Raw genomic sequence first — 115,343 nt, forward strand, 5'->3', positions numbered from 1 at the left:
GGGGAAAAAGCAAAATGGCAAAATAGTATTTCTATTGTGAAATTACCAGTATAAATGAAAATTTAGCCCATTCTTTTAAGTTTTTTCAAACATAAAATTACATTTATATTTAAATTTTAAATGTTTTTTTAACAGAACAGAAATTAGGGGTTAGCTCATTTTTACTGGCATAAGAATGTGTCGTTCGGGGTTAACTATATAATGAAAGAAGCTTAATTGAAGCTTTTAAATCATCATTTTTCTTTGATTTTGTATCATGTGAAAATACTACAACATACGATTAAACCAGGTATCTGATTATTTGGCTGGTGAAAGACACATACAATAAAATATAAGCTGCATGTTGTAAATAGTAGAAAAATAAGGGATAATAGATTGATTTTTCAATCTATTTAATTAAATTTTATGTTATAATAACTATATAATTGTAAATATCAAAGAATGGGTAAGTGAAAATGCATTTTATAAAAGCGTAGAAAAGGTTCAGGGAGGTGCCATATTGAAGAAGGTTCAAGGAAGTACTATAGTAAATAAGAAAACTTTATCTGTTGTGGGCTTTTGGATGACTATAATTTTTTTCTGCGACTTACTGCGACTAATTGATGATGATATTCAGCTCCTGCCGACGGCTGTAATTTGGCCAGTTGGAATTATTGGTATCACTTTATCAATCTTTAGTAATTTTGTAAAAGAAAAAAAGCCAGACTAATAGTTTGAATTTGCTCTTGTAATAAAGAAAATGTCAGTAAAAAATACCTGCTCCACCTAAACATTAAACTGAAACTGCAAATGCTCTAAAATCAATGGATTCGGTAAAGCAGATAAGCTTCCCGGTTCCTTATTTTATTTCGTCAGCGCCCCTCAATAGTAATAAGATCAGCCACATTAATTCCTTCCATTCAAACATACTCGTCACATTTTGATAAATAATTTTCCTCAACTATTCTTAACATGGTTTACTTATTTCCGTAATAATCTTAGCCATTTCATCCGCCGATTCTTTCATCCCATTTTCCAGCCAGTATTCAATCACTGTAATACTTCCACTGACGGAATAAATCGTCAGATATTTTGCAGCTATTTCGCTCATTCTATGTTCAGGTTCATTGAAGTCATTCATAATATGCGTTTGTGCAGCATACATAACCTTGTGCGTAAATCTTTTACTACCATGTTCACTGAAAAGGATTCGGAAATGCTCGTGACGGCTGTAGACATATTCGAGCAGATATTTCAACATCGCAAGTGCTTCTTTTTCTTGTGTATAGTCGTATTGAAGCAGTGCTTGATTGAGCTCATCGATAATTTCGTCCTCAACATGGGTCAATAAATCATATTGATCCGCATAATGGCTGTAGAAGGTAGAGCGGTTGATATCGGCATGCTCACAAATTTCTTTAATAGTAATTGAAGAAACAGGTTTTTCTTTTAAAAGCTCCATCAGGCTATTTTTAAGAGCCATTCTTGTATAACGTTTTCTTCGGTCTAGTTTCTGCACCATAATATATGACCATCCTTTTATGAACAAATTATGAAATTATATCTGTTATCCAACAGATATTTGGTTTTTGTTGTGAAACGTACAAAATTTAAACAACTGTTTGTTGTCTAACTGACATTGTGTATTTATAATAATAAATTATATGAATGAAATCAGCAAGGTAATGGGGAATGATAGTGGCAAATTTAATTATTCGTTTTAAAAAGACAATTGTAACAATTTTTACGATACTCATGATTCTTTCTTTAGCAGGGATTTTGTTTGTTGATGTGAATTACAATATGCAGGATTATTTACCGGATAAAGCAGAGTCTACACAGGCTTTAGAAGTGATGGAGGAAGAGTTTGACAGTGGTATTCCAAATGCCAGAGTAATGGTAGGAGATGTCTCGATTCAGGAAGCGATGGAATATAAACATGCTCTGGAAGAAATAAATGGTGTTACAGAGGTTCTCTGGCTGGACGATGTTATGGATATCCGGACACCGGTTGAAGTTTCTGACACGAGTACAGTGGAGACGTACTATAAGAATGAAAATGCGCTTTTTTCTGTGACAATTGCTAATGAAAAAGAAGTAGAGGCGACCAATGCCATTTATGATTTGATTGGTGAGGATAATGCTATTTCCGGTGAGGCAGTTAATACGGCAACGGAGCAGGAAATGACAGGGAAAGAAAGCATGTACGCTGCAGCACTCCTTGTACCGATTATTGTAATTATTCTTATTCTTTCCACAAGCTCATGGGTAGAACCAGTATTTTTCCTGACTGCAATTGGCGTGTCTGTATTAATTAATCTGGGAACGAACATATTCATAGGAGAAATCTCGTTTGTTACACAAGCAGTTGCTCCGATATTACAGCTGGCGGTTTCGTTGGACTATGCTATCTTCCTTCTACATAGTTTTCAGGATTACCGGAATAAAAACTATAAACCGGAAGATGCAATGAAGTCAGCTATTAAAGAGTCGTGGCCAGTTATCAGTACAAGTGCTTTTACAACTATTTTCGGTTTTATGGCATTATTATTTATGCGTTTTGAAATTGGTTCTGATTTAGGATTAAACCTGGTAAAAGGAATTATTTTAAGCTTTATCAGCGTTATTATCTTCCTGCCAGCCTTTACATTGGTCTTTTATCGCTGGATTGACCGGACGCAGCACCGTGTATTTGTTCCGACCCGTTTTGAAGGAGTTGGGAAGAAGCTGTTAAAATTAAGGCTTCCGGTTCTTATCCTGGTTTTATTGCTCCTTGTTCCAAGCTTTCTGGCACAGAGCAGTACAACATTCACCTATGGAATGGGAGAACCTCCAGAGGATACCCGGCTGGGAACGGACGTAAGGCAAATTGAAGATAGCTTCGGAGATTCTACTTCTACTGTTCTGCTTGTTCCTAATAATGATATAGGGAAAGAACAGGAAATGGTTCAAGTCATTGAAAACACAGATTACGTTTCCTCCGTTATCAGCTATGCAACGATGGTTGGAAGTGTTATCCCGCAGGACTTTTTAGAGGAAGAGACAACAGAGCAATTTCTTTCCGAGCATTACAGTCGGATTATTATTAATACGGAAGCAGGAACAGAGGGAGACCTTCCCTTTACGATTGTAGAAGATATCAGGGAAATTGCTTCATCGTATTATGGAGAAGATGCGCTGACATTAGGAGAAAGTGCGTCATTATATGATATGAAGGAGATTGTATCTCAGGATAATCAGCTTGTTAATATCTTAACGATTCTCGGCGTAGGAATTGTAATTTTAATTAATTTCCGGTCGATTTCCTTCCCGGTTATCTTATTATTAGTTATTCAGGCAGCGGTATGGATTAACTTGGCCATCCCTTATTTTACGGGGACACCACTGGTCTTTATCGGCTATTTAATTGTTAGTACTGTCCAACTGGCAGCAACAGTGGATTATGCAATATTATTGACGGAGACATATAAAAATTATAGAAGATATATGCCAAAATGGAAGGCAATGAAAATGACATTGGACGATAAGCTCTTCTCCATTGCCGTTTCTGCATCCATTTTATCTATAGTCGGATTTGTTTTATGGATGACTTCTTCTAACCCTGTTGTCGGATCAATCGGCCTGCTGTTAGGAAGAGGAGCACTGTTAGCATTTATTCTTGTTATCACCTTGCTGCCTGCATTACTTGTCTATGGTGATACATTACTTCAAAAAACATCGTTAGGGATGAAGTTTCAAAAGGAGGATGAATATGAGGAAGACAATTAAATGGGTCTGGCTCGCTCTGGCTTTATTCTTTATTCCTTTTACCAATACAGGCGTTTTGGCAGAGTCTTCAGAGGAGAAGGATGATACAGGAAAAGTTGAGGAGAAAAATGAGGTTGTTTATGCGAATTTAGAAGCGGGCGGCTCGTTGGAAAATATATATGTTGTAAATGCTTTTGAATTAAAGGAACCAGGAGTTATTGAGGATTTCGGTAATTATGAATCTGTTAAAAATTTAACAGATACCAGTAAAATCGAACAAGACGGAGATACTATCCGAATGGAGGCTGCGTCAGATACATTTTATTATCAGGGAAATCTCTCAAAAGAACTGCCATGGAAATTTACAATTAATTATTATTTAGACGGAGAAGAAGTAGATCCGAAAACGATTATTGGTGAATCTGGTCAAGTAGAGATAGAAATAAAGGTAGAAGAGAATGAAGAAGCAGAAACACCCTTCTTTGATAACTATATGCTGCAAATTTCGCAGTCATTGAATACCGATTACTTTTATAATATTGAAGCCGAGGATGCAACCATAGCGAATGCCGGAAAAAATAAACAGATTGCATTTACGGTGATGCCTGGTGAAGAAGAGACACTGATGCTTCAAGCGGATACAGATCAATTTGAATTAGCTGGAATGGAGATTTCAGCTTTACCATCATCTGTTTCTGTAGATAGTCCAGATACAGATGCACTCACAGAGGAGTTTCAAAGCTTAACAGACGCTATTGGTGAAATTAATCAGGGAGTAAGTGAGCTTGGAGACGGAATCAGAGGGCTTGGAGGAGGATTAACAGAATTAGAGAATGGCTCCTCCCAATTCCAAAATGGTTTAAACGAGTTAAGTAATTCCAGCGGCGAATTGACTGGTGCATCATCTGAGATTAACAATGCCTTTCAGAGTATCCAGGAAGAAGTTGATCAGATTACTGGTATTGATGGGATAGACCAATTGGGCAGTATGACAGAAGCTGCTTCAGATATGGCTGCCGGAATGGAAGCATTAGCAGATGAGATAGATGCTTTGACTACAGGCTATGGAGATGCCAGGGAAGCATTGAAAACCGCTATGGATCAAATACCAGAAGCAACATTAACAGAAGAAGATTTCCAGGTTTTATATGATAGTGAGATAGATTCTGAGATTATCGACGAGCTGACAGGAACTTATGAAGCTGCACAAAGCGCATTAGCTGTCTATAATGAATCAATAGAATCATTTGAGGCTGTCGAGCCGGCACTATCTGAATTTCAAACCTCTGCCAGTGAAATTGCCGGTTCTATCCGCAGTTTCGCAGATGAGATAGAACAGTCCGTCGGGCAAATAGATATTGATGAAGGGTTGGATGAATTTATTACAAGCGTGAACACAATGGCAGACAATTATAATCAATTTCATGAAGGCCTGCTGAGCTATACAAATGGAGTGAATGAACTCAGCACTTCCTATGCAGATATTCATGGTGGAATTAGTGGAGCAGCAACAGGAGCAAATGAACTTGCTGCGGGAACGGATGAATTACAGGATGGAACCAGCCAGCTGTATGATGCAACACAAAATATTCCTGATGAAATGCAGGAGGAAATCGATAAAATGATTTCTCAATATGATAAATCAGATTTTGATCCAGTATCTTTCATATCTGAAGAAAATAATGATATGACAAACTCTGTTCAATTTGTTATTCAAACAGATAGTATTCAGCCGGAAGAAGATACTGCTGAAGTAGAAGAGGAAGAAGAAAGTGAAGGATTTTGGGAAAGGTTAATGAATTTATTTTAGTAGGGAACAAAAAATGATCCAGAGCGCAAACTCTATGTTTAAAACATAAAGTTTGCGCTCTTCTTATATGAAATAGTAGTGGTTAATAAATGAAAAAAGTAAAATAAATAGATAGATCTGGAGATTTTTCCGAGGAGGGGTAGTTTTAAATGATGCAGGTAGAAATCATAAATTTTGTACCAAAGTTTATTTCTTTTTATGAAGCAGTCAGGCACGAGAAAGAGGAGGAAGTTATTTGGCAGATCTGGAAGGAGAGGTATGGCTTTGCAGCAGTTCCTCCAGGTGAAGAAGGACAAATTATTGCCAGGGATATGCTAAGAAAAGCCTGGCCAAAGTATGAAGCAGATATAGAGCAAATAAAGCGATTTGATCCAGAGAAAATTCAAATGGAGAAAGCGTTAGAAGAAGTGAAAAGGCTATTGGGGTGCACTATCCTTGTACCATTCAATGTGTACTTATTTATAGGTTTTTTCGAGGGGAACCCATTTGCGGCACCATTAAAAGACGGAAAAGCAGCTCTTGCCTGGCCGGTTGAAGTGGAATTTTCAGAAATACTGCTCAGGCATGAGTTGACACATCTTGTTCATAACAAAATGGATTCTACAATTAGATGAAGATCCTCCATCACATATCGTAACTCCTGCTTTGCATAAAAATAGAGAGCAAATCAGAGATACCTTTCGAGATAAAAAAGGCTATGCTAAGTCAGATACACCGGAAGAACTAGCTTCATTTGCAAGAGAACAGCTGAGACAGGATTTCTTATCGGCAGATGTAGGTATCACTGGTTGTAACTTTGCGATTGCTGAATCTGGTTCTGTAACGTTAGTAACGAATGAAGGAAATGCAGAGATGATTACTTCCCTTCCGGATACACAAATCAGTGTAATGGGAATGGAGCGCCTTGTTCCAACCTGGGAGGATATGGAAGTATTAGTCAGTTTATTGACGAGAGCAGCAGTCGGGCAAAAGCTGACCAGCTATATTACAACAATCACAGGAACCCGCATAGAGGAAGAAATAGATGGGCCGGACGATTATCACCTGGTTATTGTTGATAATGGGCGCTCTAAAATTTTGGGAACAGAATTTCAATCCGCACTGCATTGTATTCGTTGTGCTGCTTGTATTAATGTCTGCCCAGTTTACCGCCATATCGGCGGACATGCTTATAACTCTATCTACCCAGGGCCGATTGGAGCTGTATTGACACCGCTGCTGGATGGCTATGAGGATCATAAAGAATTGCCATATGCTTCCTCCTTATGTGCAGCCTGTATAGAAGCCTGTCCGGTAAAAATCCCATTACACGAGCATTTAATCCGTCATCGCGAAATTATTGTAGAAGAAGAAAAGAAATCACCTGTTTCAGAAAAAATCATGATGAAGGGCTTTGCACAATGGGCATCGAATCCGGCTGCATATAAATTAAGCACAAAAGTAGCGAGAACAGCATTAAAGCCATGGACAAAGGACGAGTATGTTGAAAACGGTCCTGGTCCATTAAAAGGATGGACAGATGTCCGTGACTTCCCTGCACCTGCCAAGCAATCCTTCCGTAGCTGGTGGAATAAACGTCAAAAAGGAGGAGAAGCATAATGGCTATTCAAAATCGTGACTCCTTTTTAAGTAATTTGGCTGCAAACCTTGGCCGTCCGCAAAAAAGAGAAGCTGTGATAAGACCGGAATATAGTGTTCAGCCACAGCGTGAGGTTTTTAAAGATTATTCTACAGAACAGCTTATCGAAGTGTTAAAAGAGCATTGTAAAGTCATTCATACAGATTTTGTACGTACAGATAAAAGTGATTTGCAGGCGGCTTTGGTAAAGGTTTTGGAAGGATACGAGGCAACTTCTATTATTGCATCGAATGATAAGCGTAATCAGGAATACGGGTTGGACAAGACTTATGAAGAACTCTCAAAAGAAATGGATATCCATTTGTGGGATCCGAGACTTGGTAAGGAAAACCAGGTTATTGCGGAAAGAACAGATGTAGGAATTTCTTTTAGCGATATTACCCTTGCAGAATCAGGAACTGTTGCATTAATGACAAATAAGGATAATGGCAGATCCATCAGTCTGATGCCGAAATGTTATATTGCTATTATACCTAAAGAAACCATTGTGCCTAGAATGACGCAGGCAGCAAGTAAGATTCACAAGGACAATGAAAATGGTACTATTCCTCCTTCCAGTATTTGTTTTGTTACAGGACCGAGTAATAGTGCTGATATTGAAATGAATCTGATTGTTGGTGTCCACGGACCGGTTAAAGTAACATATATTGTAGTAAATTAATAAGGTTGGATTTTCATAGACAAAAGCTTCCCCACGACTTGGCTGGAGAAGCTTTTTTCGTTCTAATTACAGCTCTTTATAAGAAATTAAATCAATATGCTTTTCGTTTAATTGTTCCTTGACACGAATATCCGTCAGCATAGCAGCCTCCTGTGTCCGGGGAATCAACAGTGAAGAATGATTTAAAATATAATCATCTAAATAACCAGGATGAAAAATGAGCATGTCCACGCCATCTTCATGCAGGTTATCCAGCATTTTTTGCAAAGAATGATAAGGGTTATAATCTGCCTGCATACTTTCCATCATCAGATATACCTTCGTATCATTTACCATAATAAAGGAATCATTACTAGTAAGATCATTTGGGTTGGATCCTGCCGGTAACCCAGAATAAGTTAATCCATGTACCTCCGCAAAATGCTCTAATGCTTTAAAAAAGTTATCGCTTGCAATAGCATGACCTTCAAAATAATCCGGTTTCTTGCCGAATAATTCGATGAACTTATCATATTGTGCTTCAATTTCAATCAGTGCTTCTTCGAATACCACAAAATCTTCTTTGGCAGTACGATATTCTTTAGAGGATCTAAAATAACCATTTTCCGATACTAAAGACGGAATTTTTTCCGGATCAGCCAAAGGTCTGCCGGCGCAGATATTTGTATGCTGGCCGAAAGCAACAGGCTCCGCCTGGATTAAAGCTACTCCATGCTGTGTGGCAGGCATATTCACCATGACACCGACACTGGAAATTAAGCCATCCTTGACAGATTTTTCAATACCGTAATTTACTGCTTCCGAATACCCTAAATCATCAGCTCTAAACAGTACTTTTTTCTTCATAATTATCACTACCAATCTTTTTATCAATTCTTTTATCTTTAGTATATACGTTACGATAGCCATGACAACAAATCCAATTAAACAGCTGATATTTTATATCTAAATTAATAATAAAAATTAGAATTATCATTACAAAAATTCTAAAAAAACGTTATAATTAGGAAAAAGTGGTCCTGTCTAAAGACCTAATTTGAAACATGGATCGTAGTATAAATTAACTTTTTATTTATTTTGAGAAATTTATTTTTTTGCAGGTTCTATAAAAAATACAGAAATTGGGTTTTTTATGACTTGAAATTTTTCTCGGATAAATTACATAAAATGAATGGATGGACAGTTAAGCATATGAAGAAAAGGGGCTAATTCTTATGAATGAACAAATTTATACGGAATTTTGGGATGGTCAGATGCTGGAGATTTTAACATCAGATAAAAAAACTTATTTTACTCAGCTTATACGGCATGAAACTGAATTGCTGATTCAAAGACCTGCAAATAAACAGAATGTACCCATGCTTATTGAAAATGACATGGATGTTACCGTTTATTTTCATGATGATGAAAAAGGACTGTGCAGTTTTGGCTCAAGAATAAATCGTCACGATAATGGGAAAATAATAATGACGAAACCATCGAGGGATTCAATAAAAGTAGTACAAAGAAGGCAATTTTTCCGAGTGAAGGCAGCTGTAGAAATGACTTTGATATTACCTTCTGCTGAAGGTTCAGATGAAGAAGGCGATAAGCTGAATGTTACTACCCATGATATCAGCGGGGGCGGAGCAGCTTTTCTTTCCGATTCTCAAATATTGGAAGAAGGAGACGCGGTGAAAGGTGTATTATACTTGAAGACAGATACTGAACAGAATAAAGTAGAATTTAAAGGGAAAATTGTTAACGTTATGAAACAGCATAATCAATTTTACAAAACTGCTTTACAGTTTATCAATATGAGAGAAGGAGCAAGGTCAAAGATTGTAAAGTTTTGTATCGTTAAACAAATTGAATTTCGTAATAAAGTCAAGGAATAGTCAGCAGATTAATGAGAAATAAACAAAAAAATTAGAATAGAAATATTAAATTTTTATATGAAAAGAAGGAATTTCTTAATTTTATGTCGAATATATAGCAAAGGATATAAGGAGGTAGATTTATGTCAGAAAAAGTTGGATCAATTAACCAAGACTTGGATGTGTATGTTGCGCAAAAAGAAGATATGAAGTCCATACTCCGGCTGTTAAAGGGTGTCACCACATGGTTAAAGAAAAGCCGTTTAAAACAGTGGGAGTTCCTTGATCAGGACGAGGAAGATCCAGAAGTAAGACAGTCTATTGAAGACGGGTCTACCTTTGTTGTGAAAGAAGGAGACAATATTATTGCTACATTTACATTAAACGAAATGCAGACTCCTTGGGATAAGAATATTTGGGGGCAATCCAGTGAGGATGCATTTTATATGCATCGCCTGTCAGTAGATCATGATCATATTGGACGGGGGCTCGGAAAACCGATTGTCGAATGGATGGAAGCTTATACAAAAACGCAGGGAATGCGCCGGATTCGTTTAGACTGTGTGGAAAGCAATAAAAAACTTAATCAAATTTATAGGGGTTTTGGCTATGATTATAAAGGAACCAATCATGACCATTGCAGGTATGAAAAAATTTTATAATTTGTGATAGCTGCTCTTTATCCTCTATATAATCATCTTCAGTGATTCGATTTAAATTATCTTCAAAAGGATTTTTTCAAGATATTAATTCTGACGGTATACCTTATCATATTTTAAATTTGAATAAGGTTGCTGTCAGGAACTACATAGTTTTGCCAATAACAAGCATGTTTTCAATAGATATGCTTTTTTATGTTTTAAAGGGTCTATTTGAACATGAATTTAGAGTAGCACTATATGTTGGAGAGGAAGTAAAGCAATGAAACAAAATAAATACGATGATAATCATTTTTTTCAAGCATACTCAGAAATGGACCGGTCTAAGAAAGGGCTGGAAGCAGCCGGAGAGTGGCATATATTAAAAGAAATGCTGCCAGACTTCAAAGGGAAAAATGTTTTAGATTTAGGCTGCGGATTTGGCTGGCACAGCCGCTATGCCAGAGAACAGGGAGCAGAATCTGTAATAGGAACTGATATATCTGAACGAATGCTCACACATGCAAAAGAACTGACCAATGATCCCGGTATTACGTATCTGCATCAGGCTATCGAGGATGTGGATTTCCCTGAAGAATCTATGGATATTGTTATCAGTTCACTCGCGCTTCATTATATCGAATCATTTGATAGTGTTTGTGAAAAGGTATATGCGATTTTAAAGCCGGGTGGAAGCTTTGTCTTTTCTGTAGAGCATCCTATTTTTACCGCAAGAAAAGAACAGGACTGGATTTATGATAAAACGGGTAAGGAGCCTTTACATTGGCCGGTGGATAATTACCAGATAGAAGGGAAACGGGAAGCGTCCTTTTTAAATGAAACGGTGACAAAGTATCATCGTACTGTGTCTACATTTATGAATGGTTTATCGCAGGCTGGATTTGAGATCTTGCGAGTGGAAGAATCCGTGCCTTCTGAGGAGATGCTTAAGAAGATACCTGAAATGAAGCATGAATTGCGCCGGCCGATGTTTTTAATGATTGCAGCAGAGAAAAAGGAGAAAAGCTAGAAAGCACTTTTGGCTTTTACTTAATGGAAAATGACAGTAAAGAAGTTACGGTGAGGCTCTTTTGGAAAAGTTATTTTAAATCTATTAAATAATAATGAAAGACTGGTCTACTATAGGTCAATGCTTAGAATAATATCTTAGCATTGGCCTATTTTAATGCAGGGGAAATTAAATTAATCTTTAAGCAAGGACTTTTCTATCTATAAAGTGGGGAAGATATTGGTGCACTTCCTTAGCTGCACTGCAGGCAGCCATAACATTAAAAATTTCAAAAGTTTAAAAATAAGGATTGACATTCCCAAAAATAGTATGTAAACTAATAAACACAATTAAACCACTCGGAATAATATCTTATCTAGAGAGGCGGAGGGACTGGCCCGAAGAAGCCTCGGCAACAGACTTACGCAAGTACTGTGCCAATTCCTGCAAGTGTTTAGCTTGATAGATAAGAAGAGTAAGTGAACCATATTGTTTCAACCCTTTTCTTATTTAGAGGTGGGATTTTTGTTTTTTTAATTGCTGATTGGGCTACCAAAGGCATGTGTGTTTGAGCTCATGATTTGAGAGATTTCGCAATGTGGAAAACAGAAGTTTAATGAATTTATTTATTTTTCATGACATTTCTTAAATAGGGGGGAGCTGGCTTGGGAAAGATTGATGATGTAAAATTGAACCATATTTTAAAAGCATTGAAAGAACTGGAATATGGTTCAGTAGTTATTACCGTGCATGACGGAAAAATTACGCAAATAGATACGACCGAGAAGAAGCGTTTTTCCTTAGTGAAAAATCATTCTTAAAAAATTAATATTATGTATGCCCATTAGACAACTAAAGGCATCTTCCATTTCGATAATATATGTTATCGGATGAAAGATGCCTTTTTATTTTTATAAAACTGTTTAAGGGTGTTCCTGTAAAAGTACCATGAAGTTCAGGTTTCTAAAATTATACTAAATACGAATATACAAAAATGAATGGAAAGGATGAAATAGATGAGTGAGATTGTCGTACTATCAGGAAGTCCCTCTGAAGTATCACGTTCAAATGCAGTTTTAAGGTATATCGGATCCACACTTGAGGAAAAGGGTTTTTCAGTAACACATATATCTGTCAGAGATGTACCCCAGGACGTATTATTTAATGGGGAATTTAACAGTCTTGTTATTCAAAGAATAACTTCTCTTATCAAAGAAGCAAAAGGAGTTATCGTTGGAACACCTGTTTATAAATCTTCTTATTCCGGGATTTTAAAGGCTTTAGTAGACTTATTGCCGCAGGATGTATTGGAGGATAAGACGGTCTTGCCATTAATGACAGGAGGGAGCTCCTCTCACTTACTGGCGATGGAATATACATTAAAACCGTTGCTGGCTTCTTTAAAGGGAATGAATTTAAAAGGTGTGTATTTTGTTGATAGTCAGATTGATAAAAGAAATACTGCTAATCCTATTGTACACACAAATGCGCTGGAGCGATTAACGAAGCAGGTAGAGTATTTTACAAAATCAATTAGTAAAAAACAGATGAAAATCTTACTATAAAAATATTTTTAAAAATTATGAATTATAGGATGTGTAAACAGAAAGGAGAAGAGCAATGAGTTTTGAAGAGCAAGATACACCGAATTTTAATACAGTTGCACAGCATGGAGGCCAGGAATCAGATTCATTAACGCATGCAAGGGCAGTGCCGATTTACCAGACAACATCTTATGAGTTTGAAAGTCCGGATCATGCTGCTTCTCTTTTTCAGATGCAGAAAGAAGGATATATCTATTCTCGTAACGCGAATCCAACCAATCGTGTTTTAGAAAAAAGATTAGCCGGTTTAGAAGGCGGGGTTGATGCCTTTGCTGTTTCTTCCGGACAATCCGCCATCACAATAGCTTTATTAACACTTGCCAAAGCAGGGGAGGAGATTGTAACAACAAATGCATTATACGGTGGAACATATAATCTTTTCTCAGAAACATTTTCACGCTTTGGAGTAAAGGCTCGTTTTGTAGATGGCACAGATATTGAGGAAGTAAGAGGTGCAATAAATGAAAAGACAAAAGCTGTTTTTACAGAGTCAATCGGTAATCCGGGCTTACAGATTGCTGATATAAAAGCACTTAGCAAGGCTGCTCATGACCATGGCATTCCACTAGTTGTTGATGCCACTTTCACTACGCCATACTTACAAAAGCCAATCGATTACGGAGCAGATATTGTCATTCATTCTGTCACGAAATTTATTGGCGGAAACGGAACAGCGATTGGCGGAATTATAATTGATGCCGGAAGCTTTGATTGGGGTAATGGAAACTTCCCTGAATTTACAACTCCAAACAGAGCTTTAAATAATCAATCGTATGTTGAACTGCCCAGCGCAAGTCCGTTTATTGCGAAGGCCCGCTTTGAACTCGGGCATAACCTTGGGACGGCGTTATCCCCTTTTCATGGCTGGTTATTTATTCAGGGATTACAGTCATTATCTGTTCGAATGAGACAGCATGTTGAAAATGCTCAGGAGGTTGCTGAATATTTAGCGAATCATCATCTCATTGCATGGGTGAATTATCCAACGTTAGAAGGGGATTCACAGTATGAACTTGCGAAAATCTATTTGCCAAAAGGGGCAGGATCTATTTTTACATTTGGAGTAATAGGTGGATATGAATCTGCGAAAATCTTTATCAACTCTGTGAAATTACTTTCTCATGTGGCGAACGTTGGTGATTCCAAAACACTTGTAATTCATCCGGCGAGTACAACACATGCAAGGTTATCACCTGAAGAAAAGCTCACAGCAGGAGTTGAAGAAGAACAAATTCGATTATCAATAGGGCTGGAAGATGTTGAGGATATCAAAGCGGATATCGACCAAGCATTACAGAAAAGCGTTGAAGCCAGTTTCGTAGAGGAAGTAAATCCATTTAATTAAACAAGGAGAGGAAAACATGCTTATTGCTGTTGTACTAAACGAAATAAAATTAATTGTACCCATTGTTGAAGGGGAAACGATCCGTATCTTTGACTCTGAGAAAAGCACATATAAAGATTTTGAAAATCCGGCAATTCATCTAAAAGAAGGAAGACGAGGGGCAGCTTTAAAATTTGCTGAAGAAAAAGGTGCAACAGCATTTGTCTCGCCTCCACAAACATTCTGTGAATTATCCTATGAGAAGGCGAAACATGATGGAATCCGATTTTTTCAATTGGAGCAAACCATTTCATATGAACAATTTGTAAAAAAGCTTACATCTAATCAATTGGGCAGTCAAACAGAATTACCGGAAAATGAGATTGCTCCAAGCTTTTAATAAGAGGGATACAAAGGAGGAAACGCAGTGGCTCAAAATGCAGGTGTTGAGTTACACATTAATCAACTGGAGAAATCATACGGTCACTTAGCGGTTTTACGAAAGATTGATTTAAATATCAAGTCTGGTGAATTTGTGGCCATTGTTGGAAAGAGCGGATGCGGCAAAAGTACATTGCTTAGACATATTTCTGGGCTTGAAAAGGCAACTGCGGGAGGAATTAAACAGAACCAGCATGCATTAAAAGGGTTAAATGACCAGGCACGTATCATGTTTCAGGATGCAAGATTACTGCCATGGCTGTCGGTTCTGGAAAATACAGGTGTAGGATTAGGGTTAGAAAAAGGCTGGAAGAATCGCGCATACTGGGCTCTACAGCAGGTTGGCCTGGAGCAAAGAGCACAGGATTGGCCGGCTATTTTATCAGGCGGACAAAAACAACGCATTGCTCTGGCGAGAGCGTTGGCATCAAATCCGAAGTTAATGCTTTTAGATGAACCATTAGGGGCACTCGATGCGCTGACAAGAATGGAAATGCAGTCGCTTATAGAAGACCTTTGGCTGGAGCAGCAATTTACGGCAATTCTTGTTACCCATGATATGAATGAAGCCATTACACTTGCAGATCGCGTTATTTTAATTGAGGAGGGCGCGGTAAAGCTGGATTTACTTGTGGATTTACAGCGGCCAAGAAATCGATTAAATCCGGCTTTTGCGGAATTGGAAGAAGAATTACTGGCGAATGTTCTTGGAAAAGAACGACTTCATCAGTATGAACCCAGATTAAGAAAAGTGGAGAGTAAGTAACTGTATTAGTAAGGAACAGGGCTACGTCCCTTAAAAATACAATTGGAGGGTTTAAAATGGTTGAATTTATCACAATGGCGCCTACTTCCGGTGATGGGGAATACGTAGGAGCGGTAAACAACAATTCATCACGGAGAAAAGTTGATGCATGGTCAGGAACGGATGAAGCTGCAGAACGGCAGCCGACATTTGAATATATTAGAGATATTGCTCAGGCGGCAGAGAAAGGCGGTTTTTCAACACTGTTATTGCCTACTGGAGGCTCCTGCTTAGATTCCTTAGCTGTTGCTGCAAACCTTATTGGACAAACGAATCGTTTGAAATTTCTTTTTGCAATCCGTCCGGGATCTATACAGCCAACCATATTTGCCAAGCAATTTGCAACGGTTGATTATTGGTCAGGAGGAAGAGCTTTGGTCAATGTAGTAACTGGAGGATCACCGACAGATTTAGCGGCAGATGGGGACTTTCTGGATCATGGAACTAGATATAAGAGAACCCGTGAATATATTCAAATACTAAAACGGCTATTTACGGAGGAACATTTTGATCATGATGGTGAATTTTATCAACTGAAGGGAGCATCCTTATTTCCAAGACCTAAAGAAATACCGAAAATATACTTTGGTGGTGCCTCAAATGTAGGAAAAGATGTGGCAGCAGCCGAATCGGATGTTTATATGCTTTGGGGAGAAACATTGGAAAATACCAAAGAACGAATTGAAGAAATGAAAAAACGTACTGCAGATTATAATCGTGAATTAAACTATAGTGTTTCATTTCAAGTTGTGCTGGGAGAGACAGAAGATGAAGCTTTTAATAATGCAGAAAAACTTCTGAGCAAAACAGAAGAAAATCTGCTGAATGAAAAAAATGCTGCCACGGCAAAGGGTGAATCCATTGGTGTGAAAAGACTTCATCAATTAATGGAGGATGGAAGGGAAAATAACTTTAAAATTGGTCCCAATTTATGGGCTGGATTAACCCAAGTATTATCGGGAAACTCCATTGCGCTTGTCGGCACCCCTGATCAGGTAGCAGAACGAATTGTAGAATATGCTGATTTAGGGTTTGATAAAGTGTTGTTACGAGGTTTTCCGCATTTGGAAACCATTCAGGAAATTGGAGAAAACGTTATTCCTAAAGTCCATGAAATTATTTCGTCCAGGCAGACTGTGTAAAGAAAGGGGAAAATCTATTGAATCATCATAAGAATAGACACATACTTGTTTTATTTTTAATAATCATGCTTTCACTCATTCTTGCAGCGTGCGGCAGTTCAGCCTCTGGAGCAAATGGTGAGATTAATATCGGCTACCAAAAAGGGGGGCCGACATTAACCTTAAAAAATAGCGGAGAATTTCAAGAGGAGCTGGAGGAGTTAGGCTATACGGTTACCTGGTCGGAATTTAATACGGGAAGCTCTATTTTGGAAGCATTAAACGCAGGAAGTATTGATTTAGCAAATGCAGGAGATATTCCGTCTATTTTTGCCCTCGATAAAGGGAGTGACTTTCAGTATATTGCCAGCGAGCCGTCTGCTCCAGAAACAGAAGGGATATTAGTCAGTGAAGATTCTTCCATTCAATCATTGGAGGATTTAAAAGGGAAAAGGGTTGCGTATAACAATGCTTCCATTGCCCAATACCTGTTAATCAAGCTCTTGGATTCAGCAAATTTATCCATTGATGATATTGAAACAGTTAATCTAAATCCTCCTGATGCCAGTCTGGCATTTGAAAAAGGTGAGGTGGATGCCTGGGTCGTCTGGGACCCGTATTTCGCAGATGCTGAGGCTAGAGGAAACAAAATCCTGCATACGGCAGAAGACGTTGTCCCATACAGATCCTTTTATTTTGCGACATCAGAATTAATTGATAAGGATCCGGAAGTAGTTGAATTATATGTTAAACACTTAGCGAAAGTTGGTAAGGAGATTAATGAAGATCCATCTGAAGCATCAGAATTGCTGGAAGGGGAGACACAAATTCCCGCGGCTACATGGGAAACGGTATTAAATAAAAAAGAGTCAGATGCTCAATTTATGGATGATCAGGCAATAGTGGATTTAGAAATCGAAGCAGCAGATTTATTGGATATCGGTTTAATTGAAAATGAAATCGACTTTTCTGATTATATTTGGAATCCAGACAGTGAATAGAATGCCAATAAATAAGGCTAAATTTAGTATATAAGGAAGTGAAACAGTTGAAAGAGACATCCAGCAATATTTATAACCGTTTAGCTCCGTGGATCATCCCTATACTTCTTTTAGCGGGATGGCAGCTATTTGCAATGAATGAATCTATTTCGGGGAACATTCTGCCGCCACCGCTGGAAGTGGTTCAAACAGGTATCTCTATGGCTGTTAGCGGAGATCTCTGGACACATATCTATATCAGCTTCAGTCGGGCTATTATAGGCTTTGTCATTGGTGGAGGGTTAGGCATCATCATTGGTATGTTAAATGGAGTTTATCCGTTTGCAGAAAAGCATTTGGATACAACCGTCCAAATGCTTCGTAATATTCCACATTTAGCTTTGATTCCGCTGATTATATTATGGTTTGGTGTCGGAGAAGAATCCAAAATTGTTTTAGTAGCCATCGGTGTATTTTTTCCTGTTTATATCAACACGTACCATGGAATTAGATCAGTGGATAAAGGACTGATTGAAATGGGAAAAGTGTATCGATTATCGAGATGGCAGCTATTTTTCAAAATTATTTTACCTGGAGCACTTTCCTCTATATTGGTAGGTATTCGATATGCACTTGGAACCATGTGGGTGACATTAATCGTTGCGGAAACCATCGCAGCTTCATCCGGTATCGGCTATATGTCAAATAACGCCCGTGAATTTATGCAGCTTGATATTGTTGTTTTAGCAATACTTTTATATGCGATTTTGGGAAAGGTGGCAGATTCTTTAGCAAAACTATTAGAGAGCAGATTGCTTAAATGGAATCCGGTTTATCAAAAGAATTAATAAGGGGAGCTGAAAAAAATGTCTAAGAAGCAAATAAACTTAGGTGTCTTCCTGATGGGGACGGGGCACCATATGGCTTCATGGAGGCATCCTGAAGTGCCTGCTGATGGCTTTGAGGATTTTAAATATTATCAGGAAATTGCGGAAATAGCAGAAAAGGGAAAACTGGATATGCTTTTTTTAAGTGATGGATTGTCTTTTAACCGCTTATCACATCCGGCGGAAATCGTCCGGTTTGATCCACTTACGCTGCTCCCGGCTCTAGCTGCAGTCACATCCCAAATAGGGCTTGCTGCAACAGCATCTACGACCTATAATGAACCGTTCCATATTGCCAGAAAATTTTCTTCTATGGATCACTTAAGTAAAGGAAGATCAGCGTGGAATGTGGTAACGTCCTATTACGAGCATGAGGCGAATAACTTTACCAAAGAGAAGCATTTAGCGCATGATCTTCGTTATGAACGTGCGGATGAATTTGTAGAAGTGGTGAAGGGGCTATGGGATAGTTGGGAATCAGATGCTTTTATCCGGGATAAAGACGCAGGGGTTTATTTTGATTCCAGGAAATTACACACACTGAATCATGAAGGAAAGCATTTTTATGTAAAGGGACCATTGAACTCCTCGCGCTCCCCGCAGGGTCGCCCTGTGATTGTTCAGGCTGGCTCATCAGAAGCAGGTACAACACTGGCGGCAAAAACTGCCGATGTAATTTTTACTGCTCAGCAGACACTGGAGGATGCTCAGAGTTTTTATCAAAAAGTGAAAAGAAAGGTTCTTGAATCCGGCAGAAATCCGGATGAAGTGAAAATAATGCCTGGCGTCTCCCCCTTCATTGGTAAAACAGAAGCAGAGGCAAGAGAGAAATATAAGCAATTACAGGATTTGATTGTACCTGAAGTCGGACTTGATTTTTTATCTGATTATCTTGGGGGAATGGATTTCTCTAATTATTCACTGGATGACCCGCTTCCTGCAGATATTCCAAAAACTAACGGAAACCAGAGTCGAAGAGAATTAATTATAGACTTGGCCAGAAGAGAAGATTTAACAATCAGACAGCTTTATAAACGGGTTGCCGGCTCAAGGGGACATTGGACAATTTTCGGTACTCCGGAACAAATCGCCGATCAGCTGGAGGAGTGGATTATAAAGGAGGGAGCAGACGGCTTTAATTTAATGTTTCAAACCTTGCCAGGGGGCTTAACGGAGTTTATAGATGAGGTTATTCCAGTGCTTCAGCAACGTGGATTATTTAGAGAGAAATACAATGGTGTTACATTGCGGGGGCATTTAGGTTTATCGATACCAGAATCTAGGTATGCTGAGGTTAAGGTGAAATAATTTGAAAGAGAAAGGTTTAGCAATTTCTACGTGCGTATAATAGGAAGTACTGTATAAATAATATTTAAACAGAATAAAAAAGGAATGAGAAGATATTTGCAGATGTCTTCTTTTTTTTGATGTCTTGATTATTCAATTTTTTTGGGTTCCATTTTTAATTTATAGTCATATGCTGATAAGAGATTAAGGAAAGGAAGGTAACAAACCAAAATGTATTATAATCCTTTGTATCAGCAGCAAATGAATCGAATGAATCCAAATTTAAATCAGGGAAATGCCTATGATGAACAGACAGCTAATATGGTAGAAGAGACCTTACAGCGTGAAGCTTCGTTAATTCCTATGTATTTTCAAGTGCTGGACCAATTCAGGCAGGGAGTCTCCGGACAGGGAATCATGTATGCAGTGCAATCTAAAAATCAAATAGCAGCAGGACTGGAGCAGGTTTATCAATATTTCACCGGACAACAGATAGATACACGACAGTCAGAGTATAAGCAAGCAGAAAATGGAAGTATTGAATCTGTTTATGAACATGCTCTGCAGGGCTATGAAGAAAATTATCGTAAAAGTGAACAAATAAATGAACCTCACTCCCGGCAGCTACTTTATCAGCTTGCAATGACAGATTATCAAATTGCGAATTATTTAGCAGGGTATTTAGAACCTCATCAGGACGCCCAAATATATTCCCGGGTTACTGATTATGGTGGAAATCCGTTCATTATTGATATTGAAAATGCTGCAGAGGCAAATACAAATTACCGTACTGCTTTGTGGACAGGAGAGCATCTGCAGGTTACATTGATGAGTATCCCGGTGGGAAGTGATATTGGTTTAGAGGTACACCCGGATACAGACCAATTTTTACGCATTGAAGAAGGAGAAGGAACTGTACAAATGGGGAACCGGCAAGATAATCTGACCATTCAGCAGCATGTGGAAGAAGACAGTGCTATTATGGTTCCAGCTGGTACCTGGCATAATATAACAAATACAGGAGATGAAGCTTTAAAGCTGTATACAATTTATGCACCTCCTCATCATCCCTTTGGGACGGTTGAGCGTACGAAAGAAGAAGCGATGCAAAAAGAAGGCTAAGAGTTATATTTTGTGCAGATAAGTAATCACTGCAGCAGTTTGTTTTCTTTTCACATAACAGGAAGCTGTTCTTTGAGCTGGGCGGCTTTCTGTTTCTTGATAAAACGAAAAATCAGTTCAAATGTACCTGTTCTGCCAGCCCTTTCTGTGTTACCATACTTTGATATATTCTAGCTGAATAAAAATGATGGAAGGGGTACATAGATGGAGGTTCATGTTAATAGAAATACAGGTCCACTTGGTGGATTGTCCAGTATAAAGGTCAATGTTAATGGAGAAGCACAAGGGAAGCTGAAAAATAATGATGTATTTATTGCAGCTGCTCCTGAAGATACAGCTGAGATAACAGTTAATCAGAGCTTTTTCTACAGCAACTCTTTGACTGTTAACGACGGAGATCAGGTTGAAGTGACTCTAAATAAAAAATACTCCCCGCTTTTTGTGGTGGGTTTGTTAGGTATTATACTCGGGGGATTGACAAAAGCCATATTGTTTCACGCTGTTGGATTAATTTGTTTATTAATTGTTCTTACCATTGGTGCGAAAAATTGGTTTATCATTAAGAAACGATAGAATAAAAGCAGACGCACATAAGTGAAATATGCGTCTGCTTTTATTACATTATTAGTCTATGACTTAGCCAATCCAAAAAGTAGACAGCCAGGCGATAAAAGGAATCGTCCCTAATGCAAGCAGGGTGGAAAATACAGATGTAACAACTGCATCTTGTTCTTTATCCGTATAACGGGAAAATAAAACAGCGGAGAGCATAAAGGTAGGCATACAGGTAAGAATCACCAATATATGCTTCAACATGGTCTCTATAGGCATAAAAGAAAGAATAATCATTACTATCACTGGAAGAATAAGTAATTTCCACACTAGTGGCATCCACAATTCACGGAAAAATAAAGGCTGCTTACTTCGGAAAAGGTCTGGCAGACTAAAACCGACATAAAGCATAGCCATCGGAGCAGCCAATGCGGAGAGCATGCTAGCTAAATCTTTCATTAAAACGGTAGCATCCCAGCCGCTGAATGCAAAAATCAGTCCAAAGCTGATAGCAATTAAAGGCATGTTTATAAGTGCTTTTAAATGTCTCCATTCAAAGCGGTCTTCACTTTGCAAAAGATAGATTCCCAGAGAGAAAACTACTACATCCAGCCCTGCATCAAAAATAGCGGCAAGCAAACCACCGATGGGGCCGAAGATAGCAGCACATAATGGAATGCCGATAAATCCAGAATTCCCTATAGCAGCAAGTAAAGCAAGCTGTTTTGATTTTGTTATAGAGAAGCCAATGATTTTTCCGAATAAAAAACAAATACCAACAGCTGAAATATTAAAACTGACACTGAAGATAAACATCAGAACAACTTGATGTAACACATCATCTGTTAACTCAGTATTGAACACACCATTTAAAATAATAAATGGAACGGCAACATTAATAATAACGCTCATAAACAGCTGTTTTGCTTCATATGTAATTGTATTTTTCAGGGCGACCAACGCACCGGTGAATAAAATAAACCCCATCATAATGACTGTTAGGGCGACAGTAATAACATCCATTTTAAACTCCTTTGAAGTTGAAAAAGTTGGTATACTATATTCAATATATAATTCCTAATGTTAGAAGAATTACAGTAAAGAAACAAGTCTATTTAATAAAAAAGGAGCAGAAAATATGATTCGTCAGTTGCTTGCGGAAGAAACATTGCCTATGAATCTGTTATTACTCGCAGATCCATCAGAAAGATTAGTCCGTGATTATACTTCAAGAGGAACCTGCCATGTACTGGAGAAGGAAGAAAAGATTATCGGAGTATATGTCCTTCTGCCGACAAGACCGGATACAGTGGAGCTCGTAAATATTGCTGTTGATGAAGGTTATCAGGGACAAGGCTGGGGAAAACAGTTGGTATTACACGCTATTCAGGAGGCGAAGAAGCAAAATTACCGTACGATAGAAATTGGAACAGGTAATTCAGGAGTTACTCAGCTGGCACTGTATCAAAAATGCGGTTTTCGGATGGTTTCCATTGATCGTGACTTCTTTTTGCGTCATTATGATGAACCGATCTTTGAAAACGGAATACAGGTTGTAGATATGGTACGGTTGGAAATGGATTTGATGTAGAGAAAAGATGCTAAATGTGTATGAAACACATCTGGCATCTTTTTTTGTAATTATGATTTTTTCATTTCAAATTGCTGGAAGACTGCCTGATTTGGTGTGGTATAGATTTCCTTGCCAGCAATGGAATTAATAATTTTTTGATTGCGTAATACTGACAATCCAAGGTTTGTGGCACTGGATCCATGAGAATGCTCAATATTTGTTAAGGTATAAATCTGATTCTCGCGAGAGTCTTTAAAAACAAGCCGATAATCTGCTGTCACGCGGAATCTTTTTTCATCCTCCCATTCTATTTCCTCATGAAAATTATTCAGCCATTCTGGGAGATGCGGTTTATACCCGGTTGCAAGAATAACTTTGTCTGCAGGATAAGTAAATTTTTCTCCTTTTTGCCATTGCTTACATTGCAGGCTGTAGCTTTCTCTGTTTGAATTAGTCCCCGCTTCAATTGCATTTACCGCAGTATTGGTCTGGATAGTGATCTGGTCCAAAGGAGACTCAATGGAGCGGTTATAGAGCAGCTCATAAATTTTTTCCAGCAGCTTAGGATCTATCCCATTTCGAATAGTGCTTAAATTTTCAAGCGATTCCATCCGGTCTTCCATTGCCAGATTGTGAAAGTAATCAACATACTCGGGAGAAAATACTTCTCTGCCCAGTCCGGTATCCTCCTTCTGGAAAATCCCGCTGGAACGCGTAAACCAGGTTAAAGCATAGCCACGTTCTTTTTGCTCCTTTAATAAATCATAAAATACCTCTGATGCACTTTGTCCTGAGCCAACGACAGTAATGGAGCTTCCTTGCTTTAAAGTATCCTGAAAATAAGTATAGCGGCTGGTGTGCGTAATATCCTCCTCTGGAAATCCTTGTAACGCTTCTGGAATGTTTGGGATGCTGCCTGTTCCTAAAATAATATGTTTTCCATAATATATTTCTTCACTGCCATCCTCTATGGAATGAACAGTAACTGCATAACAGGATTTACCCGATACCTCTTTCACATCTGTTACACATTGTCCAAACTGGCAATTATTTAATTTTGAAGCAACCCATTTACAATAAGCATTGTATTCCTCTCTGGGAATGGTGAAGCGGTTAAAAAAGAAAAAGGAATACATCCGATTATGCTTGTGAAGATAATTTAAATAAGAAAAACGATTTGTAGGATCTGCAAATGTTACAAGGTCTGCGATAAATGGTGTTTGGAGGTCCATGCCTTCTAACAGCATTCCCGGATGCCAATCAAAAGAAGCCTCCTGCTCAAAAAATAAAATTTCTGATTCCTGCAAATCATTTGTTAAAGCAGCAAGACTTAAATTAAAAGGGCCGATTCCAATACCGATAGCATCATATATTTTGTTCATTTTCGTTCCTCCGCCTGTGTTGGTAGTATGAATTGTTTACTGCAATTTTTAGTACGTAAATAATAAAGCTTTGTGGAGCTTTATTTTGACAGAAGTTTTGTTAAAGAAAATAAGTATAGTATCTTTTTCCCTATCCCCGGGAAAATAAACGCCAGGCTTTCTCAGCAAATTCTCATTTTTCTCTAAGGACATTATAAGAAGCAGTCATGTAAACTGGTAATTGTTAATATATCAAGGAGGTTTTTACCAATGAAGACAATTTTACTATCGACAGCAGCAGGAGCATTATTACTAACAGGAATCTATGCCAACACAGGAGAAGCAGAAGAACTTACAGAAGATAATGAAGTAATGGCTTTTGAAGAAGAAACAGGAGAAAGTACACAGAAAGAAATGGAAGTTATTCAAAATCAAATTCCATCAGGAAATGATTCTGTTCAAGTTGTGGAGGATAATCCGCATAAACGAATTTTATTTATTGGTGATGAAGCTAACCAGAAAAAATACAAAACGATTTTTATTAAAGATACGAATCGTTTAAAGATTATTGATTTAAATGGTGGACAAATTTTTAATGATATTATTTAAAATAAGGTAAGATAAACCCATCTTAGACTAATTTAAGATGGGTTTTATTATAAATTAAAAAAATCCTTGACCTTTACGCTGCGTAAATCTCTATATTAGGAATTGAAGGGAGGTAAAAGGAATGAAATATTCCATCAAAAAAGTAGCTGATATATCGGGTATCAGTACACGTACACTCCGGTATTATGACCAAATTGATTTATTAAAGCCTGCAGGGCTTTCCGATTCAGGATACCGTCTATATGAAGAGAAGGAATTAAATCGGCTGCAGCAAATTCTTCTCTATCGTTCTTTAGGAATGAAGCTGGAGCAGATTCATTCAGTACTGGATGATCCTGATTTTCATACGCTCACTGCATTAGAAGAGCATCAGCGAAAGCTCGAAGCAGAGAAAGAAAAGTTAAATCAATTGTTAGCCACTGTGAGAAAAACAATTCAATATACAAAGGGAGAGATTATAATGACAGCGGAAGAAAAATTTGAAGGATTTAAGAAAGAACGTCTGGAAGAGAACGAAAGACTGTATGGGGAAGAAATCAGAGAAAAATATGGTAAGGAAACAGTTGGAAAATCGAATGAAAAATTTATGAATCTTAGCGAAGCAGATTTTCAGGAAATGCAGAGAATAGAAGATGAATTATTTACGAAACTGGAGCAATTAACAAAGACAAAGAATTTAGACACACCAGAAGCAAAAGAAGTGTATGAGCTTCATAAAAAATGGCTAATGTATTCATGGCCAAATTATTCCGCAGAAGCGCATAAAGGCTTGGTACAAATGTATTTAGCGGATGAAAGATTTGCGAAATATTATAATGACCGTGCAGGAAGGGAAATTGTTTCTCTCTTACATGATGCAGTTATTAAATACGCTGAGGATTAATTACGATAAAACGGGAGGTAAAGGTGCTTCCCGTTTTTTATTCTTAATTGTTTGACATTCTTTTTCTTTTGATTATAATAATTAGTAATTATTAAATTACAAATTACTAATTATGAAATTCGGTGGAGGTGAAAAACACTAGATGAAGGATAAATCAAAATACGTTACACCAGATGGTTATACGAGTGATATTGCTGTATTTACCATTGTATCCGAAAATACTGAAGCAAAAGAACAGCGTAAAAAAGAACCACCGAAGAAAATATTGAAGCTTTTGTTGATTAAAAGGGCTAAAATAGATGCAGAAGGCAACCCTAATATGGAAGCTGGTAAATGGGCTTTGCCTGGCGGGTTTGTTGACGCCAAAAGAAGGGAAACAGCTTTACAGGCAGCAGCAAGAGAGCTAAAAGAAGAAACGGGAATTGATCAAGTTTTTCTAAAGCATTTTGGAACATATGATGCATGGGGAAGAGACCCTCGCGGTTGGATTATATCAAATGCGCATTATGCAATTGTGCCGGAATTTCAGCTTGAGAAAAGAGAGGCGGCGGATGATGCAGAGGAAGTCGACTTGTTCTCATTGGAAGAAATAAAGCAGCTTTCTTTAGCATTCGACCATCAAAAAATAATTGCAGATGCTGTGTCATTGATTGAATGGGATATGCATCATTCAACGGTTGCAAGAAACTTTTTACCTGAAGAATTTACTTTATCTGAATTACAGCGTGTACTGATGACTGTATCTGATCATTCCAGAATTACAAATACATCTGTATTTTTTGGCAAAGCACCTAAGTTACCTTTTCTGGAAAAGGTTGCCGATACGAATGGGAACTTAAAGAAAACAGAACGGAATTCGTTCAGGCCGTCTCAGTTATATCGATTTAATGATAATATTGTTTTCTCATCTATTTGGTAATAGAATTGGAAACATATAAACCCACAGGAGGAAATCGGAAATGAATTATATAGATGACAGCTTAATGCTGCACACAGATCTTTATCAAATAAATATGGCTGAAACGTATTGGCATGATGGAATACATAATCGCAATGCAGTGTTTGATTTATATTTTCGCAAGCTGCCGTTTGGAAATGGCTATGGAGTATATGCGGGATTAGAACGAATTATTGAGTATTTACACAACTTTCGATTTAGTGAATCAGATTTAACCTATCTAAAGGACCTTGGCTATAAAGAAGATTTTATTGATCATTTACGCGATCTCCGGTTTACAGGTTCTTTGAAATCAATGCGTGAAGGGGAAATTGTTTTTGCAAATGAGCCGATTGTCCGGGTAGAAGCTCCTTTAGAAGAAGCGCAGCTGCTGGAAACAGCTTTATTAAACATTGTGAATTACCAAACACTTATTGCTACCAAAGCATCACGTATCAGACAACTGGTCAGAGATAACCCTGTAATGGAATTTGGTACAAGAAGAGCACAGGAAATGGACGCTGCAGTATGGGGGACAAGAGCGGCTTATATCGGCGGTTTCAGCGCAACAAGCAATGTCCGGGCTGGTAAATTGTTTGGGATTCCTGTATCTGGTACACATGCACATTCGATGGTTCAAGCATATCGTGATGAATATGTTGCATTTAAAAAATACGCAGAGCGTCATCGTGAGTGTGTCTTTTTAGTGGATACCTACGATACACTTTATTCTGGTGTTCCTAATGCTATTAAAGTAGCTAAAGAATTAGGAGATAAAATTGATTTTAAAGGTATTCGGATTGATAGCGGCGACCTGGCATATCTTTCGAAGGAAGCCAGAAGAATGATGGATGAAGCTGGATTTACCGATGCAAAAATTTATGTCTCTAATGATTTGGATGAATACACGATAGCAAGTCTTCAGGCCCAGCATGCGCAAATTGATGTTTGGGGAATCGGAACAAAGCTGATTACAGCATATGATCAGCCCGCACTTGGAGCAGTTTATAAGCTGGTATCTATTGAGGATGAACAGGGAGAAATGGTAGATACGATTAAATTATCTGGCAACCCTGAAAAAATGACAACACCAGGGAAGAAAAAAGTTTATCGGATTATTAATAAAGGGAATCATCATACGGAAGGTGATTATCTGACACTAGAGGATGAAGATCCTAATCAAGAAGCGGAAATTATGCTTTTCCATCCAATCCATACGTACTATAAGAAAATGGTTTCTAATTTTGATGCAGTTGATCTGCATCATGATATTGCAGTAAATGGTCAAATCGTCTACGAATGCCCAAGTTTGCTGCATGTACAAAATTATGCGAAAAACCAGCTTCAGCTGTTCTGGGATGAATATAAGCGGACAAACTATCCGGCTGAATATCCTGTTGATTTAAGTATAAAACTATGGAATAACAAAATGGAGCATATTGAAAATGTGAAGAAAAAAGTAAAGCAGGACCAAAATCTTTAGTTCCATGTTAGAAAAGTATCATTTGCAGCAGAAGTTCCCGGTTGTGCGAGTAAATCGTCACCAACTGCAAAACAGATAAAAATTCAGTAAGCCAAGTGAAAAAACTGCTGATTCGCTAAGACAGGTGAATAGGCAGTTTCTAATAAAGGAGTGTCTATAAATGAGTGAATTACAACAATCCGTTATTAAAGCATTACATGTAAAACCGGAAATTGATCCAAAAGAAGAAATCCGTAACCGTATTGATTTTATGAAGGACTATTTGCGGAAATTTAGTTTTGCAAAAGGCTTTGTTCTTGGAATATCAGGCGGCCAGGATTCTACACTACTTTCAAAATTAGCCCAGTTGGCGATTGACGAATTAAACGAAGAGCATGAAGAGGAATCTTATCAATTTATTGGCGTAAAGCTCCCATATGGAAAACAGGGTGATGCTGATGATGTAGAAGATGCAATTCAGTTTGTACAGCCTTCGAAGATATTCACAGTAAATATTAAAAAAGCTGTGGATGCCAGTGATAAAGCATTACATGAAGCAGGTATAACTATCAGTGACTTTCTAAAAGGAAATGAAAAAGCAAGAGAGCGCATGAAGGCACAATATAGTATTGCCGGTATGCATAATTGCTTTGTATTAGGTACAGACCATGCAGCAGAAGCAATTACCGGGTTCTTTACAAAGCATGGAGATGGAGCCTGCGATCTTGTGCCGCTCGAGGGTTTAAATAAACGACAGGGAAAGCAGTTATTAAAAGAGTTGGGCTGTCCTGAGCATCTTTATATGAAAAAGCCTACTGCTGATTTGGAAGATGAACGTCCAGCCTTAGCTGATGAAGAAGCATTAGGTGTGACCTATGAAGAAGTGGATGATTATTTAGAAGGTAAAGAAGTGTCTCAGGAAGCAAAAGAAGTTATTGAGGCTCACTATATCAAAACGATGCATAAGCGTGAGCCGATTGCGTCCATTTATAATGATTGGTGGAAATAAAAGCAGCAGAGGACGGGTGAATCATTCGTCCTTTTTTGCAAGCTCTTTTCGTTCTTAAATAATGGTCAAGAGGGTGTAACATACATCTTCTAAATAAAATATAAAAAAAGTAAATAAACCAGAGGAATGCTGATAGCCGAAAGAAGGGTGGAGAAAAAGACAACCACCGCAGAAAATTCCACGTCTCCCCCATATACTTGTGCATACATACTTATCGTGGCAGGACTTGGAGTCGCAGAAAGCAGACATGCTATCATAAACCACTCAAAAGGAAGATGAAATAACAGTAATGGCAGAAAAAAGAGGATTGGATAAATAAATAACCGGCTTATGACGGCGATATAAACAAAAATATCCTTCATATATGCAATAACATCAGAAAAAGTAATCGTTGAAATCATCATACCGATCATAATCATGGATAAAGGTACTGTCATCTGCCCGATGGTCGCTATCGGCTCCATAATAAAAGCAGGAATTTGAACAGGAAAGATAAATAAAATAAAACCGAACACTGTTGCTAAAAAGCCGGGATTTTTCAAGATAAACACAGCTTTGGAATCTGGAAGCATACCAGGGTTCATAATATAAATGGCATATGTCCACATCAAAACGTAATAAATCAGGTTAAATACAGAAGCAAGCAGAATTCCCTCCTGGCCGAACAGCTGCAGAATAATGACCATGCCGATAAACCCTTGATTACCAAATAAAATAACATTTTCAAATACCGCTTTACGTTCTCTCGGCAATGTCAGCCTTCTCGTAATAAACCGGCTTAAAAAAAGGGTCCCTCCCATAATATAGATGGAAAGGACAAACATAATGAAGGCGCCATAAGCTTGTTCGTACTGGAAAGGTATATGCATGGAGCTGATAATCAGACAGGGTAGAGCCACATATAATAATAAAGTTGTCATAGCACGCTGCCCTTGTTCAGAGATCAGTTTCTTCCGTCTGATGATCCAGCCAATTGCAACAATAATATATAGAGAACCAATCTGATATGCCAGTGTAAACAATGAATCCATGCTCCTCCACCTCTCGCTTTAGCGTACCACTACAGGTTATTCATAAGGTGAGAAACATGTGATACATGACTACACTTCATTCCCGTTTCGATATTTCATTAAATCCTTATTGATTTGCTTTGTTGATGCATAAACAGATTTATACAATGTAAAGAGCTCCTTGTATTTTTCTACATTTTCACGTATAGGCTCCACCGTTTGTGCATCCTTCAGGAAAACAGAAGCGCATTCCGGAAGCGTTTCAAACCAGCCTGATCCGTAAGCAGCCAGCATAGCAGCCCCCATTCCCGGACCTTGCTCACTGCCTGGTTTTATTACCGTGGTATTAAAAATATCTGCCTGCATTTGCAGCCACATTGTACTTTTTGCCCCGCCGCCAATAGATATAACGGTATCGACTGACTTTCCATTCTCCCTGAAAATTTCTAAAGATTCATTTAATGAAAAAGTGATTCCTTCCATAACTGCTCTTGTAAAATGCTTGCGTTTATGAGAGCTGTCCATGCCAATAAAGCTGCCCCGGATAGATGCATCAACGTGAGGGGTACGTTCTCCGGCAATATAAGGCGTAAACAGGAGACCATTTGCCCCGACAGGAACGTCTGCTGCTTCTTGTAAAAGATCATCGAATGTCATTTCTTTGGCAAAAGTATTTTTAAACCAGGATAAGCTATAACCTGCAGCAAGCGTAACTCCCATGGTGTAAAAAGCATCGGGAGCAGCATGGTTAAGGTAATGTACCTTTCCTGCAAATGATTTATTACCGGCATCCTCATAAGATAAAACAACTCCAGAAGTACCGATACTGGCCATCGTTCTTCCTTCCTCCAAAATACCTGCTCCAATCGCTCCGCAGGCATTATCAGCACCGCCGGCAAATACGCTGATTTTTTCAGAAAGTCCCGTTTTCTCCGCTATAATTTCATCGATATTTCCAACCATTTCATGAGAGGGAACAAGCGGCGGGCACAGCTCAGGATCAATATCTAACGCTGTGCAAATTTCATCGCTCCACGAACGCTTCTCTATATCTAACAAAAGTGTCCCTGCAGCATCCGAATAATCCATATGTAACCGGCCGGTTAATCGGAAGCGCAAATAATCCTTTGGTAATAAAAACAGCTTTGCTTTCGAATAATTTTCAGGTTCATATTTTTTTACCCATATTATTTTAGGCAGTGTAAAGCCTTCCAGTGCTATGTTTTTTGATATATGGAGAAGTTTTTCTCTGCCAACCTGTTCTGTAATTTCCTGACATTCTTTTGTAGTACGTGTATCATTCCATAGGATAGCCGGTCGAATAGCATCATGGTTCTCATCCAATAATACAAGACCATGCATTTGTCCGGAAAAGCTGATTCCTTCAATATCAGATACATCTCCAGGAAAGCTGTCTGTAAGCTCAGTCAGTCCAGCTATTGTCTGCTCTACCCAATCTTCCGGGTTTTGCTCGCTATACCCGGCTTTTTCTTGCATTAAAGGGTATTCTTTTGATATTTCTTGAATCACTTTTCCATTCATGTTTACTAATAAAAGTTTGACTGCACTAGTCCCTAAGTCTATTCCAATGACATATTTCATCTCTTTTTATTTCCTTTCTGTTATTGTAATTTGGAGAATATATTTTTTTACCAATTTTTGTCTAGAGAACGCTGTTAGCAGCGTATCTTCCAATTTTTGGTGCGAGCCGATATAATGTGTTTGCATAGATGGTATACTATTCAAAGAATACTGTCTTAAACTCGAAGTGAAAGCAGTACCTGATATGAATGTAGTAAAATTAAAAGAGGTCCATGAAAAGCGTATCATTTTTGAAATTACTATTAAGAAATAATTATTTATTCAGAGCTAACGTGATAATCATTTTCAAAAAAGTGTGTTAATGCAATAGCAATGGCGCCAATAATGGTTGAATCAGAACCTAATTCAGAAAATAAAATATCTAAGTTTTTATTGTGATCAGGTAATACATTTGAGCGAAGTGTTTCAATCAGAGAAGGTTCAACCCACTTTTTGAGTTTGGTAATATCTCCTCCTATTAAAACGTTTTTAGGGTTTAAAACATTTACAAGACTGATGAGACCTATACCTAGAAAACGCCCTATTTCTTCTATCTCTTTTATCACTAACGGATTATTTTGACCAGCCAGTGTTTCCAGGAATTCAACAGAAAGCTGTGAAAAAGGGCTGGCATCTAATTGTTCTGCTACCTTGGGCACACTCGAAAGTTTCTTTAGCAGGGTATTCGTGGAAGCATACATTTGCCAGCAGCCTTTACTTCCACAAGAGCATCTTTTACCATTGTATTTAACGATAAGATGCCCTGCTTCTCCAGATAATCCATTATAGCCGCGAAATAATTCATTTTTTATAGTAGCGGCACTTCCTATGACGTTGCCGACACTTATATACAAGGTATCGGTTAAAAGGTTATTCTTATCAAATTGCTTTTCTCCAATCAAGCCAACCCGTGCCTGATTATCTACAACGCAAGGAATTCGAAATGTATCGACAATAGTTTGTCTTAAGTCCACAGAGTTCCATTTTAAAGATGGTGCTTTTAAAACTGTACCGTTCTCATCAATCATACCTGGAAAACCAATACCAATACACGTAATTTGAAAGAGGCTTTCTTTAGCATGATCCTGCATTTCTTTAATGGATTCAATGATATTTTTTATAACAAACTTTGGTGTGTTACTTCTTAACTCCTTTGTAAAACGCTTGACTATTTGTCCATTTAGATCAGCTAAGGCAACTTCTAATAGTTTGGACTTAACAGTAATCCCAATAACAAACCCGGAATCCCCATTTATGGAATACATAGTTGGTTTTCTGCCTCCTGAGGATACCCCTTCGCCTAATTGTTTAATAATCGAATCTGATTCAAGCTCATTAACTAATCGAGATACTGTTCCACGATTAAGCCCGGATTTAGTGACAATTTCAGGCTTTGAAAGAGGAGAGTGGTCTCTTATTATACTTAAAATTAGTGCTTTATTAATTTTTTTGACCAAGTACTGGTCTGCAGTAATCGTTTCCACTTTAAATATCATTCCTTCCGCTATGTTTAGAGCATAAAAATGTAATGAAAGTAATTAAAGAGAACTTTGCATTACCTAAGAACAAACAAAGGTATTAAGGAGTAAAAATTTTAACCTTTGGCATAAACTTTTTGCCCTGCGACAAATGTCTGTATATCACTATGAGGATATAAGATTAAGATCTATTCAAACTGTATTTTGTAGCTTTACTTTATAGAAAAAATGCTTATTATCTCATTTTATATAATAATTATATGCATTTTTAAACCATATTTACAGTGATATACTTCATTTGCTTTGAAAAAAACGATTTATTTAAGTATATTTTAACACCTTAAAACATTATTATATAAGCATTTTTGGAAAATAATAAAAAAAATTTATATAAATTTAGTTCTTCCTATGGAAAAACAAAGTTTAGTGTGTTAATATAAATCCACTGAACGATTTTGTTCCATAATGAAAGCCCTTTCTTTTGCTAGCAATAAAAGGAAATAAGGCAATTACGTCGTGTTAAAGAAAATGAAAACGCTATCGGATTCTAATAGAAACAGGAGGATTGCAAATGCGTATTAAATTTGGGTGTCATACTTCTACTTGGGAATTGGACTACGATAAAGAAACGGATTACCTTGATGAAGTAATGGATACGGTAAGTAATGCAGGTTTTAAAGGGGTAGATGTTCAGGTTGCCATGCTGGGAAGGTATCAAAATGACCCTGAAAAGTTAAAACGGTCATTAGATGAAAGAGGAATTTCGCTGGCTTCATTAACAGTTCCATTTACATGGGAGAACGATGAAGAAACAAAAAGCGAAAGAGAACGTGCAGATTATTACATTGATTATTTAACAAATTTTCCTGGAGCAGTAATGAATCTTCCGTCACGAGTAGGAGCTAATAGAGACAATTTGCTGAAACGCCAAAAGCAAATTATTGGTTGTGCAAACGCCGTTGGAAAACGAGCATATGAAAAAGGCGTGCAAGCTTCTTTTCACCCGGCTTCTCCAGAAACATCCTATTTTAGAACGAAAGAAGATTACGATGTTTTATTTGACCTTTTAGATATATCCTATATGAGCTATACACCGGATGCAGGTCATATAAAAGCTGGAGGGATGCGTCCAGAAGAAATTATTAAAGATAATCTTTCTATTATTAAGCATGTTCATTTTAAAGATTGCTCTAACAATAATGAATGGAGAGAAATGGGGACAGGAGATATTGATTTCCCTTATATCGTACAGACGCTCAAAGATAGTGGTTATCAAGGGTGGATCATGATTGAAGAAGAAACAGAAGAAGCTGGGGCAGATCCAGATAAAGTTATTTTAAATGTTGGAAAATATGTTGAAAAGAACTTGAAAACGATTGTAAATAAGGAGAGAAGAAAATGACAAATCGATTTATACCATCCTTATTAGTGCCAGAAATTTTCTTTCCAGTAAAAGATAAAGATAACATTACAGCAAATATTATCGAACAATTATCGGAAGAAGGATTTTATCGCTCTTATGAGATTGGAGATATCTCTCAATCTTCTGAGAGAAAGAGAATTTTAAACCTGGCAAAAGAAAATAATTATGAGCTGACACAATGGTTGACTTTTATCATCGATAGGAATGGACTGGATGTTTCATCACTTGATTCAAAATTAAGAAAAGAAACAGTAAAACAATTGAAAGAAAGCCTTTATGGTGCAGCGGAGTGTGGTGTATCCAATATCGCATTTGTAACTGGGGCGGATCCAGGTGGTGCAAGACGTATGGATGCTATAGAAGGATTATATGAAAGTATATGTGAACTTTGTGAAGAAGCCGCTACTTATAATATGGATGTTTTAGTTGAACCATTAGATCGGGAAGCGCATAAAAAACGGATAATTGGTCCGACAAAAGATGCTGTTGAATTGATTCGTCGAGTAAAAAAACAATTTAGTAATATTGGCTTAGCTTTTGATACGGCACATGCAGCGTTAAATGGAGAAGATATTAACGAAGCTTTAGAAAAAGCAAAATGTGAGACGCATCAAATTCATTTTTCTAACGCAGTTCTGAACGATAAAGATAGTTTATATGGTGATAATCATATGCCGATTGGAGAGCCAGGATTTCTAACAGTGGATAAAATGGCATCTATTTTAAGGAAAGCGGATGAACTTGGTATAAGAAAAGAGAACGGCTTACGTGTGGCAGCAGAAGTAAGAGGAAGAGATGCGGAGAACTATCTAAATAATGAAAAAGAAACCAGGAATATATTGGAAAAAACTCTTGATATCGTCAGTAATCAAATATAATAAATAAGATTTTTAACATTTCTATTTAAGAGTAATTTCCTAAGAAAACTAGTATAAAAGAGGTGAAATATATGGAGATTAAAAGATTTTTAGAGAGAATTCCTGGCGGGATGATGGTAGTCCCTCTTTTACTGGGGGCAATAGTTAATACTGTGGCTCCAAATGCATTAAGAATTGACGGGTTTACCCAAGCGTTATTTGTAGATGCTGTTCCAGTTTTAGCTGCATTATATCTTGTCTGTGCCGGAGCCCAGTTAAATCTTCGAAGCTTTGGTACAAGTGTTGCAAAAGGGGTAACACTTTTAACAGTAAAATGGTTTGTAGCGGTAATATTTACATTACTGGCTATTTGGTTCGGTGGAGAGTCTGGTCTCTGGTTAGGACTTGCACCTTTAGCTATTATGGCTGCGATGTCGAATAGTAACGGTGCTATGTATATGGCTGTAGCATCACAATATGGTAAACAGGATGATAAGGCAGCTTACTCTATACTGGTTTTAAATGATGGCCCTTTATTAACAATGCTGGCTTTTACAATATTGGGATTCATGGGATTTGTAGAAGGCATGTTCTCTATCATGCCATTCATATCTGTATTAATACCATTGCTAGTCGGTGTTGTCCTGGGGAATTTAGATGGGAAAATGAGAGACTTTTTTGTTAGTGGCAGCGATATGATTATACCATTTTTGGCTTTTGCTTTAGGAATGGGAATCGATTTAACAGCAATACTGGAAGGAGGATTAAGTGGAGTACTTTTAGGTGTATTTACTTTAATATTTACTGGGGGCGCTGCATTTTTCGTATTTAAATTATTTAAATGGAATCCAATTGTCGGTGCTGCTGAGGGAACAACAGCAGGTAATGCAGTCATGGTTCCAGCTGTAATAGCTGCGGCTAATCCTGCTTTCGCATCTGTTGAAGCTGTATCAACTGTGCAAGTAGCAGCATCAGCTGTGACCACAGCGATATTATTACCAATTGCTTTATCTTTATTAGTTAAGCTGACTGGTGCTCAAAAGAATACATTAACAGAGAATGTAACATCAAATGATATTACTTCTGAAAAGGTTAATTAGCAGCAGAAGAAAACAAATTAAATCTTAAGAGCAAAAGGCTCTTAAAATATATAAGATGAGGGAGAAATATAAATGTATACAATGAAATTATCCAACGTAGAAACTTTTACTTTAGACGCTTTACAAGCTGTAGGTGTAGATAAAAAAGAAGCTGAAATTTGTGCGAAGAATATCAGTTTTGCAGATAAGCAAGGAACAGATACACATGGTATTATGCGAGTTCCTGTTTATATTGAACGGTTGCAGTCTGGAGCATTTAATGCAAAACCAAATACAAAATGGGTGAAGGAAACAGATACAATGGCTGTGCTGGATGCAGATGATGGAATGGGCCACTACCCAGCCCAGTTAGCAATGGAAAAAGCGATCGAAAAAGCAAGGGAAAAAGGTATTGGTTTTGCCACTTTATATAACGGCAATCATATAGGTGCCGGGGCCTGTTATGCTCAAATGGCTGCTGAACAAGGAATGATTGGGTTTTTAACTACGAATGCAGGTTCGTTGATGGCACCTTCGGGAGGGAAAGAAAGAGTTTTAGGAAATAATCCTTTATGCTTCTCTATTCCACGAAAAGGTAAAGATCCTATTACACTAGATATCGCAAACAGTGTCGTTGCCGGCGGGAAGCTTCAGTTGGCAAGCTCAAAGGGTGAAGAGATTCCATTGGGCTGGGCATTAGATGCAGAAGGGAATCCAACAACAGATCCAGATAAAGGGCTGGAAGGAACATTAGTACCTATCGGCGGTCATAAAGGATATGGATTGACTCTGATTATGGATATTTTAGCAGGGGTATTATCAGGTGCAAATTATAGCAAAAATATATCCTTATTAGACTATGATAAGCCTAATAAAGTAGGCTGCACGATGATTGTAATAGATATTGATAAAATTATGCCTTTAGACAGATTTTATGATAGGTTAGATGATTTTACAGCTATTATTGTAAACTCTGAAAAAATTGATAAAAATGGACATATTTATCTGCCAGGTGAGATTGAAGCTCAAACAAAACAAAAAAGGTTAGAAGCGGGAGTGGATATTGCGGATAGCCTTCATGAAGAATTAGTTGAGCTTTGTAAAGAGCTGAACTTAGATAAAGAAAAGTACGGGTTATAAGCTGATTAAACTAGTCCTTCATTCATGCTTTCATAGAAAGCATGAATGAAGGACTTAACTTGTAGCTATTGCAAGAGGTATGCTTAATGATCCCTGTTGGAGTTTGCGCGCAGAGAAGAGACTGGCTCATAAGATAAACCTTCCATTTCAATATGTAAGAGGAATAAGAAATAAAAGAGCTGATGTACAACTAAACGATTGTGCATCAGCTCTTTCCATATAAATGTTTTCTGAAATGAAAGGTGGAGACTTTTCTTTTTTTCATATCTATTAAAACTCTTCATAAACAGCCGGATCCTGATCTTTCAAACGTCCATCAGCTTTTGTAAGACTGTTGATTATTGTCATCTCTTCATTGCTTAATTCAAAGTCAAAGATAGAGATATTTTCCTTCTGGCGGACTGGTGATGCTGATTTTGGAATAGCAATCGCTCCCAGCTGATAATGCCAGCGGAGAATAATCTGTGAAATAGTTCTGTTGTGCTGATCAGCAACCTTTTGTAATGTTTCATCCTGGAGTAAATCACTTGCTCTTGATAAAGGACTCCATGATTCTGTTGCGATATGATGCTCTTCATGGAATTTCAATTGTTCTTCCTGATTAAACAACGGATGTAATTCAATCTGGTTCACCGTCGGCAAAATACCTGTTTCTTTTTTGAGACGTTCTAAATGTTCTGGTAAGAAGTTGCATACACCGATGGAACGAATATAACCAAATTTTTTGGCATCGATTAATGCCTGCCAGGCTTCGACGTAGTTATCTTGAATAGGATTTGGCCAGTGAATCAGGTATAGATCGTAATAATCTAAGTTTGCCCGAAGCAATGATTCTTGAATGGTAACAATCGCATCATCATAATGATGGTAACGTCCAGGAAGCTTAGATGTTACAAGCAATTCTTCACGTGGCACAGAGGATCTGCGTATTGCTTCTCCGACAGTAGCTTCATTTTCATAATTGTATGCGGAATCCAGCAGACGATAGCCATTCGTAATAGCGTGATTAATTGCCTGCGCACCGCTTTCTCCTTTCAGCTTGTACGTACCAAAGCCGACAGAAGGAATTTGAAGTCCATCATGTAATGTGATTTCTGGAATTTGATTTGTCATCTGTATATACTCTCCCTTCGCTTATATTTAAAATCCTACCTTTCCAATGAGGAAAATTCAAACAATTTGTTTATGGTGTCTGTTTGACAGGTTCTGTAGATGTATTTACCATTAGTTGTTTTGAATAATCAGAGCTATATCAATGACAATTGTTAAAGCTCCTGCTCAAAATAAAAAGAAAGCAAGTCATTCCGTTTTATGAAAACCTTTCAGGGTTACTCTTTTATCCGGATAATCTGAGTTGAAGTAGACCTTACAATACATTCCTAAATTTTTATTTGGTACTACTTCGTTCGAAGTAGTGAATCCATCCATTGACGTTACATAATAAATCTCATCATTTTATTCTAATAAGAGTCTGTAATTATACCCGACTATTCCCTGGTGGCCTTTTGCTCCGCGCACATAGCCTATGATTTTTCCTTCTACTACTTCGCCGGTTAAAACAATCTTTAGCTTTAAAATAAAAATAGCGATAGCAATAATATAAAATAATAAACCAATAAAAGTCAACGTTTTCTCCCCCCCTTCTGTTAGCGATTTTATGGAAATATTTATCTTATATTATTGCATTTTTTTACTCGTTTTGATAATGAAGGGGTATAGAGCTTATACCATTCGTCAGCCATTTCACGGAATCATTACTTACTTTAAACCATGGAATTCATTCTACTTTTTGAGTTGAAAGCAGGATTTAAAACAAAAACTCTCACCAGGCCTGGTAAGAGTAGAATAAAACATATTTGCTTTCATCTATATAGGAAAATGAACTTACATGCATTCTTGAAGATTCGTTGAGATTTGCCAGGTGATGCCGAATTTATCCTTCACCTGTCCATAAGACGGGCTCCAGTGTGTTTCCTGGAGCGGCATAAGTACTTTACCGTCCACTTTCAGCTTTTCAAATACCGATTCGGATTTCTCGACGTTCTCTAAAGTCACACAGACGTTCACTTGTGAACCTGTGTCTAGAGGCTGGTCCGGAAATGTATCGGACAGCATAAAATACGTATTTCCTACTTGTACCTGGGCATGCAGTACGCGATTCTTTGCTTCATCCGGGAGAGCAAACTCCGGATTCTCAGGTAAATCGCCAAAAGTCTGAACTCCTGACACCTCAGCATCTAGTGCATTTTTATAAAAATCAATCGCTTCTTTCCCTGTGCCATCCATTGTGATATATGCATATACTCCTGTCGACATCGCATTTCTCCTCCTATTTCTCCTGCGTTTGTTTAATCAAGTATGCAGTCAGATTTGTTATTTTCTCATTCTTAAAAGTATACCAATCATTGAAATAGTAGGTTGCTAAGCCGTCTTCATCTGTAAACTGCATTTCACCTTCTACCACAGCAGTATCACCATCAATTAACGTCCGGTAAACTTTATAGACATCTGCCTTATAATTACGCATAGGCTCCATTTTTTCAATAAATGCAGCTTTCCCTTCAGTGATACCGTGACCAATCTCGTTCATGACAATATCTTCTGCAGCTGCTTCAAAGATAAAATCAACATCACCATTGGCAAAAGCGATATTAAACTTCTCCATAAGCTCTCTTGAAACCGTCAACTTATCTCACTCCTTTTCTTCTTTTTTACAGTATAGCAGCAGCTGTTTTCGCAGATTTCTTCTCGATTGCTCTAATCTAAAATTTAATGAGAAATAGGCGAACGCTGCAGGAAATGCTTCATTAATAAAGGTAAGGAAATAAGGATGGGCGGGTCTGTAATTTCAGGTTTTCTCATGATAAGATGTGTCTCAGGTAAAGGGCGTTTTCCATCAATGCAAATTGGATAGGGGTGACGTGCCCGTAATGTTTCATGCGGGATAAGAATTGATTTAGAATCCATTCCCCACGATACAGCTGTTGCCATCAGAAAGTAGGTGCCAACAGGAATATTCGTTATATGGAAAGAATCTGAATGCATTAATAAGGTTCCACGGACGGGTAATCCTTCTGGAATCGGTTTAGGAAACAGCCCGGCAAAAATAATACCATTAAAGGGTTCTTCTGTATGAATAGACCCAGATAATTGTTGAAAAGAAGAAGAATTCATTACTGTATTTTGTAAGCTGCTTTGTTTCAAATGTGTCATATATTCTTCGGAATGTTTACGGGTAGCACGAAATGAGGCAGGTGTCATTCCGATTCTGTTTGTAAAACGTGTTGTAAAAGTTCCCAGACTCTGCTGCCCAATTTCAAGACCAATGTCCCGGATTGGAAATGCAGTTTCAAGCAACAATTTCTTAGCAAGCTGCAGCCGTAAACTAGAAATAAAGTACATTGGAGACACACCAACCTGACGTTTGAACAGGCGGGAAAAGTGGTACGGACTGTAAGCTGCTTCATCAGCAAGCGCGCTGAGCGAAAGATCTTTATCCAAATTTTGTTGAATAAATAAAATAGAATCTTGAACTGTTTTGTCTTGTGTCAGCATTATTTTAGCCTCCTTGTTATGAGTATAACGCAAAATAAAAGAATATCTATTATAATATTAGAATTTTAAGTTATTTTCAGAGGGGATTAGTTTTTTAGTCAATAAAAGAATAATAAATATCAGGTGATTAGGAAGCAGACTAGGAAATGTTGCATACAGAACAAAATTTTTATATAATGAATATAATTTACTAATGGAATGGAGGTGTAGAGATGTTTTTACAAGCCGAGAAATCGTGCGGAGACTGGATGGAATTCTTATATTACTGCCGTGCGAAATTTGCGCTATTTGCTGCTGACGGGACACGTCTGTCCTTTTTTAGTAATTTAATAGCAAATACGAAAGCAAAAAAGCATCTCTGCATCTGATATAGTACGGTTTATTAACGAAATGAAATAACCATACAAGCACACAGGGAGGATAGCTCTTTGTGTGTTTTTTTGTTGCCTTATCTTCATGCAGAGAGGATAAAGGAGAATAAAAATGATTTGTCAAATGAATCAAGTAAAGAAAATGTACGGCGGGAATATTATATTTGAAAATTTATCCTTAGAGGTAAAAGAGAAAGAACGTATCGGTATTGTCGGAAGAAACGGTGGCGGCAAGAGTACCCTGCTACGATTAATGGCGGGCATCACGAAACAGGATGAAGGAAATATTCATTGGAAAAAAGCGATAAGCATCGGCTTTTTAGAACAAATCCCTAATCCAGACGAAGGTGTATGTGTATTTGATATCTTAAAACAATCAAGCGGAGAAATTACAGCATTGGAAAAACAAATGAAAAAAATGGAGCAGGCTATGCAGAACCCTGGCTCAGAACAGGAGCTGGCTGCAAATATCAGCGCATACGGAGAAGCTCAGGAGCGTTTTACGGTACTGGGCGGATATGAATTAGAAGCAAATATTGACCGAATTTCGGCAGGTTTACAAATTCATGATCTGCTGCAGAAGCCTTTTGACCAAATTAGTGGCGGAGAAAAAACAAAAGTCGGTTTAGCAAAAATACTCCTCCAGGTCCCGGATTTACTTTTATTAGACGAACCGACAAACCATCTGGATCTGCAGGCTGTTGAATGGCTTGGTGAATTTCTGAATAATTATGGGGGAACAGTTGTCGTTATCTCGCATGATCGCTATTTTTTGGATGAGGTAGCGGGAAGAATTTTAGATTTAGAAGATGGAGAGCTTGCTGTTTATCATACGAATTTCTCTGGATACGTGAAAGAAAAGGAAGAAAGGCTGATCCGGGAGTTCCAGGATTATGAAGAGCAGCAGAAGAAAATAAAGAAGATGAAAGAAGCAATTAAACGTTTGAGAGAGTGGGCAAACCGGGCTAATCCGCCAAACGAGGGACTGCATAAGCGTGCAAAAAATATGGAGCGCGCATTGGAGCGGATGAACAAGCTGGATAAACCGCAGTTAAACCGGAAAAAGATGCAAATGGAATTGGATAGTTCAGGAAGGAGCGGCAAGGACGTTATTATGATGACAGATGTACGAAAGCAATTTGGAGAAAAATTGCTTTTTGAAAATGCAGAGATGCATATCCGTTATCAGGATCGCGTTGCTATTATCGGAGAGAATGGAACAGGCAAATCAACCCTTATCCAGCTCATGCTCGGTAATTTAGAGCCGGATCAAGGAGAGGTTATTATTGGCAGTAATGTAAAGTATGGATACCTGTCTCAGCATGTGTTTCATGATATTGCTCCTGATCAGACAGTGCTTGAAACCTTTCGTGAAGCCATTTCAGTGACAGAAGGTAAGGCGAGGCATATTCTGGCAAAGTTTCTCTTTTACGGGGAACATGTTTTTCGGAAAGTAACGCAATTAAGCGGCGGAGAAAAAATGCGTCTCCGATTAGCGCAGCTGATGCATCAGGATATCAATACACTTATACTGGATGAACCGACAAACCATTTAGATATTGATTCAAGAGAAGTATTGGAAGAAACCTTGGAAGGGTTTGAAGGAAGTCTGATTGCCGTGAGCCATGATCGTTACTTTTTAGATAAACAGTTTGACTATTTATATTGGATAGAAGATAAACGAATAACGAAATATCTGGGGAACTATTCGTGGGCAAAGGAAAAACGGAAAGAGCAGCTGTCAGAAAAACAGGCAGCACAATCTTCTGCTGTTAAAATATCAAGCAAAAATATGAAAAAATCGTATAAAAGCATAGAGAATTCGTCAATAATGATAGAGAAGCTGGAGAAGCACATTGAAGAGTTGGAAGCAGAAATTTATGTGATAGAGCTGAGAATGGCGGAGACGAAAGAAGTAGAAGAGCTGCAAAAGCTGCAGGAGCAAAAGGAAATTCATGATAAAAAAAGACAAAATGCCTATGAAAAGCTGCTAGTTTTAGAAAATGAAATATAGAAAATGAAGGCATTCATCGAGCTGTCAGGTGAATGTCTTTCATAAGACTTAGGCTGAGATTGGGATTACGATTACTCGCCCCACCGAAAATATTTCCTGAAATCTTTAACATTTTTAATGTGCAAAAATTGATGAGCTGGATAGAGATTCCTGTCGTTTTTTGCGATATAATAGTAGTAACATAGAAATACGAGGAGAAGAGAAGGTGCTGCATTGAAATCCGTTAACGATAAAATAGATTTATTTAAACGTTTTTTCTTAAATAACCGCTTTGTTGTATTTTTAGTCATCTTATTGTTAATTGGCTTAAACATACTTATTTTTACGCATATTTCATTTGTGTTCACACCATTTGTTGTGCTTTTGAAAACAGTATTGCTGCCAATTATTCTATCTGCGATTCTATATTATTTATTGAATCCAATTGTGAATTACCTGGAAAAGAAAAAGGTGAAGCGGATCTATTCTATCTTTGGATTGTACCTGGTTATTATCGGAATTTTAACTATTTTAATCAGCTCTGTTTTTCCTTTTTTAAGAGATCAGATTACGAGTTTCATAACCAGTCTGCCGCCGTTTATTTCAGATATTGAGAAAATGGTAAATGATTTTATCGGCGGGAATTTTATTAATCAGTTTCAATTAGTAGAATATATTGACCTGCAGGGATTTGCTACGCAATTATCTGATCGTTCGCTTGATATAGTGAATAGTGCCTTTTCCAATATTGGCAATGTTATTGGAGCAGTGACAGAGATTGTTCTGGCAATTATAACGCTGCCTTTTATCTTATTCTATTTATTGAAGGATGGAGAAAAGCTGCCAGGATACTTCATTAAATTTCTGCCAGTAACTATGAGGAAGCCAACCCTTGATATTTTGAAGGAAATGAATCATCAGATCAGCAGCTTTATTCGCGGGCAAATTATTGTTGCATTCTGTATAGGTGTGCTGATGTATATCGGCTTTACCATCATTGGGCTGGAATATGCTCCAGTATTAGCACTGATTGCTGCTTTTACAAATGTTGTTCCTTATCTTGGACCGGCGATTGCGATTACCCCTGCTCTAATCGTTGCAATTGTTACTTCTCCATTTATGGTTATCAAGCTGATTATTGTCTGGACAATTGTACAGCTAATTGAAGGAAAGTTTATTTCTCCACAGATTATGGGAAGAAACCTTCGCGTGCATCCAATTACGATTATCTTTATTATCCTGACATCCGGAAATTTATTTGGAGTTGTCGGTATCTTATTAGCAGTCCCGGGTTACGCTCTATTGAAAGTATTTGTGACACACGCCTTCGAGTTCTTTAAAATTCGCAGTAATTTATATGAAGATGATTTGGAAGAAGAAAATGGCAATACTGGTCAAAAAAAGTAATTTACAAAAGTTGAATGACTTGCTGGAAATTATATTTGTAAATAGCCGGATAGTGAGAATATAAAAAGTTCCAAACCTCCCTTTTGGCAGGAGATTTGGAACTTTTTTATTCAAAGGCATAAGTTTCAAATTATAAAAAATGCTTGCATAGCTGTAAAATTGAAATTATTGACAGCGTTTTAATTCTGGTGTAAGGTGTTAAAAGACAAGTTAAGGATTGTGTAGGAGATGAAGTTCACACAGTAGGCCGCCTTCTCAGCAAGGAGAATGCGGTTACATCTGTGTGAGCTTTTTTCCTATTTCCCGATCTTGTAAAGTTCAAGTAGAACTATCTATTTAGCAAAGGGGAGATAAACATGTCTGAATTTATGGCAGAGTTAATCGGGACAATGATTCTGATTATATTAGGGGCAGGCGTTGTCGCTGGTGTAGAGTTAAAAAAATCAAAAGCAGCTGGCGCCGGCTGGGTACTGGTTACACTAGGCTGGGGGTTAGGTGTAACGATGGGGGTCTATGCAGTAGGTAATATATCTGATGCTCATCTAAATCCTGCCGTAACATTAGGCTTTGCAGCGATTGGAGAATTTCCTTGGGCAAAAGTGCCGGCATATATATCTGGTCAATTAATTGGCGCTATCATCGGCGCAATTATTGTTTACTTTCAGTATCTCCCGCATTGGAGAGAAACAAAGGATAAAGGAGCAAAACTGGGAGTATTTGCAACAGGTCCGGCTGTGAGGAGCTATCCGGCCAATTTAGTAAGTGAGATAATCGGAACTTTTGTATTGGTTATGGGCTTATTATTTATTGGTGCAAACGAATTCACAGAGGGGTTAAATCCAGCTATCGTTGGTTTATTAATTGTTGCGATTGGTATGTCCTTGGGTGGACCGACGGGCTATGCGATTAATCCGGCCCGGGATTTAGGCCCAAGAATTGCACATGCTATTTTACCAATTATAGGTAAGGGCGGTTCGGATTGGAGCTATGCGCCGATACCTGTTATTGGCACAATAATCGGCGGTGTATACGGTGCCTTTTTCTACCATGCATTTTTTGATGGAAGTATGGGTGCAGGATTTTGGATTATGACTATTGTGGTAGTTGTCATATTTGCAACAGCTTTTGTAAATGAACAAAAGCGGACGCAGCATTCTGTTTCATAAAATGAAACTTCAATCGGCGGGGGGCTTTCCTTCCCCCGCTGTCTAAAGGACAAAGGCTAAGTTTGCGACGTCGTGTTACATCCTGTAGGCCCGAACCAATCGGGCTGTTACTGGCTGTTTGATCTCCTGATTAGAATTTTCGAACTTCCTCTATTCTCGAAGCGGGAGTTTTATAGCCAGTTACACTGCGAAAGACAGGAATAGAAAAAAGAATTAAGGGAATGCAATATAAGAGGGCGTACTAAACGTGATAAGTAAATCTGAGCTTTTAAATCAGGTAACTTTCTAAATTTAAAAATGGAGGAATCAGGGATGGCAGAGAAATATATTCTTTCAATCGATCAAGGAACAACCAGTTCACGGGCGATTGTATTTGATAATAAAGGGGAAATTATTGATACAGCTCAAAAGGAATTTAAGCAATATTTTGAGAAACCGGGCTGGGTAGAGCATGATGCAAATGAAATTTGGACATCTGTGCTTGGCTGTATCGCAGAAGTGTTAAATAAAACTGGAATTGAAGCGAGTCAGATAGAGGGGATTGGAATTACCAATCAGCGCGAAACGGCAATTGTATGGGACAAGAATACTGGCAGACCAATTTATAAGGCAATTGTCTGGCAGTCCCGTCAAACAGAGCCTATTTGTAAGGAGTTAAGAGAACAAGGATACGAGGATACATTCCGTAGTAAAACAGGTCTCTTAATTGACCCGTATTTCTCAGGAACTAAGGTGAAATGGGTTCTGGATAATGTAGAGGGAGCAAGAGAGAAAGCAGAAGCTGGTGACCTGTTATTCGGTACAGTTGATTCATGGCTTATTTATAAGTTTTCAGGCGGGAAAACCCATATTACTGATTATTCTAATGCTGCCAGAACATTGATGTTTAATATTTACGACTTAGAATGGGATGAAGAGCTGTTAGACATTTTGGGCGTACCGAAGTCGATGCTTCCAGAGGTTCGTCCGTCTTCTGAAGAATATACAAAAACGGTATCTTACCATTTCTTTGGTGAGGAAGTTCCGATTGCAGGTATTGCAGGTGACCAGCAGGCTGCTTTATTTGGGCAGGCATGCTTTGAGCAGGGAATGGCGAAAAACACATATGGCACAGGCGGCTTCTTATTAATGAATACAGGAGAAAAACCTGTAGAATCCAAGAGTGGGTTATTAACTACAATCGCATGGGGAGTTGATGGAAAAGTAACCTATGCACTCGAAGGAAGTATTTTTGTAGCCGGTTCTGCTATTCAGTGGCTGCGCGACGGTTTAAGAATGATTGAATCCAGTCCGGAAAGTGAAGATTTTGCGACACGTGTAGATTCAACAGATGGTGTGTATGTAGTACCAGCTTTTGTCGGTTTAGGAACGCCATATTGGGATAGTGATGCACGAGGTTCTGTATTTGGACTGACAAGAGGAACTAAAAAAGAGCACTTTATCCGTGCGACATTAGAATCACTGGCATATCAGACCAGAGATGTAATCGAATCAATGGCAACAGACTCTGATATGGAATTAAAAACGCTTCGTGTTGATGGTGGAGCAGTGAAAAATGATTTCCTAATGCAGTTCCAAAGTGACATTATGGATGTAACCGTTGAACGTCCTGTGATTCAGGAGACAACAGCACTTGGATCTGCATACCTGGCCGGATTGGCTATCGGCTTCTGGGAGAGCCAGGAGGAAATAGCTAAGCAATGGAAGGTAGAGAAAACATTCGAGGACAAAATGGATAATGAAGAAAGTGAAAAATTATATAAAGGCTGGCAAAAAGCTGTTGAGGCAACTCGTGTGTTTAAGCTGGAAGAATAATATAGCTTTATCATGTATATGACTTGGTCAGGTTACTCAATTTTAAATAATAAGTTGATAATATTGTCCAATAAGAGTAAACTGAAACAAATAGTTAAACAGGCAATGAGAAGGAAAAGTAAATTGGGAAGCGCTAAAAGAGAGTCTCTGCTGGTGGAAATGAGGCAGCAACCCCCCAATTGAACAATGACCTTTGAGCTGCGCACTGAACTCCAAAACGGATAGTAGGCTGCGACGAGAGGCACTCGTTACAATAGCAACTGTATAATCTGCTGAAATTAACTCACCAGACGTACAGAAGGAGGCAGACTGTGTGAGCAGTCTGTGAAAATTAGGTGGTAACACGGGAATACTCGTCCTAAGCTTTCTTTGACATAAGAAGCTTAGGGCGTTTTTTATTGCTTAAAGTGCGTGTTCAAAAAATCCGATAAATAGGACCAAGAAGTTCAAGGCGACAAATTTTTACGGACGGAGCGTATGCTTCATAATACGTGAGTATCGGAAAAAATTGTCAACGCAGAAATTCGCCGTGTCATTTTTATTGGACTTTTTGAACATCCTCTTAATATCCTTATCTCATAACTGTATCTATTGAATTAATAAAAATGAGGAGTGTTGGAAATGGCTGTATTTATTGGCGGCGCATGGCCGTATGCAAATGGTTCCCTTCATTTAGGGCATATTGCCAGCTTATTGCCGGGGGATATTTTAGCAAGGTATTATCGTTTAAAGGGAGAAGAGGTTCTGTATGTTTCTGGTAGTGATTGTAATGGAACACCAATTTCTATCCGTGCATCACAGGAAGGGACGACAACTGAGATCATTGCTGAAAAATACCATCAGGAGTTTGTGGACATCTTTGAAAAACTAGGCTTCTCCTACGATTATTACACGAGAACAGATAGCACATTCCACCATCAGGCAGTACAGAAAATCTTTTTAGACCTGCTTGATAAAGGGTATTTAGAGGAGAAAACAACAGAACAGGCATATTGTGAAAAGGATAAGCGCTTTTTACCAGATCGTTTTGTAGAAGGACGATGTCCAGTCTGTGGAGAAAATGCACGGGGAGATCAGTGTGATCATTGCTCTGCTGTTCTTGATCCGCTTGAACTGCAGGATAAAAAATGTAAGCTTTGCGGCGAAGAGCCGGCGATACGTGAAACAGCACATTATTACTTTTCCTTTGGCAATTTTTCAAATGAGCTTACTTCCTCAGTCAATCAAGCAGAGAAGAAAGAACGCTGGCGTGATAATGCCCTTCAATTTTCAAAGCGTTATTTGCGGGAAGGGCTGAAGGAAAGAGCAATGACAAGAGACCTTCCTAATGGGATTGATGTTCCTGTAGAAGGATTCGAAGGGAAGAAAATTTATGTATGGCTGGAGGCTGTTGCGGGTTATTTAACCGCGAGTCAGGCATGGGGAGAAGAGCATCAGCAAGATATAGATAAATGGTGGCAACCTGATAATTCCACAAAAGCTTACTATGTACATGGAAAGGATAATATTCCGTTTCATACCATTATCTGGCCAGCTCTATTATTGGCACTTGGGGAGAAACAGCTTCCTACCCATATTGTTTCCAATGAATATGTTACTTTGGAAAAAAGAAAGATTTCTACCAGCAATAACTGGGCTGTCTGGATAAAGGATGTGTTGGATACCTACCACCCGGATTCACTGCGTTATTTCCTGACCATTAATGCTCCTGAAAACCGGGATGCGGATTTTTCCTGGCAGGAATTTATCCTTAGTCATAACGGTGAATTATTAGGGGCGTATGGAAACTTTATCAATCGTACACTGAAGCTTATTGAGAAAAATAATGATTCGAATATCCCTCAGGCAGATCCAGAAGCAGAGATAGTGGATAAAGTAAAAAAACTTTATCCAGTCATTGGAGAGCTTGTGGAAACAGGGAAATTGAAGCAGGCATTGAGCGAGATATTTGACTTTATACGGGAAGCAAATAAGTATTTTGATTTTCAGGCACCTTGGAAGCAGGTAAAAGAAAATCCTGAGGAAGCTGATAAAACTTTAGCAACCTGTGTGTATATTATTGTAAATACGACGCAGCTGTTGTATCCATTTCTGCCTTATTCTACAAAACAGGTTCAAGAAATGCTGTCAATCAAAGAGCTGGTATGGGAGGAAATAAGTAATCTTCCGCAGCAGGTGAACAAAGTTGTGGCGCTTTTTGAAAGGATAGATAAAGGAAAGATTGAAGAGGAGAAACAGAAGCTGGTGCAGCAATCTGCTTTAAATTGAATGACTCAACAACTGTTAAAAGATCTTGGAATTTATTCAAGGTCTTTTTCGATTTTATAATTTATGGTTGAAAAAAATACTTTATTTTGTATATACTGTTAATATAGTATATATACAATAGTTTAAGTGAAGAGAATGCAAATGAAAGCATGGGTAATTCAGATTGGTTTTTTTATAAGTCTCAATTTAATATTGATGATTGTTGATGGCACGCCTTTGGTTATGGATTTTGAATTTGGTAAGTTTGGGAATGAAATGCTGCAGAAAGATATTTTTACAAGATGGTTTAATTTTTACGAAATACCATTTTTTAATGTGATTTTACTGTTTGCCACCATTCATATAATATTATTTCCTTTTTATCAAATTATCTTTAAAGTACGTGCCAGGAAATAAGTTTCTGATTGAGAATTTTTATAAGCAGATTGACTATGTAAGAGGAAAGAATATATATGAATGAATTTTGCTCCAGTCAATATTTCAGAATGGACAAAACGGGATGATGCATGATGAATGTCTGAAACAATTGAGAACGTTACTGGATACAAAATTTACGAAGTCTGTTCATTATCTTAAATCTACTTTATTTGTCTTCTTAATTTTAATAGTCCTAATTTTTTATTACGCAGACGATAGTTACTCTTTTTTTACTTCTCGAATTGGATCAAATATTTTCATTATAGCTGGATGAGTTTATTCAATACTTCATACTGTGTATAATGTAGATATACAATCAGAAAAAGAGGTATGGACATGCAAATTATCATATCAAACAGCTCCAAAGAGCCAATTTATGAGCAGATCTTAAAACAAATTCAAACAGCAATTCTTTCAGGCGAGCTGGCGGAAGGAGATGCACTGCCTTCCATCAGACAGCTGGCAAAGGATTTGAAAATAAGTGTGATCACAACAAAACGGGCCTATGAAGAATTGGAGAAAGCGGGATTTATCTATTCCATTGTCGGAAAAGGCTCGTTTATAGCGGAACAAAATTTAGATGTGATTCGGGAGAAGAAATTAAGAGTAATTGAAGAGCAGCTGAGCGCGGTTATTTCTAATAGTAAAGAAATCGGTCTGCCTTATGAAGAACTGCAGGAATTATTAAAGCTGTTGTACGAGGAGTGATGGGAATGGAAAATGTGATAGAACTCCGTGGTGTATCGAAAGCATTGAAGGCATTCACGATAGATAATATGGATTTACAAATAAAACAGGGCTTTGTAACTGGATTTATTGGAGCAAATGGTGCCGGCAAGTCGACGACAATGAAGCTTATTATGAATCTGCTGCAGCCGGATAATGGAGAAGTAAGTGTATTCGGGCTGGATTATGCCAGTCATGAAAAAGAAATTAAAGATCGTATCGGCTTTGTTTATGACAGTAATATATTTTATGAATCTTTGAATCTGAAGGATATCAGCAGGATTGTGGCGCCTGCTTATAAACGTTGGAATCATCAGCAATTCAAAGCTTATGTGAACCAATTTGAGCTGCCTTTAAATAAGCCGATTAAGAAATTCTCTAAGGGGATGCAGATGAAAGCTTCTATTGCAATTGCTCTTTCCCATGATGCGGAGTTAATTATTATGGATGAACCCACTGCAGGCCTGGATCCGACATCTCGCAGGGAGCTTTTAGATATTTTTCAGGAAGTAATGGTAGACGGAAAAAGAACGATTCTCTTCTCCACACATATAACAAGCGATCTCGACCGGATTGCCGATTATATTGTACTGATTGACGAAGGGAAAATCCTCTTTGATAAACCTATTTATGAGCTGCAGGAGCAGTATGCATTAGTAAAAGGAAGTACGGAATTACTTGATCCAGACACGGAAGCTTATTTTATAAAAATAGATCGTTCTCCAAATGGTTTTCAGGCTTTAACAAAGGATGCGACGAAAGTGAAAGAAGTCTTCGGAAATCATGTTGTGATTGAAGAAGCCAGTTTAGAAGAGATTATGTTCTATATGAAAGGAGCAGATAGTCATTATGATTAATTTAATCAGGAGAGATTTGATTATACAGAAATTTCAGTTGTATTTATTCATTCCATGTATTCTTTTCTTTATTATCTTTGGTTCACATCTTTCTGCCTTTTTTATTATTGTGTTTGCTGGATTCTTTATTCCAATAAATGCATATTCGTATGATGAAAAGGCAGAAACAAATATTTTATTGAATTCTTTACCTTATACACGTACGCAAATTATTGCTTCTAGATATATTGGCGCTATTTTTTATATGGCGGTATCTATCGGTATCACCATTGTTCTTTTTTCTTTGTTTAATAGAGCTTTCACTTGGACAGATATAGCAATTGGAGCAGGAATTACGCTTGCGATGTTTGCGTTTGCTTTTCCGTTGTTCTATCTATTGAAGCCGGGATATATTGGAACAGCAATTGTGATAGGATTTATTCTGTTAGTTATCTTAAGTCAGCCGGCAATAACATTTTTGGGCGAGTATCTAACCCCAATCGTTCAGTTTTTCGCAAGTGCATCCACTACTATACTTTATTTAAGCAGTGCAGGTATTCTCATTGTGTTGTATGCAGCTTCCTGGCTGATTAGCCAAATGATTTATCAAAGGAAAGCCTTTTAAAAGATATGAATATTTCATATTTGAATAAATATTTGTCAGAGATCTTGAGCATAAAGCCAGGGTCTTTTTTTTACGAAAAAATCATTTTTGTAGTTGCAAAGAAAATAAAAAGATGTTTTAATAATGTATATAGTGTTAATATAGTATATATACAATAGTCAGTTTAGATGCAAAATAATGAGGGGAGTAATACGTATGAAAAATATAGTTGAATTTAAAAATGTAACCAAATGTTTTAAAGATTTTTCCTTGGAAAATATCAATTTACAAATAAAACAAGGGTATGTAACAGGCTTTGTCGGTGCTAATGGAGCCGGTAAATCAACGACAATGAAGCTGATGATGAATCTTTTACAGGCTGATACAGGGGAAGTAAAAATCTTTGGGATGGATTATGCCGGTAATGAGAAAGAAATCAAGGAGCGTATGGGCTTTGTCTACGACAGCAATGTGTTTTATGAAAGTTTAAATTTAAAAGATATACGGCGAATTATAGCGCCAGCTTATAAAAATTGGGATGATAAGACATTCTATAACTATATCAAGATATTTGAATTACCTTTAAATAAAGCAATTAAAACTTTTTCAAAAGGGATGCAGATGAAAGCTTCCTTGGCAATGGCTTTATCCCATGATGCAGAATTTATTATGATGGATGAGCCGACTGCGGGATTAGACCCGGTTTTTCGGAGAGAACTTTTAGACATCCTGCAGGAAATTATGGAGGATGGCAGAAGAACGCTATTCTTTTCCACGCATATTACCAGCGATTTAGAGCGGATTGCAGATTATATTACGTTTATTCAAAAGGGAAAAATTCTTTTTAATGACTCAATGCAGAATGTACAGGATCGTTATGCTTTGGTAAAAGGAAGTATTGATTTACTTAATCAAGATACAGAAAAATTGTTTATAAAGACAGAGCGTTCTTCTTATGGATTCCAAGCTTTAACAAATGATGCGGCTGAGGTAAAGATTTTGTTGGGAGATCGTGTTGTGGTTGAGGAAGCTACATTAGAGGATATTATGTTTTATGCGAAAGGAGCGAAACACCAAAATGTTTAATTTGATAAAAAAAGATTTAATTATACAAAAGACACAGATTATCCTATTTATTCCATTAATTATTTTTCTTATCCTCTTTGCAAGAGATATTAGCCCGATTTTTATTTTTCTGGTAGCCGGTGCTTATATATCGGCAAATGCTTATGTATATGATGGCATGGTAGAATCAAATATTCTTCTTAATTCTTTGCCATATACACGCAAGCTGATTGTTACTTCCAGATATATTGGAGCTATGGTATATATGGTTTTATCGATGGCGATGGCTGGGGCTGTTCTCTATTTATTTGATTATAGTTATGACATGATGGATATGGCTATAGCGGCTGGATTGTTCTTCATTTTCGCAGCTATCGCGTTCCCGTTATTTTATATTTTAAAGCCTGCTTATATCGGAGTAGTGATGTTTATCGGGATGATTGCTTTAGCAATAGGTTTTCAGCCCGCTGCCCGTTTCTTGGAGCGAAACCTTATAACAATTACTGATTTTATTACAAGCTTATCAACAACAATGCTCTATCTTAGCGGAGCAGCTATAGCAATTGGTTTATATCTCATATCCTGGATAATCAGCCAATTTATTTATCAACGTAAAGTTTTTTAACGCTGCAATATTAAAAATAGAAACTGAAAAGGAGGGGAAAACATGCTTTTATTAGCTGAGCAACTTTTCTTATTATCCATTAGTCCCAAAACCAATCAACCTTATGGGCGTGCTTCCTCCGCATTGCCCTATTGTTTAAGCGGCGCTTTACTGGCAGAGCTTATGCTGGAAGATAAAGTTAAGCTGCGTCAATCTAAGATGGAAGTCGTTCATACAGAAGTGGAAGATCCGCTGCTGAAAGAAGCAATAGAGATTATGCGGCTTAAAAATAAGAAAACACCAAAGTATTGGGTTTCTGCTTTGAAACGTTCATACAAAAATCTTCCGCGCAAAATTGCTGATAAATTAGAGCAGGCTGGTGTAGGTAACATGGAAGAAAAGCGGATTCTAGGTATGTTTCCATCTTATACGTACACCTTTAATCAAGCAGATTTTAACAGAACGATGAGAAAAAACTTTCGGACGGTTTTAGGAAAAAGTAAAAAACAAGATCTCTTAGAAAAAGAAGAAGAACGAATCGTTGTATTGATGTCACTTGTTCATATCAGCAGTTTACTTCGCATCGTATTCCCGGAACGGAAAGAAGCTAAGTGGGCAGAAAAACAAATCAAGCAGATGAGTAAGAATCTTCCTGTTTCCAAAGCTGTCAAAGCAACACTTGATTCGATTAATGCAGCTATTTTTGCAGCGTTTTCCTCTGCTTCAAGATCTTAAAAATAGACTGACCTAAATAAAGCAGGCTTAAGCTCAAGGCTTAGCCTGCTTTATTTAAATTTAATCGTCTACTTCCACATGCAGCTGTTCTCCAGACTCTGCATCAATATAAACATCTACTTCCTGAGATCCCATATCTTCAAAATTAATTTCATATATTGGGCTGCCATTTTCAAATTCTAATGACCAGCCTCTAGCGGTAATGCCATCTGTTTCAGGAGCTTCAGAAGCTGTGGACAGTGCTTCTTCTGCAGAAATATAATCTGCCAATACCAATTCATCATATTGTTCATCTGATTCTTTTTGTTCTTTTTCCTCAGATATAACGTCACCAGACTGATTAATCTCAGCGGAGTATTCCATCGTATCATCATAGCCGTCTATATCATAGACAAGCTCCCCTTTTTCTTCATCCAGCTGTATGGAAGAAAGGCTCGAACCCGGGAAGTGATCGTGGAAAGCTTCCATGGCATCCTCCACAGTTAAGGATACATTTGTTAAGTCTAGATCGTCATTACCCTCTGTTGAGCCATTATTGCCATTAGTGTTATCTGCTGCATTTGAATCATCATTATTATTATCGTTTGTGTTTTCACTTGTATTTGAATCATTTGCTGCGTCATTTCCTGTGTCGCTGTCATCGCTTGTCCCGCAAGCTGCTAAAGTAATGGAAAGAAGCAGTGTCAGACATAGAAGCAAAAATTTTTTCATGATTGTTCTTCCTTTCCAATCTCTGTTTAAAAGAGGTATTTAAACTCATAATACCCAATAAAAAAAGAATCAAACCAAAAAATAAATATTTATATTTTCGAAAATAGTTTTATTGGACTTTTTGAATATCTTTATAAATTAAACTGTTCTGGGATAACTATTTTATACATAAAGAACACCCAATTCTTTTCAGAATTTGGGTGCAGAAAAACAGATAAAAATATAGTAATGAAGCATGGATATTATTTTGTTGCTGAATTGCGTTTATGCTTTGATATCATACGGTACTCAATTAAGAGCTCTCCCATAATGGCAAACAGAAAGACAGGAAGAGCGTAAAGGATATTAGTCAATATCCAGATAAGAAGAAAGACCCCAATTGCTCCAATCCATAAAGCTCCGGACAGCATTCCACGTTTTGTTACTTCTTCTGTATCTTTATAATAGCCTGCGTAGGCTTCATGATATCGTTCATGCTCCTGCATTAGCCATGGCTTGAATCGCTTCTTTTCTGTAAGGATTAAGAAGGCGATAACCAGAATGCCTGGTAATACAAAAGGAACCAGCACCCCCAGGATAGCAGCTGGATTACTGTTTTCCATAAAATAGTGTGAACTGGAGATGGAAATTCCGAATAAAATGACACCAACAGCAAGCGCATAAATAAGTGCCCTTTTCCAGTCCATCGGATATTTGGCAGTTGTTTCTGTTGTTAAACCTAAATAGGTTAATGCTGCTCCTGCAGGTACAACAAATGGCAGGAAGGAGGAAATAGCAATGAATAAATTATTTCCCGCAGAAAAATAAGTGATTAGACTCGTAATAATTCCAAACAATAAAACTCCTGCAGCAAGTGTATACCCAATTGCATATCCTGCAGAAAGTTTAGGCTTTGGATCCACATACATTTTTCCAATAATCTCCTTTCGTTTTTCTCTGCTTAAATCATCGGCAATTGCTGTAATATCACCTAATTCTGAGACAGCTTCTGCAAATGCCTCATCAGATGATTTCCCTGTTTTTTCTAAATCCTGCACGCGGTCTTTTAAATTTATTATGATTTCTTCTTTGAAGTCCTCCAGTTCAGCTGTTGACTTATACCCGTGAAATAAATCATCGACATATTTTTTTATCATCATATTAGTCGTCTTCCTCCTTCAATAATCGATTCAAAATCCGTTGCGTAAATTCCCAATCGGCGATATTCTGTTTGTATTGTACGCGGCCTTTATCAGTAATCCGGTAATACTTTCTCCGGCCGCCCTGACTTTCATCTCCCCAATAGGCGACGATACATGTTTCTTTTTCCAATCGTTTATAGCTGGAATAAAGTGTGGCTTCCTTTAATTGATATAGCCCATCTGTTCGATCCATAATAGATTTGTAAATTTGGTACCCATAGGCATCGTTTTTTAATAGTATTCCCAACACTATCGTATCTGTATGACCGCGCAATAAATCCGCTGAAATTCTTCCTTCCAACAAAACCCCTCCTTGCCTTGCAATGACTCTTCTTATCTATAACAAATAAAATACTGTGACAGACAAAGTAATTGTTTGTATAAGTATATTACTATGTCTGTCATAGTATGTCAATGCAGATATTTAACATGGCTGATATATATTACAAATTACTAATCAGAAAAGGACAGTAGGTAGAAAAAGAAGCAGTAAGAACAAGTTTTGACGTAGTTCTTCTTTGTTTGATAGGGATGATTCATTTTTGTTGGAGAGCAATTAGATTTATAAAACCTTCTTCTTCGCATTTTCTTTTTCAAATATTTTACTTACAGATACGAAATAATGGATTTTAGAATTTGCATGAACACGTTATAATAGGGAGAGAAAGAAGGGAATTATATGCTATTTTTATTCCTGAGAACATTTGCAATTGGCCTCTTAGGAGCTTTTATTTTTTCACTCATCGGCTTGCCGATTCCCTGGCTGCTTGGATCGATGCTAATGACATTGTTGTTCCAGTTAAAGTCGCCCTGGAAAATGGTATGGGATCCAATCTTTCGTAATATCGGCTTAGTGTTTGCCGGATATACGATTGGATTTGCATTTACGTTAGATGCACTTCAGGAGATGGTGCGCTATTTTCCGATGATGTTTTTGATTAACATTATCTTTTTTATTTTATTTATTGGTGTCAGTTACGCAGTTTCGAAATGGGCCCGCCTGGATATTGGAACAGCGATGACGTGCTGTGCTCCAGGAGGATTACAACAGGTGGTAGTCTTTGCGGAGGAGCAAAAAAATTTAAATATTACAGTCGTGACGTTTTATCATGTTATGCGGCTGCTGGCGATTATTACGATGGTTCCCTTTATTGTTTCCAGTAACAGCGGCGGAGCTACTCCTGATAAATCAACAGAAAGCTATTCCCTGATTTTATTAGGTTTATTGATACTATGTTACATAGCAGGAATTCTTTTTAAATTTATTAAGGTTCCTACGGCTTATTTATTAGGACCTGTATTCCTTATTATGGTATGCAATCTATCGTCCATTCAAGTCCCGGTTATGCCGGATAATTTATTACATATTGCACAGCTTTTTATTGGAATTTATATGGGCTTATTATTAGAACGGGATAAATTAAAGAAAATGAAATCTCATATTGTTTATGCTGTTGGCTCCTGTGTTATTTTAATTGGTGTAGCATTTCTGATCAGCGAATGGATGGCACATTATTTTATGGATTTTGCCACTAGCTTTTTAAGTGTTGTTCCAGGTGGTGTCGATCAAATGGGGATTATTGCTGCATCTATCCAGGCGGATGTCACTGTTGTTACATCATTTCAGCTGTTCCGAATTTTATTTTTATCTATTATAATTATTCCATTCGTAAAATATATGGTACGGAGGGAACAAAGAAGAGGAAGAGAATAAACAGGGGAGGAGTGTGAAAAATGATTCAAATTGGATTGACAGGATGGGGAGATCATGATTCTATTTATGCTGCTGATACCAGAACACACGAGAAGCTGCAGGAATACAGCAGTCATTTTCCGGTTGTGGAATTAGACTCCTCTTTCTATGCGGTACAGCCTATCCGCAATATGGAAAAATGGGCAAAGGAAACACCGGAAAATTTTCAATTTATCGTGAAAGCCTATCAGGGTATGACAGGGCATGATCGAGAAGAAAAGGAAAATCCGTTTGAAACCAAAGAGGAGATGTTCCAGGCTTTCAGGGAATCCGTTGAGCCGCTTCAAAAAGCAGGGAAGCTGGGAGCTGTGCTTTTTCAATTTCCGCCATGGTTCGATTGCAGGCAGGAGCATGTACAATATATTCGTTATTGTAAGCAGCAGATGAAGGGGATTCCTGTTGCCTTAGAGTTCAGACAGCAAACCTGGTATGAGGAAAGGTTTCAACAGCAAACCCTGGATTTTATGAAGCAGGAAGGCTGGATTCATACGATTGCGGATGAGCCTCAGGCTGGTGTAAAATCGGTCCCGTTTGTGCCTGTGGTAACCGTAAAGGAAAAAGCCATTATCCGGCTGCATGGCAGGAATGTTCATGGCTGGAACTATTCAGGGAATGCAAATTGGCGGAAGGTCCGCTATTTATATGAATATAGTGAAAAGGAATTAACTGCTATAGCGAAAGAAGTAAAAAGGCTGGAAAAGCAATGCAAAGAAGTTATCGTTTTGTTTAATAATAACTCCGGCGGACATGCAGCTGGAAATGCTAAGCAGCTGCAGCAGATGTTGGGGATTGAATTTGATGGGCTGGCTTCGCAGCAGCTGGGGTTGTTTTAATACAAATGTGTACGTACCGGCTGTAATGAAAGATAGAGAACTAGTTAGAAAGAATGGGAAATAATATAATAGATTACGAAATCACTTCTAAAAGAAGTGTAATAGAGCTGTAGATATTGTACGCATAAAAAGGATCTTATTAACAAATTGGTTAATAAGGTTCTTTTTAATTAGAGAAAAAAGATTATCCTATTCAGTTTGGATGTCATTTATAAAATAACTTAGAGAAATAAGGGGGGTGTTTATTAAAAAAGAACTTAAAAGCACAGCAGAACGCCAGACGGAATAATCATTTTAATTTAAGTCAACTCAAGGGACAGAGCTGTGAAGTCATCGAAGGTTAAAAAGTTTTACTGTAGACAGCTGGATAAAGGAAAGGATAGCTGCTGCAGTATGGAAAGGAAGTGAAGAAGGGGAATTAAGAACGTATCGTAAGTAAAGAACTGCAGAAGCCTGTTTAAAGATAATGAAGTATTCCGATAGTTATAGCGTCTCCATCATAAAAGGTATTGGTTCTAACAATTTACTTTATTATTCGTTTCAATATTGCTTGAATAAAGCTGCAACAACTTGGTATATTGCTGCGCTATGTTCAGTGATATATTTTAAATTAAGAACATAACTAAATTCTTTAAAGAGGGGAATAAGCCAATGGTTAACTTAACTACGAGGCAAAAAAAATTACTCAGTCTGATGTTAAGCGAAAAAGAATTTAAAACTATAAAAAGTTATGCTTCCGTGATGCGTATTTCCGAGAGAACAATCTATAATGACCTGGAAATAATGAGAAATTTTTTAGAAGAAAATAATGCAAAGCTCCTAAAAAAGCCAGGTACAGGTGTGAAAATTCAAATTAATCATAAAGAAAAGTTCAGAATACTGCATCATATAAATGTATTTAAAGATAAAATAGTGCCCCTTTCTACCAATGAGAGAAAAATAGACATACTTAAACAACTGTTATTATCAGAAAAAACGACGTCTTTACAAAAGTTGTCTGAAAAGTATTTAGTAAGTAAAAGTTCCATAGTGAATGATTTAGATGAAATAGAAGTATGGGTTCGAAAGTATAGTATTAAGTTAATTCGAGATAGGAAAGGTACTAAAATTATAGGAGATGAAAAAAATAAGAGAAAAGCAATTGCTGAAATAATCATAAGAAGCTTAAATTGCGATTTTACAGATGATGAAGAATTCCCCCAGACCAGGATAGAAATTGGCATATTTAAAGGATTGTCAAGTATGTTTAATACTTCTGAAGTGATTATTGTAGAGGAAATTATCGGTGAAGCAGAAAAGAAATTAAATTACTATATTACGGAACCTTATTATACCAATTTAATAACGCATGTATTAATATCTATCAGTCGTATTAAGAGCGGTTATAAAATAGACAAAATATTAAGTTATGGTAAATGCAGCAATAAAAGCAAAACTTATTTAGCTGCACGCTTTATTGCAAAGAAAACAACGGAAAAACTTTTTATAGATATCCCTGAAAATGAGATTATTTATATCCACCAGTTTATCCTTAGTTGCGGGATAAATAAAGATATGAAACATGCAGACCTTAGTGAATTAATAAGTACGATAGATAAAGATACCCATTTTGTAGTCAAAGAAATGATAGCGCTATCATCAAAGATTGTGAATATAGATTTATCTTCTGATAAAGAATTGTATCTGGGTCTGCTGATGCACGTAAAGCCTATGTTAAATCGGCTCCATTACTCTATTCATATAAGAAATCCATTGTTAAGCGATATTAAAGAACAGTATTCGGGGACTTTTGCAATGACTCTTCTTGCAAGCTCGGCCATTGAAAATAATTTGGGATTAAGAGTGAATGAAGATGAAATAGGATATTTAACTGCTTATTTCCAGGCTGCAATAGAACGGAGAATGACGGTTAAAAATGTCATCGTTGTTTGTCCTGATGGTATAGGCACATCCGAACTGATTGCTAATCGAATAAAAAGATATTTACCTCAATTTAATGTGAAAGCGACAATGTCATTAGCTGCATTAGAAAATTTGGAGAATGGTAATGAAAATATAGATTTTATTATATCTACAGTACCTATTAAATTTGAATCTATACCGGTAATCGTTATATCTGCTTTAGTAAACGAGATAGATTTGAAAAATATTTCAAGCTTTACCGCAAATTTATCTATTTCTCACATGATAAAAGAAAATTCTTCTTACAGTGAATTGTTGGGATTTTTAGAGAAAGATCTTATATTTTGTGATTTAGCTTTTCAAGATAAAAATACTGTTATTAATTTCATGAGTAAACAGCTTAATAGTAAAGGATATGTTAACCAAAATTTTGGAGCATCAATTATTGAACGTGAAGATATTACGCCAACATCTATAGGGAAAATGGTTGCGATGCCACATGGAAATTCGCTTCACGTTAACGAGTCTAAAGTTTCGATAGCTATTTTAAGAAATGCAATAGATTGGGGGAAAGGCGAGAAGATAAAAATGATTTTTATGATTGCAGTCAGAATAGATAAAATAAGTTCAAAAAAAATCATCCGGGATTTTTATCGTCTATTTGAATCAGATAGTATTTTGAAAGAAATTATTTCTTGTAACGCTCCTGAAGAAGTACTCCAGGTTTTAGAAGGAACCAGCAAATATCTTGAAAGTAAAAATTGCTAAGCAAGCAGAGAGGGGTAATTACATTGAGTAAAGTGAAAATTGTTGCCGCAACCGGCTGTCCAACAGGTATAGCACATACTTTTATGGCTGCTGAAGCTTTAATAAGTGCAGCTGAAAAATTAGGAGCAGAGATAAAAGTAGAGACACATGGACAAGTAGGAATAGAGAATCAGCTGACAAAAGAAGAAATTCAGCAGGCAGATGGTGTGATTATAGCGGCTGATAAAGATGTTTTGGCAGATAGATTCTCTGGAAAACCGACTATAGATGTTTCTGTCTCAAAAGCAATAAAAGATCCTGAAACTTTAATACAAGCGATTATAAATGGTGAAGCAAAAATCTATCGGTCTAGTAATCAGGTTAATCGAAATGATGAGGATAATGAAGAGTATGAAAAGAAATCCATAGGCAGAATAATTTATCAGCATTTAATGAACGGTATTTCCCACATGCTTCCTTTTGTAGTTGGAGGAGGAGTACTAATCGCATTGTCTTTCTTATTTGGAATTAACTCTGCTGATCAGAATGATCCGTCATATTCCGCTTTTGCAGCATTTCTTAATAACTCTGGAAGTATAGCGTTCAGCTTAATGCTTCCAATGCTAGCAGGCTATATTGCGTCATCCATTTCACAAAGATCCGGGCTGGTCGCGGGATTTATAGGAGGTATGATAGCTGACCAGGGTGGAGCAGGTTTTTTAGGTGCTCTAATAGCAGGATTTTTGGCTGGATATCTTATGTTGTATTTGTCGAGATTTTTGAAAGGGCTTCCGGAATCATTAAATGGATTAAAAGCAATTTTTATTTTGCCTTTAGTAGGGATCTTTGCGGTTGCTGGAATAATGACTGTACTGGTGGTTCCTATGTCTTCGATTAATACCTGGATGCAAGAATTTGTAACTGGTTTTCAAGGAGCCAGTCCAATCCTTTTAGGGATTATTGTAGGCTGTATGGGGGCATCTGATTTAGGAGGACCGATTAACAAGGCAGCATATGTAACAGCATTGGCATTGCTGGCGGATGGAAACTATTATTTTATGGCTGGAGTTTTCTCGGCAAGTATGACACCACCATTGATTACTGCTTTCGCTGTAATATTTTTTAAAAGATATTTTAATCAATCTGACCGGAGTGCAGGAATTGTAAATTTTGTATTAGGATCTACACAAATTACAGAAGGAGCAATTCCATTTGCCGCAAAAAATCCTGTCGTTATGATTCCTATTTTCATGATAGGCTCTTCTATTTCTACTGCTCTGACTTATTTAATGGCAGTCCAGATACCAGCTCCCCATGGCGGATTTCTGATACTACCTGTTGCAACAAATGGCTTATTATGGATAGCATGCGTTTTAATCGGATCAATCATTGGCTCGATACTATATGGTTTTTACCAAAAAAGAACATTCAATAAAAGAGCAAAAATAAATATATCAGATCAAACAGAAAGGACGGAGGTAAAACATGTCGGATAAAGATCTATTAAAATCAGCATATATTTCTTTACATGAAAACCTTGCATCAAAACAAGCCGTATTTGAGCGAATAGCGGAGATAGCAGTAAATAATCATATAACTGGTTGTAAAAATGAAATAATTAATGGTTTATTTCAAAGAGAAAATCAATCAACAACAGGATTTTTAGATGGGTTTGCTATTCCGCATGTTATATCTGAAACAGTGAATCATGCGAGTGTGTTTATATTAAAAAATGAAGAAGGTATTGATTGGGAGTCATTGGATGGACAAGAGACCATATTTTTTATTGCTTTATTAATACCAGAAAAGAGTCAAAGCCATCACTTAAAATTACTTTCTGCTATTGCTAGATTGCTGATGGATGAGGAGATTAGGCAAAAGCTGCTCCAAGCTACAGACAAGGAAGAAATATCTAATTTATTAACACCGGCAGTATGCAACAGGTAATACTAACAGAAACCTTGTTATAAGTTTGCTGGAAGGATGCTGTAATAAGCTGGTATATTGCTTTTTCAAAGTCTGTGATACGGTCTAAATAAGAAAATTAAGGATGCTATATATAAGCACAAAGGATATTTATGGGATTTTTGTTGCGGTAAATATGTATAAAAAACACTTGTATTCCACTGTTTGCAGATTATTACTTGTTCTGAAAAAAGCAATAGGTATTTGAAAATAGAAATCTCATTATTTATAATTTTATATCTTTATTAAAAGTTTTTGTGTTCTATGAAAGGAGGTGAATGTAATGAACTAAAAAGTATTCCACTGTCCTCTTTAGGAGTTTCATTGAAATAAAAATATAATTATAAGGAGATTAAAAAAATGAGTATTGAATTGCGCATGTCAAAAATCTTCAGACCAGAAACAGGAAATACATTTATATTGCCAGTGGATCATGGACTTTCTTTGGGTTACGTAGAAGGACTTGAGAACCCAGCTCAAGTTTTAAAAAATTTAAAAAGTGATGATGTGGATACAGTTTTAATTGCTGACGGACTGGCAAATCAATGTGACGAAGTTTTTTTTGGAAGGAATGCACCATCAAAAATGTTATGCGCAGATATTTTCTATGAAGAAGATGGGGAGTTATTTCAAAAGCTCGTGTTCACCCCTGAGACTGCTCTGAAAAAAGGATATGATTGTTTAAAACTTATCCTATTCTGGGATAGACCTGCAAAAGAAAGAATTCAGTTTGTTGATCTGATTGCCCAATGCATTGAAGAAGCTCATAAATTGGAATTGCCTGTATTAGTAGAACCACTGACAAGAAATCCGATAGCTGACCAAGAAGAATATGTACAAATTTTATCTGATGGTGTCAGAACAGCTTTTGAATTAGGGGCAGATATTTTAAAAGTTCCTCACCCGGGAGATGCAGGGGTCCTGAAGAATTGGGTAGACTATTATAATGTACCTTTTATTTTATTAGGTGGAGGAAAAAGTGGAACGATTGAAGACTTGAAAACAACTGTCCAAGAAGCTATTGATGTTGGGGTAAGAGGAGTTGCAATTGGCAGAAATATCTGGCAAAGATCACCTGAAGAAGCTAAAGAATTAATGACAAGTTTCTCTGACATTGTACACAAAAGATTAAGTACTTATTAATATGGAAAGGAAGATATAATGGCTAAATTATTAGATATATTAGAAAACTTTCCGTTTAACAAGGATGAAAAGAGGCCATTGCTGATTCGTAAACAAGATTACTCTACAGCATTGTACCCGCCGGATAATGCATTCACTTCTGATAATACTTTTACAATGGTTTCAACAGATACGTTTATGTTGGGAATCTACGAATTAGGACCGGGCGGAGCTTTTGCACCCCTGGATATTCATCCGGGGGATGAGACTTATTATATATTGGACGGGCCTGTCGTTCAACGGAGTGGGAATGGACAGTTTGCTTATTTAGAAACTGGAGAAGGTTTATATATGCCGGAGGGCGCCTGGCACTGTGGGCATAACTTTTCTGGAGGAAAAGCGAGAATCCTTTACTTCATAACGCCAAAGGCCTGGAGCGAAGCAATTCCTCCTGCTGTAATTCCATCAGAAAGTGAAACAAAATTCTACAAAGGGCCTAATAATAATCAGTTACCTGATATGAAAAGCAAAATTAAAGATATATCCAGACAAGGATGTACAGATGATATAGGTGCTTGGCCGGTAGATGCAGAAGAAGCAAGGAAGACCGGGTCTGTATATGCAGTCCGTGAAAATGAAAAATTAAATAATATCCATGGAACAGAACATCCCATGCTTTTAAGGTTTATTACCAGCAATAATTACGGACATATGGGTGAAATGATTCTGCCGGCAGGCGGTTATGGACCGCGTTGTTCGGACCCTGACAGCCATGAAGGAGACGGGGCTTTATATTGTGTGGACGGACCTGTGACCATAAACCTTGTAGATATGGAGGAGAGTTTTGTCTTAGAACCTGAGGATACTTTTTTCTTGCCGGCAGAAACTAAGTACCAATTAGTAAATTTCGAAAGTAATCCTGTAAAGGTCATTTTTTCAATTACAAAACTGTAGTTACTACTTTAACAGGAAGTTTGGCGGTTGATATAAAAATCCTCTATTGAAGTTTATAACCAATAGAGGATTTTTTTGATTATAATGAACAACAACAGCTTGATGAAATATTGTAATTTTCAGTATTTAAACATATAATAATATTAACCTTAAATCAGAACGGAGGAAAATCATATGATTCGTTATATGGTATGAACATCTTAACTGATATCCTTTTTTAAATCATAAAAAAATACTAAAGGATTTCAGGAGGGACAAAAATGAATACAGAAAAGAAGCGGAACAAGCTGATGGAAGTGCAAAAGGAACTCTCTTTTTCAGGTGCTTTCTATGCAAAAAAGCAGGATGAAATAATAACAGGAAGCAGCGGATTCAGAAATCGTGCTGAAAAGCTTGAAAATCAGGTGGATACACGATTTGGCATTGCTTCAGGGTGTAAGTTATTTACCGCAATTGCTATTGCCCAGCTTGTAGAAATTGGGAAACTCTCTTTTGAAACAAAGCTGCAAGATTGTGTGGCAGAGAAATTTCCTTACTTCGACAAGGATATTACTATTCATCATTTATTGACGCATACTTCAGGTGTGCCTGATTATTTTGATGAGGAAGTGATGGATGACTTCGAACTGCTGTGGGAGAAATTCCCGATGTACGGTGTCAGAGCACCAAAACATTTTCTGCCGCTTTTTCAGCATAGAGAAATGCAGGGTAAACCAGGCAGTTCCTTTCAATATAATAATTCCGGCTATATTTTATTAGGTTTGATTGTGGAACAGGCTACCAACCGCAGTTTTCCTTCATTTGTAGAAGAAAATATTTTTAAAGCAGCGGGGATGAATGATTCAGGATATTTTGAAATGGATTGTTTACCGGAACGGACAGCCTTAGGCTATGTAGAAGAGCTTAATGGAAAATGGAAGACAAATATTTATTCTATTCCTGCTAGAGGCGGTTCAGATGGCGGTGCGTATGTTACAGTACGTGATATGGCTAAATTTTGGGATGCTTTGATGGATTACCAGCTGTTATCTGAGGAAATGACCCGGGAGGTACTGCAAGCACGTGAATGTGTAGATGAGGAAGATAATATCTTTTACGGCTACTCCGGTTATATGGAATTAGATGACAATCAAGAAGTAATAAAGTATATTCAGATGGGATATGATCCGGGAGTTAATTATCGTGCAGTTCATTATCCGCACGATAAGAAGACGATGATTGTGTGCTCTAATGAATCTGAAGGTGCTTATGAGCTGTTAAAAGAGATGGAACGTATAATGTAAATTAAAAAAGGGGTTAACTGGATGGTTAGTCCCTTTTTATCGAAACAATTTATGCCTAATCCTGCTAGCATATTTACGAAAAACACTGCTTTTATCAAGCTTCCGTTCTTTAGTCAATGTTTGAAAAGCCACTTGTTTTTCTGATAGATCGGCTTGCTTTTCTCCATCCGTTGCAATTTGCATTAAGTCGCGGTGCGATATATATTGCTTTTGGTTTTCCTGCTCCTCTGAAAGGTAGCCTGCCCGTTTTAAAATACGAAAAGATTGTTTCACCTCTTCAGGCAAGCCTGCAAATTCATCACGCAGATCCAAACGCTGTCCTTTACCAGGCAAATTATCAAATTCACCATCGTACACTGCCTTTTTAATTTGCTCTTCCACAAAGTGATACATAGCGCCCCTCCTTATGAAATCTGAATATAATTCTTATTTTAGTATGCTAGAACGGAGAAGGAAATTCAACTAGAGATTATTATCAATATGATTGATAATCTGCTGTACTGCTTGTTCTCCTGCCAGCTTCCAATCGTTTTGCTGAAAAGAATTTAAATCTGAATGAACAGCATGATTAATAATAAGAGGTCTTCCAAATTCAATTTGAACAGATGGCTGGCCGTGTTCTTCTTGTATTACTTGGTAAGGAAGAGATAAATAGAGTCTTTTCCCACCCTGACTGGTAAGAATCCCATCAAAACAGCCTTCCCTCTTATTATTTTTTCCTGCTATATGAAATCCAAGTCCTTCTAGGTGAGGCTTCAATTTTTGAAAAAAACCTCTTTTTCCTGGTAAATGAGTTTCTAATACAATCATTTATAATTTCTCCTTTACATTCTTCTATATAAGTTCAACTTATATAGAACTAGTTTTACCTTCAGTTAAGTAAAACATACGGAAATACAGAGGGATAATCTGTGCAGATTATTTTATAAAAACTTCTTGTTTTAAGAACGTTTGTTCTGTATAATGTATTTAGATAATCTCTCCTCAGAAAAAAGCCTCATTATCATAAAAGGATGTGTTATTATGCCTCAAATTTGCCTCCATAAAGTATATTCCTCATCAGAAACAGCGACTCTGTGCATACAGGAAGATTACAAATCATACAACAAGTACCAAAAAAGAAAAGGACGAACCAAGAAAGCATTACTTCAAATACCAAATCATCAATTAATGGATTTGAAGGTGGATTATGCTTTCAAGCAATTGTTTGGAAATGAGAAAAATAAGGATATCACTGTCGTTTTTCTCAATGCGATTCTAGCGAAATCAGGAAGAAGTCCAATCCAGCATCTAATCTTTCAAAATATTGAAATTGGCGGCGAATATGAAGGAGATAAAAAATCTAGATTAGATATCTTCGTTGAGACAGAGAATAAAGAACGGGTCAACATAGAAATTCAAATCAATAATAAGTATAATATGATTAACAGAGCACTGTATTACTGGTCGAGGCTTTTTTCAGAGCAGCTAAAAGAAGGGCAAAGCTATAAAGAACTGTATCCTGTTATCAGCATTAACATTATGCATTTTAACCTGTTGCATGATACAGATTCCTACCATAATATCTTCCGCTTGCATGAGATTCACCAAAAATATCCATTAACTGATATGATCGAATTTCATTTTGTGGAAATCCCTAAATTAATCACCGCATGGAAAAAGAATCAGCTGAATCCATGGGAAGATGTATTAACCCGTTGGTTGCTGTTATTGGGAGTCGTGGACAGAAGAATGAATCATTTCTATGACGATATCTTTCAAGAATTGGAGGAGATTGCGATGGAGGATAAATCTTTAAATATTGCAATGCGTGTCTGGGAAGATTTAAGCCGTACAAAGGAAGAGCGCCGGGAATATGAAATACGCCTGAAGCAAATTTTAGATGAACAATCCATGAATCGGGATAGAGAGTTATTGGAGCAGGAAATGCAAGAACTGAAAACTCAGAAGGATGAACTGGAGATACAAAAAGATGAGCTGGAAACCCAGAAAGATGAGCTGGAAACTCAGAAAGATGAATTGAAGGCGGAGAAAGACGAAGCGGAAATTAAAAGAAAAAAGGAAGAGACGAAAAGAAGAGAAGAGGAGGGCAGAAGAATTGAAGCTGAGTCAGCATTGGAGGAATCCACGAAACAGATGGCACTAAAAATGTTAGAACGGGAGATAGATTATATCACAATTACGCAAGTGACTGGACTTACTTCAGAGCAGTTAGAAATTATTCAGCAAGAAGCGGAGAAAAATGATAAATAGTCTGTAAAATCCCATGATGAAATACGAAACAATAAGGCACATGCTTATAATTGAAAAAAAGCATGTGCCTTTATTTAGAAATGAAATCTCCGTACAATTTCATTCTTCATTGTTTTTTCTGAAAATAGTATCATGCCGATTAATGTCAGCAGAGCATATAAAGCAGTTGCTGCACTCGGCCATAGAACAGTGGACCAGGAGCTTAAGAATAGGATAACGGGTAGAAAGCCGAGAATGACCATCGTTGACATATATCCAATGTATTCCCGCCATTTCATTGGCTTCCGCAGCACAATAATCGTTACAAAAAAGGTTGCCAATGTGACAAGAAACGGGATCACATAATGAATGGACCATTTTGAGCTTCCGGATGCTGCATCTAAAATAAACAGCATGACAGAGAGTGAGATCACTTGAAGGACTACTTTTGATCCGGTATGAGCTCTGGAAAGGAAGGTGTGATTTATAGTCAGTACACCATACAGTACAGGTCCCAATACATATAAAAACCATAGCCTTTCCGGGTTCGTCAGTAAATTAATCAACAAGCTTGTACTAATGCCAAAAATCGCAATAAATAAGACAAGACGCTGTGCAAAGCGGCGCCGTTTGACCTTGGTTTCATAAACAGGATAATATTCGTTATCTCCTGTTTGGTCGGAAAGCTTACGTTTGCATAACGGGCAATATTTCTGTTTTGTATAGACACTGCAATTTGTGCAATAATGCTGCATTGTTTTCACCTGCTGTCATTGGAGTATACTTCTATCTCCAAATTAAATGTCTTAGAAAGCTCTCTGAAAAAAGTACGAATAATATCCGCTTCTTTAATCATTCTCGAAAATGAAATCACAAGCTCATCTCCAACTGCAATCATCGCTCCATTAATAGGGCTTTTTTTACTAGGATATAAAATAATCTCCATGTGTGAGATATGTGACTTCATTGCTTCTGGCAGCTGTACCTTCCCTACATTCGTCATTGTCATCGCTTTGGTACGTTCACTAAAACTCCTATAACCATAGCGGATTGCATGATATTTAAGAGGAAGCGGAATGAACCTGGCTGTTAGTCTCGTCTGCCATTTTACCCGGTCATTAATACTTTGCTGTAGGCTTTCTTTCCGCACTTTTTCCCGCAGCTGCTTTGATACCTCAGAAATAATTTCTTCTAATGTTGTTGTTTCCGTAACCGCCATGCCAATATTGACCACTCCAAAAAAATTGCGCAGCGTATTTGAAGGGAAAAGATTTCTCAAATTAACAGGAATGGCGATTTTTATTTCCTCCTGGTAAGCTCGGAATTTCAATCTTTCTTTATAAATAGCTGCAATAATAAGTGCTGAAATAAAGGCGGTAATTGTTGTTCCATGCTTTTTAGCAAGCTTGTGTACCTTCTCTGCGCTCATTTTTCCATGGATGACAATTGTCTGATCTATTAACCCGCCGCGGATTTGGTAAGAAGATGCTTCTTTGAATTTTTGCGGTTTTTCATCTGTTACGTAATTTTGGTAACTGTCATCCCGCTCATAATAGCTTGGTTCATCATGAATGTTAATTAGTGTGCTTTCATAACTTACGTCTTCGCCCAGATGAAGGAGATAATGATAAATAAGTGCCTTTATAAATTCTAAAGCGCCTGTACCATCTGTTACAGAGTGAAAAAATTCCACAGCTATTCTTTTCTTATAATAGGTAACACGCATCAAGAAGCCGTTTGTTTCTATAGGATCAATGGGTGCGCATGGATATTGGTTTTCATACTGAACAAAAAGCTTTTCATTATTTTCAACAAGGAAATCCCAAAATAAACCTTTGCTGAGCTTTACCGCAAACATTGGCAGACGCTTGATAACGTCATCAAGTGCAAGCTGTAGCTTATCAGGCTGTACCGTTTCCTTCATTACTGCCGCGAGCCGGAAAACGGAAGAATTTGTCTGTTCAGATACAGCATGAAACATTTTCCCTGCATTATCAAGTTTGTACCATTCATCCATCTTTCGAACACCTCTTGAACGTTCTGATTTTGCTTGTACCATATCCATCTGGATAGAACCAGATTCTAATAGAAGCTTTAACTTTTACTTTAACAGATGGTGTCCTTTTTTTGTACTATAACAAATACCAAATTAAAAAAAGATTTATATTTTAAAATTGGAAGAGCCACTTGTGTCTATCATAGGAATTATAAACTATCATTTTTGGATAAAAAAAGAGTAACCCTACGTATTACCACAAAGTTACTCGTTAAACTAAATAAAGAAAATGATATAAGCAGAAAATGCTCCAAACACAATAATATAAAAAAGAATTTTGGGAAACGTCGGCTTCTTATAAATATCGTACACAGCTGTTGCGACAATTATAAGCAGTGCTGTAATCATCGTGAATGTATTCAGGAAAAAGGTAATCAAAATACCTGAGATTACAAATAATATCCCTATTAATATATTTTCTTTTCTGTTCATAGGTCCCCTCCAGACTATTGCAACTTAGCTACTTCATAAAAGAAAAGAGCTGACAGGAATCCACACTTTATTACAATGAATAATCAGAGCCTTTTAAAGTAAGCTGCTTCACTTCTTCAACTGTCTTTGCTCCAGATAAAGCCATTGATACAGAAACCTCTTGTGCAAGGTTGGCAAATATCTTTTGAACACCTGATTCACCCTGCAGAGCCAGTGCATATGCATAAGGGCGTCCAAGTAAAATTGCGTCAGCGCCCAGTGCCAGAGCTTTAATTACGTCTGCTCCCCGGCGGATACCGCTGTCAAAGAGCAGTGGGAAATCTGGACCGACAGCTTTACGGATAGCCGGTAATGCTTCCAGACTTGGAATAATCCCGTCCATTTGTCTGCCACCATGATTAGAAACAATAATCCCGTCAATCCCGGCCTCTATAGCCTGTTTTGCATCTTCCGAATGAAGAATACCTTTTAAAAAGATTGGCAGATTTGTACGCTGATGTAACTCTGCTATGTTGTCCCAGTGAAGGTGTGGATGATGCAGGTTCTCGATAATTGAATCAATTTCATTCTGGCCTTCTTTCAGTCCTTTTTGAAAAGCTGGATCCTGTACATAGTTGGCTTTTCCATACCCTTTTTTCAAGGGAGAATATTGATAGCGCATATCATCTTCCCGCCATCCAAGCATTACTGTATCCACAGTTACTACAATCGCTTCATAGCCTGCTTTTTCTGCCCGTTCTGCCATGCTGTAGGAAATAGCATCATTACTTGACCAATATAATTGAAACCATTTTGGTCCTTCAGGCACAGCCTCTGAGACCTCTTCGATAGACCTGGCAGTAACGGTGCTTTGAATATATGGAATATTCATAGAGGCAGCCACATTTGCAATGGCAAAGTCGGGCTCCTCATGGACCATTTTTAAATGGCCGATGGGAGCCACCATAAATGGAAAAGCATATTCTTTTCCAAGAATACGAATAGATGTGTCCACCTGAGATACATTACTTAAACATCTTGGAATAATGGAATATTGCTCAAAGGCCGCTCTATTTTTTCTTAATGTTTCCTCACCGCCGGCGCCGGAACGGATGTGACCAAACACTTCTTCAGGTAAGGTATGCTTTGCTGCAGCTTCAAGCTGTTCGGGTCCGATAGGAAAGGAATCCTGTATAGTTATATGCTCTAGAAAAGAGCCTTTTTGCGATGATACTGACATATTTTTTACCTCCGTTTAATCTTTTTTCATCCGTGCTGCAAGCCGGTTTCCGATTGATTGGATACCTTGGACGATAATAATCAGGAGAATAACAGTGACATACATCACATCTGTTTCATAACGCAGATGTCCAAATCTGTATGCAAGGTCACCTAAGCCCCCGGCACCAACAAGGCCTGCCATAGCTGTTGCCCCGATAAGACTGATTGTTGCAATGGTTAAAGCCAGTACAATTGCCGGTCTGGCTTCACGAAGCATAACATTCCAAATGATTTGATGTGTTTTTATCCCCATTGCACGGTATGCTTCAATAACACCTTGGTTTACCTCCAGCAAGGAAGATTCAATAAGTCTGGCTATATATGGAGCCGCATTAACAACGAGTGGTACAATAGCTCCTTCCACACCAATAGAGGTGCCTACTACGAATTTGGTGAATGGAAGCATAAAAAATAAAAGAATAATAAACGGAATCGAACGAATGACATTTATTAGTAAATTAAAAAACTGGTAGACAAATTTATTTTGCAAGGGTTGCCCGGGACGTGTCAAAATTAAGATGATGGCTAAAATGATACCTATAAGTACTGAGAAAGCAAGAGAAATAGCAACCATTAGAAATGTATCTTTTATTGCTTCGTAAAATATTGGCAGCCATTGATCAATAAATGATTGCATATTAGTTTACCCCCAATTCTTCTATCTCTACGCCTTGTTCCTGCAAGAAAGAGAGTGATTGTTCTACTTGATGATCATTACCAATCAAATGAACGACGATATTACCGACAATTCCATTTTTTAATTCGATAATATTTGCTGTCAGAATATTTGGCTCTACATAAAATTGCTGTGTAACCTTGGATAACAGCGGCTGTCCTGTATTTTCGCCCAGGAAGGTCAGACGAACAACTTTTCCTTCCAGCTTCAATTCATTAACCAGACGGTCAGATAATTTCCGCTGTGAAATTGTATTGAGGAATTTTTTTGTTGTCGGTTGTTTTGGCTTTGTAAATAATTCAATCGTAGACCCTTGTTCAATAAGATTTCCATTTTCAATAACATATACATAATCACATATTTTTTGAATAACGTTCATTTCATGCGTGATTAATAGAATTGTAATCCCGAGCTCTGCATTAATTTTTAGTAATAGCTCGAGAATGGAATTGGTTGTTTCGGGGTCTAATGCGCTGGTTGCTTCATCACTAAGGAGCACCTGTGGTTCCTGAGAAAGTGCTCTTGCAATAGCTACACGCTGCTTCTGACCACCGGAAAGCTGAGCAGGGTAAGAATCTTTTTTCTCAACTAAATCAACAATTTCAAGGTATTTAACAACTCGTTCAGCAATCTTTGATTTCGGTACGCCGAGTAATTTTAAAGGGATTGCAATATTGTCGTAGACGGTAGCTGTTTTTAATAAATTAAAATGCTGAAAAATCATGCCGACTTTTTGTCTTGTTTGCCGAAGCTTTTCTTTTGATAGTTTTGTTAAATCAATTCCGTCAATCCATACCTTTCCCTTAGATGGCGTTTCCAGTAAATTGACACAGCGTATTAATGTGCTTTTTCCTGCACCACTATAGCCGATCACGCCATGGATTTCTCCTTTATTGACAGAAATCGTTACATTGTCTAATGCAGTAACATCTTTTCCTTTTTTGGACGGAAAAATTTTTGTGACATTCTCTAACTTAATCATTGATGTTCTTCCTGCCTTTCTATTTTTAAGCGGGGGGATGTTATCATCTGTGCGCTTTAATATAATATCTGCACAATTCATAAAAAGGGCCTCTCTGTTGAAAGAGAGGCCCGAAAATATGGTCTTATTTTCTGCTCTCATCTTTCAAGACAAATGTCTTGCTGGAATTAGCACCTTTTTAAGGTTGCCGAGCTTCAACGGGCCAGTCCCTCAGCTACTCTGGATAAGAGATATATTATTTATAGAGGATGTTCAAAAAGTCCCTGAAGACAAGGGGTCAATCTCTGTTATAACATGGCTTTTCTGACGGTATTTTTTGAACTCGCAATTATAGAATTGTATTATTTAAAAATAGCCTATTTTACATGTTTCGTCAATGCTTATTTTGAAATAAATCAAGTTTTTCAATACGGCAAATTGCTTCACGAATACGCTTGTCCTCGACAAGTAATCCGACACGTATATAACCTTCCCCGGTTTTCCCAAAACCATTACCTGCTGCAACGGCTACATTTGCTTCCTTTAATAAATAATCCGCAAATTCTTCACTTGTAAATGCTGCCGGCACTGGAAGCCAGGCAAAGAAGGAGCCTTTTGGAGCTGTTACATCCCAGCCGATGCGTTTGCATTCTTCCAGTAAAACATTTCTGCGCTGTTCATAAAGCTTTACAAGAGAGGTAACGCAGCTTTGGTCACCTGATAATGCTTCGGCAGCAGCCTTTTGGATAGCTGGAAAAAGGCTGACAAATAAATGATCCTGCAGAATATTGATAGCTTCAATCATATCTTTATTTCCGGCAGCAAACCCGACGCGCCAGCCTGCCATATTATATGTTTTGGAGAGGGTATATAGCTCAACGCCAACATCTTTTGCGCCTTCTGTTTGCAGGAAGCTCACCGGCTGATAATCGTCAAACCCGATTGCGCCATATGCAAAATCATGGATGATTCCAATATCATTTTTCTGCGCTAATGCAATGGTATCTTCAAAAAATTCCTTTGTTGCAACTGCTCCGGTCGGGTTATTCGGATAGTTGAGATATAATAGCTTAGCAAGTTTTTTCTGTTCATCTGTTAAGGCAGTATAGTCCGGTAAAAAATCGTTTTCTTCTAATAACGGAAAGGTGTCATAAGTAACATCTGCTAATGGTACACTGGACAGATAATCCGGGTATCCTGGATCAGGAAAGAGCATTAATTCACCCTGATCCATTAGAGCTAAAGGAAGTTCTACTAAGCCGATTTTACTGCCAAATAAAATAGCAATTTCTGAAGCGGGATCTAGATCAACATCATATTCTCTTTTATAAAACTGTGCTGCAGCCAGCTTTAATTCATCTGTACCACGGAAAGGAGAGTATTTATGTGTAACAGGATTTTCAACACTTTCCTGAAGGGCGCGGATAATATGCGGTGGCGTAGGCTGATCTGGATTTCCTTGACCTAAGTTAATAATATCTCTTCCTTCTGCTATTGCAGCAGCTACTTTACCTGCAAGTGCAGCAAAGAATTGGGAAGGAAGCTGTTCTACACGACGGGATAATTTCATAATCTATCGACCTCTTTATACTATAATTTGTAAATGTTTTCTCAGTCTACCTGGCAGAGGATTTCCTGACTGAATGAATTTTCACTTTATAATTATATATAATAGTATAAGTTTGCAGAGAGATTGTCTATCAAAAAAAGATAAGGTGCTGGTAGATGTTTTTAGAATTTTTTTCCAAATAAACTATTTCACCCTGCTTTCCATTGCATTTCATATTTGAAAGTAGTAACATAGAAATCGTGTCAAATTATGTTAAATAATTAGATAATTCCAAGAATTATAGGTTTGGAAATAGGAGGAATAAAATGAATACCAAACTGCGTATAGGAAATTATTTAGCAATTGCATTTATGTTATTTGCTTTATTTTTTGGAGCGGGGAACTTGATTTTCCCGGCACAGCTGGGACAACTGTCAGGTGATAACCTCACGCCAGCTATAATAGGATTTTTAGCAACCGGAGTAGGGCTGCCTTTTCTCGGTATTATGGCAATGGGCTTCTCTGGAAAAAATAATCTGCAAGAGCTTGCGAGCCGTGTTCATCCTATCTATGGACTTGCGTTTACAGCATTACTTTACTTAACCATTGGCCCATTCTTCGCAGCGCCAAGAACAGGAACAGTTGCTTACGAGGTAGGCATTGCTCCATATGTAAGTGATGGAGCGCATTCTACAGTTTTATTAATTTTTACTGGAGTATTTTTCTTGATTACACTGCTTTTTTCATTATTTCCATCGAAAATTGTTGATAATATTGGGAAATTCCTGGCGCCGGCTCTTGTTATTTTACTGCTTGTTCTATTAGCAGTTGCATTCTTCAATCCGATGGGCTCTATCCAATCTCCAGACGAAACGTATCAATCTGCAGCCTTTTTTACTGGGTTTATTGAAGGATATAATACTATGGATGCCTTAGCTGCTCTGGTATTTGGGATCATTATTATTAATGTTATTAAAGGTTTTGGAATTACGAATAATAATCAAATCTTATCTGCTGTTACTAAGATTGGTTTAACATCAACAGCATTACTCGCAATTATCTATGTAGGGATATCCTACTTAGGGGCAACCAGTGTAACAGAGTTAGGTGTATTTGATAATGGAGGGCCTGTGTTAAGTGGTGCAGCATCGCATTACTTTGGTACGTTTGGAGCCATTTTGCTCGCAGCTATTATTATATTGGCATGTCTGACAACAGCAATTGGATTGGTTACAGCAAATGCGGAATATTTTCATTCCTTAATCCCTGCTATTGGCTATAAGCCGTTTGTCTTTTTCTTTTCCATCTTAACATTTGTAGTAGCTAATTTTGGTCTGGAAAATATTATTTCTTACTCTGTACCTGTGCTGATGTTTCTATACCCACTAGCTATGGTATTAGTTTTATTAACATTTGTGTCACCAATTTTCAATCATTCACGCCTTGTTTACATCCCGACCATTGCGGTCACTTTCCTTTTTAGTATCATAGATGGTCTTGTAGCACTTTACGGATCATTAGAATTGGAGCTGCCTGAATGGCTGGATGTTCTTGTTGAAACACTAGGTGATGTTCTTCCGCTTTATGCAGAAGGACTGGGCTGGCTTATCCCGGCAGCTGTTGTAGCGGTGATTATGATTATTATTGCGAAAGTGAAAGATTAAATAGAAATAAAACCTGGCTGTCAGATGAAAAATCTTTCAGTCAGGTTTTTTAATTTCTCCACTGCCTGCAATACCATAGAAGAACAGCTTCATTAATTCTTCCGTTAATGGAACAAGCTGTTCGATAGCGTCACCTTTTTGCAAATAATCGGTAAACATTTGCAAATAGACGAAGATAGCGGTATCGCTGATAGCAGGATCAATGAAGCCTTCATCTCTGCCTTGCTGAACGAGCTGCATCATTGCAGGCAGTGCTTTTTCTTGATAAAGGTGCTCAATAAAATTGCCAGGTATTTTGTATTGGTCCATCATATAGTTGGAAAATTCCTCGTGTAAATCATTTACAGTTTGTGCCTCAGAAAATATAAACTGCTTCATCTTCTCTTCGTATGATATCGGCTCTTCAATCAGTTTATGGTATTTTTCCCATGTTTGATTCACAAAGTAAATAAGTGCTTCATACAATAACTTTTCTTTGCTCTCAAAATAATTATAAATAGTTACCTGTGAAACATTTGCTTCCTTCGCTATCTTTGAGATGGAAACCTTTTTGATACCCTTTTTTTGAAAAAGTGCTGCACTTGTATTTAAAATTTTTTCTTTTTTAACCAATGTTCTTCTTTCAAAACCGTCCATAGCTTGCCACCTCCATTTTTATCATATCATATTTGGAAATGAAATATAAACATAAAAATATTTCAAAATTTATTGACCTAAGATGATTTTATCTATATTATGAAATATATAATGTGTAATATTTCAAAACTTTCGGGGAGGGTTTCTTATGACTGTGCTTCAGCTGGATAGGGTAACGAAAAAATTTGGTGATTTTCAAGCGCTGGATCAAGTGTCGATGGAATTAAATAAAGGGGAAATTTACGGATTTATTGGACCAAATGGAGCGGGAAAGTCAACAACGATACGTATTTTATTGGGAATGTTAAAGGCAACAGACGGACGTGCAACCATATTTGGAAAGGATGCCTGGAAGGATGCTGCAGAGATTCATAAGCGCTGTGCTTATGTTCCAGGAGATGTTTATGTATGGCCAAATTTAACGGGCGGTGAAGTAATTGATGTTTTATTGAAAATGAATGGCAGTTATTCGGAAAAGAAGCGCGATGAATGGGTGGAACGATTTCAGTTCGATCCGACTAAGAAAGCAAGATCTTACTCAAAAGGAAACCGGCAAAAGATTGCTTTGATTGCTGCATTTGCTTCAGAAGCTGATTTATTTATTTTGGATGAGCCGACATCAGGCCTTGATCCACTAATGGAGCATACCTTTCAGCAGGGACTAAGGGAAGTGAAAGAAGCAGGAAAGACGGTTCTTTTATCAAGTCATATTTTATCGGAGGTCGAGAAGCTTTGTGATCGTGTTGCGATTATTCGTAAAGGGAAAATCATTGAAAGAGGTACACTGAATGATTTGCGTCATTTAACAAGGATGCAGATGCAGGTGGAAACCAGAGAATCTCCAGAAGGTTTAGCAAAGCTTTCCGGCGTGCATCAGCTGGAAGAAGAAAGAGGCCAATTTACTTTTCAGGCAGATACAGACCATATGGAAGAGATTATCGACTATTTAAACAAATATGGTGTGCGGAAAATGGAGAGTACACCGCCAACATTAGAAGATTTATTTATGCGTCATTATGAGGAAAGAAGCAGTGAGGAGAATGCTTAATGAGAAAGCAAATCAAAGGAACTAGAATTCTTTTTCCTATTTTACTTCGACAGCATCGGCTTCGATTGCTTCTGTGGCTGGCAGGTCTTGTTTTGGTGACTTGTTTCGTAGCTTATGCTTATCCAGAAATGTATCCGGATCAGGCGTCCAGAGAAGCGTATTCTATCACCATGGAAAACCCGGCAATGATTGCGATGCTTGGAATAGGGTATGAGCATTATCAGGAAATCGGCAGCCTGTTTGCACTGGAGATGCTGTTGTTCTCTGCGATTGCAGTGGCTGTTATGAATATTTTACTCATGTCTAAGCTGACAAGAGATGATGAGGAGAATGGCATCTTAGAGCTTGTCCAATCAAGATCTGTCGGGCGTTTAAGTTATTTGACGGCTTCCTTTATGGTTATGCTGTCTGTGAATATTTTATTTGTTATTCTGCTTGCGGCAGCAATGGGGTCTATGCAAATAGAAGGGTTTGGATTTACAGGAGTTGTTCTTTATAGTGGTCTTTTGGGCAGCTTTGGACTGCTGTTTGGCACCATGACCGCATTTTTTGCTCATTTCGTTACCTCCTCAAGGGGAACGAGTGTATTAAGCTTTGCTGCGTTATTTTTCTTCTATCTTTTACGTGCTGTCGGGGATGTGAATGTGGTGTTTTTATCTTGGATCAGTCCGCTTGGCTGGCTGTCAAGAGCATACGTTTTTGTTGAAAATAATGTATTTCCAATTGGTTTATTGCTAGTAAGCAGTCTTGGACTTGGAACCTTGGCATTTATCCTTCAGTCAAAACGTGATATTGGAGATGGATTATTACCTGAACGGGCAGGCTCTGTCCATGCTTCTGCCTTTTTGAAAACAAAGGTCGGACTGGTCATGCGTTTACAAAAAACAATGATTTTCATGTGGACGATTGGCATTTTGCTGCTTAATATTGTTTTTGCACTTATATTAGGTGATTTAGAAGCCTTCTTTTTAGAAAATGAAGCAATGCAGGCCTTTTTAACGGGGGAAGGCAGTGTAATGGAGCAGTTTATTATTTTATTGATGGGCATTATGGCATTATTTATCACGGCGCCGGTCATCATCAGTTTTTTGAGGCTGCGCGGAGAAGAGAAAGCCAATCGGACAGAGCTTGTATTCAGCAGGGCAGTATCACGGATGCAGCTGCTGAAGGCTTATCTCATACCATCTATCCTGATTGCAGTTCTGCTGCCAATATTGCAGGCGGTGGCATTATGGAGCGCGGGAGCGGCAGTCAGTGAGGATATGATGTCATTTTCAGATGTACTGGGGGCTTCTATGGTTTATATCCCTGCTCTTTTACTTGTATTGGGGATGGCTGTTTTATTCATCGGCTGGCTGCCGAGAGCTGCTTCACTTGTATGGCTATTTCTTGTCTACGGATTTATCGTAATCTATTTAGGAGATATTTTAGAGCTTCCGGATTGGGTACGAAGTCTATCAATCTATGAACATGTTCCGGTTTATCCAAGCGAGGAGCTATCTTATGCAGCATTACTGATTCTATGCGGAATAAGTGTATTCTTGTTATTTATTGGCGCAATGGGATATAAGCGGCGTGATATAGAAGGGTAACAGATGGAGAAAAATAACGTGACTGCAAAAATTTTAAACAAGGGATTTAACCTTTTGTTTGTAAGGAAGGATAGTATATAATTATAAACTAATTGAAAGTAATCTCTTTAACTAGTTTGTTGTAAGAGGTTACTTTTTATGTTCGTAATAATTAGCGTAGAGAGAAGTAGATCAGTATGCATCCGAATGGTGCATATTGTCACAAAAGTGAAAACAAATACCAATACCATGGCATATCTTCCCCGCCAGATTAGAAAAAGGCCTGGGACACTTTATGGAAGGAAATAGAGATAAAAATGTAAATGGATTTACGATCAATGGTTAGACAAATGCAGCTGGGATTATACAATGATAGTATATTCATAGAAAAGTGACATATTTATCTCTTTCCCTTTATAATAGAATCGTATAAAGATTGAAAAAACTTGAAACAGAAGGATTTGGATAAAGCTGTCGATACACAAGCTTTCTTACAAGTTTTACATAACGAGGAGATTAATAATATGTTTCAATCGTATAAGCCAAATAAAAAGGGGAATTTTGAACCTGAATCAACATGGAGTTTAAAAAGCAAGATGATTCTCCTGATCACCTTGCTGATATTGGGTATTTTTATTCTTTTTACTTGGTTTCTCCATTCATTTATTTCTAACACCATTGAAGACCAGGTTGGGAAACGTGCACTAAGTGTTGCCAAAAGTGTTGCCAATATCCCAGAAATAAGATCAGCTTTCGAGTTAAAAGACCCTGCTTCGGTCATTCAGGAAACGGTAGCTCCTATATTGGAAGAAACTGGTGCGGAATTTATTGTTGTAGGCAACCAGGAGGGAATTCGCTATTCCCATCCAAACTCAGAAAGAATTGGAGAAAAAATGATAGGTGGAGACAATACCCGAGCTTTACAAAATGGAGAAGCTTATATATCTCAGAGCGAGGGGTCACTTGGTTTGTCTATTCGTGGAAAGGTGCCAGTAAGAGATAACGCAGGGAATATTATCGGTGTAGTGTCTGTAGGCTTTCTAAGTGAGGATGTCCAAAGCATTATAGCGAATCAGAGTAAGTCCCTATGGCTTACCATGATAGGAATTATCGTATTAGGAATTGCAGGTGCCATTTTAATTGCGTACCATATAAAAAAGTTATTGTTCAATATGGAACCAAAGGATATTTCTTATTTACTACTGCAAAAGGAAGCAATATTGCAGTCCACGCATGAAGGAATGATAGCAGTTAATCATAATGGAATGATAATCATGATGAACAAAGCAGCAAAACAGATCTTATTTCATGAGGACAAGCAGTTTGATCAATTTTCAGGAAAATCAATAAATCAACTGATTCCCAATACCGGTTTGTCTGAAGTACTGAAAAGCGGGAAGAGCCAGTACGATAAGGAAATGATATTAGGTAACTCTATTGTCATAGTAAATCAAGTACCTGTTTATATGGAAGGGAAAATAGCAGGGGCAGTTTCTACTTTTCGGAAAAAAACAGAAATAGAGCATGTGACGCGGGAACTCCAACAAATTAAACAGTATGCAAATGCCCAACGTGCTCAAACACATGAATTTTCCAATAGTTTATATACCATTCTTGGCTTGCTTCAGTTAGGAGAACACAAAGAAGCTATCGATTTTATTAAAAAGAAAAGAAATATTCAAGAGGAGCAATCGCAAATCTTAACACAACATGCAGCTGATCCAGTTGTTCAAGGACTTTTGCAAGGGAAAATTAATCAGGCGAATGAACTTGGGGTGACCATTTCTATTCACCCGGACAGTCAACTCAATCATACTTACCATGGGAACAAGCAGGAGGCATTAATTACTGGAATTGGGAACATGCTTGAAAATGCGTTAGAATCCGTAAAAGATAATCAGGAGGGGGAGCAGCAAATCAGTCTATTTTTCACTGACATTGGGGATGATATCGTGGTAGAGGTGGATGATTCTGGCCAGGGTGTATCAGAAGAGGCGGCAGTCCATATCTTTGAACAGGGATACTCTACAAAAGGAGAAGAAAATCGAGGAATAGGGTTGGCCTTGACACAAAATATCGTCCAAAAACAAGGCGGTCAAATCATGTTGGAAGAAGGAGAAATGGGCGGTGCCTGTTTTGTAATGATTATACCTAAGAATGGGGGGGATTCGGATGAATGATAGCATACAGGTTCTTATTATCGAAGACGATTTTCGAATTGCTGAAATAAATCGGAGATATGTAGAGAAGGTAGAAGGCTATATGATTCAGGAAGTAGTAAAAACAGGAGAAGAGGCACTTACCTATCTTAAAAATTGCACTTCTCGTCCACAGCTGATTCTGTTAGATATTTACATCCCCGATGTAAAAGGTTTGGAGCTGCTTTGGCAAATACGCCATTTCTATCATGAAATCGACTTAATCCCCATTACTGCAGCTAACGAGACAGTAACCATTCAAGAAGCATTAAGGGGAGGAGCTTTTGATTATATCGTAAAACCTGTCGATGCGGATCGTTTTGCGCAGTCCCTGGAGCGATATAAGGAATACCGGAAAATTTTTTCTGCTAAAGAGACGTTAAGCCAAAGTGAAATTGACGTTTTCACAGGTATTACAAACGCCGGTTATCCATCTTACTCCAGTAGTACAAATATGAATTTGCCTAAAGGAATTGATCCGATTACATTGAATGATATCAGACAACTTTTAGAAGCGGATAAAGAGAACGGGATTACTGCTGTGGAGCTAAGTAAGAAAATTGGAACGAGCAGGTCAACGGCTCGTCGTTACTTAGAATACCTGGTGTCTGCGAAAGAGGTTCATACGACATTAAAATACGGAACTGTCGGTAGACCAGAACGAGAATATATGCATCGTGAAACTTATGAACAAAATGATTAATATGAGAAATAAACAACTTATGAAAAGAAGGTTCCGCCTTCTTTTTTTTCATGCTATTTTATTTATTAATCGAAAAAAATGTTACCGCTTTCAAAACGGAATGGAATTATTAGCAATCACGAGGATTAATAAATAGTATGAAATGAGGGGAAATAGGGATGTTAAGTTTAATAGGATTTGCAACAATACTGGCAATTGTTATTTTATTGATTAGAGGTAAGGTTCAACCGATTATTGCCATGGTATTAATACCAATTTTAGGGGCTTTTCTTGCTGGTTTTGGATTGGGGGAAATTGGAACTTTTTTTAATGAAGGAATTGCTACTGTTATCAATGTTGCTGTTATGTTCATTTTTGCAATTCTTTTCTTCGGTGTAATGTCGGATGCCGGATTGTTTGATCCTTTTATCAATAAAATGGTTGCGCTTTCTCGGGGGAATGTTATTGCTGTAAGTGTAGCGACTGTGTTTATTGCAGCTATTGCACATTTGGATGGTTCTGGAGCGTCGACATTTCTTATTACGATTCCAGCACTGCTTCCGCTGTATAAACGTTTGAACATGAATCCATATTTGCTGCTTCTTTTGGTCGCAGGAAGTGCAGCTATCATGAATATGGTTCCGTGGGCTGGGCCTTTAGGACGTACTGCATCTGTTTTAGGTGAGGATGTTACACAATTATGGTACCCTCTCATTCCAATCCAAATCATTGGGATGGTATTGATGATCGGTATAGCGATATTTCTTGGATTTAAAGAAAAAAAGAAAATTGAACAACGCTACGGAAAACTGCAGGGTGCTGCTGCATTGGAGAATACAGCTAAAGATATAGATGGTGAAAGCAATTCTGGAGAGAAAGATTTCTCCAATAAAAATCAATATGCGCGTCCAAAATTACTTTGGGTAAATGCAATTATTGCAATAGGTGTTATAGTACTGTTAGTATCAGGAATCATTCCAGCTGGTCTTGCATTTATGATTGGGCTTAGTTTTGCACTGCCGATCAACTATCCGAAAATGAAAGACCAATCAGAAAGAATTAAAGCTCATGCATCAAGTGCATTGACGATGGCAACTATCATTTTGGCAGCTGGAACATTTTTAGGAATTTTAACAGGAACAGGGATGCTGGATGCAATAGCAGAAGATGGTGTGACAATCATGCCTGAAGCCGTTGGGCCATATTTACATCTTATTATTGGTTTCTTAGGAGTACCTCTTGACTTACTAACAAGTACAGACGCATATTACTTTGGATTGCTGCCTGTTGTGGAACAGATTGCTTCAGGTTTTGGCGTAGAGTCAGTATCTACTGCATATGCAATGGTTATTGGAAACATCGTAGGGACATTTGTTAGTCCGCTTGCACCAGCAGTTTGGCTGGCGCTTGGTCTATCAGGCTTAGAAATGGGGCGCCATATCAAATATTCTCTTCCTTGGTTATGGGGACTAAGTATTGTATTAGTAATCATTGCAGCATTAATTGGTGTTATTTAAGAAGGTTTTGTACGGCGCTGAGTATTGCTTGGCCTTCTCTCAATATGTGTAAAAGGAACAGTTGTTATTGTTTGCGACTGTTCCTTTTGTCGTTTTGTAGTACTTATTGTCGAAATATCTTAGGATTTTTCTCTAAATTTGTAATTTAGTATATAAATTTTTGAGTATAAGTAGTAAAATAATAAAATTAGAATGTTTTTTTATAATAAAATCATTTATAAAATTCTAATTCGAAATAGACTGAAAAATAAATCTGTTTTGAAGGTTTTTTAGATGAAATGCGTGTCTGATGCATTCCAGAACAAGCAGCACAGAGGTTTCTTCCTCTAAATGTTACACTTTTAGTAAAAATCTTAGAAAGAAGGTATTGAAATTGGCAGAACTACGCAGCGATATGATTAAAAAGGGTGTTGATCGTGCACCGCATCGAAGCCTGCTACATGCTGCAGGGGTAAAAACAAAGGATTTGGGGAAACCATTTATTCTGGTGGTCAACTCTTATATAGATATTGTTCCTGGACACATCCACTTACAAGAATTCGGAAAAATTGTAAAAGAAGCAATTCGTGAAGCTGGCGGCATACCGTTTGAGATGAATACAATCGGTGTAGATGATGGTATTGCAATGGGGCATATTGGAATGAGATATTCCCTGCCAAGCCGTGAATTAATTGCCGATTCCGTGGAGACAGTAGCGAATGCGCACTGGTTTGACGGCATGGTTTGTATTCCGAACTGTGACAAAATTACACCGGGAATGCTGATGGGCTCTCTGCGTGTGAATATTCCATCTATTTTTGTCAGCGGCGGTCCAATGAAGGCTGGAACTGATAGTGCCGGCAACCCGCTTTCACTTACTTCTGTTTTTGAAGGCGTAGGAGCTTATCAATCTGGACAAATTGATGAAGCGAGATTACTGGAGTTGGAGCAAAATGCATGTCCGACATGTGGTTCATGCTCTGGGATGTTTACCGCTAACTCAATGAACTGTCTGGCTGAAGGTATTGGCCTGGCGCTCCCTGGAAATGGAACAATTCTTGCTGTTGCTGAAGAACGGAAAGAATTTGTAAGACGCTCTGCAAAACAATTAATGGAATTAATTGAAAAAGATATTAAACCGCGTGATATTGTAACAAAAGAAGCAATTGATAATGCTTTTGCTTTGGATATGGCTATGGGTGGTTCAACAAATACAGTATTGCATACACTTGCTTTAGCCCATGAAGCAGGAGTAGATTATCCGCTTGAACGTATCAATGAAATCGCAAACCGTGTTCCTCATTTAGCAAAAGTTGCACCGGCATCTAATTATCATATTGAAGATGTTGACAGAGCAGGCGGAATCAGTGCGATTATTAATGAATTACTTAAAAAGCCGGGTGCGTTTTATGGAGATAACCTCAGTGTGTCTGCGAAAACAATTCGGGAAAACGTGCAGGACTCGGAAATCCTGGATAAGGATGTTATCCATACGCTGGATAATCCGCATTCTGAACGGGGCGGACTTGCTGTATTGTTTGGAAACTTGGCACCAAATGGCTCTATTGTTAAAGTAGGCGCTATTGATCCAGAGGTTGGCGGGTATTTCAAAGGACCGGCTATCTGCTTTGATTCACAGGAAGAGGCATTAGAAGGAATTGAATCTGGAAAAGTAGAAGAAGGACATGTTGTTGTTATCCGTTATGAAGGACCTAAGGGTGGTCCTGGAATGCCGGAAATGCTTGCTCCGACTTCACAGATTGTAGGACGGGGATTGGGTGCAAAAGTTGGTTTAATCACAGACGGACGTTTCTCTGGTGCATCAAGAGGGATTTCCATTGGACATATTTCTCCAGAAGCTGCAGAAGGCGGTCCAATTGCCTTTGTAGAGGATGGAGATTTAATTGAATTAGATCTTGAAAACCGTGAAATGAATCTGCTCGTTTCTGATGAAGAATTCGAAAAACGCAAAGCAAATTGGAAAGGCTTTGAGCCAAAAGTGAAAAAAGGCTGGCTTGGCCGTTATTCCAAACTTGTAACTTCAGCGAACACTGGCGGAGTTATGGAAATATAAAAGAAAATAGTAATGAAAAAACGTCATAGTATAGTACTGTGGCGTTTTTTCTTCCATATTATATTAACGGCAAGCGTCTAATTTGAATACTATAAATCACGGAACATGATTTGAATCGAGAGGTTGAGGTCAAATGAATGAAAAAAATAATAATGATACTTCGAACCCAGAAGAAATCCAAATTGCTTACAGCTTAAAGCTGGCTTTAGTTGGCGGATTATTAGCTACTTTGGGAGATGCGATAAGCACCTATGCGGGAAGCTTGGCAATTGATGAATACGTACAAGAAGCGAGAGACACAACTGAAAAGGATCGACAATTGGAGGAAAGGCTTGCAGCAATAGAAAGAAAATTAGATTCTTTTCAGAACAAAATGGAATAAACGGAAACGAAACGTTATTCAAAGAACAATAATAAAATGGTTAGAGTTATAAGCTTTTTCTTGTTATAGTTAAAGAAAGGAGTGCAGAAGAGTATCCATGCACATGCTAAACGTTGAATAGACCTAGTGGAAAATATGGACAGCTAAGGTACCCGGCACCTCAAGTATTAGAGTGAATATCTATTATTAGAGGTGTTTTGTATTTTTATGGGTTTTAGATGTTTTATCAGAGGCTGCAATCAGCTACTCGCCCTTTCAAAAATATTTACAGTGAAGAAGAAAATAATGGTTATAATCATAATCTGTATAAAAGATGGGAAAAGCTAGTATGCTAATAAAAAAGAATTCAATGTAAAGGGATTTCTTATAAAAAGGATGATGACAATGCTTCCAGCACAACCAGCTATAACCCGAAAAAATATTATTACGCTATTACGTCTTGTTGCAGTTGTATTTTCCAGTGTGGCAACCATTCTATCGACGGTATTACCGCTTTTATTTTATACGGACTTGTCAGCAGGCACTGTGATGACAATTGCTTCTGTATTATTAATTGGCGCTGTATGTATTCATGGCATGTTGACACATACCCTGAATGATATTGCAGATTATCAATCAGGTACGGATCAACATAGTCCCGGGATTCTTTCGGGAGGCAGCGGTGTATTACAGAATGGTGCAATGTCTGTAGGAATGCTGAAACAATTAGGGACCTGGATGACTCTTTTCTTATTGATAATAGCGGTATTGTTTGCTTTTCTTGGCCTTACAGAATTTGCAGTATTAACCTTGATTGGGATCTGGGGGGCAGTGTCTTATTCATTAAGGCCTTTTCAATTTGCTTACTATCCATTCGCAGGGGAATGGCTCAGTTTATTTCCAACGATGCTGATGCTTGGAATTGCAGCACCTTGGATTTTACTGGAGCAGATTCCCATGTGGGCTTGGCAAAATGGTCTTATTAATGCAATCTGGTGTATGGCTTGGGTGATGGTCCATCATATTCCTGATAGACATGCGGATCGAAAATCAACTCCGCTAAAGCAGACCTCTGTTGTTTGGGCAGAGGATACTTTTGGAATAAGAGGCGCTAAATTACCAGCGATGCTTTATTTTGTTTCTGTCGGATTGCTGCTTTTCTGGACAGCCTTCACGCGCCCCATCGGAGCATTCGGAGCTGGTATTCTCTTAGGCTATGCCATCTACCTTGTTATCAAAATGGATATTGACGATGTTGAAAAAGTAACAAATGATGAGAAAAAGCTGCTTTTTCTTGCTTTTGCGACAGCTATATGGCTGGGGATCTTTGTTTGAAAATAAATTTAAAAGAAAGAGCTTTTACAACAGTTTTCAAAAGCTAGAAGGAGAACTAGCTTTTGAAAGCAGGTTTATTAATTTTGGAAGAGTTCCTTCCCAACATTTCAGAGTCATCCGTTCCCTTGCTGTAACGATATATGATAAACAATTTATTCATATCATAAATACTTATTTTACTAGTATAATGGTGTAAATAGGGAGTGGCATGATATGGAAACAAAAAAATATCATAAAACAGATTTTTATTTTTGGAAAATCACTTTATGCTTAGCGTCTGCTTCTTTTTTCGTGTTTGCGAGCCTTTATGTCGTTCAGCCGTTATTGCCTGTGTTTGTCAGGGATTTTGATATATCGGTATCAGAAGCTACTTTAACGTTATCTATAAATATTGTCGGTTTAATTATCGGCTTAATTGTTCTTGGATTTTTTTCGGATCGAATTGGCAGAGTTCCCTTTATCAAATATTCGTTACTGGCTTCGGTTATCCCGTTTCTGTTAATTCCAATGACAGACTCCTTTTATTTTTTTATTCTGATGCGATTTTTGCAAGGATTTGCACTGGCAGGATTACCGGCAGCCTCACTTGCTTATATTAATGAAGAAATCGACCGCTCGAGTATTGGAATTGCCACTGCTTTATACATAGCCAGTAATGCTTTTGGCGGCATGGTTGGAAGAGTGCTGGCAGGCTACTTAGCTGATGATTTTGCCTGGCAGACGATATTCTATATTTTCGCCGGGATAGGAGTAGTTATCGTTGCGATTGTAATGATATTTTTGCCAAAGTCTCGTTTTTTTGAAGCGAGTCATCTGCCGTTTCGGAAGGATATAGAGGGTATGGCCTTTCATGTGAAAAATCCAGCAATGCTTTTAATTTTCGGTATGGGAATTATTTTTCAGCTTTCGTTTACATCGGTTTGGACTTATTTACCTTTCCATCTGGAAGGAGAGCCGTTTTTCCTTTCCGCCAAAGCTATTTCATATACATTTTTGGCGTATGGCTTTGGGGTAGTTGGAGCTCCTGTGGCCGGATGGATAGCAGGAATCTTAGGTCTAAACGTTGTCCGGATAGCAGGAATAATTATTCTATCTGCCGGCATCATTATGACGATGATACTTTCTTTACCCTGGATTATCGTCGGTTTATGTATTACCTGCCTCGGCTTTTTTACAGCACATTCTTTGACAGCAACCTTTGTGACCGAGCAGGCAGCACATCATAAAGGAAGCGCATCCAGTCTGTATTTAGTATCCTATTATATTGGTGTTACATTTGGAAGTACTGCTGTGGGTCCTATTTGGGACAAAGCAGGATGGGACGCAGTTGTCTGGATAGCAGGTATATTGCCAATAGGTTATTTAATATTTGTAACGATTATACAAAAGGGAGCAGGAAGGTCATCTTCAGGTTCTGATGGATAAATAAAAATAGATTAGCATACTACTGAAGCCTGAACATAGAAAATGCTAACCCGAAAAACCCGGACAATCAATTTATCCGGACTTTTCTTATGATGCTGATAGTATTTCCTCTGGCTAAAAACGATTATTTAAAACTCTCAGGGTAGCTCCCTAAATCAATACCTAAGAATAAAGGTACTAATACATAGACAGTGAAAGTAACTAAAACAATACCGACTAGATTTAGAACGAATCCGGCCTTTGCCATATCCGGAATCCGAAGATAACCTGATCCGAAAACAACAGCATTCGGAGGTGTTGCTACCGGAAGCATAAATGCACATGAAGCAGCCAGCCCTGCCGCGATCATTAATACGAATGGGTGCATATCCACCGCGATTGCTAATGCAGCCATTATAGGATACATCATTGTAGCCGTTGCAGTATTGGACGTAATCTCAGTTAAGAAGATAACCAGAGTAACTACAGCCAGAACAATTATTAATACGTGAACTCCCTGTAATGCAGTTAATTGTGTTCCAATCCATTCAGATAATCCAGAAGTGGTGAAGCCAGCTGCAATAGCAAGTCCACCGCCAAACAGAAGCAGAATCCCCCAGGGCAGTTTTACAGCACTATTCCAGTCAATTAAATAATCTCCTTTTCTATTTTTGGTAGGTATTAAAAATAGAATAAGGGCAGCAGCTATGGCGATAATGGCATCATCAATATAAGGATTAAATTTATTGAGCACGAATGTACGGGAAATCCATGCAACAGCTGCTAAAATAAAAATAATAAATACTGCTTTTTCTTCATAAGAAGCTTTTCCAAGTTTTCTTTTCTCTTCATCTAGAATCTTTTTGCCTCCGGGAAGAGTTTTCATTTTTAATGGAAAAGCAAATTTTGTTAAATAAAACCAGGCTACAAGAATAAATATCCATGCAAAAGGAACACCAAACATCATCCAGGACGCAAAGGATATCTCGACGTTGTATAATTCCTTGACCGTGCCGGCTAAAATAGCATTTGGAGGCGTACCGATAAGTGTAGCCATTCCACCGAGAGAAGCGGCATAAGCAATTCCAAGCATCAATGATTTTCCAAATGCAAAATTCTCTTTCGGCTGCTCTACACCAGATTCCTCTTTAAGAGCATCAGATACTTGATAAATAATAGCTAACCCGATTGGAACCATCATCATGGCGGTTGCCGTATTTGATATCCACATAGACAAAAATCCTGTCGCAACCATAAACCCAAGAACAATACGATCGATATTCGTCCCCATTACAGAGATAATATTAATGGCAATCCTCCGGTGTAAATTCCATTTCTCCATTGCTAATGCCAGTACAAATCCACCCATAAATAAAAAGATAGTATCATTCCCATAAGCGGAGGTGGTAGCTCCAAGATCCAAACCATTGGTTAAAGGAAATAAAATAATAGGCAAAAGTGCTGTAGCCGGGATCGGTATCGCTTCGGTCATCCACCATACAGCAATCCAGATTGTACTTGCTAAAACTGCCTGGCCTTCATTAGACAAGCCTTCAGGAGATATAAATAATAAAGTAATTAAAAATAATAATGGGCCGGCAATAAGACCAGTGCGTTGTATAGGAGTATAAGAACGTTTCTCCTTATCTCCATTGTCATTTCCATTACTATTGTTTCCTCCAGCCCCATCATCCGGCTTATTCCACTTTTTTCGTTCAACCATCTCTCCAGGCTTGATGAAAAATCGAAACATGTCTTTCACCTGGTCATGTTTTTCCCATAGCCAATTCCAAGTAGCAGTTATCATCGTTTTCCTCCTTTTTTAGCATAGAGCACACCAGGCTTGTAAGTGCGCGTTTATACTAGAAATAACAATAGCTGAAAAAAGCTATCAATATTGCTTTTGATAACCTTTGTCCATTGTTATTTATTTTTATTCTTTGATACAAGTATTTATTCGGATAATACACTAATTTTGAAGATATGCAGGAGATCTTTCAGGGGGGGAGATTGAAAAAAAGAAAGAGATGCAGGCCGCGAAATCTTCCTCTTATAGATAGTATCTGTTTTGTGATTGAACTGCCGCTCTGTAGCTGGTGAGATTATTTCACCTCCGCTTTCCGGAAGATAAGTAAACTGGCCAGATAGAAAATGAAAATAAATAATAGGCTGATTATCATGCTTTTTACTATAAATTCACCACTCATACCCAGAGTTAATTGGGATAAATCAATCCCATAAGGAGTATAGGCCATCACAGAATGAACCTTGTCATTCAGGCTTGAGATTGGCCCAAGAATCAGACTGGTCATATACGTGGCAGCGATAACGAAAACTGCTTTTTTAAATAGAAACATATAAAAAACGCTGACCATCAGCTGGCTGAAGAAGATAAGCAATGAAAGCCCGCTGATTAATATGATTTTGCCGAGCAAGCCGGCTGTAGCTCCCTGTTCTGCTGCTCCGGCTAAAATGTTTAAGGTCGGTGTCGGGATAAAACCGCTGAATGCAGTATTTGTAAAAGCAAAAATAACTGTGATAATGATATAGGGCAGATATAACAATGCAATTAAAATAAAAAATGAAATAATCTTGTTTATAATAATTGTGTTTCTGCTGTACCCGCCTGAAACAGCATTTTCAATGATTTTATTTTCAAAATCGGCCGTAAGGCAAATGCCTGCAGCAATACTTCCCAGCAATGCCATCATCTGTGTTTCAGAAAACAGGGATAAGGTGCCGGAAGCAGCTTCTAAGCTGAGACTTCCAGTTGAAACATAATGAGAACTGGCAGCAAAAATAATAGCGCTGAGAATGGATAAAATAAATACTGTCCAGGGTGAAATTGACCTGCTTAATTTAAAGAAATCGGCTTTTAACAGCTGCATCAGCTCACACCTCCTATTAATTGAAGATAATAGCTTTCCAGGGTTTCTTCCTGCGTTGTAAAAGTAGTAACAATAATATCATGATTGATGAGGGCTTTTGATAATTCCTCTTTTTTATTAATAAAGTCATATAGTTTGATACTTTTATCAGGCTGTACAATAAAATTCTCTGTTTGAAGCGATTCTCTCAGTACCTTCTGCAGCTTTTCCGGCTCATTACAATCAATGAGAAGATGTTTATTGATTTGTTCCTCTAATTTGTCATGGCTGAGCGTTTTCAGGATTTTTCCCTCATTAACAATAATAAATTCATCAGCAGTTTGATGAAGCTCTGCTAAATGGTGACTGGATAAAAGAATGGTTATTTGATATTTAGCAGCCAGACTCTTTATTAGCTGTCTAATTTCAGCAATACCGCTCGGATCAAGCCCATTAACAGGTTCATCAAGCATCAGCATTTTCGGATTACCGAGTAAAGTAATAGCAATTCCCAGGCGCTGCCGCATACCTAAGGAGAAATCTTTTGCCTTCTTTTTACCTGTGGCCCCCAGTCCGACGATGTCGAGCACTTTCTGCTCCATATTCTTTTCTTTTATTCCTTTCATCGTTTTGTGGACACGGAGATTATCACGCGCACTCAAATACCCGAGAATACTAGGGTTCTCAATCATACTGCCCATTTGTTTCCGGCCAGCCTGCAATGCTTTTTGATTCGATTGGTTAAATAAATACAGCTCTCCGGAAGTAGGAAAGGATAAGCCGGCAATGATACGCATAAATGTGGTTTTACCGGCTCCGTTTTGACCAATTAGCCCATAAATTTTCCCCTTCTCCAAGGATATTGATACATTATCTAATGCTTGAAAATCATTATAGACTTTGGAAATATTTTTGGCTTCGAGAATATATTCTGTCATTTGTCAGAAACCTTTGTATGATTTAAAATTCCTTGCGTCATCGCCGTGAAAAATTCTACAGGAACTAAGGCAATACCAATACTTTCAGGATTCTCATCACCTAAAACAAGAAACTGATCACCTTCTTGCATATTAATCATATTCACAGCCTTTTCTGGTAATTTTACATAACCATCTTTCTCCAAAGGAGTAGTGTTAAACATATGCTTTCCCTTTGGAGGAATTGGAAAGCCGCTTTCTTTTTGATCATAATGAATTAAATTGTCTAAAGAGACATCAAATAAGGTGGCGAGTGCATCACAATTGATAATATCGGGTAAGGACTCTCCATTTTCCCATTTGGCAATCGATTGGCGGGTGACACCAATTTTTTCTGCTAATTCTTCCTGTGAATAATTATTTTCTCTTCTTAAAAAAGCAAGGTTCCGTGATAAAGTAATTTTGTTCATCTCATGCATCCCTTTCGTTTGGGTATACTTTTATTTTAACGGTTAATGGAAAGGAAACAACCAATGCAGGGTAACCATTTATGTTAACTTTAGTTGCTTATTAAAAATATAAATTTTCCACTTGCGCCTGACGTAACGTGAGGTGGTATGATAAAGCTATCAAGCGGGAAGGGAATTGAAGCAGATATGAAAAAAGAAACATTCTCCATCAGTGAGTTTGCTAAATCAACAGGCGTATCTGTAAGGACATTGCATTATTATGATGAGAAGAATATATTGAAGCCAAAACGGGATGACCATACAGGACACCGTGTTTATGAGCAAGAGGATATGATTCAGCTGCATAAGATTATGACCATGAAATTTTTAGGAATGAGCTTAGATGAAATCAAAGATTACATGCAGGCGAATACTTTTGATTTAAGCTTTATTGATACATTAAGGCTCCAGGAGTCAAAGCTGATTAAGGATAGAGAGCAAATTGATATTGCTTTAGATGCTATCCAGCGTACGGTGTATCTTTTAGAAAATGAAAAAGAAGTTGACCATGCTGTACTTATCAGCTTACTGGCAAGTATGCAAAACGAGAAGAAGCAGGAGGAGCTGGCAAAAGGAATTATTAAGGATGATGTAATGAAGAAGATGTTTCCGCAGACAGCTAAGGAGAAGATGATTTTTGAACAGGGATTGCTGACATTTTATAAACGGGTCAGAGCGCATTTTGGAAAATCTGCAGATGATCCGGAGGTTCAACAGATGCTGGATGATTTTTATCGTCTTATCCTGGAGGTAGTGGGGATGGATTCTTTGAAAGAATTAACAGATATTTTTTCTTTGAATATTGAGGACAAAGAGAATGAAGAACGGATAGAAACATATATTCAAGAAATCGAGCGGCTTGTTCCATCTCCAATTACGGAAGAGGAAGAAGCGTGGCTCGAGCAAATCACAACGGATTATGTGGGCCCTCTATGGGACGAGGAAGAAGGAGAGAATTAAATGGAAGCACCGAAACAATCATCAAGCAATTTTATAAAGCTTTTACTGTCTACAAGGATACCGAAGCTTGTATTAATATTAGGGTTACTAGGAAGTATCCTGACTACTTTGGTAGGACTGACAATCCCGCTTTTAACAAGGGAGCTTGTTGATGGATTTTCCATCGCAGATTTAGATTGGCGGTTTATTGCTATTATTATTGGCGTATTTATTGTGCATGCATTGGTGGATGGTTTATCAGCTTATGCTCTTGCTTATGTCGGACAAAAGGTAGTAGCGAGGCTTCGGGAAATCTTATGGAAAAAGCTGATCCGCCTCCCGGTTCCTTATTTTCAGAAGCAGCCGAGCGGGGAGTCTGTCAGCCGTGTTATTAATGATACAGGAATAGTAAAGGATTTAGTGTCTCAGCATTTCCCACAGTTTATTTCTGGCTTGATTTCCATTATAGGAGCAGTTATTATCCTGCTGTTTATGGATTGGAAAATGACTTTAATTATGTTTATCGCTGTTCCGATTACATTGGCAGTAATGCTGCCGCTGGGAAATCGGATGGCAAAAGTATCTCGCAGTCTGCAGGATCAGACAGCTAATTTTCAAGGAGAGATTCAGCAGACAGTCAGTGAAATTAGATTAATGAAATCTTCTACAGCAGAACAGAAGGAAGAAAAACGGGGCTTGCAGGGAATTTTCAAGCTATTGCAGACAGGCTTGAAAGAGGCAAAGATTTTCGCTGTGATTGCACCATTTATGTATATGATTGTGATGCTTGTTATCGTCATGATTATTGGCTATGGAGGTATCCGGGTAGAGCAGGGGACCATGACAACCGGATCGCTTGTCGCATTTCTCTTGTATCTATTCCAGATTGTCTTTCCTATTACAACATTTGCGATGTTCTTTACCGAATTACAAAAAGCAAAAGGAGCTACCGAGCGTATTTCAGAAATTTTACAGGAAGAAGAGGAAGAGGTATTACCCGGCTCTGAAAAACAGATTGGCGAGCTGTCGCTGCAATTTAAAGAAGTCAGTTTTTCTTATGAAGCAGGTGAGCAGGTACTGAATAAGGTATCATTTTCCGCATCTCCGGGAGAAATGGTGGCATTTGCCGGGCCAAGCGGTGGAGGGAAGACCACTGTATTCGGTTTAATTGAACGCTATTATGAGCCGGATGAAGGAGCAATTCTGCTTGATGGAGAATCGATTCAGGATATTTCTCTTGGCTCCTGGCGTTCCCAGCTCGGATATGTATCACAGGAGAGTTCCATGATGTCCGGAACCATTCGTGATAATTTAACCTACGGGTTGGAAAATGCAGAAAATATAGCTGATGAAAAACTTTGGGCAGTCGCGGAAATGGCCTATGCAGCACAGTTTATACAGGAACTGCCAAATGGAATGGATACACAGGTCGGTGAACGCGGTACAAAGTTGTCAGGCGGACAGCGGCAGCGGATCAATATTGCGAGAGCTTTCCTGCGTAATCCGAAAATTTTATTACTTGATGAAGCAACGGCAAGTCTCGATAGTCAATCGGAACAGGTTGTTCAAAAAGCATTACAGCGACTGATGGAAGGAAGAACAACATTTGTAATTGCCCATCGCTTAGCTACAATTATTGATGCGGATCAGATTATCTTTATTGAAAATGGCGAGGTTACCGGTAAAGGAACACATCAAGCTTTAATTGAATCGCATGAACTGTATCGTTCTTTTGCGGAGCAGCAGTTGAAGTAAAATAAAAAAGTAGAGCATTTCCATTGGGAAATGCTCTACTTTTTTATTAAATCAGATTTTTACCGTCACATCTTTAATCAGCCGATAGTTAACGCCAAAAAGGAGAACAATTAATACAAGGCTTAGTGGTGTGGCAATAAAAGCTGGCAAATTGATAATATTTGTAAAAAAAGAAAAATGTGTGACTTCTATCAGAATACCAGTTATTGCTAACAGAAGAATGCTGCATGCGATGGATAAAAGCCCATACAGCCAGCCTAAACGGTAGAAGGTCAAACCAATCATCCACCCGATTAAAAAGTAAATAAGGTGCATAATGGCAAGTCTGACAAAGGTATAAATAAATGCAGAGAAGCTGCTTGTGAAATCAAGCTCTTGTCCATGAATATTCCAGCCTGCCCAACCAGATATAAATTGGAGAATAAAAGTTAACAGTATCAGGATGACTGTTATTGCTATGGCTATCAGGGCGGATGATATTATCGTGCCAAGAAAAAAATTTTTTCTGGTAGCCCCCTGCTGCATGTAATAATAAAAGAAAGATGATGTTGTCAAAATACCAATAATTAACATGTAAATACCTGAAGATCCGTTTGAAAAGTTTGTCAAGTCTATAAAACTGGAATGCGGACCAGAAGCAAAGGTTACTACGACTATATAAATCACAAACATAAAGGAAAGAAACCATATCGTCCACTTTACTTGTTCCATAAATAAGAGTCTGGCTATTTTTTTTGGTGATAAGATAATGGAACTCATTCATCTTCCTCCTTTGTCAAATGCACAAACAAATCATGGAGAGAGAGGACGCCAATCTCAATTCCGGCTTGATTTGCTGCATTTCTCTGTTGTTCAGAGAGTTCGCCATATACCATGACGGATTTTGTTCCGCCTAGTACCTGACTGTTTAAAATCTCTAAGTCCTTTGAAAAAGCATCTATTTGTTCCAGGGAGCCTGTAAGTGAGAACCCTTTGGAAATCACTTGCTCATTTGTGTCCTGCAATAAAATCTTTCCGTTATGAATCATCAGCACCTCATCGAATAGATAATCTGCTTCGGAAACGAGATGAGTGGAAAAGATAATCGTTCTCGGATGCTCTTCCTGATCATTTAAAATCTCTTTATAAAAAATTTCTCTTGTCGGTGCGTCCATTCCTAAATAAGCTTCATCAAAAATAGTTAAAGGAGCTCTGGATGCTAAACCGATAATAGCCTGAAATGCTGATTTCTTACCTCTGGATAGATGATTCACTTTTTTATTTAAAGGCAGCTTGAATTTCTTAGCCAATTCCAGGGCATATGTTTCGTCAAAATTTGGCCGGAAATAAGCCATTTCTTTTAACATGTCTCCAACTTTATCATAGGTGTACTCCAAATCTTTCTGCTGATCAAAAATAAAGATCGTATCCTGCATGATTCTTGGATTTTCAAAAGGATCTTCTCCATCAATGATAAGACTTCCGCCATCAGCTTTTCGGAAAGCTGACAGCACTGATAATAAGGTTGTTTTCCCGGCGCCGTTTCTTCCTAATAAGCCATGAATTTTTCCGGCCTCCAGCTGAAAACTGATCTGATCAATAGCCGTGAAATCCTTATATCGTACACTGACATCTATTGCTTCAACCGTGAAACTCATGCTTTATCCCCCTTTCTTGCCTTTTTTATCAGATCAATGATTTCGTTCTCTGTAATACGAAGCTTCTCTGCTTCCTGGACTAAACCGATGACATAATCATCCATAAACGCCTGCTTCCGTTTTTGAACGAGTTTTTGCTTTGCTCCTTCTGCGACAAACATACCAACACCTCGCTTCTTATATAGAATGCCTTCATCTACAAGCTGTGTAACGCCTTTGGAGATGGTGGCATGATTAATTTTATAAAATTGAACCAGCTGATTGGTAGAGGGAGCCTGCTCGCCTTCCTTTAACTGATTATTGACAATCTGGTCTTCAATCTGTTCCCGGACTTGAATGAAAATAGGTTTATCACTCCGAAATTGTGTGGACATGGTTCGTATAGCCTCCTTTCTGATATGATTTTATAATCGAATGGGTGCGTCTTTCGTTAAGCGGTAGTTACAGACGATTAAAATGGCTATCATGATAAAGAAAATAAGATAAGGCCCAATACTGATAATCTGCGGATTGACGGTGAAAAATTTAATGGTATGTGCAATATCAGCTTTGTCTTGTAATAATGCGGATATCCCGAAAAATGGAAAGGAAATAAGGATAAACAATAATCCAATCTTCCAGCGAAAACGATAAAAACCAAGCCCCATAAACCAGCCAAGTAAAAGATAAAAGAAATGGGCAACGGAATAATCAGCTATGCTTTGAATGAAGGATAATACCCCGCCGCCGATTAATGGATCTGTCCATGGGACAGCAAATCCTAATGCCGGGACGAGTGTCTCAAATAAAACAATCATGGTGATCATTGCCAAAGCTAATATAATAGAAAGCAAAACAGATGCGAATAAAGCGGCTTTAAAAAACTTTTTCCTGGAAATTCCTAATTTATAATAGTAATCTAAGAACCCATAAGAATAAAGCAATCCGATAATTAACATAAATATAGTAGAAGTGTTATTGCTGATATCAAGGTTATCTAAAAACCCCCAATGGTTCGCGATAGTAGTTCCAATTGTCAAAACAATTATAATGCTATAGAACCAGGAAGCCCATTTAATCTGTTCAATGAAAAATGCCCAGCCTAAATGAAATTGTTTCATGTTCTTTCCTCCTCCTTCGTCAAATGTATAAACAGATTATTTATAGATAGTGAACCGATTTCTAAATCGAGTTCAACTGCTTCTCGCTGCTCTTGTTTCGGTAAAGTTCCGTAAACCATCACAGATTTTGTTCCACCAAGCATCTCTTCGTAAATGACCTCTAATGTTTTTGTGAATGCCTCAACATCTTCTTTAGCTCCTGTAATGGAGAAGCCTTTTTCAAGAAGTTGCTCGCTTGTTTCTTGTAATAGAACTTTTCCGTTATCGATTATAAGCACTTCATCAAAGAGGTACTCCATTTCTGAGACAAGATGTGTAGAAAATAAAATCGTACGCGGATGTCTTTCCTGCTCTAACAAGATTTCTTTGTAAAACAGTTCTCTTGCCGGTGCATCCATTCCCAGATATGCTTCATCAAAAATAGTGAGCGGGGTTCTGCTTGCTAAGCCAATGGCAACCTGCAAAGCGGAATATTGTCCTTTTGATAATTGATCAGCACTTTTATTCGTAGGAATTTTAAATCTTTTTACTAATTCTCTTGCATAAGCCTCATCAAAATATGGGCGGAAATAAAGCATTCCCTTTATAATCTTATCGATTTTATCGTAGTCGTAAGTATTATCTTTTTCATAAATAAAAGACGTCCCCTGCAAAATCCGTTCATTTTCAAAAGGATCTTCTCCGTCAATAACAATCGTTCCGTGCTTTGCTTTGTGAAAGGAAGCAAGGTATGTTAACAGGGTTGTTTTACCGGCACCATTCCTTCCTAATATGCCATGAATCTTGCCTGGAGACAGTTTGAAATTCAACTGATCTAATGCTTTAAAATTCTTATAATGTACCGTTAAACCATTTACTTCAATGGAATAAGACATGTGCATCCTCCTTTAAATATTTATATTTAATCTTATACTGTATTATGGTTATATACTTATGTGTATAACCATAACAGTGTTACAGTTTTTTGTCAATGTAATAAAAATATCTTGGAGAAAAGTGAAATAGAGCGATATGGCTCAAAGAAATATATTCGTTTATTTTTATGGAGCTCATTTATATATTGGAATTTCATATAAGAAATGAATTGAATTTGTGGTATATTGGGGAGTAAGTTGAAAATTAAGAAATAAACGGTAAGTAAGAAGATGGATTAGTTCAACAGATAGACAGGAGAGGTTGATAATGAGAAGAGATACTTATCATTCAAGCTTAAGAGAGTCAACTCCATGAGTGATAAAGGGAAGGTTGTCGGAATTGCGCTGATTACAGCAATAACTGTGATGGGAGATGCCATGCTTTTTATTGTACTTCCTTTATATTGGCAGGATTTCGGATTAACTGCTATTTGGCAGATTGGTGTGCTGTTATCCATTAATCGTTTTGTACGCTTGCCGATTACACCATTAGTAGGATTGTTTTACAGCAAATTCAATATCCGTACAGGTGTATTAATTTCTGTAGCCTGTGCTGCTTTAAGCACCTTATCCTATGGACTGCTTCAGGGCTTTTGGCTGTTACTGTTTGCGAGAATACTGTGGGGTATTGCCTGGTCATTTGTTAAGCTGGGAGGAATGCTCACAGTTGTAACATTCTCCACGGAAAAAACAAGAGGCCATTATATGGGATTGTATAATGGATTATGGGGGTTAGGTGGATTAGTAGGCATGCTGGCAGGGGGTTTTTTGGTCGATCAGTTATCAATACCATTTGTGACAACCCTGTTTGCATTGATAGCTGTTGCAGTCTTTCCTTTTATCGTCAGGCTGGTACCTAAAAATTATAAAGATGGTGGAAAAACAACTGCAAGCAATGATTTATCGGACAAAGGAAAACAAGCAATCCTCAATCCATATATTATTCTTGTTATTCTGACTGGAGGAACGATGGGCTTTATCACAATGGGCATTTTTGCTTCTACACTCAGCCCGCTGATCGAACAAACCTATCATGCTGATTGGTCATTTTTTGGTATTGTCATTGGTGCTGCGACACTGGCCGGAATAATTCAAGCAATCCGTTGGGCGTGGGATCCTGTATTTGCACCGATGATAGGCAGCTTTGTAGACAGGAGAAAGTATAAATATAATTGGATACTTGTCCCGTTAACATTGGGAAGCGTTGCTTTTCTGATTATAGGCCGTGTGGAATCTTTCGTTCTTTTATTAATAACTATTATGTTTTTCCAAATGGTTTCAACCGGACTTTTAACGATAACAGATACCTTGGCGGGCGATGCGGCAGCGAGAAGTAACCCTGTTAAGATGATGACACTGCACACAATAGCTGTAGATTTAGGAGCGGCTATCGGGCCCTTGCTATCATTTATTATTATAGATTTATATGGAATTTCCGCTGTTTTCTATCTATCGAGTCTGGTGATGCTGCTGGTTGCAGGAACATGGGTTGTTTTTCATTTTTCTCAAAGGAAAAGAGGCAGGTATAGTACGTGATGAAAGAGTTTTTAAAGGATAAGTTTCAGTAAAGAATGGAGGACGTATTGATTATGACAGAAGCATTAACAGTTAAAAATATAACTCTGGGAAACGGGAAGCCGAGTATTTGCATTCCTTTAACTTCTTCAAAAAAAGCAGACATCATTGAAGAAGCTAAACGTTATCAAAAAGAGGCGATAGATATTGTTGAATGGCGTGCGGATATATTTGAAGAAGTGGAAAATCATGCAGCAGTACTGGAGGTTCTAAACGATTTAGTGAATGTCTTAAAAGGAATTCCGCTGATTTTTACCTTCCGCAGTCATCAAGAGGGGGGGGAGAAAGAGCTTTCCAAAGAAGCTTATGTATCGTTGAATCAATTTGTCATCCAGACAGGTCTTGCAGATTTCGTGGACGTAGAATTGTATCAGGGAGAAGATACGGTTAAACATCTGACTTCTATCGCGCATTTGCAGCATACATACGTAATCATTTCCAATCATGATTTTCAAAAAACACCACCTAAATCAGAGATTATCAATCGATTAAAAAGGGCAGATGAGCTTGGCGGTGATGTATTAAAAATTGCTGTGATGCCAAATGAAACAGAGGATGTTTTAGAGCTATTAACAGCAACCAATGAAATGAAAAAATATACAAATAAGCCAATGATTACAATGGCGATGGGCCCCCTTGGAGCTATCACCCGATTATCCGGGCAGGTTTTTGGTTCAGTACTAACCTTTGGAGCCGGAGAAAGAGCTTCGGCGCCGGGACAAATTCCAGTTCAGAATCTACATCAAGTACTAGATGTTATTGAAAAGTCGATGGGGGAGAAATAAGCAGTTCAACTGGAACTTATTTTTGCAGTATATTCACTTTAAAATGAGGCAAGACGGAGATGATCTCAACCTTAAGCAGGAGGAACTCTTCCATCTGAAGCAGCGATAATTTCATGGGATAAATCAGTCACTGACCCGATGTGTGGGAAGAGATAAGCCGATACAATGAAAGTATCAAATAACTTATTCTCAGGAGCTGATTTATCCCATGTTTTCATCTTATGAAATGTTGAAAAGCCAAATTGATTACCAAATGGAGGATGTAAGGAAGACAATGAAGCAATGTAAAAGTAAACGGAAAAAAAATAAAGAAAAGAGCAGGAAAAAATCGAATTTTCGTTTAGAAGGAGAGGCTTGAATCTAATGGTATGGAATGACAAAAAGAGGATTTCGATTTAGCTGTTGTGACAGCAGCAGTGAATCGAAATCCTCTTTTTTATAGAAATGGAATATTTCATTTCTCTATGCAAATCTCTTTTGACATTTGCTGCATAGAATTGTCTGCCAATCAAGAAGACAATATGCTTTCATTTTGTTCCTGCATATGAATGCTCTTTACTTATTTATATAAATATGGACGCACTTAAACTGTCATGGTTACCTTTGGACTACGACTGCTTTTCTTTCTGGCGTTTTCAGCGATATCCATTGCAGCTGCATAACCAAACACCATAGATGCTCCAATCGTTGCACCAGGCCCGGGGTATGTCTCTCCCATTACAGAGGCAGTACAATTTCCTGTAGCATATAGGCCTGTTATTGGAGCACCATCCTTTGTAATCACTCTTGCTGATTCATCGATGACCAGCCCGCCTTTTGTTCCAATATCACCTGGATAAATAGGAATCGCATAGTAAGGAGCCTTGTCCAGTGGTGCCAGATTGGGATTATTCAATGTCGGATCGCCATAATATCTATCATAAGCACTTTCTCCGCGCTGAAAATCCTCATCACTTCCTTTAGCTGCAAATGTATTAAACCTGGAAATGGTGGCAGCCAGTTTTTCTGGAGGTACATTGATTTTCCTGGCCAATTCTTCAATGGTATCTGCTTTTTTAACATAATCAGTTTCAAACCATTCTTTTGGAAGCTGTTGTAATGGCATAATTCCAAATACAAGATAACGGCTCTTTACGCGTTTATCAAATATCATCCATGACGGTATCGTGGAGCTCTGTTCATTATTATTTTCATACATTTGATCTACAAATTCATGGTATGGAACAGATTCGTTGATATAGCGTTCGCCATTACTATTTACGATAATTAAGCCGGGTGTAGCCCGCTCAGCGACAGGCATAAATGCGGGAGCTCCAGGTGGTGCTGAGGTAGGAGTTCCCCACACTTTGTCCATTAAATCCAATTGCCCGCCTAATTTTACACCGGCAGCAATTACATCACCTGTCTGCTTTTCCGCTGACAATGTCCACTCTGTATTAGTGGGCTTCGGTAAATATTTTTCCCGCAGCTCCTGATTATGGGAAAAGCCGCCGGAAGCAAAAATGACCCCATGACGGGCCTGAATATTGATTTCCATTCCATCTCTTTCGGCAATAACACCTGTTACTTGATTATTTTCATAAATTAAATCTTTAAATGGTGTCTGGAGCCAAACCTCTCCGCCAGCCTCCTTTAGTGAAGTGTATAGACGGGCAACAGCAGCCTCACCTAAAGTAGTGGGTTTATATCCAGAAATGAGCGTGCGGATCAGCCGCATACCTACTTTCACTGCTTTTGTTTTCCCGATCCATGTCCTCATAATCATGTTCACTTTGTGGAATTCACTTGATTTTAATACCATTCCTTTGGTCGGCAAACCTGAAGTACGTAAATGCTTGATATCATCTCCTAATTTTCTGAGGTCAAACAGCTGGGCTTCAACGGCTCTCCCCGAAGCCAGACCTCCTGGTGATTCAGGGTAATAATCGGAATATCTGGGAGTGTATTCCCATCTGAAATGTTCCGTGTTCTCGTGTAAATACTTTACCATTTCAGGTCCCTTTCTCAGGTAAGCCTTTTTTAAAGCATCCGGAACACGATCTCCCACGGTGGTGTCCAGGTAAGTTTTTGCATGCTCATACGTATCTTTAACCCCGGCTTCTTCTAAATAAAGGTTATTGGGAATCCAGATGGTTCCACCTGATTTTGATGTGGAACCGCCAAATAGAGCAGTCTTTTCAATGACAATTACTGATAAACCCTGTAAGCGTGCTGTTAAAGCAGCTGTTAATCCTCCGGCACCTGAACCTACGACTACCACGTCGTATTGTTCATTCCATTGTTTTTCCAATAGGATGACCCCCTTTGATTTTTTGAATTATGTTAAACTATATATGTGAATTAATTTTAGTATAAATTTTAAATGAAACGCTTTCAATCAGTAATAGATTAAGGTCTGTGTACATAAACAACAGATGAATGCAATCTGTTTAAAAATGAAAAGAAGTTTGGGGTGATTTGAGTGGTTACCAAGAATATAATATTGGATAGACGGGTGAGGAGAACAAAAAAATTATTAAAATATGCGCTTCTTGAATTAATGCATAAAAAAGACTATGGGCAAATAACGGTTACGGATATTGTGGAGCACGCTGATTATAATCGCGCTACTTTTTACCGGCACTATAATCAAAAGGCGGATTTAGTCAAGGAAATTATTACGGATCAGACAAACGGACTGATTCAAGCCTTTAAAGTTCCTTATAAGAAGAATAATTATATCCATTTAAACGACTTAGCTCCTTCAGAAGTTGTTATTTTTAATTATATTATCGAAAATAAGCATTTTTATGCACTTTGGAGAGAATTCGAAGCCATACCGGGATTTTATGAAGTTTTTCTGCAATCCATTACCCAATTTTTTGAGAATGAAATTAACTTAATTACCCCATACCATGATGGATTGGATAACAATATGTATACCTCATTCTATGCCTATGGAATTCTAGGTATTATTCTGGATTGGATTAAAAAGGATTTTGAGCAATCTCCTGGTTATATGGCAAAACAGCTCTGCAAAATAATAAATTACTATCCAGCGGAATCATTTATAATTGGTAACTCTTGATAAAGCAGACTTAGAATGTCGTTATCGGCTTAGAAAAGTATATATTATTAATATATGATAAAGATAAATGGAATCAAACAATTCTTATTATTGGAGGAAAACAATATATGCTGGCAGCGGTAGAAAAAACAGAAAATGGCTATATAGCAACTTTTGCACGTAATTTTAATAGCTCTGTTGACGAAGTATGGGGCACATTAATAAAAAATGATAAACTGCAGCAATGGATGCCCAATTTAGAAGTGGTAGACCTGAGAAAAAGTAGGAAAATGAAATTTAATATGAATGATGGAACAGGAAATTCCTTTGAGATTGCTATTTTAGATTTTCAGCCGCAAACCTATTGGCAATTTGAATGGGGAGAAGGCTCTGTCCGGTTTGAACTGGAGCAGACCGGGGATGCATGTGTTTTAGTATTAAAAGAATATATTCCAGTGCTCGATGACCATGTTCCTAAGGATTTAGCCGGCTGGCATATCTGTTTAGATATGTTTGAGGCAGCTCTGACAGGAAGACCAGCGGGTTTTCCAAAGGAATCATGGAAAATGAAGTATGAAGCATATAAGAAAATCGTTCATCCGTTTTTACAGGAAGATAAATAATTAAAATGGTGCCTCAAAGCTTAACCTTGAGGTACCATTTTTTATATTAATAAGGATCTGCGTCATGTCCAAGCTCTTCAGCGTGCTTTGGAGCCTGTTCCGCATCTGATGCACCTAATGGATTCTGACTGGTGCCATGTTTTTTCGCTTGCTTTAAACCTTCTCTCAGACGACGTCCATACTCTTCGTCAGCTTCTTCTGCAAGTGCAATCATTTTATCCTGAATCCGCTTGTCGCAGGTTGATAAATCTCCAATCATATTAGACAATAATTCATCTTTTTCCCAATCATCAAATTGACGGAAGGTTTCTCCTGCCTGCTTTGTATTATCATTGCGGTCAATGGATTCACGTACAAGGTTGCCCTCTACAAAAGGTGTATATTCCTTGCCAGTTTGTTTCGCTTCCTCCAGTCCGCCAAGCACGGACGGCTCGTAATTAACATGTGGATTTTGACCGGGAGCTTTGTCGTTTTGCTGACGTAACTGTCCACCTTCCTGATTGGTAGCAACCCGTTTTTTGGCTGCATTAATCGGAACCTGCAAATAGTTAGCTCCAACACGGTAGCGCTGTGTATCGGAGTAAGAAAAAGTACGCCCCTGAAGCATTTTGTCATCGGAAAAGTCCAGCCCGTCAACTAATACACCGGTTCCGAATGATGCCTGTTCAACTTCAGTGAAATAATTTTCCGGATTTTTATTAAGTACCATTTTTCCTACCGGAAGCCATGGGAATTTATCCTCCGGCCATAATTTTGTGTCATCTAACGGGTCAAAATCAAGCTCTGGATGATCGTCGTCTGACATAATTTGTACCAGCAGCTCCCATTCTGGATAATCGCCTTTTTCAATCGCATCATATAGATCCTGGGTAGCATGATTAAAATTCTCACCCTGGATTTCAGCAGCTTCTTTGGTGGTTAAATTTTTAATCCCCTGCTTTGGTTCCCAATGGTATTTCACGAGAACAGCTTCTCCATCCTGATTGACCCATTTATAGGTGTTTACGCCCGACCCCTGCATCATCCGATAGTTTGCAGGAATCCCCCATGGTGAGTAGATAAAGGTTACCATATGAAAGGACTCGGGGGAGCTGGAGCAAAAATCAAAGAAGCGCTCGGAATCTTGAATGTTTGTTACTGGATCCGGACGGAAAGCATGAATCATATCAGGAAACTTCATTGCATCACGGATAAAGAAAATTTTGATGTTATTGCCGACCAGATCCCAGTTGCCATCCTCTGTGTAAAATTTAACAGCAAAACCGCGCGGATCACGTACTGTCTCCGGAGAATGATTTCCATGAACTACTGTTGAGAAACGGACAAATACAGGTGTCTGCTTCCCTTTATCCTGGAAAACCTTTGCTCTTGTGTACTTGGAAACAGGGTCATTACCAACTGTTCCATAGGTTTCAAAATAGCCATGTGCTCCGGCACCGCGTGCATGCACAATACGTTCTGGGATTTTCTCACGATCAAAATGACTTATTTTTTCAATAAAATCATAATTCTCCAATGTAGCAGGGCCACGGTTGCTGACGGTACGGATATTTTGGTTGTTAGTTACGGGATGACCTTGACGGGTGGTTAAAGTATTATCATTTTCAATATTTGTTTGACTGGTGGATTTTTCTTTTTCAGACATGTGTTGAGCCTCATTTCCTTCATAAATTTCTTCTTATTAGCATTGCCAATCCAGATGAAATTAACCGTATCAAAAAAGGATTTTTTATCAATTTCCGTAAGAATCATTCCGTCTTAAGAAATGAAAATGAGCAGGGAATTATCAAGGGGAGATGAGAGCAGTTTAACGGAAACAGAGGGGTACTATTTGTAAGAAGGCTGTGTTTCTGATCAAAATAAAAACGGATGCAGAAAGGCTATCTGAATCCGTAAAAGTACAAACTAAAAAGCTGCTGTCCAGCCGGCATCTGCAGTAATAACAGTTCCATTGACAAAGCTGGATTCATCTGAAGCTAAGAATAACGCTACCTGTGCAATTTCTTCTGGTTGTCCGACTCTAGGCATCACGGCCTGCGCTAACTGTGTCCGGCTCGCTCCAAATTGATTAAAATCGGATACAGAGGAAGTAATATTTGTTGCTACACCGCCTGGAGCAATTGCATTACAGCGAATACCTTCCTTCGCATACATAAAGCCTGTATTTTTCGTTAAGCCTACAACAGCATGCTTTGATGCGACATATGCAGCACCAGCATGAGCCCCATTTAATCCTCCTGTAGAAGCGGTGTTAATAATGTTGCCGTTCCCTTTTTCAAGGAAAATAGGAATTGCTTTGCGAATGGCACGCATAACTCCTTTCGTATTTACATCAAAAATTAGATCCCATTTTTTATCATCAACATCGCCGGCTGCTTCCATACCATCCATAATACCAGCGTTGTTCACTAAGATATCAAGCGTTCCGAATTCAGAGACTGCTGCATCAATCATATTTTCGATGTCTTCCAGTTCAGTGATGTTTACTTTAATTGCTTTGGCTGTACCTCTATTATTTGTAATGGATTGAACGGTTTCTTCTGCCCCTTGCAGGTTCAAATCTGCAGCAATCACTTTACAGCCTTCCCTGCCATATAATTCTGCAATCGCTTTCCCCATACCGGAAGCTGCTCCGGTTACAATGGCTACTTTGTCTTTTAATTTCATTTTTACCCCTCCTGCAAAAAATTGTATCTGTTTCCTATCCATCTTATAATAGGGATATCTTGTTAACAATATATAAAAAATGATTAAAATGTATGTTTATCAACACTTCCATATGTATTTGTCTAATTACTAAATTTGGGGGTAATCTATCCATGTTAAATCCTGAAGATCGGCGAATTAGCAAGTCAAAAAAAGCGATGCGAAATGCGCTTATTCAATTAATAGAGGAAAAGGAGTTTAATAAAATTACGGTAACAGATATCGTGGAACGTGCAGATTTGAATAGAGGAACTTTTTATAAGCATTATAAATCACAAACTGATATCTTATTAGAGTTAACAGAGGATATTATAGAAGATTTAATTCAATCCTATCGTATGCCTTATAAAGAGAAGCGTATATTCAATCTGGATAATCTTACCGATTCCACGGTTAAAATTTTTGAACATGTGGAAAAATTTCAGGGCTTTTATGCATTAATGCTGCGGACAGATAAACTGACTTATTTTCAGACACAGATTTTCAGGGTATTAAAGAACTTAACCATTCATGATTTAACGAAAATAAAAAAGGAAGCAAATCAGCCGAATCAGGCTTTGCAGGCTAGCTTCTTTGCGAATGCAATTATTGGTATGATATCTGAATGGGCGGAAAATAATTTTAGCTATAGTACGAATTACATGGCGGAGCAGTTGCTATTAATTTTAAAAAGTATGCGTCAGGTGCAGATTCTTCATCCAAGATTAGAATAAATATTTGCTTATTTTGTTGAAAAGAAGGGTTGAACTTTTTCAGCAAGCCTTTACAATAAGAAATAGACTAATAATTTGGGAGAAAAGCATATCTTTCAAAAAAGATCGTTTGAAATTAATAAAGCAGAAAAGTGGATGGAGGTCAGACAATGCCGATTAAAATTCCAAGAGAGCTGCCAGCAAAAGAGATTTTAGAAGAGGAAAATATCTTTGTGATGGATGAACAGCGCGCGGATTCACAGGAAATTCGTCCGCTGAGTATTCTTATCCTCAATTTGATGCCTGAAAAACAAAAGACTGAAACGCAATTGTTAAGATACCTTGGGAATACCCCATTACAAGTGCGTATTTCTTTTTTGCGAATGGCTTCACATGAATCAAAAACAACAAGTCAGAACCACCTGGATACATTTTATAAGACCTTTGAAGAGGTTCGGGATAAAACATTTGACGGTATGATTATTACAGGGTCCCCGGTAGAGCATCTTTCCTTTACAGATGTTGATTATTGGGAGGAACTGCAAGAAATTATGGAGTGGACGAATGATCATGTTACATCTACACTTCATATTTGCTGGGGAGCGCAGGCAGCTTTATATCATCATTATGGCATTGATAAGCATGCCCTCCCGCAAAAATGTTTTGGAGTTTTTGAACATGAGGTATTAGCACCGAAAGAACGTCTGGTAAGAGGATTTGATGAAATATTCTTAGCACCGCATTCGCGCTATACCACAGTATCTTTGGAAGAAATTGATAATCATCCTGACTTGCAACTATTAGCTGTGTCCGATGATGCAGGGGTGTTTTTACTTGCATCTAAGGATGGGAAGCATATTATGGCAACAGGTCATTTAGAATACACGGCGACAACGTTAAAAGAAGAATATGAAAGAGATCATGCCCGCGGTGTTGACACAGCATTACCAGAAAACTATTATCCAAATAATGATCCGGACAAACTTCCAAAGCATCGCTGGAAGAGTCATTGCAGCTTACTATTTTCCAATTGGTTGAATTATTATGTGTATCAGGAAACACCTTATGTTTGGGGAGAGTGAACTTACACTTAGGCTTGACTTTAAGGGGCCAGATGTGTCTGGTCCTTTTTGATTTGGCAGGAAATAAGGTCAGGAGCACTCCCGGCCTTATTTCCGTAAAAAAGTGATTAATTACGGGCATTTATCCAAATTGTTTCTGCTAAAATTGGAGCATGCTCATAAGCAGCAATTAATCCTTGCTGTTGAATTGCTGCTTTTTGAACACACTTGTATGTTAAAGTGACAGAGAAATCTGATGAAAACGGAAAAGGATCTATAGCAATGGCATCTCTGCCTGTCCAGCCAATGGAATAGTCAGATGGTAATTTAGAAGCACTGTTTGATAAGGATAACCCTTCTTTGAAAAAAGGATGCAGGTCTTTATCCTCTGCTCCGGCCTCGTTCATGCAAACAAACAGGGACAAGTTATCGGAAAACTGTAACAGTGTATAGTCAGCTTCAAAGCTTTGCTTATCAAAATCCTTCATGGTACTGATTAACCATTCCTGACGCTTTGCTTCCTGTTGAACAAATGCTTCCGCTTCAGGGAGAGAGGATTTTATCAGGAAACGTTTATAATGTTCACTGCAAAGTAAAGCAGCGTAGCTATCCTTCTCCTGAACCTGTTGAATACCCTGCGTGTATAATACGGTTTTTGGAATGGTTGGAAAATCAATAAATGAATAAGGCTGATTAGCCTGATCATTCCAAAAGGGCTGCTTGTCAAATGCTTTCCAGCCACAGTCGTGCTGATAAGCAGCATAAATAACAGAATCTTTGTAAGGAGCATGCTCCAAATAACTGGAGTCCAGATGTTTTAAAAATTCTCCTGATAAAAGAGCATGGTCTGGCTGTGCTATAAAAATAAAATGCTCGTCCTGATTTCTGATAATCATATTAATCCTTCCCTTCAAAATGATAATTTACAAAAAATGATATTTATAAAGAGGTGATCTGATTATACTCATTAGTATAGTTAAAAAGGGTTATCTGGATTTCAATTATTAAAAAGACGATGGATGATCCACCGTCTTATTCTCGATTCTATATTATTTTATCAAAATGTATCCGTTTATATAAAGTATAGAAAATCGGGATACCAATCAGCAATACAATTAATTCACTGGCTCCTGTTGTAAGCCATGTAAGCAGGAATGGTAAGTTTAAAGCAATCTTTAGCATAAAAGCGATAATAAACATATTAAAGCTGAAAATCAATGTATTCAGGAATAACAGTGTGAGTGTATTTTTAATATATTTCTTTAAGAAAATAATAATTCCTAACGATATAGCAGTATGTGCTGTCCCGAATAAGAGATCGAGCCCGCCTGCCATTGAAAATAAATTAGATGCAAATACACCAATTGTAATTCCGAAAAAGTAACGTTTATCAAAGATAATTAAATGGTTAAACATCTCTGATATTCGAAATTGAATCGCTCCGAATGCAACGGGAGAGACCAGCAAGGATAGAGCAACATATAGCGCTGCGATAATCCCGTTAACCACAAGTGTTTTTATATTCATATTTTGTTTTCCTCCTAGTTTTTTAGCGTGGGATGGTTACGAACCACGTCATGCAACGCTTATCATATCAGTATTTGAATTGGAAAACAATCGTTTTATACTATTTATAGTGTAAATAGTAGTCGTGTTTATTGTTTTTCTCGTCATTGGTCAAATCTCCACAATATGAATTGCTATTGCAGCAATTTCATCCAATTTTCATTTCAATAGAAGGATGATTTAACAACATGCAAGCAGGATAATGAAGAACATGTTCATAATGGAATAGGAAGGTATAGACGCTTATTCTCAGGTGCGAAAGTTGAGTTATTAATTTAAACAGAAGTTAAATAATCTGAACGAGAAAACATTTTTGACCGCTGGACTTCACTCATTTATAATTAGTTACATAAAGTAAGTTTGTTATTTTTAGTGAAATATAAAACCGGAAAGGTGACTATTATAAATGGAAAAGAAATTTTTTGACGAACAGACAATATACGTATCAGATATAACTATACAGGTAACAGATTTGCAACGGTCTATTCAATTTTATCAAGATTTTTTGGGCTTTAGAATAATGCGGAAAACAGATAATAAAGCAGTACTTTCGGCAGACAGCAAGAAGGCTTTAATTACTCTGGAGCAGCCTGAAGGAGTTGTGTCAAAACAAAGAAGAACAACAGGGCTCTATCATTTTGCTATTCTTCTGCCGGAACGAAAAGACCTGGCAGTATTTTTAAAATATCTTTTGCAGGAGGGGAGAAGATATACGCTGCAATTAGGTGCTTCTGATCACTTAGTCAGTGAAGCACTCTATTTCTCAGATCCGGATGGAAATGGGATTGAAGTAGCGAGAGACCGATTATCTGAAAGCTGGAGCTGGTCAGAAGAATCTGTGCAAATGAGCACAGAACCGCTTGATGCAGATGGACTTCTCGAACTAGCAACAGAGGAGTGGAATGGCATGCCTGAAGAAACCCTTATTGGACATATTCATTTACATGTGAATGATTTGTCAAAAGCAAAGGAGTTCTATGTAGAAGGATTAGGCTTTCAAGAAGTAACCGTTTATCCTGGAGCTTCCTTTTTATCTGATAGCGGTTATCATCATCATATTGCAATAAATACGTGGAATGGAGAAGGGGCGCCGGTACCAGATCAAAATGAAGTCGGATTGAAGTTTTTTACAATAGTAT

Annotated in this window: 109 protein-coding genes, 1 pseudogene, 3 riboswitches and 1 other annotated feature (1 of these 114 running past the window's edge); of the genes and pseudogenes, 71 read left to right on the forward strand and 39 right to left on the reverse strand. The window is 37.9% G+C overall.

Annotated elements, in window-relative coordinates; all coding sequences use genetic code 11:
- Positions 1-499: 499 nt before the first annotated feature.
- Positions 500-709: a hypothetical protein gene (locus OSO01_RS12185; RefSeq protein ID WP_147210720.1), complete on the forward strand. Its 210-nt coding sequence runs from the start codon at positions 500-502 to the stop codon at positions 707-709.
- Positions 710-946: 237 nt separating this feature from the next.
- Here OSO01_RS12185 and OSO01_RS12190 read toward each other — a convergent pair whose 3' ends face one another.
- Positions 947-1,501, reverse strand: coding sequence for a TetR/AcrR family transcriptional regulator (locus tag OSO01_RS12190; RefSeq protein ID WP_147210721.1), 555 nt, complete (start codon positions 1,499-1,501; stop codon positions 947-949).
- A gap of 170 nt (positions 1,502-1,671) precedes the next feature.
- On the opposite strand from OSO01_RS12190, the gene OSO01_RS12195 reads away from it, so the two are divergent.
- The 5 genes and pseudogenes from OSO01_RS12195 to OSO01_RS12215 all read left to right on the forward strand — a co-directional run bounded on the left by OSO01_RS12195 (position 1,672) and on the right by OSO01_RS12215 (position 7,836).
- Positions 1,672-3,747, forward strand: a complete 2,076-nt coding sequence (locus OSO01_RS12195) for an efflux RND transporter permease subunit (protein WP_186813656.1) — start codon at positions 1,672-1,674, stop codon at positions 3,745-3,747.
- A complete protein-coding gene (locus tag OSO01_RS12200; protein ID WP_147210723.1) occupies positions 3,731-5,536 on the forward strand; it encodes a methyl-accepting chemotaxis protein in 1,806 nt (601 codons plus the stop codon). The genes OSO01_RS12195 and OSO01_RS12200 overlap by 17 nt, the downstream gene beginning before the upstream one ends.
- 149 nt (positions 5,537-5,685) lie before the next feature.
- On the forward strand, positions 5,686-6,150 hold the full coding sequence (locus OSO01_RS12205; RefSeq protein WP_147210724.1) for a hypothetical protein: 465 nt from the start codon (positions 5,686-5,688) through the stop codon (positions 6,148-6,150).
- A pseudogene (locus OSO01_RS12210) lies at positions 6,128-7,135 on the forward strand (LutB/LldF family L-lactate oxidation iron-sulfur protein); the annotation flags it as partial. The gene OSO01_RS12205 and the pseudogene OSO01_RS12210, both read left to right, overlap by 23 nt.
- The gene (locus tag OSO01_RS12215) at positions 7,135-7,836 is read left to right on the forward strand and encodes a LutC/YkgG family protein (RefSeq protein WP_147210725.1); all 702 of its coding nucleotides are present in this window, start codon (positions 7,135-7,137) and stop codon (positions 7,834-7,836) included. The pseudogene OSO01_RS12210 and the gene OSO01_RS12215, both read left to right, overlap by 1 nt.
- A gap of 66 nt (positions 7,837-7,902) precedes the next feature.
- Here the strand turns inward: OSO01_RS12215 and OSO01_RS12220 are convergent, their stop codons facing one another.
- Positions 7,903-8,745 carry a ChbG/HpnK family deacetylase gene (locus OSO01_RS12220; RefSeq protein WP_246145153.1) on the reverse strand — a complete coding sequence of 281 codons (843 nt, stop codon included), beginning with the start codon at positions 8,743-8,745 and terminating at the stop codon, positions 7,903-7,905.
- Between the two features lie 305 nt (positions 8,746-9,050).
- Here OSO01_RS12220 and OSO01_RS12225 point away from each other — a divergent pair, with 305 nt between their 5' ends.
- The 14 genes from OSO01_RS12225 to OSO01_RS12290 all read left to right on the forward strand — a co-directional run bounded on the left by OSO01_RS12225 (position 9,051) and on the right by OSO01_RS12290 (position 21,483).
- On the forward strand, positions 9,051-9,713 hold the full coding sequence (locus OSO01_RS12225) for a flagellar brake protein (RefSeq protein ID WP_147210726.1): 663 nt from the start codon (positions 9,051-9,053) through the stop codon (positions 9,711-9,713).
- A gap of 122 nt (positions 9,714-9,835) precedes the next feature.
- Positions 9,836-10,354, forward strand: a complete 519-nt coding sequence (locus OSO01_RS12230) for a GNAT family N-acetyltransferase (protein ID WP_147210727.1) — start codon at positions 9,836-9,838, stop codon at positions 10,352-10,354.
- 259 nt (positions 10,355-10,613) lie between these two features.
- A complete protein-coding gene (locus OSO01_RS12235) occupies positions 10,614-11,360 on the forward strand; it encodes a class I SAM-dependent methyltransferase (protein WP_147210728.1) in 747 nt (248 codons plus the stop codon).
- A 348-nt stretch (positions 11,361-11,708) separates the two neighbouring features.
- Positions 11,709-11,812: riboswitch (SAM riboswitch) on the forward strand.
- A gap of 201 nt (positions 11,813-12,013) precedes the next feature.
- Positions 12,014-12,160: a YezD family protein gene (locus OSO01_RS12240; RefSeq protein WP_147210897.1), complete on the forward strand. Its 147-nt coding sequence runs from the start codon at positions 12,014-12,016 to the stop codon at positions 12,158-12,160.
- A gap of 195 nt (positions 12,161-12,355) precedes the next feature.
- Entirely contained in the window at positions 12,356-12,904 is a 549-nt protein-coding gene (gene ssuE, locus OSO01_RS12245) for an NADPH-dependent FMN reductase (RefSeq protein ID WP_147210729.1), read from the forward strand.
- Between the two features lie 55 nt (positions 12,905-12,959).
- Positions 12,960-14,288, forward strand: coding sequence for an O-acetylhomoserine aminocarboxypropyltransferase/cysteine synthase family protein (locus OSO01_RS12250; RefSeq protein WP_147210730.1), 1,329 nt, complete (start codon positions 12,960-12,962; stop codon positions 14,286-14,288).
- Between the two features lie 16 nt (positions 14,289-14,304).
- Positions 14,305-14,667 (forward strand): NifB/NifX family molybdenum-iron cluster-binding protein, encoded by a 363-nt coding sequence (locus OSO01_RS12255; protein WP_147210731.1) that lies wholly within the window; start codon positions 14,305-14,307, stop codon positions 14,665-14,667.
- A 27-nt stretch (positions 14,668-14,694) separates the two neighbouring features.
- Positions 14,695-15,474 carry an ATP-binding cassette domain-containing protein gene (locus OSO01_RS12260; protein ID WP_147210732.1) on the forward strand — a complete coding sequence of 260 codons (780 nt, stop codon included), beginning with the start codon at positions 14,695-14,697 and terminating at the stop codon, positions 15,472-15,474.
- Between the two features lie 56 nt (positions 15,475-15,530).
- Positions 15,531-16,655, forward strand: coding sequence for an LLM class flavin-dependent oxidoreductase (locus tag OSO01_RS12265; RefSeq protein ID WP_147210733.1), 1,125 nt, complete (start codon positions 15,531-15,533; stop codon positions 16,653-16,655).
- A 17-nt stretch (positions 16,656-16,672) separates the two neighbouring features.
- Positions 16,673-17,635 carry an aliphatic sulfonate ABC transporter substrate-binding protein gene (locus tag OSO01_RS12270; RefSeq protein WP_246145155.1) on the forward strand — a complete coding sequence of 321 codons (963 nt, stop codon included), beginning with the start codon at positions 16,673-16,675 and terminating at the stop codon, positions 17,633-17,635.
- Between the two features lie 47 nt (positions 17,636-17,682).
- The gene (locus OSO01_RS12275; protein WP_371863297.1) at positions 17,683-18,462 is read left to right on the forward strand and encodes an ABC transporter permease subunit; all 780 of its coding nucleotides are present in this window, start codon (positions 17,683-17,685) and stop codon (positions 18,460-18,462) included.
- 18 nt (positions 18,463-18,480) lie between these two features.
- Positions 18,481-19,809 carry an LLM class flavin-dependent oxidoreductase gene (locus tag OSO01_RS12280; RefSeq protein ID WP_147210735.1) on the forward strand — a complete coding sequence of 443 codons (1,329 nt, stop codon included), beginning with the start codon at positions 18,481-18,483 and terminating at the stop codon, positions 19,807-19,809.
- Positions 19,810-20,019: 210 nt separating this feature from the next.
- Positions 20,020-20,910, forward strand: a complete 891-nt coding sequence (locus OSO01_RS23730) for a cupin domain-containing protein (protein ID WP_246145157.1) — start codon at positions 20,020-20,022, stop codon at positions 20,908-20,910.
- A gap of 204 nt (positions 20,911-21,114) precedes the next feature.
- Positions 21,115-21,483 carry a hypothetical protein gene (locus OSO01_RS12290; RefSeq protein ID WP_147210736.1) on the forward strand — a complete coding sequence of 123 codons (369 nt, stop codon included), beginning with the start codon at positions 21,115-21,117 and terminating at the stop codon, positions 21,481-21,483.
- Positions 21,484-21,546: 63 nt separating this feature from the next.
- On the opposite strand, the gene OSO01_RS12295 is transcribed toward OSO01_RS12290, so the two are convergent.
- Positions 21,547-22,485, reverse strand: coding sequence for an AEC family transporter (locus tag OSO01_RS12295; protein ID WP_147210737.1), 939 nt, complete (start codon positions 22,483-22,485; stop codon positions 21,547-21,549).
- A 115-nt stretch (positions 22,486-22,600) separates the two neighbouring features.
- Here OSO01_RS12295 and OSO01_RS12300 point away from each other — a divergent pair, with 115 nt between their 5' ends.
- A complete protein-coding gene (locus OSO01_RS12300) occupies positions 22,601-23,053 on the forward strand; it encodes a GNAT family N-acetyltransferase (RefSeq protein WP_147210738.1) in 453 nt (150 codons plus the stop codon).
- A gap of 50 nt (positions 23,054-23,103) precedes the next feature.
- Here OSO01_RS12300 and OSO01_RS12305 read toward each other — a convergent pair whose 3' ends face one another.
- Complete coding sequence (locus OSO01_RS12305) at positions 23,104-24,417, reverse strand: lysine N(6)-hydroxylase/L-ornithine N(5)-oxygenase family protein (protein WP_147210739.1); 1,314 nt, start codon at positions 24,415-24,417, stop codon at positions 23,104-23,106.
- A 249-nt stretch (positions 24,418-24,666) separates the two neighbouring features.
- Here OSO01_RS12305 and OSO01_RS12310 point away from each other — a divergent pair, with 249 nt between their 5' ends.
- The 5 genes from OSO01_RS12310 to nadE all read left to right on the forward strand — a co-directional run bounded on the left by OSO01_RS12310 (position 24,667) and on the right by nadE (position 29,296).
- Entirely contained in the window at positions 24,667-25,005 is a 339-nt protein-coding gene (locus OSO01_RS12310; protein WP_147210740.1) for a hypothetical protein, read from the forward strand.
- A gap of 121 nt (positions 25,006-25,126) precedes the next feature.
- Positions 25,127-25,888, forward strand: coding sequence for a MerR family transcriptional regulator (locus OSO01_RS12315; protein ID WP_147210741.1), 762 nt, complete (start codon positions 25,127-25,129; stop codon positions 25,886-25,888).
- A gap of 142 nt (positions 25,889-26,030) precedes the next feature.
- On the forward strand, positions 26,031-26,807 hold the full coding sequence (locus OSO01_RS12320; RefSeq protein ID WP_147210742.1) for an NUDIX hydrolase: 777 nt from the start codon (positions 26,031-26,033) through the stop codon (positions 26,805-26,807).
- A 40-nt stretch (positions 26,808-26,847) separates the two neighbouring features.
- Positions 26,848-28,308: a nicotinate phosphoribosyltransferase gene (locus tag OSO01_RS12325; protein WP_147210743.1), complete on the forward strand. Its 1,461-nt coding sequence runs from the start codon at positions 26,848-26,850 to the stop codon at positions 28,306-28,308.
- 160 nt (positions 28,309-28,468) lie between these two features.
- Complete coding sequence (gene nadE / locus OSO01_RS12330) at positions 28,469-29,296, forward strand: NAD(+) synthase (protein ID WP_147210744.1); 828 nt, start codon at positions 28,469-28,471, stop codon at positions 29,294-29,296.
- A gap of 89 nt (positions 29,297-29,385) precedes the next feature.
- Here the strand turns inward: nadE and OSO01_RS12335 are convergent, their stop codons facing one another.
- The 3 genes from OSO01_RS12335 to OSO01_RS12345 all read right to left on the reverse strand — a co-directional run bounded on the left by OSO01_RS12335 (position 29,386) and on the right by OSO01_RS12345 (position 33,371).
- Complete coding sequence (locus tag OSO01_RS12335) at positions 29,386-30,327, reverse strand: AEC family transporter (protein ID WP_147210745.1); 942 nt, start codon at positions 30,325-30,327, stop codon at positions 29,386-29,388.
- 69 nt (positions 30,328-30,396) lie between these two features.
- The gene (gene xylB / locus OSO01_RS12340; protein WP_147210746.1) at positions 30,397-31,908 is read right to left on the reverse strand and encodes a xylulokinase; all 1,512 of its coding nucleotides are present in this window, start codon (positions 31,906-31,908) and stop codon (positions 30,397-30,399) included.
- Between the two features lie 257 nt (positions 31,909-32,165).
- Entirely contained in the window at positions 32,166-33,371 is a 1,206-nt protein-coding gene (locus OSO01_RS12345) for an ROK family transcriptional regulator (RefSeq protein ID WP_186813657.1), read from the reverse strand.
- A 565-nt stretch (positions 33,372-33,936) separates the two neighbouring features.
- Here OSO01_RS12345 and OSO01_RS12350 point away from each other — a divergent pair.
- The 4 genes from OSO01_RS12350 to OSO01_RS12365 all read left to right on the forward strand — a co-directional run bounded on the left by OSO01_RS12350 (position 33,937) and on the right by OSO01_RS12365 (position 37,864).
- Positions 33,937-34,767 carry a sugar phosphate isomerase/epimerase family protein gene (locus OSO01_RS12350; RefSeq protein WP_147210748.1) on the forward strand — a complete coding sequence of 277 codons (831 nt, stop codon included), beginning with the start codon at positions 33,937-33,939 and terminating at the stop codon, positions 34,765-34,767.
- Complete coding sequence (locus tag OSO01_RS12355) at positions 34,764-35,666, forward strand: sugar phosphate isomerase/epimerase family protein (RefSeq protein WP_147210749.1); 903 nt, start codon at positions 34,764-34,766, stop codon at positions 35,664-35,666. Before OSO01_RS12350 ends, OSO01_RS12355 begins: the two co-directional genes overlap by 4 nt.
- A gap of 71 nt (positions 35,667-35,737) precedes the next feature.
- Positions 35,738-36,745, forward strand: a complete 1,008-nt coding sequence (locus OSO01_RS12360; protein ID WP_147210750.1) for a 2-keto-3-deoxygluconate permease — start codon at positions 35,738-35,740, stop codon at positions 36,743-36,745.
- Between the two features lie 72 nt (positions 36,746-36,817).
- Positions 36,818-37,864 carry an Ldh family oxidoreductase gene (locus tag OSO01_RS12365; protein WP_147210751.1) on the forward strand — a complete coding sequence of 349 codons (1,047 nt, stop codon included), beginning with the start codon at positions 36,818-36,820 and terminating at the stop codon, positions 37,862-37,864.
- A 270-nt stretch (positions 37,865-38,134) separates the two neighbouring features.
- Here OSO01_RS12365 and OSO01_RS12370 read toward each other — a convergent pair whose 3' ends face one another.
- The 5 genes from OSO01_RS12370 to OSO01_RS12385 all read right to left on the reverse strand — a co-directional run bounded on the left by OSO01_RS12370 (position 38,135) and on the right by OSO01_RS12385 (position 41,419).
- On the reverse strand, positions 38,135-38,977 hold the full coding sequence (locus OSO01_RS12370) for an aldo/keto reductase (protein WP_147210752.1): 843 nt from the start codon (positions 38,975-38,977) through the stop codon (positions 38,135-38,137).
- 342 nt (positions 38,978-39,319) lie between these two features.
- Positions 39,320-39,490 (reverse strand): hypothetical protein, encoded by a 171-nt coding sequence (locus tag OSO01_RS23395; protein ID WP_156985746.1) that lies wholly within the window; start codon positions 39,488-39,490, stop codon positions 39,320-39,322.
- 258 nt (positions 39,491-39,748) lie between these two features.
- On the reverse strand, positions 39,749-40,180 hold the full coding sequence (locus OSO01_RS12375) for a VOC family protein (protein WP_147210753.1): 432 nt from the start codon (positions 40,178-40,180) through the stop codon (positions 39,749-39,751).
- 13 nt (positions 40,181-40,193) lie between these two features.
- On the reverse strand, positions 40,194-40,550 hold the full coding sequence (locus OSO01_RS12380) for a nuclear transport factor 2 family protein (protein ID WP_147210754.1): 357 nt from the start codon (positions 40,548-40,550) through the stop codon (positions 40,194-40,196).
- A gap of 83 nt (positions 40,551-40,633) precedes the next feature.
- The gene (locus OSO01_RS12385; protein ID WP_147210755.1) at positions 40,634-41,419 is read right to left on the reverse strand and encodes a helix-turn-helix domain-containing protein; all 786 of its coding nucleotides are present in this window, start codon (positions 41,417-41,419) and stop codon (positions 40,634-40,636) included.
- A gap of 212 nt (positions 41,420-41,631) precedes the next feature.
- Here OSO01_RS12385 and OSO01_RS23400 point away from each other — a divergent pair, with 212 nt between their 5' ends.
- The 13 genes from OSO01_RS23400 (at position 41,632) to OSO01_RS12445 (ending at position 55,426) form a co-directional block, all read left to right on the forward strand.
- Positions 41,632-41,787 (forward strand): RAxF-45 family protein, encoded by a 156-nt coding sequence (locus OSO01_RS23400; RefSeq protein ID WP_156985745.1) that lies wholly within the window; start codon positions 41,632-41,634, stop codon positions 41,785-41,787.
- 115 nt (positions 41,788-41,902) lie between these two features.
- Positions 41,903-43,804, forward strand: coding sequence for a ribosomal protection-like ABC-F family protein (gene abc-f / locus OSO01_RS12390; RefSeq protein ID WP_147210756.1), 1,902 nt, complete (start codon positions 41,903-41,905; stop codon positions 43,802-43,804).
- A 213-nt stretch (positions 43,805-44,017) separates the two neighbouring features.
- Complete coding sequence (locus OSO01_RS12395; protein ID WP_147210757.1) at positions 44,018-45,190, forward strand: AI-2E family transporter; 1,173 nt, start codon at positions 44,018-44,020, stop codon at positions 45,188-45,190.
- A 356-nt stretch (positions 45,191-45,546) separates the two neighbouring features.
- Positions 45,547-46,356 carry an MIP/aquaporin family protein gene (locus OSO01_RS12400; RefSeq protein WP_147210758.1) on the forward strand — a complete coding sequence of 270 codons (810 nt, stop codon included), beginning with the start codon at positions 45,547-45,549 and terminating at the stop codon, positions 46,354-46,356.
- Between the two features lie 312 nt (positions 46,357-46,668).
- Positions 46,669-48,171 (forward strand): glycerol kinase GlpK, encoded by a 1,503-nt coding sequence (gene glpK, locus OSO01_RS12405; protein WP_147210759.1) that lies wholly within the window; start codon positions 46,669-46,671, stop codon positions 48,169-48,171.
- Positions 48,172-48,267: 96 nt separating this feature from the next.
- Positions 48,268-48,535 (forward strand) — a binding site (T-box leader).
- A gap of 257 nt (positions 48,536-48,792) precedes the next feature.
- On the forward strand, positions 48,793-50,439 hold the full coding sequence (gene metG, locus OSO01_RS12410) for a methionine--tRNA ligase (RefSeq protein WP_147210760.1): 1,647 nt from the start codon (positions 48,793-48,795) through the stop codon (positions 50,437-50,439).
- Positions 50,440-50,580: 141 nt separating this feature from the next.
- Complete coding sequence (locus OSO01_RS12415) at positions 50,581-50,835, forward strand: YfzA family protein (protein WP_186813658.1); 255 nt, start codon at positions 50,581-50,583, stop codon at positions 50,833-50,835.
- A gap of 357 nt (positions 50,836-51,192) precedes the next feature.
- Entirely contained in the window at positions 51,193-51,564 is a 372-nt protein-coding gene (locus OSO01_RS12420; RefSeq protein ID WP_077604639.1) for a GntR family transcriptional regulator, read from the forward strand.
- A 5-nt stretch (positions 51,565-51,569) separates the two neighbouring features.
- Positions 51,570-52,439 (forward strand): ABC transporter ATP-binding protein, encoded by an 870-nt coding sequence (locus OSO01_RS12425; RefSeq protein WP_147210762.1) that lies wholly within the window; start codon positions 51,570-51,572, stop codon positions 52,437-52,439.
- Positions 52,432-53,043 carry an ABC-2 transporter permease gene (locus OSO01_RS12430; RefSeq protein ID WP_147210763.1) on the forward strand — a complete coding sequence of 204 codons (612 nt, stop codon included), beginning with the start codon at positions 52,432-52,434 and terminating at the stop codon, positions 53,041-53,043. The genes OSO01_RS12425 and OSO01_RS12430 overlap by 8 nt, the downstream gene beginning before the upstream one ends.
- A 195-nt stretch (positions 53,044-53,238) precedes the next feature.
- Positions 53,239-54,108, forward strand: coding sequence for an ABC transporter ATP-binding protein (locus tag OSO01_RS12435; RefSeq protein ID WP_147210764.1), 870 nt, complete (start codon positions 53,239-53,241; stop codon positions 54,106-54,108).
- Complete coding sequence (locus OSO01_RS12440) at positions 54,101-54,712, forward strand: ABC-2 transporter permease (RefSeq protein ID WP_147210765.1); 612 nt, start codon at positions 54,101-54,103, stop codon at positions 54,710-54,712. Before OSO01_RS12435 ends, OSO01_RS12440 begins: the two co-directional genes overlap by 8 nt.
- A gap of 42 nt (positions 54,713-54,754) precedes the next feature.
- Positions 54,755-55,426 (forward strand): GOLPH3/VPS74 family protein, encoded by a 672-nt coding sequence (locus OSO01_RS12445; protein WP_147210766.1) that lies wholly within the window; start codon positions 54,755-54,757, stop codon positions 55,424-55,426.
- A gap of 60 nt (positions 55,427-55,486) precedes the next feature.
- On the opposite strand, the gene OSO01_RS12450 is transcribed toward OSO01_RS12445, so the two are convergent.
- From OSO01_RS12450 to OSO01_RS12460, 3 genes are all read right to left on the reverse strand, one after another.
- The gene (locus tag OSO01_RS12450; protein ID WP_147210767.1) at positions 55,487-56,137 is read right to left on the reverse strand and encodes a PepSY domain-containing protein; all 651 of its coding nucleotides are present in this window, start codon (positions 56,135-56,137) and stop codon (positions 55,487-55,489) included.
- Positions 56,138-56,379: 242 nt separating this feature from the next.
- Positions 56,380-57,276: a permease prefix domain 1-containing protein gene (locus OSO01_RS12455; RefSeq protein WP_147210768.1), complete on the reverse strand. Its 897-nt coding sequence runs from the start codon at positions 57,274-57,276 to the stop codon at positions 56,380-56,382.
- Position 57,277: 1 nt separating this feature from the next.
- Entirely contained in the window at positions 57,278-57,622 is a 345-nt protein-coding gene (locus OSO01_RS12460) for a PadR family transcriptional regulator (protein ID WP_371863298.1), read from the reverse strand.
- Between the two features lie 375 nt (positions 57,623-57,997).
- On the opposite strand from OSO01_RS12460, the gene OSO01_RS12465 reads away from it, so the two are divergent.
- The 8 genes from OSO01_RS12465 (at position 57,998) to OSO01_RS12500 (ending at position 67,877) form a co-directional block, all read left to right on the forward strand.
- Positions 57,998-59,032, forward strand: coding sequence for an AbrB family transcriptional regulator (locus tag OSO01_RS12465; RefSeq protein ID WP_147210770.1), 1,035 nt, complete (start codon positions 57,998-58,000; stop codon positions 59,030-59,032).
- A 20-nt stretch (positions 59,033-59,052) separates the two neighbouring features.
- The gene (locus OSO01_RS12470) at positions 59,053-59,904 is read left to right on the forward strand and encodes a DUF72 domain-containing protein (protein ID WP_147210771.1); all 852 of its coding nucleotides are present in this window, start codon (positions 59,053-59,055) and stop codon (positions 59,902-59,904) included.
- Between the two features lie 651 nt (positions 59,905-60,555).
- Positions 60,556-62,574 (forward strand): BglG family transcription antiterminator, encoded by a 2,019-nt coding sequence (locus tag OSO01_RS12475; RefSeq protein WP_147210772.1) that lies wholly within the window; start codon positions 60,556-60,558, stop codon positions 62,572-62,574.
- A gap of 23 nt (positions 62,575-62,597) precedes the next feature.
- Positions 62,598-64,049 carry a PTS fructose transporter subunit IIC gene (locus OSO01_RS12480; protein WP_147210773.1) on the forward strand — a complete coding sequence of 484 codons (1,452 nt, stop codon included), beginning with the start codon at positions 62,598-62,600 and terminating at the stop codon, positions 64,047-64,049.
- The gene (locus OSO01_RS12485; protein WP_147210774.1) at positions 64,039-64,500 is read left to right on the forward strand and encodes a PTS sugar transporter subunit IIA; all 462 of its coding nucleotides are present in this window, start codon (positions 64,039-64,041) and stop codon (positions 64,498-64,500) included. Before OSO01_RS12480 ends, OSO01_RS12485 begins: the two co-directional genes overlap by 11 nt.
- 378 nt (positions 64,501-64,878) lie before the next feature.
- Positions 64,879-65,661 carry a class I fructose-bisphosphate aldolase gene (locus OSO01_RS12490; protein WP_147210775.1) on the forward strand — a complete coding sequence of 261 codons (783 nt, stop codon included), beginning with the start codon at positions 64,879-64,881 and terminating at the stop codon, positions 65,659-65,661.
- 18 nt (positions 65,662-65,679) lie between these two features.
- Positions 65,680-66,594, forward strand: a complete 915-nt coding sequence (locus OSO01_RS12495; protein WP_147210776.1) for a cupin domain-containing protein — start codon at positions 65,680-65,682, stop codon at positions 66,592-66,594.
- A gap of 260 nt (positions 66,595-66,854) precedes the next feature.
- Positions 66,855-67,877, forward strand: coding sequence for a serine hydrolase domain-containing protein (locus OSO01_RS12500; RefSeq protein WP_147210777.1), 1,023 nt, complete (start codon positions 66,855-66,857; stop codon positions 67,875-67,877).
- A 36-nt stretch (positions 67,878-67,913) separates the two neighbouring features.
- Here the strand turns inward: OSO01_RS12500 and OSO01_RS12505 are convergent, their stop codons facing one another.
- Positions 67,914-68,270, reverse strand: coding sequence for a DnaJ family domain-containing protein (locus OSO01_RS12505; protein ID WP_147210778.1), 357 nt, complete (start codon positions 68,268-68,270; stop codon positions 67,914-67,916).
- Positions 68,271-68,339: 69 nt separating this feature from the next.
- Complete coding sequence (locus OSO01_RS12510) at positions 68,340-68,687, reverse strand: YugN family protein (protein WP_147210779.1); 348 nt, start codon at positions 68,685-68,687, stop codon at positions 68,340-68,342.
- Positions 68,688-68,900: 213 nt separating this feature from the next.
- On the opposite strand from OSO01_RS12510, the gene OSO01_RS12515 reads away from it, so the two are divergent.
- Positions 68,901-70,130: an Rpn family recombination-promoting nuclease/putative transposase gene (locus tag OSO01_RS12515; RefSeq protein WP_186813659.1), complete on the forward strand. Its 1,230-nt coding sequence runs from the start codon at positions 68,901-68,903 to the stop codon at positions 70,128-70,130.
- Between the two features lie 74 nt (positions 70,131-70,204).
- Here the strand turns inward: OSO01_RS12515 and OSO01_RS12520 are convergent, their stop codons facing one another.
- The 7 genes from OSO01_RS12520 to OSO01_RS12550 form a co-directional block, all read right to left on the reverse strand.
- Complete coding sequence (locus OSO01_RS12520) at positions 70,205-70,864, reverse strand: DUF6320 domain-containing protein (RefSeq protein WP_147210781.1); 660 nt, start codon at positions 70,862-70,864, stop codon at positions 70,205-70,207.
- 5 nt (positions 70,865-70,869) lie between these two features.
- On the reverse strand, positions 70,870-72,126 hold the full coding sequence (locus OSO01_RS12525; RefSeq protein ID WP_156985731.1) for a phthiocerol/phthiodiolone dimycocerosyl transferase family protein: 1,257 nt from the start codon (positions 72,124-72,126) through the stop codon (positions 70,870-70,872).
- 255 nt (positions 72,127-72,381) lie between these two features.
- Positions 72,382-72,597, reverse strand: a complete 216-nt coding sequence (locus OSO01_RS12530) for a hypothetical protein (protein WP_147210783.1) — start codon at positions 72,595-72,597, stop codon at positions 72,382-72,384.
- Between the two features lie 70 nt (positions 72,598-72,667).
- Positions 72,668-73,816, reverse strand: coding sequence for an alpha-hydroxy-acid oxidizing protein (locus OSO01_RS12535; RefSeq protein ID WP_147210784.1), 1,149 nt, complete (start codon positions 73,814-73,816; stop codon positions 72,668-72,670).
- Positions 73,817-73,831: 15 nt separating this feature from the next.
- Positions 73,832-74,494: a methionine ABC transporter permease gene (locus OSO01_RS12540; protein ID WP_147210785.1), complete on the reverse strand. Its 663-nt coding sequence runs from the start codon at positions 74,492-74,494 to the stop codon at positions 73,832-73,834.
- 1 nt (position 74,495) lies between these two features.
- Positions 74,496-75,515, reverse strand: coding sequence for a methionine ABC transporter ATP-binding protein (locus OSO01_RS12545; RefSeq protein WP_147210786.1), 1,020 nt, complete (start codon positions 75,513-75,515; stop codon positions 74,496-74,498).
- 134 nt (positions 75,516-75,649) lie between these two features.
- Positions 75,650-75,745, reverse strand: a riboswitch (SAM riboswitch).
- Positions 75,746-75,888: 143 nt separating this feature from the next.
- Positions 75,889-77,064: a pyridoxal phosphate-dependent aminotransferase gene (locus OSO01_RS12550; protein ID WP_186813660.1), complete on the reverse strand. Its 1,176-nt coding sequence runs from the start codon at positions 77,062-77,064 to the stop codon at positions 75,889-75,891.
- Between the two features lie 305 nt (positions 77,065-77,369).
- On the opposite strand from OSO01_RS12550, the gene brnQ reads away from it, so the two are divergent.
- On the forward strand, positions 77,370-78,707 hold the full coding sequence (gene brnQ / locus OSO01_RS12555; protein WP_147210788.1) for a branched-chain amino acid transport system II carrier protein: 1,338 nt from the start codon (positions 77,370-77,372) through the stop codon (positions 78,705-78,707).
- Positions 78,708-78,743: 36 nt separating this feature from the next.
- Here brnQ and OSO01_RS12560 read toward each other — a convergent pair whose 3' ends face one another.
- Positions 78,744-79,343: a TetR/AcrR family transcriptional regulator gene (locus OSO01_RS12560; RefSeq protein ID WP_147210789.1), complete on the reverse strand. Its 600-nt coding sequence runs from the start codon at positions 79,341-79,343 to the stop codon at positions 78,744-78,746.
- A 148-nt stretch (positions 79,344-79,491) separates the two neighbouring features.
- Here OSO01_RS12560 and OSO01_RS12565 point away from each other — a divergent pair, with 148 nt between their 5' ends.
- The 9 genes from OSO01_RS12565 to OSO01_RS12605 all read left to right on the forward strand — a co-directional run bounded on the left by OSO01_RS12565 (position 79,492) and on the right by OSO01_RS12605 (position 91,533).
- A complete protein-coding gene (locus OSO01_RS12565; protein ID WP_147210790.1) occupies positions 79,492-80,391 on the forward strand; it encodes an ABC transporter ATP-binding protein in 900 nt (299 codons plus the stop codon).
- On the forward strand, positions 80,391-81,983 hold the full coding sequence (locus OSO01_RS12570; RefSeq protein WP_147210791.1) for an ABC transporter permease: 1,593 nt from the start codon (positions 80,391-80,393) through the stop codon (positions 81,981-81,983). Before OSO01_RS12565 ends, OSO01_RS12570 begins: the two co-directional genes overlap by 1 nt.
- A 503-nt stretch (positions 81,984-82,486) precedes the next feature.
- A complete protein-coding gene (locus OSO01_RS12575; protein WP_147210900.1) occupies positions 82,487-84,142 on the forward strand; it encodes an ATP-binding protein in 1,656 nt (551 codons plus the stop codon).
- Positions 84,135-84,863, forward strand: coding sequence for a response regulator (locus tag OSO01_RS12580; protein ID WP_147210792.1), 729 nt, complete (start codon positions 84,135-84,137; stop codon positions 84,861-84,863). Before OSO01_RS12575 ends, OSO01_RS12580 begins: the two co-directional genes overlap by 8 nt.
- 158 nt (positions 84,864-85,021) lie before the next feature.
- Positions 85,022-86,359, forward strand: a complete 1,338-nt coding sequence (locus OSO01_RS12585; protein WP_147210793.1) for a CitMHS family transporter — start codon at positions 85,022-85,024, stop codon at positions 86,357-86,359.
- Between the two features lie 373 nt (positions 86,360-86,732).
- Positions 86,733-88,412: a dihydroxy-acid dehydratase gene (gene ilvD / locus OSO01_RS12590; protein WP_371863299.1), complete on the forward strand. Its 1,680-nt coding sequence runs from the start codon at positions 86,733-86,735 to the stop codon at positions 88,410-88,412.
- Positions 88,413-88,545: 133 nt separating this feature from the next.
- Complete coding sequence (locus OSO01_RS12595; protein ID WP_147210794.1) at positions 88,546-88,794, forward strand: hypothetical protein; 249 nt, start codon at positions 88,546-88,548, stop codon at positions 88,792-88,794.
- Positions 88,795-89,178: 384 nt separating this feature from the next.
- Positions 89,179-90,108, forward strand: a complete 930-nt coding sequence (locus tag OSO01_RS12600) for a prenyltransferase (RefSeq protein ID WP_147210795.1) — start codon at positions 89,179-89,181, stop codon at positions 90,106-90,108.
- 213 nt (positions 90,109-90,321) lie between these two features.
- The gene (locus OSO01_RS12605) at positions 90,322-91,533 is read left to right on the forward strand and encodes an MFS transporter (protein WP_147210796.1); all 1,212 of its coding nucleotides are present in this window, start codon (positions 90,322-90,324) and stop codon (positions 91,531-91,533) included.
- Positions 91,534-91,657: 124 nt separating this feature from the next.
- Here OSO01_RS12605 and OSO01_RS12610 read toward each other — a convergent pair whose 3' ends face one another.
- The 4 genes from OSO01_RS12610 to OSO01_RS12625 all read right to left on the reverse strand — a co-directional run bounded on the left by OSO01_RS12610 (position 91,658) and on the right by OSO01_RS12625 (position 95,766).
- Positions 91,658-93,319, reverse strand: a complete 1,662-nt coding sequence (locus OSO01_RS12610) for an SLC13 family permease (protein ID WP_147210797.1) — start codon at positions 93,317-93,319, stop codon at positions 91,658-91,660.
- A gap of 295 nt (positions 93,320-93,614) precedes the next feature.
- Positions 93,615-94,400, reverse strand: coding sequence for a hypothetical protein (locus OSO01_RS12615; protein WP_147210798.1), 786 nt, complete (start codon positions 94,398-94,400; stop codon positions 93,615-93,617).
- Entirely contained in the window at positions 94,400-95,317 is a 918-nt protein-coding gene (locus tag OSO01_RS12620; RefSeq protein ID WP_147210799.1) for an ATP-binding cassette domain-containing protein, read from the reverse strand. Before OSO01_RS12620 ends, OSO01_RS12615 begins: the two co-directional genes overlap by 1 nt.
- Positions 95,314-95,766: a helix-turn-helix transcriptional regulator gene (locus OSO01_RS12625; RefSeq protein ID WP_198048592.1), complete on the reverse strand. Its 453-nt coding sequence runs from the start codon at positions 95,764-95,766 to the stop codon at positions 95,314-95,316. Before OSO01_RS12625 ends, OSO01_RS12620 begins: the two co-directional genes overlap by 4 nt.
- 147 nt (positions 95,767-95,913) lie before the next feature.
- On the opposite strand from OSO01_RS12625, the gene OSO01_RS12630 reads away from it, so the two are divergent.
- Both OSO01_RS12630 and OSO01_RS12635 read left to right on the forward strand, forming a co-directional pair.
- Positions 95,914-96,765: a MerR family transcriptional regulator gene (locus OSO01_RS12630; RefSeq protein ID WP_147210801.1), complete on the forward strand. Its 852-nt coding sequence runs from the start codon at positions 95,914-95,916 to the stop codon at positions 96,763-96,765.
- On the forward strand, positions 96,766-98,499 hold the full coding sequence (locus tag OSO01_RS12635; RefSeq protein ID WP_147210802.1) for an ABC transporter ATP-binding protein: 1,734 nt from the start codon (positions 96,766-96,768) through the stop codon (positions 98,497-98,499).
- 51 nt (positions 98,500-98,550) lie between these two features.
- Here the strand turns inward: OSO01_RS12635 and OSO01_RS12640 are convergent, their stop codons facing one another.
- From OSO01_RS12640 to OSO01_RS12660, 5 genes are read right to left on the reverse strand one after another with little or no spacing between them, the layout of a single operon-like run.
- Positions 98,551-99,258: a hypothetical protein gene (locus OSO01_RS12640; protein WP_147210803.1), complete on the reverse strand. Its 708-nt coding sequence runs from the start codon at positions 99,256-99,258 to the stop codon at positions 98,551-98,553.
- Positions 99,255-100,136, reverse strand: coding sequence for an ATP-binding cassette domain-containing protein (locus OSO01_RS12645; RefSeq protein ID WP_147210804.1), 882 nt, complete (start codon positions 100,134-100,136; stop codon positions 99,255-99,257). Before OSO01_RS12645 ends, OSO01_RS12640 begins: the two co-directional genes overlap by 4 nt.
- Positions 100,133-100,510: a GntR family transcriptional regulator gene (locus tag OSO01_RS12650; RefSeq protein WP_147210805.1), complete on the reverse strand. Its 378-nt coding sequence runs from the start codon at positions 100,508-100,510 to the stop codon at positions 100,133-100,135. The genes OSO01_RS12645 and OSO01_RS12650 overlap by 4 nt, the downstream gene beginning before the upstream one ends.
- Positions 100,511-100,540: 30 nt before the next feature.
- The gene (locus OSO01_RS12655) at positions 100,541-101,236 is read right to left on the reverse strand and encodes a hypothetical protein (protein ID WP_147210806.1); all 696 of its coding nucleotides are present in this window, start codon (positions 101,234-101,236) and stop codon (positions 100,541-100,543) included.
- On the reverse strand, positions 101,233-102,111 hold the full coding sequence (locus OSO01_RS12660) for an ATP-binding cassette domain-containing protein (RefSeq protein ID WP_147210807.1): 879 nt from the start codon (positions 102,109-102,111) through the stop codon (positions 101,233-101,235). Before OSO01_RS12660 ends, OSO01_RS12655 begins: the two co-directional genes overlap by 4 nt.
- Positions 102,112-102,462: 351 nt before the next feature.
- Here OSO01_RS12660 and OSO01_RS12665 point away from each other — a divergent pair, with 351 nt between their 5' ends.
- A complete protein-coding gene (locus tag OSO01_RS12665) occupies positions 102,463-103,686 on the forward strand; it encodes an MFS transporter (protein WP_147210808.1) in 1,224 nt (407 codons plus the stop codon).
- Between the two features lie 53 nt (positions 103,687-103,739).
- Positions 103,740-104,510 (forward strand): type I 3-dehydroquinate dehydratase, encoded by a 771-nt coding sequence (gene aroD / locus OSO01_RS12670; protein WP_147210809.1) that lies wholly within the window; start codon positions 103,740-103,742, stop codon positions 104,508-104,510.
- Positions 104,511-105,093: 583 nt separating this feature from the next.
- Here the strand turns inward: aroD and OSO01_RS12680 are convergent.
- On the reverse strand, positions 105,094-106,800 hold the full coding sequence (locus OSO01_RS12680; RefSeq protein WP_147210811.1) for an FAD-dependent oxidoreductase: 1,707 nt from the start codon (positions 106,798-106,800) through the stop codon (positions 105,094-105,096).
- A 171-nt stretch (positions 106,801-106,971) separates the two neighbouring features.
- Here OSO01_RS12680 and OSO01_RS12685 point away from each other — a divergent pair, with 171 nt between their 5' ends.
- Together OSO01_RS12685 and OSO01_RS12690 are read left to right on the forward strand one after the other, a co-directional pair.
- Positions 106,972-107,577, forward strand: coding sequence for a TetR/AcrR family transcriptional regulator (locus tag OSO01_RS12685; RefSeq protein ID WP_186813661.1), 606 nt, complete (start codon positions 106,972-106,974; stop codon positions 107,575-107,577).
- Between the two features lie 107 nt (positions 107,578-107,684).
- Complete coding sequence (locus tag OSO01_RS12690) at positions 107,685-108,179, forward strand: SRPBCC family protein (RefSeq protein WP_147210813.1); 495 nt, start codon at positions 107,685-107,687, stop codon at positions 108,177-108,179.
- A 46-nt stretch (positions 108,180-108,225) separates the two neighbouring features.
- Here the strand turns inward: OSO01_RS12690 and OSO01_RS12695 are convergent, their stop codons facing one another.
- The gene (locus OSO01_RS12695; protein WP_147210814.1) at positions 108,226-109,824 is read right to left on the reverse strand and encodes a catalase; all 1,599 of its coding nucleotides are present in this window, start codon (positions 109,822-109,824) and stop codon (positions 108,226-108,228) included.
- Positions 109,825-110,084: 260 nt separating this feature from the next.
- Positions 110,085-110,846, reverse strand: coding sequence for an SDR family oxidoreductase (locus OSO01_RS12700; protein ID WP_147210815.1), 762 nt, complete (start codon positions 110,844-110,846; stop codon positions 110,085-110,087).
- 152 nt (positions 110,847-110,998) lie between these two features.
- Here OSO01_RS12700 and OSO01_RS12705 point away from each other — a divergent pair, with 152 nt between their 5' ends.
- Both OSO01_RS12705 and metA read left to right on the forward strand, forming a co-directional pair.
- The gene (locus tag OSO01_RS12705; RefSeq protein ID WP_147210816.1) at positions 110,999-111,598 is read left to right on the forward strand and encodes a TetR/AcrR family transcriptional regulator; all 600 of its coding nucleotides are present in this window, start codon (positions 110,999-111,001) and stop codon (positions 111,596-111,598) included.
- A gap of 149 nt (positions 111,599-111,747) precedes the next feature.
- Complete coding sequence (metA, locus tag OSO01_RS12710) at positions 111,748-112,659, forward strand: homoserine O-acetyltransferase MetA (RefSeq protein ID WP_147210817.1); 912 nt, start codon at positions 111,748-111,750, stop codon at positions 112,657-112,659.
- Between the two features lie 107 nt (positions 112,660-112,766).
- Here the strand turns inward: metA and OSO01_RS12715 are convergent, their stop codons facing one another.
- Together OSO01_RS12715 and OSO01_RS12720 are read right to left on the reverse strand one after the other, a co-directional pair.
- Positions 112,767-113,534 (reverse strand): DUF3891 family protein, encoded by a 768-nt coding sequence (locus OSO01_RS12715; RefSeq protein ID WP_147210818.1) that lies wholly within the window; start codon positions 113,532-113,534, stop codon positions 112,767-112,769.
- Positions 113,535-113,682: 148 nt separating this feature from the next.
- Positions 113,683-114,165, reverse strand: coding sequence for a QueT transporter family protein (locus tag OSO01_RS12720; RefSeq protein ID WP_147210819.1), 483 nt, complete (start codon positions 114,163-114,165; stop codon positions 113,683-113,685).
- 8 nt (positions 114,166-114,173) lie between these two features.
- A riboswitch (PreQ1 riboswitch) is annotated at positions 114,174-114,218 on the reverse strand.
- A 392-nt stretch (positions 114,219-114,610) separates the two neighbouring features.
- Here OSO01_RS12720 and OSO01_RS12725 point away from each other — a divergent pair.
- Positions 114,611-115,343, forward strand: the 5' portion of a protein-coding gene (locus OSO01_RS12725; protein WP_147210820.1) for a VOC family protein. It continues 125 nt past the right edge of the window; 733 of the gene's 858 nt are visible here — the first part of the coding sequence; its start codon is at positions 114,611-114,613; its stop codon lies off the right edge, out of view.

Source organism: Oceanobacillus sojae (assembly GCF_007991515.1).
Taxonomy (GTDB): Bacteria; Bacillota; Bacilli; order Bacillales; family Amphibacillaceae; genus Oceanobacillus; species Oceanobacillus sojae.

Coding starts and splice junctions, on each gene's coding strand:
- OSO01_RS12190 (WP_147210721.1), bottom strand. CDS start 1,501: ATGGTGCAGAAACTAGACCGAAGAAAACGTTATACAAGAATGGCTCTT.
- OSO01_RS12195 (WP_186813656.1), top strand. CDS start 1,672: ATGATAGTGGCAAATTTAATTATTCGTTTTAAAAAGACAATTGTAACA.
- OSO01_RS12200 (WP_147210723.1), top strand. CDS start 3,731: ATGAGGAAGACAATTAAATGGGTCTGGCTCGCTCTGGCTTTATTCTTT.
- OSO01_RS12205 (WP_147210724.1), top strand. CDS start 5,686: ATGATGCAGGTAGAAATCATAAATTTTGTACCAAAGTTTATTTCTTTT.
- OSO01_RS12215 (WP_147210725.1), top strand. CDS start 7,135: ATGGCTATTCAAAATCGTGACTCCTTTTTAAGTAATTTGGCTGCAAAC.
- OSO01_RS12220 (WP_246145153.1), bottom strand. CDS start 8,745: ATGGCTATCGTAACGTATATACTAAAGATAAAAGAATTGATAAAAAGA.
- OSO01_RS12225 (WP_147210726.1), top strand. CDS start 9,051: ATGAATGAACAAATTTATACGGAATTTTGGGATGGTCAGATGCTGGAG.
- OSO01_RS12230 (WP_147210727.1), top strand. CDS start 9,836: ATGTCAGAAAAAGTTGGATCAATTAACCAAGACTTGGATGTGTATGTT.
- OSO01_RS12235 (WP_147210728.1), top strand. CDS start 10,614: ATGAAACAAAATAAATACGATGATAATCATTTTTTTCAAGCATACTCA.
- ssuE (WP_147210729.1), top strand. CDS start 12,356: ATGAGTGAGATTGTCGTACTATCAGGAAGTCCCTCTGAAGTATCACGT.
- OSO01_RS12250 (WP_147210730.1), top strand. CDS start 12,960: ATGAGTTTTGAAGAGCAAGATACACCGAATTTTAATACAGTTGCACAG.
- OSO01_RS12255 (WP_147210731.1), top strand. CDS start 14,305: ATGCTTATTGCTGTTGTACTAAACGAAATAAAATTAATTGTACCCATT.
- OSO01_RS12265 (WP_147210733.1), top strand. CDS start 15,531: ATGGTTGAATTTATCACAATGGCGCCTACTTCCGGTGATGGGGAATAC.
- OSO01_RS12280 (WP_147210735.1), top strand. CDS start 18,481: ATGTCTAAGAAGCAAATAAACTTAGGTGTCTTCCTGATGGGGACGGGG.
- OSO01_RS23730 (WP_246145157.1), top strand. CDS start 20,020: ATGTATTATAATCCTTTGTATCAGCAGCAAATGAATCGAATGAATCCA.
- OSO01_RS12290 (WP_147210736.1), top strand. CDS start 21,115: ATGGAGGTTCATGTTAATAGAAATACAGGTCCACTTGGTGGATTGTCC.
- OSO01_RS12295 (WP_147210737.1), bottom strand. CDS start 22,485: ATGGATGTTATTACTGTCGCCCTAACAGTCATTATGATGGGGTTTATT.
- OSO01_RS12300 (WP_147210738.1), top strand. CDS start 22,601: ATGATTCGTCAGTTGCTTGCGGAAGAAACATTGCCTATGAATCTGTTA.
- OSO01_RS12305 (WP_147210739.1), bottom strand. CDS start 24,417: ATGAACAAAATATATGATGCTATCGGTATTGGAATCGGCCCTTTTAAT.
- OSO01_RS12310 (WP_147210740.1), top strand. CDS start 24,667: ATGAAGACAATTTTACTATCGACAGCAGCAGGAGCATTATTACTAACA.
- OSO01_RS12315 (WP_147210741.1), top strand. CDS start 25,127: ATGAAATATTCCATCAAAAAAGTAGCTGATATATCGGGTATCAGTACA.
- OSO01_RS12320 (WP_147210742.1), top strand. CDS start 26,031: ATGAAGGATAAATCAAAATACGTTACACCAGATGGTTATACGAGTGAT.
- OSO01_RS12325 (WP_147210743.1), top strand. CDS start 26,848: ATGAATTATATAGATGACAGCTTAATGCTGCACACAGATCTTTATCAA.
- nadE (WP_147210744.1), top strand. CDS start 28,469: ATGAGTGAATTACAACAATCCGTTATTAAAGCATTACATGTAAAACCG.
- OSO01_RS12335 (WP_147210745.1), bottom strand. CDS start 30,327: ATGGATTCATTGTTTACACTGGCATATCAGATTGGTTCTCTATATATT.
- xylB (WP_147210746.1), bottom strand. CDS start 31,908: ATGAAATATGTCATTGGAATAGACTTAGGGACTAGTGCAGTCAAACTT.
- OSO01_RS12350 (WP_147210748.1), top strand. CDS start 33,937: ATGCGTATTAAATTTGGGTGTCATACTTCTACTTGGGAATTGGACTAC.
- OSO01_RS12355 (WP_147210749.1), top strand. CDS start 34,764: ATGACAAATCGATTTATACCATCCTTATTAGTGCCAGAAATTTTCTTT.
- OSO01_RS12360 (WP_147210750.1), top strand. CDS start 35,738: ATGGAGATTAAAAGATTTTTAGAGAGAATTCCTGGCGGGATGATGGTA.
- OSO01_RS12365 (WP_147210751.1), top strand. CDS start 36,818: ATGTATACAATGAAATTATCCAACGTAGAAACTTTTACTTTAGACGCT.
- OSO01_RS12370 (WP_147210752.1), bottom strand. CDS start 38,977: ATGACAAATCAAATTCCAGAAATCACATTACATGATGGACTTCAAATT.
- OSO01_RS12375 (WP_147210753.1), bottom strand. CDS start 40,180: ATGTCGACAGGAGTATATGCATATATCACAATGGATGGCACAGGGAAA.
- OSO01_RS12385 (WP_147210755.1), bottom strand. CDS start 41,419: ATGCTGACACAAGACAAAACAGTTCAAGATTCTATTTTATTTATTCAA.
- OSO01_RS23400 (WP_156985745.1), top strand. CDS start 41,632: ATGTTTTTACAAGCCGAGAAATCGTGCGGAGACTGGATGGAATTCTTA.
- abc-f (WP_147210756.1), top strand. CDS start 41,903: ATGATTTGTCAAATGAATCAAGTAAAGAAAATGTACGGCGGGAATATT.
- OSO01_RS12400 (WP_147210758.1), top strand. CDS start 45,547: ATGTCTGAATTTATGGCAGAGTTAATCGGGACAATGATTCTGATTATA.
- glpK (WP_147210759.1), top strand. CDS start 46,669: ATGGCAGAGAAATATATTCTTTCAATCGATCAAGGAACAACCAGTTCA.
- metG (WP_147210760.1), top strand. CDS start 48,793: ATGGCTGTATTTATTGGCGGCGCATGGCCGTATGCAAATGGTTCCCTT.
- OSO01_RS12415 (WP_186813658.1), top strand. CDS start 50,581: ATGAAAGCATGGGTAATTCAGATTGGTTTTTTTATAAGTCTCAATTTA.
- OSO01_RS12420 (WP_077604639.1), top strand. CDS start 51,193: ATGCAAATTATCATATCAAACAGCTCCAAAGAGCCAATTTATGAGCAG.
- OSO01_RS12425 (WP_147210762.1), top strand. CDS start 51,570: ATGGAAAATGTGATAGAACTCCGTGGTGTATCGAAAGCATTGAAGGCA.
- OSO01_RS12430 (WP_147210763.1), top strand. CDS start 52,432: ATGATTAATTTAATCAGGAGAGATTTGATTATACAGAAATTTCAGTTG.
- OSO01_RS12435 (WP_147210764.1), top strand. CDS start 53,239: ATGAAAAATATAGTTGAATTTAAAAATGTAACCAAATGTTTTAAAGAT.
- OSO01_RS12440 (WP_147210765.1), top strand. CDS start 54,101: ATGTTTAATTTGATAAAAAAAGATTTAATTATACAAAAGACACAGATT.
- OSO01_RS12445 (WP_147210766.1), top strand. CDS start 54,755: ATGCTTTTATTAGCTGAGCAACTTTTCTTATTATCCATTAGTCCCAAA.
- OSO01_RS12450 (WP_147210767.1), bottom strand. CDS start 56,137: ATGAAAAAATTTTTGCTTCTATGTCTGACACTGCTTCTTTCCATTACT.
- OSO01_RS12455 (WP_147210768.1), bottom strand. CDS start 57,276: ATGATGATAAAAAAATATGTCGATGATTTATTTCACGGGTATAAGTCA.
- OSO01_RS12465 (WP_147210770.1), top strand. CDS start 57,998: ATGCTATTTTTATTCCTGAGAACATTTGCAATTGGCCTCTTAGGAGCT.
- OSO01_RS12470 (WP_147210771.1), top strand. CDS start 59,053: ATGATTCAAATTGGATTGACAGGATGGGGAGATCATGATTCTATTTAT.
- OSO01_RS12475 (WP_147210772.1), top strand. CDS start 60,556: ATGGTTAACTTAACTACGAGGCAAAAAAAATTACTCAGTCTGATGTTA.
- OSO01_RS12485 (WP_147210774.1), top strand. CDS start 64,039: ATGTCGGATAAAGATCTATTAAAATCAGCATATATTTCTTTACATGAA.
- OSO01_RS12490 (WP_147210775.1), top strand. CDS start 64,879: ATGAGTATTGAATTGCGCATGTCAAAAATCTTCAGACCAGAAACAGGA.
- OSO01_RS12495 (WP_147210776.1), top strand. CDS start 65,680: ATGGCTAAATTATTAGATATATTAGAAAACTTTCCGTTTAACAAGGAT.
- OSO01_RS12500 (WP_147210777.1), top strand. CDS start 66,855: ATGAATACAGAAAAGAAGCGGAACAAGCTGATGGAAGTGCAAAAGGAA.
- OSO01_RS12505 (WP_147210778.1), bottom strand. CDS start 68,270: ATGTATCACTTTGTGGAAGAGCAAATTAAAAAGGCAGTGTACGATGGT.
- OSO01_RS12510 (WP_147210779.1), bottom strand. CDS start 68,687: ATGATTGTATTAGAAACTCATTTACCAGGAAAAAGAGGTTTTTTTCAA.
- OSO01_RS12515 (WP_186813659.1), top strand. CDS start 68,901: ATGCCTCAAATTTGCCTCCATAAAGTATATTCCTCATCAGAAACAGCG.
- OSO01_RS12520 (WP_147210781.1), bottom strand. CDS start 70,864: ATGCAGCATTATTGCACAAATTGCAGTGTCTATACAAAACAGAAATAT.
- OSO01_RS12525 (WP_156985731.1), bottom strand. CDS start 72,126: ATGGATGAATGGTACAAACTTGATAATGCAGGGAAAATGTTTCATGCT.
- OSO01_RS12530 (WP_147210783.1), bottom strand. CDS start 72,597: ATGAACAGAAAAGAAAATATATTAATAGGGATATTATTTGTAATCTCA.
- OSO01_RS12535 (WP_147210784.1), bottom strand. CDS start 73,816: ATGTCAGTATCATCGCAAAAAGGCTCTTTTCTAGAGCATATAACTATA.
- OSO01_RS12540 (WP_147210785.1), bottom strand. CDS start 74,494: ATGCAATCATTTATTGATCAATGGCTGCCAATATTTTACGAAGCAATA.
- OSO01_RS12545 (WP_147210786.1), bottom strand. CDS start 75,515: ATGATTAAGTTAGAGAATGTCACAAAAATTTTTCCGTCCAAAAAAGGA.
- OSO01_RS12550 (WP_186813660.1), bottom strand. CDS start 77,064: ATGAAATTATCCCGTCGTGTAGAACAGCTTCCTTCCCAATTCTTTGCT.
- brnQ (WP_147210788.1), top strand. CDS start 77,370: ATGAATACCAAACTGCGTATAGGAAATTATTTAGCAATTGCATTTATG.
- OSO01_RS12560 (WP_147210789.1), bottom strand. CDS start 79,343: ATGGACGGTTTTGAAAGAAGAACATTGGTTAAAAAAGAAAAAATTTTA.
- OSO01_RS12565 (WP_147210790.1), top strand. CDS start 79,492: ATGACTGTGCTTCAGCTGGATAGGGTAACGAAAAAATTTGGTGATTTT.
- OSO01_RS12570 (WP_147210791.1), top strand. CDS start 80,391: ATGAGAAAGCAAATCAAAGGAACTAGAATTCTTTTTCCTATTTTACTT.
- OSO01_RS12575 (WP_147210900.1), top strand. CDS start 82,487: ATGTTTCAATCGTATAAGCCAAATAAAAAGGGGAATTTTGAACCTGAA.
- OSO01_RS12580 (WP_147210792.1), top strand. CDS start 84,135: ATGAATGATAGCATACAGGTTCTTATTATCGAAGACGATTTTCGAATT.
- OSO01_RS12585 (WP_147210793.1), top strand. CDS start 85,022: ATGTTAAGTTTAATAGGATTTGCAACAATACTGGCAATTGTTATTTTA.
- OSO01_RS12595 (WP_147210794.1), top strand. CDS start 88,546: ATGAATGAAAAAAATAATAATGATACTTCGAACCCAGAAGAAATCCAA.
- OSO01_RS12600 (WP_147210795.1), top strand. CDS start 89,179: ATGCTTCCAGCACAACCAGCTATAACCCGAAAAAATATTATTACGCTA.
- OSO01_RS12605 (WP_147210796.1), top strand. CDS start 90,322: ATGGAAACAAAAAAATATCATAAAACAGATTTTTATTTTTGGAAAATC.
- OSO01_RS12610 (WP_147210797.1), bottom strand. CDS start 93,319: ATGATAACTGCTACTTGGAATTGGCTATGGGAAAAACATGACCAGGTG.
- OSO01_RS12615 (WP_147210798.1), bottom strand. CDS start 94,400: ATGCAGCTGTTAAAAGCCGATTTCTTTAAATTAAGCAGGTCAATTTCA.
- OSO01_RS12620 (WP_147210799.1), bottom strand. CDS start 95,317: ATGACAGAATATATTCTCGAAGCCAAAAATATTTCCAAAGTCTATAAT.
- OSO01_RS12625 (WP_198048592.1), bottom strand. CDS start 95,766: ATGAACAAAATTACTTTATCACGGAACCTTGCTTTTTTAAGAAGAGAA.
- OSO01_RS12630 (WP_147210801.1), top strand. CDS start 95,914: ATGATAAAGCTATCAAGCGGGAAGGGAATTGAAGCAGATATGAAAAAA.
- OSO01_RS12635 (WP_147210802.1), top strand. CDS start 96,766: ATGGAAGCACCGAAACAATCATCAAGCAATTTTATAAAGCTTTTACTG.
- OSO01_RS12640 (WP_147210803.1), bottom strand. CDS start 99,258: ATGAGTTCCATTATCTTATCACCAAAAAAAATAGCCAGACTCTTATTT.
- OSO01_RS12645 (WP_147210804.1), bottom strand. CDS start 100,136: ATGAGTTTCACGGTTGAAGCAATAGATGTCAGTGTACGATATAAGGAT.
- OSO01_RS12650 (WP_147210805.1), bottom strand. CDS start 100,510: ATGTCCACACAATTTCGGAGTGATAAACCTATTTTCATTCAAGTCCGG.
- OSO01_RS12655 (WP_147210806.1), bottom strand. CDS start 101,236: ATGAAACAATTTCATTTAGGCTGGGCATTTTTCATTGAACAGATTAAA.
- OSO01_RS12660 (WP_147210807.1), bottom strand. CDS start 102,111: ATGTCTTATTCCATTGAAGTAAATGGTTTAACGGTACATTATAAGAAT.
- OSO01_RS12665 (WP_147210808.1), top strand. CDS start 102,463: ATGAGTGATAAAGGGAAGGTTGTCGGAATTGCGCTGATTACAGCAATA.
- aroD (WP_147210809.1), top strand. CDS start 103,740: ATGACAGAAGCATTAACAGTTAAAAATATAACTCTGGGAAACGGGAAG.
- OSO01_RS12690 (WP_147210813.1), top strand. CDS start 107,685: ATGCTGGCAGCGGTAGAAAAAACAGAAAATGGCTATATAGCAACTTTT.
- OSO01_RS12695 (WP_147210814.1), bottom strand. CDS start 109,824: ATGTCTGAAAAAGAAAAATCCACCAGTCAAACAAATATTGAAAATGAT.
- OSO01_RS12700 (WP_147210815.1), bottom strand. CDS start 110,846: ATGAAATTAAAAGACAAAGTAGCCATTGTAACCGGAGCAGCTTCCGGT.
- OSO01_RS12705 (WP_147210816.1), top strand. CDS start 110,999: ATGTTAAATCCTGAAGATCGGCGAATTAGCAAGTCAAAAAAAGCGATG.
- metA (WP_147210817.1), top strand. CDS start 111,748: ATGCCGATTAAAATTCCAAGAGAGCTGCCAGCAAAAGAGATTTTAGAA.
- OSO01_RS12715 (WP_147210818.1), bottom strand. CDS start 113,534: ATGATTATCAGAAATCAGGACGAGCATTTTATTTTTATAGCACAGCCA.
- OSO01_RS12720 (WP_147210819.1), bottom strand. CDS start 114,165: ATGAATATAAAAACACTTGTGGTTAACGGGATTATCGCAGCGCTATAT.